This window comes from Janthinobacterium lyxosi (assembly GCF_051380665.1).
Classification (GTDB): Bacteria; Pseudomonadota; Gammaproteobacteria; order Burkholderiales; family Burkholderiaceae_D; genus Janthinobacterium.
Genome location: NZ_JBNYXM010000012.1, coordinates 110,687 through 221,855, shown reverse-complemented (window position 1 = coordinate 221,855; position 111,169 = coordinate 110,687). Strand labels below are relative to the sequence as shown.

102 protein-coding genes, 6 pseudogenes and 1 riboswitch (1 of these 109 only partly in view) are annotated in these 111,169 nt (G+C 63.7%); of the genes and pseudogenes, 77 read left to right on the top strand and 31 right to left on the bottom strand.

The window, feature by feature from the left end; translation table 11 throughout:
• Window positions 1-483 precede the first annotated feature (483 nt).
• Window positions 484-645 (top strand): PAAR-like protein, encoded by a 162-nt coding sequence (locus ACQ4WP_RS15535; RefSeq protein WP_436522085.1) that lies wholly within the window; start codon window positions 484-486, stop codon window positions 643-645.
• Between the two features lie 420 nt (window positions 646-1,065).
• On the opposite strand, the gene ACQ4WP_RS15530 is transcribed toward ACQ4WP_RS15535, so the two are convergent.
• The 3 genes from ACQ4WP_RS15530 to msuE all read right to left on the bottom strand — a co-directional run bounded on the left by ACQ4WP_RS15530 (window position 1,066) and on the right by msuE (window position 3,775).
• The gene (locus ACQ4WP_RS15530) at window positions 1,066-2,094 is read right to left on the bottom strand and encodes a methionine synthase (protein WP_436522083.1); all 1,029 of its coding nucleotides are present in this window, start codon (window positions 2,092-2,094) and stop codon (window positions 1,066-1,068) included.
• Between the two features lie 28 nt (window positions 2,095-2,122).
• Window positions 2,123-3,106 (bottom strand): DUF1852 domain-containing protein, encoded by a 984-nt coding sequence (locus ACQ4WP_RS15525; RefSeq protein WP_436522081.1) that lies wholly within the window; start codon window positions 3,104-3,106, stop codon window positions 2,123-2,125.
• Between the two features lie 87 nt (window positions 3,107-3,193).
• A complete protein-coding gene (gene msuE, locus ACQ4WP_RS15520) occupies window positions 3,194-3,775 on the bottom strand; it encodes an FMN reductase (protein WP_436522079.1) in 582 nt (193 codons plus the stop codon).
• 128 nt (window positions 3,776-3,903) lie between these two features.
• Between msuE and ACQ4WP_RS15515 the strand changes: the two genes are divergently transcribed.
• From ACQ4WP_RS15515 to ACQ4WP_RS15500, 4 genes and pseudogenes are all read left to right on the top strand, one after another.
• Window positions 3,904-4,836, top strand: a complete 933-nt coding sequence (locus tag ACQ4WP_RS15515) for a LysR family transcriptional regulator (RefSeq protein WP_436522077.1) — start codon at window positions 3,904-3,906, stop codon at window positions 4,834-4,836.
• 219 nt (window positions 4,837-5,055) lie between these two features.
• A complete protein-coding gene (locus ACQ4WP_RS15510; protein ID WP_436522075.1) occupies window positions 5,056-5,178 on the top strand; it encodes a hypothetical protein in 123 nt (40 codons plus the stop codon).
• 308 nt (window positions 5,179-5,486) lie between these two features.
• Entirely contained in the window at window positions 5,487-7,718 is a 2,232-nt protein-coding gene (locus tag ACQ4WP_RS15505) for an NADP-dependent isocitrate dehydrogenase (protein WP_436522073.1), read from the top strand.
• Between the two features lie 169 nt (window positions 7,719-7,887).
• Window positions 7,888-8,802: pseudogene (locus ACQ4WP_RS15500) on the top strand (reverse transcriptase domain-containing protein); the annotation flags it as partial.
• Between the two features lie 98 nt (window positions 8,803-8,900).
• Here the strand turns inward: ACQ4WP_RS15500 and ACQ4WP_RS15495 are convergent.
• The 6 genes and pseudogenes from ACQ4WP_RS15495 to ACQ4WP_RS15470 form a co-directional block, all read right to left on the bottom strand.
• Window positions 8,901-9,344, bottom strand: a complete 444-nt coding sequence (locus ACQ4WP_RS15495; RefSeq protein WP_436522071.1) for a DUF411 domain-containing protein — start codon at window positions 9,342-9,344, stop codon at window positions 8,901-8,903.
• Window positions 9,345-9,401: 57 nt separating this feature from the next.
• Complete coding sequence (locus ACQ4WP_RS15490) at window positions 9,402-9,806, bottom strand: hypothetical protein (RefSeq protein ID WP_436522069.1); 405 nt, start codon at window positions 9,804-9,806, stop codon at window positions 9,402-9,404.
• Window positions 9,807-10,026: 220 nt separating this feature from the next.
• Window positions 10,027-10,164 (bottom strand): annotated as a pseudogene (locus tag ACQ4WP_RS15485) (PAS domain S-box protein); the annotation flags it as partial.
• Between the two features lie 205 nt (window positions 10,165-10,369).
• Window positions 10,370-11,500, bottom strand: a complete 1,131-nt coding sequence (locus ACQ4WP_RS15480) for a sulfotransferase family protein (RefSeq protein WP_436522067.1) — start codon at window positions 11,498-11,500, stop codon at window positions 10,370-10,372.
• A 34-nt stretch (window positions 11,501-11,534) separates the two neighbouring features.
• Window positions 11,535-12,164 (bottom strand): adenylyl-sulfate kinase, encoded by a 630-nt coding sequence (gene cysC, locus ACQ4WP_RS15475; RefSeq protein WP_436522065.1) that lies wholly within the window; start codon window positions 12,162-12,164, stop codon window positions 11,535-11,537.
• 28 nt (window positions 12,165-12,192) lie between these two features.
• A complete protein-coding gene (locus ACQ4WP_RS15470) occupies window positions 12,193-13,896 on the bottom strand; it encodes a methyl-accepting chemotaxis protein (RefSeq protein WP_436522063.1) in 1,704 nt (567 codons plus the stop codon).
• 423 nt (window positions 13,897-14,319) lie between these two features.
• On the opposite strand from ACQ4WP_RS15470, the gene ACQ4WP_RS15465 reads away from it, so the two are divergent.
• Window positions 14,320-15,954 carry a hypothetical protein gene (locus tag ACQ4WP_RS15465; RefSeq protein WP_436522061.1) on the top strand — a complete coding sequence of 545 codons (1,635 nt, stop codon included), beginning with the start codon at window positions 14,320-14,322 and terminating at the stop codon, window positions 15,952-15,954.
• A gap of 58 nt (window positions 15,955-16,012) precedes the next feature.
• Here ACQ4WP_RS15465 and ACQ4WP_RS15460 read toward each other — a convergent pair whose 3' ends face one another.
• Together ACQ4WP_RS15460 and ACQ4WP_RS15455 are read right to left on the bottom strand one after the other, a co-directional pair.
• Entirely contained in the window at window positions 16,013-17,377 is a 1,365-nt protein-coding gene (locus ACQ4WP_RS15460) for an amino acid permease (RefSeq protein WP_436522059.1), read from the bottom strand.
• Window positions 17,378-17,393: 16 nt separating this feature from the next.
• Entirely contained in the window at window positions 17,394-17,972 is a 579-nt protein-coding gene (locus ACQ4WP_RS15455) for an acyl-CoA thioesterase (protein ID WP_436522057.1), read from the bottom strand.
• 135 nt (window positions 17,973-18,107) lie between these two features.
• On the opposite strand from ACQ4WP_RS15455, the gene ACQ4WP_RS15450 reads away from it, so the two are divergent.
• From ACQ4WP_RS15450 to ACQ4WP_RS15440, 3 genes are read left to right on the top strand one after another with little or no spacing between them, the layout of a single operon-like run.
• On the top strand, window positions 18,108-18,836 hold the full coding sequence (locus ACQ4WP_RS15450) for a GntR family transcriptional regulator (protein WP_436522055.1): 729 nt from the start codon (window positions 18,108-18,110) through the stop codon (window positions 18,834-18,836).
• Window positions 18,823-19,578, top strand: a complete 756-nt coding sequence (locus ACQ4WP_RS15445) for an SDR family NAD(P)-dependent oxidoreductase (protein WP_436522053.1) — start codon at window positions 18,823-18,825, stop codon at window positions 19,576-19,578. Before ACQ4WP_RS15450 ends, ACQ4WP_RS15445 begins: the two co-directional genes overlap by 14 nt.
• Before the next feature lie 10 nt (window positions 19,579-19,588).
• Complete coding sequence (locus tag ACQ4WP_RS15440) at window positions 19,589-20,281, top strand: aspartate/glutamate racemase family protein (protein ID WP_436522051.1); 693 nt, start codon at window positions 19,589-19,591, stop codon at window positions 20,279-20,281.
• Here ACQ4WP_RS15440 and ACQ4WP_RS15435 read toward each other — a convergent pair whose 3' ends face one another.
• A complete protein-coding gene (locus ACQ4WP_RS15435; protein ID WP_070218512.1) occupies window positions 20,282-20,752 on the bottom strand; it encodes a heme-degrading domain-containing protein in 471 nt (156 codons plus the stop codon).
• An 82-nt stretch (window positions 20,753-20,834) separates the two neighbouring features.
• Between ACQ4WP_RS15435 and alkB the strand changes: the two genes are divergently transcribed.
• The 7 genes and pseudogenes from alkB to ACQ4WP_RS15400 all read left to right on the top strand — a co-directional run bounded on the left by alkB (window position 20,835) and on the right by ACQ4WP_RS15400 (window position 27,324).
• Window positions 20,835-21,497, top strand: a complete 663-nt coding sequence (gene alkB, locus ACQ4WP_RS15430) for a DNA oxidative demethylase AlkB (protein ID WP_436522049.1) — start codon at window positions 20,835-20,837, stop codon at window positions 21,495-21,497.
• Between the two features lie 91 nt (window positions 21,498-21,588).
• Window positions 21,589-22,500, top strand: a complete 912-nt coding sequence (folE2, locus tag ACQ4WP_RS15425; RefSeq protein ID WP_436522047.1) for a GTP cyclohydrolase FolE2 — start codon at window positions 21,589-21,591, stop codon at window positions 22,498-22,500.
• A 33-nt stretch (window positions 22,501-22,533) separates the two neighbouring features.
• A complete protein-coding gene (locus ACQ4WP_RS15420; protein ID WP_436522045.1) occupies window positions 22,534-22,701 on the top strand; it encodes a hypothetical protein in 168 nt (55 codons plus the stop codon).
• Window positions 22,702-22,789: 88 nt separating this feature from the next.
• Window positions 22,790-23,610, top strand: a pseudogene (gene blaOXA, locus ACQ4WP_RS15415) (class D beta-lactamase).
• Entirely contained in the window at window positions 23,607-24,002 is a 396-nt protein-coding gene (locus ACQ4WP_RS15410; RefSeq protein WP_436522043.1) for a hypothetical protein, read from the top strand. The pseudogene blaOXA and the gene ACQ4WP_RS15410 overlap by 4 nt, the downstream one beginning before the upstream one ends.
• Before the next feature lie 74 nt (window positions 24,003-24,076).
• A complete protein-coding gene (locus ACQ4WP_RS15405; protein ID WP_436522041.1) occupies window positions 24,077-26,536 on the top strand; it encodes a penicillin-binding protein 1A in 2,460 nt (819 codons plus the stop codon).
• 53 nt (window positions 26,537-26,589) lie between these two features.
• Window positions 26,590-27,324 carry a hypothetical protein gene (locus tag ACQ4WP_RS15400; protein ID WP_436522039.1) on the top strand — a complete coding sequence of 245 codons (735 nt, stop codon included), beginning with the start codon at window positions 26,590-26,592 and terminating at the stop codon, window positions 27,322-27,324.
• A gap of 47 nt (window positions 27,325-27,371) precedes the next feature.
• Here ACQ4WP_RS15400 and ACQ4WP_RS15395 read toward each other — a convergent pair whose 3' ends face one another.
• The 5 genes from ACQ4WP_RS15395 to ACQ4WP_RS15375 all read right to left on the bottom strand — a co-directional run bounded on the left by ACQ4WP_RS15395 (window position 27,372) and on the right by ACQ4WP_RS15375 (window position 30,689).
• Window positions 27,372-28,082, bottom strand: coding sequence for a hypothetical protein (locus tag ACQ4WP_RS15395; RefSeq protein WP_436522037.1), 711 nt, complete (start codon window positions 28,080-28,082; stop codon window positions 27,372-27,374).
• A gap of 20 nt (window positions 28,083-28,102) precedes the next feature.
• Window positions 28,103-28,669 (bottom strand): hypothetical protein, encoded by a 567-nt coding sequence (locus ACQ4WP_RS15390; protein WP_436522035.1) that lies wholly within the window; start codon window positions 28,667-28,669, stop codon window positions 28,103-28,105.
• A gap of 79 nt (window positions 28,670-28,748) precedes the next feature.
• Window positions 28,749-29,036: a putative quinol monooxygenase gene (locus ACQ4WP_RS15385; RefSeq protein ID WP_436522033.1), complete on the bottom strand. Its 288-nt coding sequence runs from the start codon at window positions 29,034-29,036 to the stop codon at window positions 28,749-28,751.
• Window positions 29,037-29,264: 228 nt separating this feature from the next.
• On the bottom strand, window positions 29,265-29,720 hold the full coding sequence (locus tag ACQ4WP_RS15380; RefSeq protein WP_436522031.1) for a GNAT family N-acetyltransferase: 456 nt from the start codon (window positions 29,718-29,720) through the stop codon (window positions 29,265-29,267).
• Between the two features lie 48 nt (window positions 29,721-29,768).
• Window positions 29,769-30,689, bottom strand: coding sequence for a LysR family transcriptional regulator (locus tag ACQ4WP_RS15375; RefSeq protein WP_436522029.1), 921 nt, complete (start codon window positions 30,687-30,689; stop codon window positions 29,769-29,771).
• 149 nt (window positions 30,690-30,838) lie between these two features.
• Between ACQ4WP_RS15375 and ACQ4WP_RS15370 the strand changes: the two genes are divergently transcribed.
• The 6 genes from ACQ4WP_RS15370 to ACQ4WP_RS15345 all read left to right on the top strand — a co-directional run bounded on the left by ACQ4WP_RS15370 (window position 30,839) and on the right by ACQ4WP_RS15345 (window position 37,027).
• The gene (locus ACQ4WP_RS15370; protein ID WP_436522027.1) at window positions 30,839-32,059 is read left to right on the top strand and encodes a 3-hydroxybenzoate 6-monooxygenase; all 1,221 of its coding nucleotides are present in this window, start codon (window positions 30,839-30,841) and stop codon (window positions 32,057-32,059) included.
• Window positions 32,056-33,108: a gentisate 1,2-dioxygenase gene (gtdA, locus tag ACQ4WP_RS15365; protein ID WP_436522025.1), complete on the top strand. Its 1,053-nt coding sequence runs from the start codon at window positions 32,056-32,058 to the stop codon at window positions 33,106-33,108. The genes ACQ4WP_RS15370 and gtdA overlap by 4 nt, the downstream gene beginning before the upstream one ends.
• Window positions 33,109-33,129: 21 nt before the next feature.
• Entirely contained in the window at window positions 33,130-33,837 is a 708-nt protein-coding gene (locus ACQ4WP_RS15360) for a fumarylacetoacetate hydrolase family protein (protein ID WP_436522023.1), read from the top strand.
• A gap of 71 nt (window positions 33,838-33,908) precedes the next feature.
• Entirely contained in the window at window positions 33,909-35,270 is a 1,362-nt protein-coding gene (locus tag ACQ4WP_RS15355; protein ID WP_436522021.1) for an MFS transporter, read from the top strand.
• On the top strand, window positions 35,267-35,911 hold the full coding sequence (maiA, locus tag ACQ4WP_RS15350; protein ID WP_436522019.1) for a maleylacetoacetate isomerase: 645 nt from the start codon (window positions 35,267-35,269) through the stop codon (window positions 35,909-35,911). Before ACQ4WP_RS15355 ends, maiA begins: the two co-directional genes overlap by 4 nt.
• A 24-nt stretch (window positions 35,912-35,935) precedes the next feature.
• Window positions 35,936-37,027 carry a porin gene (locus ACQ4WP_RS15345; RefSeq protein WP_436522017.1) on the top strand — a complete coding sequence of 364 codons (1,092 nt, stop codon included), beginning with the start codon at window positions 35,936-35,938 and terminating at the stop codon, window positions 37,025-37,027.
• A 7-nt stretch (window positions 37,028-37,034) separates the two neighbouring features.
• Here the strand turns inward: ACQ4WP_RS15345 and ACQ4WP_RS15340 are convergent, their stop codons facing one another.
• Complete coding sequence (locus ACQ4WP_RS15340) at window positions 37,035-38,075, bottom strand: helix-turn-helix transcriptional regulator (protein WP_436522015.1); 1,041 nt, start codon at window positions 38,073-38,075, stop codon at window positions 37,035-37,037.
• A 223-nt stretch (window positions 38,076-38,298) separates the two neighbouring features.
• On the opposite strand from ACQ4WP_RS15340, the gene ACQ4WP_RS15335 reads away from it, so the two are divergent.
• The 9 genes from ACQ4WP_RS15335 to ACQ4WP_RS15295 all read left to right on the top strand — a co-directional run bounded on the left by ACQ4WP_RS15335 (window position 38,299) and on the right by ACQ4WP_RS15295 (window position 47,625).
• On the top strand, window positions 38,299-40,290 hold the full coding sequence (locus ACQ4WP_RS15335) for a glycoside hydrolase family 3 protein (RefSeq protein ID WP_436522013.1): 1,992 nt from the start codon (window positions 38,299-38,301) through the stop codon (window positions 40,288-40,290).
• A gap of 125 nt (window positions 40,291-40,415) precedes the next feature.
• Entirely contained in the window at window positions 40,416-42,224 is a 1,809-nt protein-coding gene (locus ACQ4WP_RS15330) for a DUF885 domain-containing protein (RefSeq protein WP_436522011.1), read from the top strand.
• A 59-nt stretch (window positions 42,225-42,283) separates the two neighbouring features.
• Window positions 42,284-43,231: a DMT family transporter gene (locus ACQ4WP_RS15325; RefSeq protein ID WP_436522009.1), complete on the top strand. Its 948-nt coding sequence runs from the start codon at window positions 42,284-42,286 to the stop codon at window positions 43,229-43,231.
• Window positions 43,232-43,315: 84 nt separating this feature from the next.
• A complete protein-coding gene (gene hpaR, locus ACQ4WP_RS15320) occupies window positions 43,316-43,771 on the top strand; it encodes a homoprotocatechuate degradation operon regulator HpaR (protein WP_436522007.1) in 456 nt (151 codons plus the stop codon).
• Between the two features lie 341 nt (window positions 43,772-44,112).
• Window positions 44,113-45,279 carry a porin gene (locus ACQ4WP_RS15315; protein ID WP_436522005.1) on the top strand — a complete coding sequence of 389 codons (1,167 nt, stop codon included), beginning with the start codon at window positions 44,113-44,115 and terminating at the stop codon, window positions 45,277-45,279.
• Between the two features lie 28 nt (window positions 45,280-45,307).
• On the top strand, window positions 45,308-45,832 hold the full coding sequence (locus ACQ4WP_RS15310; protein WP_436522003.1) for a sugar dehydrogenase complex small subunit: 525 nt from the start codon (window positions 45,308-45,310) through the stop codon (window positions 45,830-45,832).
• A 9-nt stretch (window positions 45,833-45,841) separates the two neighbouring features.
• Entirely contained in the window at window positions 45,842-46,120 is a 279-nt protein-coding gene (locus tag ACQ4WP_RS15305; RefSeq protein ID WP_436522001.1) for a hypothetical protein, read from the top strand.
• A gap of 37 nt (window positions 46,121-46,157) precedes the next feature.
• Window positions 46,158-46,610, top strand: a complete 453-nt coding sequence (locus ACQ4WP_RS15300; protein WP_436521999.1) for an RrF2 family transcriptional regulator — start codon at window positions 46,158-46,160, stop codon at window positions 46,608-46,610.
• The gene (locus ACQ4WP_RS15295) at window positions 46,597-47,625 is read left to right on the top strand and encodes an NAD(P)/FAD-dependent oxidoreductase (RefSeq protein ID WP_436521997.1); all 1,029 of its coding nucleotides are present in this window, start codon (window positions 46,597-46,599) and stop codon (window positions 47,623-47,625) included. Before ACQ4WP_RS15300 ends, ACQ4WP_RS15295 begins: the two co-directional genes overlap by 14 nt.
• On the opposite strand, the gene ACQ4WP_RS15290 is transcribed toward ACQ4WP_RS15295, so the two are convergent.
• On the bottom strand, window positions 47,553-48,320 hold the full coding sequence (locus tag ACQ4WP_RS15290; RefSeq protein ID WP_436521995.1) for an SDR family oxidoreductase: 768 nt from the start codon (window positions 48,318-48,320) through the stop codon (window positions 47,553-47,555). The two genes, ACQ4WP_RS15295 and ACQ4WP_RS15290, sit on opposite strands and share 73 nt — an antisense overlap.
• Before the next feature lie 123 nt (window positions 48,321-48,443).
• On the opposite strand from ACQ4WP_RS15290, the gene ACQ4WP_RS15285 reads away from it, so the two are divergent.
• Both ACQ4WP_RS15285 and ACQ4WP_RS15280 read left to right on the top strand, forming a co-directional pair.
• Window positions 48,444-49,367 (top strand): LysR family transcriptional regulator, encoded by a 924-nt coding sequence (locus ACQ4WP_RS15285; RefSeq protein WP_436521993.1) that lies wholly within the window; start codon window positions 48,444-48,446, stop codon window positions 49,365-49,367.
• A gap of 15 nt (window positions 49,368-49,382) precedes the next feature.
• Entirely contained in the window at window positions 49,383-50,135 is a 753-nt protein-coding gene (locus ACQ4WP_RS15280) for a DUF4303 domain-containing protein (protein WP_436521991.1), read from the top strand.
• 3 nt (window positions 50,136-50,138) lie between these two features.
• Here ACQ4WP_RS15280 and ACQ4WP_RS15275 read toward each other — a convergent pair whose 3' ends face one another.
• The 7 genes from ACQ4WP_RS15275 to ACQ4WP_RS15245 form a co-directional block, all read right to left on the bottom strand.
• A complete protein-coding gene (locus ACQ4WP_RS15275) occupies window positions 50,139-51,260 on the bottom strand; it encodes a metallophosphoesterase (RefSeq protein WP_436522091.1) in 1,122 nt (373 codons plus the stop codon).
• 92 nt (window positions 51,261-51,352) lie between these two features.
• Complete coding sequence (locus tag ACQ4WP_RS15270) at window positions 51,353-52,867, bottom strand: ATP-binding response regulator (protein WP_436521989.1); 1,515 nt, start codon at window positions 52,865-52,867, stop codon at window positions 51,353-51,355.
• Window positions 52,854-54,683 (bottom strand): ATP-binding protein, encoded by a 1,830-nt coding sequence (locus ACQ4WP_RS15265; RefSeq protein WP_436521987.1) that lies wholly within the window; start codon window positions 54,681-54,683, stop codon window positions 52,854-52,856. Before ACQ4WP_RS15265 ends, ACQ4WP_RS15270 begins: the two co-directional genes overlap by 14 nt.
• A complete protein-coding gene (locus tag ACQ4WP_RS15260) occupies window positions 54,680-55,765 on the bottom strand; it encodes an ATP-binding SpoIIE family protein phosphatase (RefSeq protein ID WP_436521985.1) in 1,086 nt (361 codons plus the stop codon). The genes ACQ4WP_RS15265 and ACQ4WP_RS15260 overlap by 4 nt, the downstream gene beginning before the upstream one ends.
• Window positions 55,762-56,196 (bottom strand): ATP-binding protein, encoded by a 435-nt coding sequence (locus ACQ4WP_RS15255; RefSeq protein ID WP_436521983.1) that lies wholly within the window; start codon window positions 56,194-56,196, stop codon window positions 55,762-55,764. The genes ACQ4WP_RS15260 and ACQ4WP_RS15255 overlap by 4 nt, the downstream gene beginning before the upstream one ends.
• A gap of 10 nt (window positions 56,197-56,206) precedes the next feature.
• Window positions 56,207-56,569, bottom strand: a complete 363-nt coding sequence (locus ACQ4WP_RS15250; protein WP_436521981.1) for an STAS domain-containing protein — start codon at window positions 56,567-56,569, stop codon at window positions 56,207-56,209.
• Window positions 56,570-56,576: 7 nt separating this feature from the next.
• Window positions 56,577-57,461 (bottom strand): STAS domain-containing protein, encoded by an 885-nt coding sequence (locus ACQ4WP_RS15245; protein WP_436521979.1) that lies wholly within the window; start codon window positions 57,459-57,461, stop codon window positions 56,577-56,579.
• Window positions 57,462-57,681: 220 nt separating this feature from the next.
• Here ACQ4WP_RS15245 and ACQ4WP_RS15240 point away from each other — a divergent pair, with 220 nt between their 5' ends.
• The 4 genes from ACQ4WP_RS15240 to ACQ4WP_RS15225 all read left to right on the top strand — a co-directional run bounded on the left by ACQ4WP_RS15240 (window position 57,682) and on the right by ACQ4WP_RS15225 (window position 61,425).
• Window positions 57,682-58,095: a hemerythrin domain-containing protein gene (locus tag ACQ4WP_RS15240; protein ID WP_436521977.1), complete on the top strand. Its 414-nt coding sequence runs from the start codon at window positions 57,682-57,684 to the stop codon at window positions 58,093-58,095.
• Window positions 58,096-58,125: 30 nt separating this feature from the next.
• Complete coding sequence (gene hmpA / locus ACQ4WP_RS15235) at window positions 58,126-59,307, top strand: NO-inducible flavohemoprotein (protein WP_436521975.1); 1,182 nt, start codon at window positions 58,126-58,128, stop codon at window positions 59,305-59,307.
• 127 nt (window positions 59,308-59,434) lie between these two features.
• Window positions 59,435-59,743 carry a DUF485 domain-containing protein gene (locus ACQ4WP_RS15230; RefSeq protein WP_436521973.1) on the top strand — a complete coding sequence of 103 codons (309 nt, stop codon included), beginning with the start codon at window positions 59,435-59,437 and terminating at the stop codon, window positions 59,741-59,743.
• Window positions 59,740-61,425 carry a cation acetate symporter gene (locus ACQ4WP_RS15225; protein WP_436521971.1) on the top strand — a complete coding sequence of 562 codons (1,686 nt, stop codon included), beginning with the start codon at window positions 59,740-59,742 and terminating at the stop codon, window positions 61,423-61,425. Before ACQ4WP_RS15230 ends, ACQ4WP_RS15225 begins: the two co-directional genes overlap by 4 nt.
• Before the next feature lie 88 nt (window positions 61,426-61,513).
• Here the strand turns inward: ACQ4WP_RS15225 and ACQ4WP_RS15220 are convergent, their stop codons facing one another.
• Window positions 61,514-61,969: an RrF2 family transcriptional regulator gene (locus ACQ4WP_RS15220; RefSeq protein ID WP_436521969.1), complete on the bottom strand. Its 456-nt coding sequence runs from the start codon at window positions 61,967-61,969 to the stop codon at window positions 61,514-61,516.
• Window positions 61,970-62,322: 353 nt separating this feature from the next.
• On the opposite strand from ACQ4WP_RS15220, the gene ppc reads away from it, so the two are divergent.
• The 12 genes from ppc to ACQ4WP_RS15160 all read left to right on the top strand — a co-directional run bounded on the left by ppc (window position 62,323) and on the right by ACQ4WP_RS15160 (window position 79,558).
• A complete protein-coding gene (gene ppc, locus ACQ4WP_RS15215) occupies window positions 62,323-65,088 on the top strand; it encodes a phosphoenolpyruvate carboxylase (protein ID WP_436521967.1) in 2,766 nt (921 codons plus the stop codon).
• A gap of 120 nt (window positions 65,089-65,208) precedes the next feature.
• On the top strand, window positions 65,209-66,219 hold the full coding sequence (gene gap / locus ACQ4WP_RS15210; protein WP_436521965.1) for a type I glyceraldehyde-3-phosphate dehydrogenase: 1,011 nt from the start codon (window positions 65,209-65,211) through the stop codon (window positions 66,217-66,219).
• A gap of 87 nt (window positions 66,220-66,306) precedes the next feature.
• The gene (gene pyk / locus ACQ4WP_RS15205; protein ID WP_436521963.1) at window positions 66,307-67,767 is read left to right on the top strand and encodes a pyruvate kinase; all 1,461 of its coding nucleotides are present in this window, start codon (window positions 66,307-66,309) and stop codon (window positions 67,765-67,767) included.
• A gap of 51 nt (window positions 67,768-67,818) precedes the next feature.
• Window positions 67,819-68,118, top strand: coding sequence for a hypothetical protein (locus tag ACQ4WP_RS15200; RefSeq protein ID WP_436521961.1), 300 nt, complete (start codon window positions 67,819-67,821; stop codon window positions 68,116-68,118).
• An 89-nt stretch (window positions 68,119-68,207) separates the two neighbouring features.
• Window positions 68,208-68,690 (top strand): DUF3617 domain-containing protein, encoded by a 483-nt coding sequence (locus tag ACQ4WP_RS15195; protein WP_436521959.1) that lies wholly within the window; start codon window positions 68,208-68,210, stop codon window positions 68,688-68,690.
• A 128-nt stretch (window positions 68,691-68,818) separates the two neighbouring features.
• On the top strand, window positions 68,819-69,325 hold the full coding sequence (locus ACQ4WP_RS15190; protein WP_436521957.1) for a sigma-70 family RNA polymerase sigma factor: 507 nt from the start codon (window positions 68,819-68,821) through the stop codon (window positions 69,323-69,325).
• Window positions 69,322-70,317, top strand: coding sequence for a FecR domain-containing protein (locus ACQ4WP_RS15185; protein WP_436521955.1), 996 nt, complete (start codon window positions 69,322-69,324; stop codon window positions 70,315-70,317). Before ACQ4WP_RS15190 ends, ACQ4WP_RS15185 begins: the two co-directional genes overlap by 4 nt.
• 91 nt (window positions 70,318-70,408) lie before the next feature.
• Entirely contained in the window at window positions 70,409-72,907 is a 2,499-nt protein-coding gene (locus ACQ4WP_RS15180) for a TonB-dependent siderophore receptor (protein WP_436521953.1), read from the top strand.
• Between the two features lie 74 nt (window positions 72,908-72,981).
• Entirely contained in the window at window positions 72,982-73,350 is a 369-nt protein-coding gene (locus ACQ4WP_RS15175; RefSeq protein ID WP_436521951.1) for a hypothetical protein, read from the top strand.
• A gap of 608 nt (window positions 73,351-73,958) precedes the next feature.
• Window positions 73,959-77,672 (top strand): PAS domain S-box protein, encoded by a 3,714-nt coding sequence (locus tag ACQ4WP_RS15170; RefSeq protein ID WP_436521949.1) that lies wholly within the window; start codon window positions 73,959-73,961, stop codon window positions 77,670-77,672.
• Between the two features lie 13 nt (window positions 77,673-77,685).
• Window positions 77,686-78,681 (top strand): response regulator, encoded by a 996-nt coding sequence (locus ACQ4WP_RS15165; protein ID WP_436521947.1) that lies wholly within the window; start codon window positions 77,686-77,688, stop codon window positions 78,679-78,681.
• Window positions 78,682-78,742: 61 nt separating this feature from the next.
• Window positions 78,743-79,558, top strand: coding sequence for an aminoglycoside phosphotransferase family protein (locus tag ACQ4WP_RS15160; RefSeq protein WP_436521945.1), 816 nt, complete (start codon window positions 78,743-78,745; stop codon window positions 79,556-79,558).
• Between the two features lie 6 nt (window positions 79,559-79,564).
• Here the strand turns inward: ACQ4WP_RS15160 and ACQ4WP_RS15155 are convergent, their stop codons facing one another.
• The gene (locus tag ACQ4WP_RS15155; protein ID WP_436521943.1) at window positions 79,565-81,433 is read right to left on the bottom strand and encodes an esterase/lipase family protein; all 1,869 of its coding nucleotides are present in this window, start codon (window positions 81,431-81,433) and stop codon (window positions 79,565-79,567) included.
• Between the two features lie 16 nt (window positions 81,434-81,449).
• Window positions 81,450-82,220, bottom strand: a complete 771-nt coding sequence (locus ACQ4WP_RS15150; RefSeq protein WP_436521941.1) for a DUF481 domain-containing protein — start codon at window positions 82,218-82,220, stop codon at window positions 81,450-81,452.
• 229 nt (window positions 82,221-82,449) lie between these two features.
• On the opposite strand from ACQ4WP_RS15150, the gene ACQ4WP_RS15145 reads away from it, so the two are divergent.
• From ACQ4WP_RS15145 to hmgA, 15 genes and pseudogenes are all read left to right on the top strand, one after another.
• Window positions 82,450-82,851, top strand: a complete 402-nt coding sequence (locus tag ACQ4WP_RS15145) for a hypothetical protein (RefSeq protein ID WP_436521939.1) — start codon at window positions 82,450-82,452, stop codon at window positions 82,849-82,851.
• A gap of 113 nt (window positions 82,852-82,964) precedes the next feature.
• The gene (locus tag ACQ4WP_RS15140) at window positions 82,965-83,651 is read left to right on the top strand and encodes a winged helix-turn-helix domain-containing protein (protein WP_152253375.1); all 687 of its coding nucleotides are present in this window, start codon (window positions 82,965-82,967) and stop codon (window positions 83,649-83,651) included.
• The gene (locus ACQ4WP_RS15135) at window positions 83,641-84,996 is read left to right on the top strand and encodes a sensor histidine kinase (protein ID WP_436521936.1); all 1,356 of its coding nucleotides are present in this window, start codon (window positions 83,641-83,643) and stop codon (window positions 84,994-84,996) included. The genes ACQ4WP_RS15140 and ACQ4WP_RS15135 overlap by 11 nt, the downstream gene beginning before the upstream one ends.
• A 179-nt stretch (window positions 84,997-85,175) precedes the next feature.
• On the top strand, window positions 85,176-85,517 hold the full coding sequence (locus ACQ4WP_RS15130) for a DUF535 family protein (RefSeq protein WP_436521934.1): 342 nt from the start codon (window positions 85,176-85,178) through the stop codon (window positions 85,515-85,517).
• Window positions 85,466-86,047 (top strand): DUF535 family protein, encoded by a 582-nt coding sequence (locus tag ACQ4WP_RS15125; protein WP_436521932.1) that lies wholly within the window; start codon window positions 85,466-85,468, stop codon window positions 86,045-86,047. The genes ACQ4WP_RS15130 and ACQ4WP_RS15125 overlap by 52 nt, the downstream gene beginning before the upstream one ends.
• A 112-nt stretch (window positions 86,048-86,159) precedes the next feature.
• Window positions 86,160-87,134, top strand: a complete 975-nt coding sequence (hemB, locus tag ACQ4WP_RS15120; RefSeq protein WP_436521930.1) for a porphobilinogen synthase — start codon at window positions 86,160-86,162, stop codon at window positions 87,132-87,134.
• A 77-nt stretch (window positions 87,135-87,211) separates the two neighbouring features.
• Window positions 87,212-88,555, top strand: a complete 1,344-nt coding sequence (locus ACQ4WP_RS15115; RefSeq protein ID WP_436521928.1) for an MBL fold metallo-hydrolase — start codon at window positions 87,212-87,214, stop codon at window positions 88,553-88,555.
• A gap of 56 nt (window positions 88,556-88,611) precedes the next feature.
• Window positions 88,612-89,121: a peptide-methionine (S)-S-oxide reductase MsrA gene (gene msrA / locus ACQ4WP_RS15110; protein WP_436521926.1), complete on the top strand. Its 510-nt coding sequence runs from the start codon at window positions 88,612-88,614 to the stop codon at window positions 89,119-89,121.
• Between the two features lie 18 nt (window positions 89,122-89,139).
• Window positions 89,140-89,706 carry a helix-turn-helix transcriptional regulator gene (locus ACQ4WP_RS15105; protein ID WP_436521924.1) on the top strand — a complete coding sequence of 189 codons (567 nt, stop codon included), beginning with the start codon at window positions 89,140-89,142 and terminating at the stop codon, window positions 89,704-89,706.
• Window positions 89,707-89,915: 209 nt separating this feature from the next.
• Entirely contained in the window at window positions 89,916-90,314 is a 399-nt protein-coding gene (locus ACQ4WP_RS15100) for a DUF1842 domain-containing protein (protein WP_436521922.1), read from the top strand.
• Window positions 90,315-90,442: 128 nt separating this feature from the next.
• Window positions 90,443-91,434: pseudogene (locus ACQ4WP_RS15095) on the top strand (MFS transporter); the annotation flags it as partial.
• Window positions 91,435-91,452: 18 nt separating this feature from the next.
• Window positions 91,453-92,064 (top strand): annotated as a pseudogene (locus ACQ4WP_RS15090) (FAD-dependent oxidoreductase); the annotation flags it as partial.
• Between the two features lie 76 nt (window positions 92,065-92,140).
• Entirely contained in the window at window positions 92,141-92,413 is a 273-nt protein-coding gene (locus ACQ4WP_RS15085; protein WP_436521920.1) for a hypothetical protein, read from the top strand.
• Window positions 92,414-92,425: 12 nt separating this feature from the next.
• Window positions 92,426-92,611 carry a hypothetical protein gene (locus tag ACQ4WP_RS15080; protein WP_436521918.1) on the top strand — a complete coding sequence of 62 codons (186 nt, stop codon included), beginning with the start codon at window positions 92,426-92,428 and terminating at the stop codon, window positions 92,609-92,611.
• Entirely contained in the window at window positions 92,608-93,912 is a 1,305-nt protein-coding gene (gene hmgA / locus ACQ4WP_RS15075; RefSeq protein WP_436521916.1) for a homogentisate 1,2-dioxygenase, read from the top strand. The genes ACQ4WP_RS15080 and hmgA overlap by 4 nt, the downstream gene beginning before the upstream one ends.
• An 11-nt stretch (window positions 93,913-93,923) precedes the next feature.
• Here hmgA and ACQ4WP_RS15070 read toward each other — a convergent pair.
• Window positions 93,924-95,155: pseudogene (locus ACQ4WP_RS15070) on the bottom strand (LLM class flavin-dependent oxidoreductase).
• Between the two features lie 173 nt (window positions 95,156-95,328).
• Here ACQ4WP_RS15070 and ACQ4WP_RS15065 point away from each other — a divergent pair.
• The 5 genes from ACQ4WP_RS15065 to ACQ4WP_RS15045 all read left to right on the top strand — a co-directional run bounded on the left by ACQ4WP_RS15065 (window position 95,329) and on the right by ACQ4WP_RS15045 (window position 102,559).
• A complete protein-coding gene (locus ACQ4WP_RS15065; RefSeq protein ID WP_436521914.1) occupies window positions 95,329-96,522 on the top strand; it encodes a sigma-54 interaction domain-containing protein in 1,194 nt (397 codons plus the stop codon).
• A gap of 245 nt (window positions 96,523-96,767) precedes the next feature.
• Complete coding sequence (locus ACQ4WP_RS15060; protein WP_436521912.1) at window positions 96,768-97,859, top strand: LLM class flavin-dependent oxidoreductase; 1,092 nt, start codon at window positions 96,768-96,770, stop codon at window positions 97,857-97,859.
• Between the two features lie 35 nt (window positions 97,860-97,894).
• Window positions 97,895-99,049 (top strand): LLM class flavin-dependent oxidoreductase, encoded by a 1,155-nt coding sequence (locus ACQ4WP_RS15055; RefSeq protein WP_436521910.1) that lies wholly within the window; start codon window positions 97,895-97,897, stop codon window positions 99,047-99,049.
• A 218-nt stretch (window positions 99,050-99,267) separates the two neighbouring features.
• Window positions 99,268-101,640: a TonB-dependent receptor gene (locus ACQ4WP_RS15050; RefSeq protein WP_436521908.1), complete on the top strand. Its 2,373-nt coding sequence runs from the start codon at window positions 99,268-99,270 to the stop codon at window positions 101,638-101,640.
• 74 nt (window positions 101,641-101,714) lie between these two features.
• Window positions 101,715-101,876: riboswitch (FMN riboswitch) on the top strand.
• A 173-nt stretch (window positions 101,877-102,049) separates the two neighbouring features.
• The gene (locus tag ACQ4WP_RS15045; RefSeq protein WP_436521906.1) at window positions 102,050-102,559 is read left to right on the top strand and encodes a 6,7-dimethyl-8-ribityllumazine synthase; all 510 of its coding nucleotides are present in this window, start codon (window positions 102,050-102,052) and stop codon (window positions 102,557-102,559) included.
• A 65-nt stretch (window positions 102,560-102,624) separates the two neighbouring features.
• Here ACQ4WP_RS15045 and ACQ4WP_RS15040 read toward each other — a convergent pair whose 3' ends face one another.
• A complete protein-coding gene (locus ACQ4WP_RS15040; protein ID WP_436521904.1) occupies window positions 102,625-103,686 on the bottom strand; it encodes an ABC transporter substrate-binding protein in 1,062 nt (353 codons plus the stop codon).
• 229 nt (window positions 103,687-103,915) lie between these two features.
• Here ACQ4WP_RS15040 and ACQ4WP_RS15035 point away from each other — a divergent pair, with 229 nt between their 5' ends.
• The 8 genes in view from ACQ4WP_RS15035 to ACQ4WP_RS15000 are tightly spaced (at most 39 nt apart) and all read left to right on the top strand, a layout consistent with a single transcriptional unit that may run on beyond the window.
• Entirely contained in the window at window positions 103,916-104,662 is a 747-nt protein-coding gene (locus tag ACQ4WP_RS15035; protein WP_436521902.1) for a class II aldolase/adducin family protein, read from the top strand.
• A gap of 22 nt (window positions 104,663-104,684) precedes the next feature.
• The gene (locus ACQ4WP_RS15030; protein ID WP_436521900.1) at window positions 104,685-105,764 is read left to right on the top strand and encodes a PhnD/SsuA/transferrin family substrate-binding protein; all 1,080 of its coding nucleotides are present in this window, start codon (window positions 104,685-104,687) and stop codon (window positions 105,762-105,764) included.
• Window positions 105,761-106,603, top strand: coding sequence for an ABC transporter permease (locus tag ACQ4WP_RS15025; protein WP_436521898.1), 843 nt, complete (start codon window positions 105,761-105,763; stop codon window positions 106,601-106,603). Before ACQ4WP_RS15030 ends, ACQ4WP_RS15025 begins: the two co-directional genes overlap by 4 nt.
• Window positions 106,604-106,629: 26 nt before the next feature.
• Complete coding sequence (locus ACQ4WP_RS15020; protein ID WP_436521896.1) at window positions 106,630-107,379, top strand: ABC transporter permease; 750 nt, start codon at window positions 106,630-106,632, stop codon at window positions 107,377-107,379.
• A gap of 4 nt (window positions 107,380-107,383) precedes the next feature.
• A complete protein-coding gene (locus tag ACQ4WP_RS15015) occupies window positions 107,384-108,637 on the top strand; it encodes an MFS transporter (protein WP_436521894.1) in 1,254 nt (417 codons plus the stop codon).
• On the top strand, window positions 108,634-109,518 hold the full coding sequence (locus ACQ4WP_RS15010; RefSeq protein ID WP_436521892.1) for an ABC transporter ATP-binding protein: 885 nt from the start codon (window positions 108,634-108,636) through the stop codon (window positions 109,516-109,518). Before ACQ4WP_RS15015 ends, ACQ4WP_RS15010 begins: the two co-directional genes overlap by 4 nt.
• Window positions 109,519-109,557: 39 nt before the next feature.
• Window positions 109,558-110,613, top strand: coding sequence for an ABC transporter substrate-binding protein (locus ACQ4WP_RS15005; protein WP_436521890.1), 1,056 nt, complete (start codon window positions 109,558-109,560; stop codon window positions 110,611-110,613).
• 24 nt (window positions 110,614-110,637) lie between these two features.
• On the top strand, window positions 110,638-111,169 hold the 5' end (the start) of the coding sequence (locus ACQ4WP_RS15000) for an ABC transporter substrate-binding protein (RefSeq protein WP_436521888.1). The gene runs 545 nt beyond the window's last position; 532 of the gene's 1,077 nt are visible here — the first part of the coding sequence; it begins with the start codon at window positions 110,638-110,640; the stop codon falls past the right edge of the window.

The following is a 111,169-nucleotide window of genomic DNA, read 5'->3' as shown; positions in this document are numbered from 1 at the left end:
CCACAGCGGGCCTATCACAAGACCACGAACAGCCATCACCGCTTCCGGCGCCATCCCAACCTGCTCAAGGAGGGACCGGGACAAGTGCTTGCCACGCAGCCGGAGCAGGTGTGGGTACCCGTTCGGTTGCAAAATGCGTAACACCATTCTTGTGCTGTACGACGCCATTCCGGCATCGTGACCAGTCATTCCGGTATCGTGACCGCTGATTCCGGAAGATGCTCGAAATCGGTCACGTTCGCCCGGAATGGGCGGTCACGTTGAAATGGAACGACTGGTCACGATGCCGGAATCACTGGTCACGATCGTCCGGAATACCCACCTGCAATACAAAACGCCCGATGCGGTGCATCGGGCGTTCTAACAGCAATAAATACTGTCAACCTATTTTAGGACTGGACATACAAATAAGCACTTTCGCTCATTGCCCATGCCAGCTGTCATTCATCAAGTCACCGTAGCGGCACCCGCGGGCGATGGCGCATGAGTCTCCAGGTGAGCGCGGGAACCTTGCTGCAATGTGCGTTCGGCGTGGCGCCGGCGCCGCTGGTAGTCTTGCCGCTGAACCGCGTGCTGACGGGAGCGCCTGCGGTAAATATCATGGATCACGTGCCAATCGTCAATATTCCCCCGTTCGGCACGTAGCGGCCACAGCAGGACTAAAATCTCGCCGGCCATGTCTGGCTCCACCTGGTAGAAAGTGCCGCAAAGGGCTGTTGCTTGATCTCCGGGATTGATCGCGTTCGTCAGGACTGCGGGTGTTATCCGATTTTCTTCTCCATCACCTGGAGCATGGTCGGGTCGACGGGCCACCACTTCATGCTCGGCATCGTCCATCATGGCGGCGAGTTTCGGGAACTTGGGGCATAGCTGGCCGGTCACGGTACGCCACTGCCCGCTGGCGGCTTCGGGCGTCCCCTGCACGAAGATTGTGCCGGGCCAGCACCGCTTGGCGCTGCTCCTTGCCGGCATGAGGCCAGGGCCTTGCGGATACCGTGGACGCGGCAGGATAGTATTCGGCACGTCGCTTTGGGCGACGGACCGAGACGGTATTTCACCAGCCTGCTAGGCCGAGAGTTCTCTTCGGATGATTTCTGCGCCTGCACCGAGCGCATTTAATTTGCCTCTTGCTACTCGACGAGCTAAGGGCGCCATGCCACAGTTAGTGCTAGGGTAGAGCTTGTCGGCATCGACAAACCGAAGCGCTTTGCGTAGGGTGTTGGCTACTTCCTCCGGCGTTTCAATGGTATTGCTTGCCACGTCAATGGCCCCTACCATCACTTTTTTGCCACGAATGAGTTCAATCAGGTCAATTGGAACACGAGAGTTGTGGCATTCCAGCGAGATGATATCAATATTGGATTTCTGCAGCTTGGGAAAAGATTCCTCATATTGACGCCATTCAGATCCCAGCGTATTTTTCCAATCAGTATTGGCTTTAATGCCGTAACCATAGCAAATATGTACGGCAGTTTCGCATTTGAGTCCTTCGATTGCCCTTTCCAAGGTTGCAATCCCCCAATCATTCATCTCATCAAAGAAAACATTGAATGCGGGTTCGTCAAATTGGATGATGTCGACGCCAGCAGCCTCTAATTCTTTGGCTTCCTGATTGAGGATTTTGGCGAATTCCCAGGCCAGTTTTTCGCGGCTCTTGTAGTGGCTATCATACAGCGTATCAATCATCGTCATCGGACCTGGCAAGGCCCATTTAATCGGCTGCGTGGTTTGCTGACGTAAAAACCTGGCGTCTTCAACAAAAACCGGCTTCGGGCGACTCACCGCGCCAACGACTGTCGGCACACTCGCATCATAGCGATCACGAATTCTGACGGTCTCACGTTTGTCAAAATCCACTCCGCTGAGATGCTCGATAAACGTGGTGACAAAATGCTGGCGGGTTTGCTCGCCATCACTGACAATATCAATGCCTGCCTGCTGTTGTTCCTGCAGTGACAAACGCAAAGCATCCTGTTTTCCCTCAGTTAATTCTTCGCCCTGTAATTTCCAGGGCGACCAAAGCTTTTCAGGCTGTGCAAGCCAGGAAGGTTTCGGCAAACTGCCGGCAGTTGAAGTAGGCAATAATTTTTTCATGATGGTGACTTTGTGTATTTTTGGTTAATCAGAGAGCGTAACTGGCAGCCCATTGTTCAAGAATATTCTTGTATGGCTTGATGAAGTGCTCCTCTGTATATTTTCCCTGCTTGACAGCCAGCTGACTGCGCTCTTCCCGATCATAGACAATTTGAGTCAATGAATAATCTTGATTCTTCAGGCTAGGCTGATAAAATTTCCCCGCCGCGGAATTAGCATTGTAAATCTCAGGTCGGTAAATTTTTTGAAATGTTTCCATCGTGCTGATGGTGCCGATAAGCTCAAGATTGGTGTAGTCACCCAGCAGATCGCCAATAAAATAAAAAGCCAGAGGTGCTGCACTGTTTGGTGGCATGAAATAGCGAACTTGCAGCCCCATTTTTTCGAAATATTGATCAGTCGAGGAAAATTCATTTTGTTGATACTCAACGCCCAATATGGGGTGCTGATTTTCCGTCCGCTGATAGGTTTTACTGCTAGAGGCGCTGATGCAGATAACCGGCGCCTTGTTGAAGTGTTCTTTGTAAGTATTTGATCTTACAAAGTGTTTGAACAGCTTTCCATGAAAATCGCCAAAGTTATCTGGAGTGCTGAATATGGATTTATTATTGTTGTGCTCTGGCAGCAGCACGCTGAAATCGTAATCGCGCACGTAAGAGGAGAAGTTATTCCCTGCAATGCCATCAATGCGTTCGTTTGTTTTTTTGTCAATGATATTCGGTTTCAATATCTCAATCAATGGAAGTGCATCATTGCTGCCTGCGACATCAATCTTCATCGCAACGGAAATTATTTCGAGCTCGACAGAATAGCGGTCTCCCTTCGGATTGTCCCAATGCGCCAGGTTGTTGAAGCGGCTGTCGATCATTTTCAGGGTATTGCGCAAATTCTCCTGGCGGCTCTTTCCCCTGGCCAAATTGGCAAAGTTGGTCGTCAGGCGAGTATTGTCTGATGGATGATAGTTTTCATCGAAAATAATGCTTTTGATGCTGAATGCAAAATCTTTGCTCATGGTGATCTGGTGTCCTGATTTCTGCGAAAAATATGAATAGGTTTATTGCTTATTCGGTCAGTCTTTAAATGACCGTCGTTATGAGTATCAGGCTGCGACCACCTCTTCAGCGGTGGCAGATCTCGCATGGCGCGTCAATTCGACCAATGGCAATGCCCGTTGTACCGCCAGTGTGGCCCGCTGGATCAAGGCCTCGTTTTGTAGACGGTAGTCGACGAAATCCTTGTCGGTCGCGTAGACGCCCAGCGGTAATGTGCGTGCCTGGAAGAAGCTGAACAGCGGCCGCAACTGGTGGTCGATCATCAGGGCATGGCGCTCGCTGCCGCCGGTGGCAGCCAACAAGACTGGCTTGTCGATCAAGGCGTCCTGATGAATGAAGTCGAAGAAGTGCTTGAACAGTCCCGTGTACGAGCCGCGGAAGACCGGTGTTGCCACCACCAGGATGTCGGCTTGCTCGACCGCTGCAAGTTCCCGCTCCACCGTATCGGGCAGGTGGGAGCGCCAGACCGCGCCGGCAAGCTGCGGTGCGAGCTGACCCAGTTCGACCAGGCGTTGTTCGCACAGCACTTCGTCGGCGATCAGATCCATCAGGTGCTCTGCCAGGGCTGCAGCCTTGGAAGGGCGTTGCAGCCCGCCGGAAACCGCTACTAAACGCAGTGGACGTGTCATTTTTGCTTTCATATGGATGGATGTGCCAGGGCCGAAAAATACAGGCAACAAGGGGATCGATGATAGCGGCGGGAATCGATGAAGTATAATGGTCTTATTTCATACATCCATGAACATGGCTCATCTCAATGCTTGAACGCATCCACCTCAGCATCGTCCAGCAGGTCGAGAAACAAGGGTCGTTGACGGCCGCAGCTAGCGTGCTGCACCTGACCCAGTCGGCCCTGAGCCACAGCATGAAGAAGCTGGAGCAGCAACTGGGCACCGACGTCTGGCTGCGCGAAGGGAGAAACCTGCGCCTGACGCAGGCCGGCCAGTATCTGCTGGCGGTGGCGAACCGGGTGCTGCCGCAACTGGACCTGGCCGAAGAGCGCCTGGGCCAGTTCGCGCAGGGCGAGCGCGGCGCGCTGCGCATCGGCATGGAATGCCACCCTTGCTACCAGTGGCTGCTCAAAGTGGTGTCTCCCTATCTGGCCGCATGGCCCGACGTGGATGTGGACGTCAAGCAGAAGTTCCAGTTCGGCGGGATCGGCGCGCTCTTCGGCTACGAGATCGACCTGCTGGTCACGCCCGACCCGCTGTACAAGCCGGGGCTGACATTCGAACCTGTGTTCGACTACGAGCAGGTGCTCGTAGTGGCCAAGGGCCATGCCCTGGCGTCGGCGGCATATGTGAAGCCCCAGCAACTGACCCAGGAAGTGCTCATCAGCTACCCCGTGGACATCGAGCGCCTGGACATCTATAACCAGTTCCTTTTGCCGGCCGGTGTCACGCCCAAGCGCCACAAAGCCATCGAAACCACCGATATCATGCTGCAGATGGTGGCCAGCGGCCGCGGTGTGGCCGCCCTGCCGCGCTGGCTGGTCGAGGAATACGCGACCAAGATGGAGGTGGTGCCTGTGCGGCTGGGCGCGCGAGGCGTCGCCAAGCAGATCTTCCTGGGGGCACGCGAGGCGGACACCGCCATCGACTACGTGCGGGCCTTCATCGAACTGGCCCGCCAGCCTGCCATCGTCATGGCGCAAGGAAGCGATGCTAAAGCCCTTGATGCATCCCGATAAGCCCAGGCCCGCCAGCAACATCACGCAGGCCTATTCCTTGGAAGTCAGTGTGAAGGACATTGCTGCTTTAAGCGCAGCGGCGCCCCGGATCTTGCCCGCGTCAACCATTTTCATTCCCTGCCTGCCTCGCGGGGACAACGACGCGTGACTGAAAGTGCTGCGCGAGCGTGGCTGGGCTCGCGCACGGCCGCGCGGCGCCTTTCCGGGTTCTGGGTTTTCTTGGTTAGCAATGTGCTGTGGGTCTGCTGGGGCTGGCAAGAGGAGGCCTGGGCCTTGATCGTGCTGAACGTTTGCCTGGCGATGACGAATGTGCGCGGCATCGTCAAGAACGAGCGGGCGTGACATCGCTTCCACTTGAATATTGTCAACATTGAATGCTTCTCCAAGGCCGCATACATGCCCTGCTATTGTCCTGCGCCCATTTCAAGGAGGAAAATGGTCGTTCTGGCCCGGTAGCTTCAGATATTTGCTGTCTTATATAAGATTCGGCGCCATCGAATACACAAACAGCGGCAGGACAGTCTAAAATACGTGGTGGGCAAGCACGGCGTCACCGCCGGCACACTAGCCGTCCAAAGCAAGGCTAACCGTCCTGTGTTTGGAATGAAGAAAGTTAACCACCAGGCATCACCGCATACAAGGGAATGAACATGGCAACACAAAAATCCAAAATCATCTACACGCTGACTGACGAGGCGCCGCTGCTCGCGACGTATTCCCTGCTGCCGATTATCAAAAAATTCACCGCGCCGGCTGGCGTGGACGTGGTCGCCACTGATATTTCGGTGGCATCGCGTGTACTGGCCGAATTTCCCGAATTCCTGACGGACGCGCAAAAAGTCCCGAATACCCTGGCTGAACTGGGCAAATTGACCCAGAGTCCGGATACCAACATCATCAAACTGCCGAACATCAGCGCTTCCCAAGGTCAATTGATCGCTTGCGTGCGCGAATTGCAAGGCCGTGGCTACAAGCTGCCGGACTATCCGGAAGACGCGAAGACGGAAGAAGAAAAAGCCTTGAAGGCCCGCTACGGCAAGTGCATCGGCAGCTCGGTCAATCCGGTCCTGCGTGAAGGCAATTCCGACCGCCGCGCACCGAAGGCTGTCAAAGAGTATGCACGCAAGCACCCGCATTCGATGGGCGAGTGGAGCCAGGCGTCACAAACCCACGTCTCGCACATGCATCATGGCGACTTCTACCATGGCGAAAAATCGCTGACCCTGGAAAAGGCGCGTGATGTCAAGATGGAACTGGTCACCGCCTCGGGCAAGACCATCGTGCTGAAACCGAAGGTTGCGCTGCAAGCGGGCGAAATCATCGACAGCATGTTCATGAGCAAGAAAGCGCTGCTGGAGTTCTACGAGAAGGAAATCGACGACGCCTTCAAGACGGGCGTGATGTTCTCGCTGCACGTCAAGGCCACCATGATGAAGGTCTCGCACCCGATCGTCTTCGGCCACTGCGTGCGTATTTTCTACAAGGACGCGTTCGCCAAGCATGCCGCCCTGTTCGACAAGCTGGGCGTGAATGTCAACAACGGCATGAGCAACCTGTACGACAAGATCGAGACCTTGCCGGCGTCGCAAAAAGACGAAGTGCTGAAAGACCTGCACGCTTGCCACGCGAATCGTCCGGAACTGGCCATGGTCGATTCGGCCAAGGGCATCACCAACTTCCATTCGCCGAACGACATCATCGTCGACGCGTCCATGCCGGCCATGATCCGTATCGGCGGCAAGATGTGGGGTGCCGATGGCCGTCCGAAGGATGTCAAGGCAGTCATGCCGGAATCGACTTTCGCGCGCATCTACCAGGAAATGATTGGCTTTTGCAAATGGCATGGCAACTTCGATCCGAAGACCATGGGCACCGTGCCGAACGTGGGCCTGATGGCGCAGCAAGCGGAAGAGTACGGTTCGCACGACAAGACCTTTGAAGTGCCGGAAGGCGGCATCGCCAACATTACCGACCTGGAAACGGGCGAAGTGCTGCTGACGCAAACGGTGGAAGAGGGCGATATCTGGCGCATGTGCCAGGTCAAGGACGCGCCGATCCGCGACTGGGTCAAGCTGGCTGTCACCCGCGCGCGCAACTCGGGCATGCCTGCCGTGTTCTGGCTCGATTCCTACCGTCCGCACGAGAACGAAGTCATCAAGAAGGTACAGGCTTACCTGAAGGAACACGACATCAAGGGCCTGGACATCCAGATCATGTCGCAAACGCGTGCCATGCGCTACACACTGGAGCGCGCCTTCCGCGGCCTGGACACCATTTCGGTGACGGGCAACATCCTGCGCGATTACCTGACCGACCTGTTCCCGATCCTGGAACTGGGCACCAGCGCCAAGATGCTGTCGATCGTGCCGTTGATGGCCGGTGGCGGCATGTACGAAACGGGCGCCGGCGGTTCGGCACCGAAACACGTCAAGCAACTGGTGGAAGAAAACCATTTGCGCTGGGATTCGCTGGGTGAGTTCCTGGCCCTGGCCGTGTCGCTGGAAGACATGGGCATCAAGACGGGCAATGCAAAGGCTAAAATCCTCGCGAAAACCCTGGACGAAGCCACCGGCAAGCTGCTGGACAACAACAAGTCGCCATCGCCACGTACCGGCGAACTCGACAACCGCGGCAGCCATTTCTATCTGGCGATGTACTGGGCGCAAGCCCTGGTAGCGCAGAAGGACGATGCGGAACTGGCAGCGCATTTCGCGCCATTGGCAAAAGCCCTGGCCGAGAATGAAGAAAAGATCGTCGCCGAGCTGAAAGCAGTGCAAGGCAAGGAAACGGATATCGGCGGCTACTACCTGCCAGATCCGGCGAAGACGGAAGCGGTCATGCGTCCTAGCGCCAGCCTGAATGCGGTGCTGGACAGCATCTGATGCAGTCCTGACAGACAGTAAGTTCTTTACCGCTGTAGGATAAAAAACGCCGCCGGGAGCAATCCCTGCGGCGTTTTTCATGTGCGCCCAGCATGGGCGCGCTCCTGCGGGTGCAAGTCCCGTCGCAAGCTGACCACAGTGAGCGAAGTGAAGCGCAACTGCGGAAGGGTACGGCTTCCGTCCGGGCCGGCGTGCGCAAGATGCGGTGTTGGCCGCGCAAACGTATGTCCAGTCTGGTCTGCGGGTCGTGGTGAATGTTGACCTGTCGAAGTTCTTTGACCGGGTCAACCATGACATCCTGATCGATCGCCTGAGGAAACGCATCGATGACGCCGGAGTGATCCGGTTGGTGCGTGCGTACTTGAACAGCGGCATCATGGATCATGGCGTGGTGCTGGCACGGGGCGAGGGCACGCCGCAAGGTGGGCCGCTCAGTCCGTTGCTGGCCAAGGTGATGCTCGATGAAGTGGACAAGGAACTGGAACGGCGCGGCCATCGCTTTGTGCGCTACGCCGACGATGCGAACGTGTATGTGCGCAGTGTGCAGGCGGGGGAGCGGGTGATGGGGCTGTTGCGGCGCTGCTATGCCAAGTTGCACCTCGTGGTCAACGAAGGCAAGAGCGCAGTGGTCAGCGTCTTTGGTCGCAAGTTCCTCGGTTACAGTCTGTGGGTGGGGCCAGGGCGCGAAGTAAAGCGCAAGGTGGCCGACAAGGCGCTGAGCACGTTCAAACAGCGCATCCGTGAGCTGACCCGCCGTTCCGGTGGGCCCAGCATGGGGCAAGTGGTGGAGCGATTTCGTGCTTATATGCTGGGATGGAAGGGGTATTTCCAGCTGGCGCAAACGCCCAAGATATGGCGAACTCTCGATGAATGGCTGCGTCACAGGCTGCGGGCTATCCAGCTCAGGCACTGGAAGCGTGGAACCACCATGTATCGGGAATTGCTGAAACTTGGCGCTGCGGCATAGGTGGCAAAACGAGTGGCGGCCAACAGCCGCCGCTGGTGGCGCAATAGCGACGGGTTGCTGAAAACAGTGATGACGATTGCCTATTTCGATCGCTTGGGTGTGCCGCGCCTGTCTTGACCTCAACTACTCGAACCGCCCGGTGCGGACCCGCATGCCGGGTGGTGTGGCAGGGGAGCGGCCTTCACGGCTGCCCCCTATGCCGATTTCTTTAGCGATTATTTGTAATGCTTGTAGACAGTGGTGCTGCCATTGTTATTGACCAGCAAGACGTCATACGCATCCTTGCGTGGCCCTTCCATGCCTGGCGAGCCCATCGGCATTGCCGACACGGCCAGGCCTTTCGCCTTGGGTTTCTCGCGCAGCAGCTGCTTGATCTCGTTGGCCGGTACATGGCCTTCGATGGCGTAGCCGTTGACGAGGCCCGTATGGCAGGAACCGAGTGCGTCGGGAATGCCTGCCAGCTTGCGGTATTGCGCCGGCATCTCGACATTTTTCGCGCGCACCGTAAAACCGTTCGTTTCCAGATGCTTGATCCATTCGGAACAGCAGCCGCACGAGGCGCTCTTGTAGACTTCAATGACGGGCAGGGCCGCCATGGCGAACGTGGGCAGGCCCAGCATGGCGGCGAAGGTGCCGCGCAGTAAGAAATGTTTGATCATGTGTTGCTTTCAGACGAATAAGGGCTATCGTGGCCACCTTGGTGGCCTGCTTGGTATTTAAGCGAAAAGCGGCCGCGGCGGCCGGCGCGGGCCGTCGGGAATGAATCCCGTCAGAAAGGTGGCCGTTGCGATGGTGACTTGTTGCGCGCCGGTGCAGGCCGCGGCAAGAAGGGCGAGGCAGGGCGGCATCAGTGCGCCCAGGCAAAAGCTGGAACAGGCGCCGCACGCTGGGTGCTTGGCAGGGGTCTTGTTTTCTTCTTGCGTGCCGACGCTGTGGGGGGCGGCGGATGATTGCGCAGCGTGATGCTGGCAGTCCGCTGCCATCATGGCGGCAGGCAAGGCAGCGAGCGGCGCGCACGTCCGCGTGGCGCCCGCAGCCCCCGCCTGCAGCGGCACCGCCGTGATCAACAGCAGGATCAGCCATGTTTTGAAGAGTCTTAGCATCGCCGGAAAGTATAGCATAGGGGCACTATCGCCAAGAGAGCAGGCGCCCGCTAGCGCGCGGCGGTGGAGCGCGCCTTCGACGCGTACATGGCCCGGTCCGCATGGCGCAGCAGCATGCTATCGCCATCTTCCGGATAGTGCGCCACGCCGATGCTGACGGCGATGTGTCATTGCTGACCGTTGCCCAATTGTCGCGGTACGGCCAGGGTCGCATGGATTTTTTGCTCGGCATGAGCTTGCCGAGCATTTCCTGCTGCGTGTAGCCGAAGATGCATTCACAGGCCGCACTGACGAACACAAAGCGTCTGTCCACGTCGAGCATGCACACGGCGCCGAGCAGCAAATCGGTGAAACTGGCGAACGGCGCGCTAATCATATGTTTCATATGCGCACTATTCTAGTGGACATTAGCGATGGATATTGAAGTTGTTGTTTTTAGGAAAAAGTGACCATTGAGTGCGGCTTGCCCGGCTGGCAACGGCGGCGGCATGCTCATGCTTGTCACTTCGGAGGAGGCGTCCGGTCAAAAAGTTGCCTTCCAGATGCAGGAGCGCAGCCTGGAACAGCTGATGGCCAGGCTCTTAATCACTGACGACAAACGCGCCCGGGTCGAGTTGATCCAGCGTAACGATGGTACCGCTGCCCGGTGCGCCGCTGCTCTGGTTGAGCCGTACATGCAGCTGGGCCAGATAGTCGGCGCGGCAGCGGCGCAGCACGTAATCGCGGAAGTTGTCCTGTTCCAGGGCGCGCCAGGCGCGTTCGCTTCCTTGCGCCGAGCGCATGCCGGCCAGATCGATCAGCGCGGGCGTGATGTTGGCGTCGCCGCGGCTCAGGCGCGCGTAGCCGTAGCGGTCCATATACGGGCCGGTGAGCGTTTCGATGAGGTTGATGTCATCGTCCGACAGTTGCTGCTTGAATTTGTCGATGTTGGCTGCAATCGGCGCATAGCAGTTGGCCGACCAGAGGGACGACAACTGTGCAATCTGCCGCGCTTCCGACGAAGCGGCCACATCCAGCATCTGCGGCAGGAAGGCGATGCCGAGGAAGCCGCATACGGTTTCCAGCGTCTCTTGTTGCCGCGACAGGAAGTCTTCATAGCGTATCGTCAGCACGCGCTGCCGATAGCGTTGCACGACATGGTCGGCTGCCACATGGGCGGCCAGCCAGGTCCTGGCATTGAGCAGCGAGTCGAAATCGTGGATGATGGCGCGGTTCATCGACGCCACTTGCGCGCGCGGATCGCGCACCACGTTCAGGAACAGCATGTCCGGATACAGCTGCACGATGTCGTCGGCGTAGTGCACGCTGTCGAGCGACTTGTCCATGACCACCTGCGCGTGGCGGCGTTCGCCCGTGCGCAGCAGCAGCTCCCATGCTACGCGGTGGATGCTGCGCGGCTGGCCGCGCAGCGTCTCGAACACTTCCACCGGATCGAAGACGACCCCCGGCCACTTGACCATGCTGACCGCCGCCAGGCCCACCACATCGACCACCAGGCGAAAGTAGGCGCGGTCGTCGCGCAAGTCGCCGTACAGGGGCAGCAGCGGCATCATATCGACCAGGTGCAGCGGATACGGTGAATAAAACTGCGGCGACAGGTTCAGGCGCAGGCGCAGGGCATGGCTGCCGCAGCGGCGCAGCGCGATCATCATGGCGGGGCGCGGGCGCGGGCGCGGGCGCGCGCCGTCGCCGGGATGGTGGCTGCTGTTCATCTCATCATTCCTCGAAAAAGGTGTCCGCGCGGCATCAGATGAAGCGCGGGCACAGCTGCTGGAACAGCCGCTCGCAGGCCTGTTTCAGCGACAGCACGCCCGTGTCCAGCGTCAGCGCCGGCGTCAGCGGTGCCTCGTAGGGCGCGGAGACGCCCGTAAATGACGGGATCAGTCCGGCCCGCGCTTTTTTGTACAGTCCCTTGGGATCGCGTTCCTCGCACAGTGCGGACGGCGTGCTCACGTAGGTTTCGATAAAATTGTCGGCGCCGATGATCTGGCGCGCCATCTCGCGGTCGCTGCGCAGCGGCGAGATGAAGGCGCAGATGACCATCATGCCGGCGTCGTTCATCAGCCTGGCCACGACGGCGCCGCGGCGGATGTTTTCCTGGCGGTCGCGGGGAGAGAAACCCAGGTCGCCATTCAGGTGGTGCCGCATATTGTCGCCGTCGAGCACGCAGCTCAGGTGGCCCTCTGCCAGCAGCCGCCTTTCCAGCGCGTACGCCAGCGTCGATTTGCCCGCTCCGCTCAGGCCGGTCAGCCACAGCGTCGCGGCCCGCTGGCCGGCTAGCGGGCCCCGCTGTGCCTTGCTGATATGGCCCACATGCGGGAAGATGTGCGCTACCGCCACGCCGCCCGCCGCGTCTATCTGTTCCAGCTTACCCATGCGCTACTCCCCCGTTGCCGGCTCGGCACTATTGCCACTCGATTTCGCGGGGTTTGGCCGCTGCCGGACGGGCCGGCTTCGCCGTTGCGGGGGGGCGCCGTACTGCCAGGGGCGGTGGCGGACGGCTTGCCAAGCGCAGTTCCGGATTGCGGCCGCCGGCCATATTTCCCACGCGGAAGACGCTGACCACGTCGTTCAGGCTGTTGACCTGTTCTTGCATGGCTTGCGCGGCGGCGGCGGCTTCCTCGACCAAGGCCGCGTTTTGCTGTGTGACATTGTCCATTTGCGTCACGGCCATATTGATTTGCTCGATGCCGGCCGATTGCTCCTGGCTGGCGGACATCATTTCGGACATGATGCCGGTGACGCGCCTGACGCTGGCGACCACCTCGTGCATGGTCGATCCGGCTTGTTCGACCAGGCGGTTGCCGGCCTGGACCTTGTCGACCGAGTCGCCGATCAAGTCCTTGATTTCCTTGGCCGCCGCGGCCGAGCGCTGCGCCAGATTGCGCACCTCGGTGGCCACCACGGCAAAGCCGCGCCCCTGTTCCCCGGCGCGCGCTGCTTCCACGGCCGCATTCAAGGCCAGGATATTCGTCTGGAAGGCGATGCCGTCGATGACGGCGATGATGTCGACGATCTTGCGCGCCGAGACATCGATGGCCGCCATGGTGTCGACCACCTGCGCCACCACGGCGCCGCCCTTGGTGGCGACATCGGAGGCCGATTCGGCCAGTCCGTTGGCCTGGCGCGCATGGTCGGTGTTGATGCGTACCGTGCTCGTCAATTCTTCCATGGACGAAGCGGTTTGCTCCAGCGTGCTGGCCTGCTGTTCCGTGCGCGAAGACAAGTCCAGGTTGCCCATGGCGATTTGTCCCGCCGCCGTGGCGATGGTCTCGGTGCTGGCGTGAACTTGCTGGACGATTTGCGCCAGGCTGTCGCGCATCGATTGCATGGCGAACAGCAGGCTGTGCGTGTCGCCGGCGCGGGTGTGAATGGCGACGGCCAGGTTGCCGCTGGCGATCTGCCCGGCGATTGCCGCCGCTTCGTCTGGTTCGCAACCGAGTTGGCGGGTCACCCCGCGCGTGATCAGCACTGCGGCCAACAGGCTGGTGGCCAGCGCCAGCGAGCCGATGATCAGCATCACCAGGCGCGCCTGGTTGTAGGCAGCCTCGGCATTGATAGACGCTTCGTTATTCTGCTTTTCTTCGACGGCGATCAAGGTGCGCAGCAATTCCCACCATTGCTTTTGCACGGGGCGGAATTCATAGCGTAACAGCTTGTAGGCATCGTCCTGCTTCTGGTTCAGCGCCAGCGTGGCGGCCCTTTGAATAAAGGGGGCGGCCAGTTCGCTTTGTCTGCGGATTTGTTCAAGCAGGCTTCTTTCTTCGTTAGAAGTGCCTTCCCGTTTGGCGAACATTTTTCCCAGCTTTTGCTGGGCGGCATCGTATTTTTTTTCCTGCGCAGCGATGCGCGTGACTTCGATCTGGATTTCCTTGTCCTCTTTCAGCAAAATCAGATTGCGCATCGCCAGCGCCCGTTCGGTGACCGTCAAATCCATGGTTTGGGCCAGGCTGGTTTCGACGTTGTTGACCTTGGTGGTTTCATCCATGCGGTCCTGGATTTGCCGCATGCTGGTCAACCCCAGCGTGATGACCAGCAACAGGAACATGGCGACCAGGCCAAAGCCAAGACTGAGCCGCTTGGCGATTGTTAAGTTCATCAATTTCATACTGCCTCCTTAAGGCCGTGCTTCCTGTTCCGAATAAGCAAATGCGGATTTATCACGAAGCACTCAGCGATCATAGTGATTGCTGGTAGATGAAAAGTCACACATAGTCACTTTCATCATTTGAGCAACAGTAAAAATTTACTTGCGGCAACAGTTCCAATTTGAGTTAAATGGCGCGCACGCGCTGGCGCCACCACTGGGGCGGAGCGTGATTTACGTTAAGAATGAAAAAGTTTCATGCCACATTGTTCTCATGATTTTACATTTCACGTCGTTATAGCTGTGTCTGCCTGGCACCTGAAGCGGCGTGTATCCCACGTCTGGCTGAAACTGGGCCAGCTTGACGGTTGATTGTTATCAAAAACCAAAAGTTATGAATATCTTACCCATACACCACTACTCGTTTAGCAAGGCATAACGACCATGACCTCCGTCTCCTCGATCCCGAGCTGGAATCCAAGCCCGTCCCGTTCCTCTGCCGCTACGGCAAGCAGGGCGGACGCACCCTCATCCCCGGCGCCGACCCCTTCCACCATCGTCGCCTTCGGCGGCCCGCCGGCCGTGTCATCTCTCGTGCCTTCGCCGGAGATATGGGAAAGCCCATCGCGCGATGGCGTCAGCGAGCAAATGACGAAAAACTTTTTTTCGCGCACAGTTGGCGGCCGTTTCGGCGGCCTGGGCGCGAGCTTGCTGGAGCAGATCAAGGGGGGCGTGCGCAATGTGTCGCAGGCAGTGCAGCAATCGCCGCCGCGCATGGAGCCCAATACCTACAGCGAAATTGGGGCCTTGCCGCCGGCCAGCCTGCACGGCAATGGCGAAGACAGGGTCACTCTCAGCATCACCACCAGGAGCGGCGTGGAGGTCAAGTTGTCGCTCGACAGCCAGGACGATGGCCTGGCCGTGCGCATGAGCACGAGCGGCGAACTCAGCGAGGTCGAGGCCGATACGCTGGGCGGCCTGGCCGACGCGTTCCAGGAAGCCATCGATGGCATGGCGAAAGGGCAGCCGAAGATCAAGTTGAACGGCCTGATGCAATTCGACCAGGACGTGCTGGCGTCGGTGAACTTGCACGCGGAAGTGAAAGTGCGCACCGAGCCGCAAAGCACGCAGACGCTGGACTTCCAGGCCGACAGCGCGCAGCGCAAGGTCAGCTTCAGGGGCGTGGCCGGATCGCTGGACGTGAAGGTGGACGCCAGCAAGCTCAATGCCCTGGGCAGCCAGCAACAGCAGGCCAAGGCCATGAGCAGTTATATGAAGCAGATCGGCCAGGCCGCGTCGCGCGGGCATGGCGATCCCGCGCTGATGGCGATGTTCAAGGATGCGTTTGGCGCCTTGCACAGCAACGCCGCCGCGCCGCAGGATGCGCCCGGCGTGCCGGCAGCGGGCAAGTGGCGCCTGGCAGCCGAGGACAAGGCGATCTTGACCGGCATGGCGGACTTCAGCGCTTCGGTGTCGCAAACGCCGAAATCGAGCAATTCCATGCGCTTGGCGGAAACGGATGGCTTCAACTATGAACTGTCGCAACAGACGACCCTGGCCGGCGCCAGCCAGGACGAGCGCTCGATCCAGCAGCAGCAGCAATCAAAGCTGAGCGCCAGCTTCCACATGCCCTTGATTCCCGGCGTGCCGTTGCGCTTGACGGAAGCGGTGGAATCACAGAATTACACCTACCACCAGATCGAAGACACGGCCAGCAGCGATGCGCAACTGGCCTACAAGGAAGGTAAGCTGGTAAAAGCGAGCCTGCGGCAGGCGGCCACCCAGTCCACGCATGTCATGACATATGCGATGGGCAAGCTGGAGTCGGACACGACCACACCGACCCAGCATTCCGTGCAGCGCGACTTGCTCATGCTGCTGTGGCCTTACAAGACGGGTACCACGGACCAGACTGTCGAGGGAAGGGCCGAGCAGCACAAGCAGGATTTGCTGACACTGAACGACGATATCATGCTGCAATCTTATCCCGGTCAGTGGATCAGCCTGTGGCAAGGGGGCGCCATGCCCGAGGCACAGGAAGCCAATAATGGGGCTGCCGGCGCACCAGCAGGCGCATAGCGTGCAGAGAAAAAGCCCGTCTTCGAAGGCGGGCTTTTTCTTTGGCGAAGGTGTCGCGTCAGGCCTTGGCCTTGCTTTGCCTGACCCAGTAGCCGACGCCCAGCGCCGCCAGCCACACGGGAATCAGGTAGACGGAGATGCGCAGGCCCGGCGTCAGGTACATGATCACCAGGATGCCGGCCAGGAAGACCAGGCACAGGTAGTTGGTGAACGGGTAGCCCAGGCTCTGGAATAGCGTCGTCTTGCCTTCCAATTTCTTTTGCGCGCGGAAGCGCAAATGAATCCAGCTGATCATGGCCCAGTTGATGATCAGCGCCGAGACCACGAGTCCCATCAGCACTTCGAACGCTTCGCCCGGCATGAAGTAATTGACCACCACGCAGGCGCCCGTCGCCAGGGCCGACACGCCCAGGGCAACCAGCGGCACGCCGCGGCGGTTCAGGTGCAGCAGCGCGCGCGGCGCATTGCCTTGCTTGGCCAGGCCGAACAGCATGCGCGTGTTGCAGTACACGCCGCTGTTGTAGACGGACAGGGCGGCCGTCAGCACCACCACGTTCAGGGCCGTGGCCACCAGGTTGCTGTCGAGTGCATGGAAGATCAGCACGAACGGGCTGCCGCCGGTGACGACGTTTTGCCACGGGTATAGCGACAGCAAAATGCCGAGTGCGCCGATGTAAAAGATCAGGATGCGGTAAATGGCCTGGTTGGTGGCGCGTGGAATCGTCGTGCTTGGGTCGTCCGCCTCGGCCGCCGTGATGCCCACCAGTTCCAGGCCGCCGAACGAGAACATGATGACGGCCATGGCCATCACCAGGCCCTGCCAGCCATTCGGAAAGAAGCCGCCGTGCTGCCACAGGTTGGCCACCGACGCTTGCGGGCCCGCGTCGCCGGAAGCGAGCAGGTACGCGCCGAAGACGATCATGCCGATGATGGCGACCACCTTGATGAGGGCGAACCAGAATTCCATTTCGCCAAACGCTTTGACATTCAACAAACTGATGGCGTTGATGGCGCAAAAGAAGATGAGCGCCGAGACCCAGGTAGGCACGCCCGGCCACCAGTACTGCACATAGATGCCGACGGCCGTCAGCTCGGCCATGCTGACGAGTACATACAGCACCCAGTAATTCCAGCCCGACAGGAAGCCGGGCAGGTGGCCGCAGTATTTGTCGGCAAAATAGCTGAAGGAGCCGGCGACGGGTTCGTCGACCACCATCTCGCCCAGCTGGCGCATGATCAGGAAGGCGATCACGCCGGCGATGCCATAGCCCAGCAGCACGGAAGGGCCGGCCATCTTGATGGTTTGCGCGATGCCCAGAAACAGGCCGGTGCCGATGGCGCCGCCCAGGGCGATGAGCTGGATGTGGCGGCTTTTCAGGCCGCGCTTGAGCTCTTGTGGCTCGGTATTCCCGACTGCCGTCATATGTTTTATCCTGTTTTTACGGGGCTGAGGTCGCTGATTCTAAAGCATGCACGCGCAAAGCAGGAGCGAAATGCATGTTGCACTGCGGAGGCGCAAGAAAAGCCCTGCATCTTCGCCGAACGGCGCGTAAAACGGCGGCCCAGGCGCCCGCGCCCTGCGCGCCGGCCGCGACGATGGCCGGTTCGTACGCGGCCAGAAACTCGGGCGGCAGGCGGCGCGCGCGGCCGCTGCTCAATTCGATGCAGATCAAGTCCCAGCGTGCGCGCACGATGGTGGCGCCGTCGCTGTCGCGGATCAGCTGGAAGCGCCGTTCCATGCTGGAGCGGCCGTCGCTGGCGCACAGCCAGGTGGCCAGGGTCAGCGCTTCGCCGGCCCGCGTCGGCAGCAGGTAATCGTATTCGCCGCGGCGGATCGCCATGGCCCGGTCCAGGCGCCGGTAATCGTCCAGGTCCAGTCCCAGGGTGGCCGAGTGGTGCCAGGCGACATGTTCGCACCAGCGCACGTAGACGGCGTTGTTCGTATGCTGCAAGCCGTCGATGTCGGCCGGTTCGGGCGTGACGGGCAGGGTGTGGGCGTGCGGATAATCCCAGTTCAAGTGCAATCCTTTCGGTACGGTGGCGGCTGATTGTACGGTCTTGCCGTGTTTCCTGTCTGCGGCGCACGCGGCGGAAAACACAGTTTTTCGTGTTGATGTATGATGCATCATAATTTAACAAATCTGAAAATGCCCATGAACCATCCCCTGGACAGCCGGGTGCACGTCAACCTGGGCAAATCCGTGTATGCCATGCTGCGCGAAGCGCTGGCGGCGGGGCGCTTCCAGCCGAATGACCGGCTGCGCATCCGCGAGCTGGCGCTGCAGCTGGGCACCAGCGTCACGCCCGTGCGCGACGCCATGCTGCAACTGGTGCAGGAAGAGGCGCTGGTGCTGCGCTCGCCGCGCGACTTCCGCGTGCCCGTGCTGAGCGTGGCGCGCTACCTGGAAATCCGCGCGCTGCGCCTGGAGCTGGAAGGCTTGGGCGCGGCTGAAGCGGCGCAGCGCATCGACGACGCCACCCTGGCCGACCTGGAACGCCTGCTGCAGGCGAATGAAGACGCCATCGTGCGGCACGACCTGGCGGCGGCCCTGCAATGCAACCAGGCGTTTCACCTGGGCCTGGCGCAGGCGGCCGGCATGCCGACATTGAAACGCTTCGTCGACCATTTGTGGATGCAGACGGCGCCCCTGATCGCCGCCGGCTACGCCAGCTTTTCGCCCGACATGCGGGTGGGCCATCACCACGCCATCATCAGCGCGCTGCGCCAGCGCGACAGCGCGGCCGCGCGGCGCGCCATCGAACAGGACATTCTCGACGGCGGGACGCAGATGCTGGCGTATGTCATGCGCCAGGAGCGCATCCACGCCGGCGCAACCGAACAAGGAAAAGAAAAGGACGAGGAAGAACATGACGCACATTAAGCATAAGACTGAACAGAAAACCGCCATCGTCACGGGCGCCAGCCGCGGCATCGGTCACGCAGTGGCCGAACGCTTCCGCAGCCTGGGCTGGCGCGTCATCACCGTCTCGCGCAGCCCGATTCCCGGCGGCTGCCCGCGCAGCCAGGAGCACAACACGCATGTGTGCATGGATCTGTCGGACCTGAGCCAGATCGGGCAGATGGTCGAGACCCTGCGCCCCATGCTGGGCGACTCGAAACTGCACGCATTGGTCAACAATGCGGGCGTGTCGCCGAAGGGGCCGGGCGGCTCGCGCGTCAATTCGCTGACCACCGACATGCAGACGTGGCAAGAAATGTACAACACGAATTTCTTTGCGCCGCTGGCGCTGACGCGCGGCTTTGCGCAGGAATTGTCGAACGCGCACGGCGCCGTCGTGAACCTGTGCTCGATCGCCGGCTACCGCGTGCACCCGTTTGCCGGCTCGGCCTACGCCAGTTCGAAGGCGGCGCTGGCGTCGCTGACGCGCGAAATGGCCAACGACATGGCGCCGCTGAACGTGCGCGTGAACGCCATCGCACCGGGCGAGATCGACACGGCGATCCTGTCGCCTGGCACCTCGCACATCGTCGACACGCAAATCCCCCTGCGCCGCCTGGGCACGACGGCCGAAGTGGCCGACCTGGTGGAGTTTTTATGCAGCGAGCGCGCCTCGTACATCACGGGTGCGGAAATTCCCATCGACGGCGGCCAGCGCATCTAAGGAGTATCACATGACACAACATATCGGTATCGTCGGCTGCTCGGCCGAAGGTGCAGCCCTGTGCTACCGCACGATCTGCGAAGAGGGCGCGCATGCGCTGGGAGCGTATGAACACCCGGAAGTATCCATGCACACGCCGCCACTGGCGCGCTATGTGGATTGCCTGAACGGGGGCGACCTGGCCGGCGTGGCAGAGCTGATGCTGGCGTCGGCGCGCAAGCTGGCCGCCGCCGGCGCCGAGTTCCTGATCTGTCCCGACAACACCATCCACCAGGCATTCGAGCTGATGGCGCCCCGTTCGCCGCTGCCATGGCTGCATATCGCGGATGTGGTGGCCGCCGAAGCGGCGGCGCGAGGTTTCCATAAAGTGGGCCTGACGGGCACGCGCTGGCTGGTCGACAGCGCCGTGTATCCGGACAGGCTGGCCGCGCGCGGCATCGACTGCGTGCGGCCCGGCGAGGACGCGCGCAGCGAGATCAACCGCATTATCATGGAGGAGCTGGTGCCGGGTGTGGTCAAGGCGAACAGCGTGGCGCGCTTTCAGGCCGTCATCGGCGGTTTGCGCGAGCAGGGCTGCGACGCCGTCATCCTCGGTTGCACGGAAATCCCGCTGATCATCAGCGACGCCAATTCGCCGCTGCCGACGCTCGATTCCACGCGCCTGCTGGCGCGCGCCGCCTTGCGCAGGGCGCTGGCCGCCTGACTATTTGTCCAGCTGCGCCTGCAGCGCGGCCACCACCAGCGCGTGGTCGTCAGCCTGCGCCAGGCCGGAAACGGTGACCGTGCCGACCAGTCCCACGCCGCGTATCAGCAGGGGGAAAGCGCCGCCGTGGCCCGCGTACTCGATGTCGTCGAGGTATTTCACGTCTTCGAAGGTGCTGCCGCGGCTTTTATAGGAAATGCCCATGTAGTAGGAGCTGCGGCAAAAGCGCTGCACCGTGTTGTTCTTGCGGCGTATCCAGTCCGCCTGGTCCGCCGTGGCGCCCGTCATGGCGTGATGGAACAGCACCTGGCCATTGCGCGTGATGTTCACGGTGACGGCCTTGCCCCGCTTGCGCACTTCTTCGACGATCCACAGGCCCACGGCCAGCGCCGCGTCGTTGTCGAAGCGTTCGAATTGCAGGGATTCTTCCTGTTGCGCGAGGGTGTGCAGCAAATCGGCGTAATGATCCATCGTCAGGGAGTCAAGTAGTGGCTGGAAGCGCTACTGTAGCGCAGCATGGGGGCTTTTGTGTAATGCGGCTAAAATAGGCGGCATGAACCTGTCCCTGTTTGCCGATGAAGACCAAGCCCCGGCCGCTCCCGCGCCGCTGGTGCCCGGCTCGTCCGCATCGGTCCTGCTGCGCGGTTTTGCGCTGTCGTATCTGGACGAGGTGCTGCCGGCATTGGACGCCATCGTGCTGGCGGCGCCCCTGCGCCACATGGCCACGCCGGGCGGCTTGCGCATGTCCGTTGCCATGAGCAATTGCGGCACCCTGGGCTGGGTCACGGATGGACGCGGCTACCGCTATGCGCGGCTCGATCCGTCCAGCGGCCGTCCCTGGCCGGCGATGCCGCCCGTGTTCCTGCGCCTGGCGCAGCAGGCGGCGCTGGCGGCCGGCTATCCGGGCTTCACTCCCGACGCTTGCCTGGTCAACCGCTATGCGCCTGGAGCGCGCATGGCGCTGCACCAGGACCGCGATGAGTGCGATTTTAATGCGCCCATCGTTTCCGTCTCGCTGGGCCTGCCCGCCATCTTCCTGTTCGGCGGGGCGGAGCGGGCCGACAAGGCGGCGCGCATCGCCTTGTTGCATGGCGACGTGGTGGTGTGGGGCGGCGCCGACCGCCTGCGCTTCCACGGCGTGGCGCCCATGAAAGAGGGCGAACACGCGGTGCTGGGCGCGCAGCGCATCAATTTGACGTTTCGCAAGGCCGGCTGATTCGTCAATATGCCCCAATAATGCAAGTTACTTGCAAATGTGATTGTTTTTCTTCATTATATGCAACTTGTTTGCATATGGAGCCATCACCATGAAGCGCGATTCCCTTTCCACCCCCCTGCCCGACGTGGCGGCCGGCCCCCATCTGGGCAGCCCCATGCCGCTGGACTGGGTCGGCATGCAGGGCATCGCCTTGCCCCAGTGGCTCGAAGAGGGCGGGCAGGCGCAGCAAGTGCATGCCTGGGCCGACGTGCAAGTCGATTTGCCCGACCCGCACATCAAAGGCATCCACATGTCGCGTTTGTATCTGCTGCTCGATGCGTTTGCCGCCGCGCAGCCGCTCGATGCGGGCGCGCTGGCGGCCATGTTGCGGCGCATGGTGGACAGCCACGCCGATTGCGGCAGTACGCAGGCGCGCTTGACGCTGGCCTTTCCCGTGCTGCGACGCCAGTTGGCGCTGCTGACGGCGGGGCTGTCTGGCTGGAAGTCGTATCCCGTGCGCCTGCAGACCAGTGTTTCTCCGCAGGGCTTTGCCCTGTCCCTGACGGTAGAAATCGGCTATTCGTCGACCTGTCCGTGCTCGGCGGCGCTGTCGCGACAACTGCTTGCCGACGCCTTTGCTGCGCAGTTTGGCGCGGGCGGCATCGACGGCGGCGCTGCGCGCGACTGGCTGCAGGAGCATGCCAGCCTGGCCACGCCGCATAGCCAGCGCAGCACGGCGACGGTCACCGTGCCATTGACAGAGCAGGCGGAACTGGATCTGTTTCCCCTGATCGACCTGGTGGAAGCGGCGCTGGCGACGCCCCTGCAGACGGCCGTGAAACGGGCCGACGAGCAGGCGTTCGCGCGCCTGAATGGTGCTAACCTGATGTATGTGGAAGACGCGGCCCGCCGCGTGCAGGCCGCGCTGGCGCCACGCTGTGCGCAGGCGCGTGTTACCGTACGGCATATGGAAAGCCTGCATCCGCACGATGCCGTGGCGCAGGCGGGCCAGCTTGCCTGAGTTTTTCACTCAACCACCGTGGAGGAAGACAGCATGCCGCAGAAAATCGCGCAGGAGACTGGCGAAGGCAGCCTGGAAGAGGAAGTGGAGCGCGAACGGCGCGAACATGCGCTGATCGACGAGGAAAAGCTGGGCATGGACGAGCTGGAAGAAGAGCATTTGAAGCGGGAACGCCAGCCGGGCGCGCCCGCAGGGCGTTAGCGCGCATGCACTGTATCAGCGCTGGCATCGCGCCACGCTGCCCGGTACAATTTCGCTTTGTCCTATTCTCCCCCAGCCCCGGAGGCCCATGAAATATCGCGCATTCTTCCAGTTCATCCTCGGCTTGACAGGCGCCACTCTGGCCGCCTCGCAAGTCCAGGCTACCACCATCTGCACCGCCATGGCCGACGCCAAAACGGGCGCCGTCTTGCTGCAAGAGGGTAATTGCATCGACCGCGTCACCCCCGCATCCACGTTCAAGATTGCGCTCAGCCTGATGGGCTACGACGCCGGCTTCCTCAAGGACGAGCACAAGCCCAGCCTGCCATACCGCCAGGGCTATGTGGACTGGGGCGGCGAAGCCTGGCGCCAGGATACGGACCCGTCGCGCTGGATGCAGTATTCCGTCGTCTGGTATTCGCAGCAGATCACGCAGGCGCTGGGCGCCGAGCGCTTCCAGAAATACGCCAAGGCTTTGCCCTATGGCAATGCGGACGTCTCGGGCGACCCGGGCAAGGATAACAGCCTGGAGCGCTCGTGGATCAGCTCTTCGCTGAAGATATCTCCGCTGGAACAGCTGGGCTTCTTGCGCAAACTGGTCAATTATCAGCTGCCCGTGAGCAAGCAGGCGATGCAGGAAACGCATCGCTTGACGCGCCTGGCCGATGTGGGCGGCTGGCAAGTGCATGGCAAGACGGGCGCGCGGCCTTCCCGCGCAAGGCCGACGGCAGCTTTGATGAAGCGCATGGCTATGGCTGGTTCGTGGGCTGGGCCAGCAAGGGCGAGCGCAGCATCGTCTTCGCGCGCCTGGTGCAGGACGAGCAGAAAGGCCTGCCATCGGCGGGCCTGCGCACGCGCGACGCCATGCTGAAGGAATTGCCGGCCCTGCTGGAGCAGGCGCAGAAGTGACGGCCAGCATCGTTGCCGCCACCTTCATCGCGACCGAGGGCGACTGCCTGGAAGCCGTCATCGAGGTGGGCGACCAGCGCCTGCACGTGATGGACGAGTTTGGTGGTGGGCAGATGGCCGCCGGCACGCAAGTTCAGCTCGAACTGTCGCCCATGCCCAGCGAGCGTGACGACTGGGACGCCATCTTCCGCGCCAACCCAGGCCGGGAAAAACGCCTGCTACGCCTCGACGGCTGGCGCTACCTGGCGCTGGGCGTCGTGACCCAGGTTGACCCGGTCATCTGCGACTGTGGCTTGCTGCAAGTGGAAGACGCGTTTCACACGCGCGACGTGCGCTGCGTGGGGGCCTATGTCGGCGTCACGCTGGCGCGCCTGGATGCTTGCCTGGCGTAAAATCCGGCCCGCTTTGTTGCCCGCCCTATATACTTGCTGAAACGGATCATCCGGCATCAGACAAGGTTACAAGCATGGCATCAGGCATGGAGCAGTTTCAGGAAAAAGCACGACAGGCGCTGGCACAGGCGCGCACGCTGATCGTTCGCGTAGCGGGCGTGGCGTGGGCAAAGGCGGTGGCGCTGTACCGGCGCGGCCATGCTCACTTGATGACCTTGCCGCCCGTGCGGCGCGCGCTGGTGCTGGGCCTGTGGTCGTTTCTGGCCATGCTGGCGCTGCTGACTTTATACATGCTGCTGCTGATCCCCTTGACACCCAGCATCCACGACTTGCGCCAGGCGCGCGCGGCCGCACCGAGCACCATGGTCAGCGCCGACGGCAAGGAACTGGCCCGCTTCGACCAGGGCTTGCAGGAACGGGTCTCGTTAAAGCAGATTTCGCCGAATGTGATCAGCGCCTTGATCTCGACGGAAGACCACCGTTTCTACGAACACCACGGCATCGACTTCACGCGCACGGCCGGCGCCATCTTGCACACGGCCGGGGGCAATCCCCAGGGCGGTTCCACCATCACGCAGCAGCTGGCGCGCAATATGTTCCCAGAGGAAATCGGCCGCTCGCGCAACCTGAACCGCAAGCTGAAGGAGCTGATCACGGCCCTCAAAATCGAGGCCACCTACAGCAAGACTGAAATCCTGGAAGCCTACCTGAATACGGTGCCCTTCCTGTACAACACCTTCGGCATCGAAATGGCGGCCCGCACGTATTTCGACAAGCCCGCGTCGCGCCTCGATATCCTGGAAAGCGCCACCCTGGTCGGCATGCTCAAGGGCACGAATTACTACAATCCTGTCGGTAATCCCGAACGCTCCTTGCAGCGCCGCAACGTGGTGCTGGGCCAGATGCGCAAGCATGACGTCATCGACGAGGCGCGCTACAAGCAGTTGATCAAGCGTCCGCTGCGCCTGCATTTCGAGCGCCAGAGCGAACGGGCGCAGTCGGACAGCCATTTCACGGCCTATGTGCGCAAGTGGCTGATCGACTGGGCCGACGAGAACGATTACAACCTGGAACTGGACGCCCTGGTGGTGCACACCACGCTCGACCACGATTTGCAGCAGGCGGCCGAGCGCGCCGTCGAGCGTCAGGCCAACGCCTTGCAGGCCATCGCCGACGTGGAATGGAGCCGCGCCGGCGTGCCGTCGTCCACCTCGACGGGCATGTACGCGGGCATGCTGGGCGGCAGCGTGCCGTTCGATTATTTCTGGAAATCGCATCCGGCTCTGCTGGATGCTTTCGTGCGCGAATCGGCCGACTACCGCAAGCTGACGGCCGCCGGCGGCACGCCGGACGATGCGCTGGCGCAACTGAAGGGCGACCGCGCCTTCATGGCGGCCCTGCGCAAGTCGAAGACGCACCTGGAAGCGGGCTTTGCGGCCATGGACCCGGCCACGGGCGCCGTGCGTGCCTGGGTGGGCAGCCGCGACTTTGCGCGCGAACAGTTCGACCATGTATCGCAGGCGGCGCGCCAGCCCGGCTCCACCTTCAAGCCCATCGTGTATGGCGCGGCGCTGGAAAAGGGTCTCAGTCCCGAGCATGTGTATCGCGATGAAGTGATGGATATCAAGGCGGCCGACGGCACCAAATGGCGCCCGACCGACATGAGTGGCACCACGGGCCGCGACATGAGCATGCGCGATGGCCTCGTGTACTCGAAAAACACCATCACGGCGCAAGTGATGCAAGACGTGGGCTTGCCGCCGATCATCAAGCTGGCGCGCGCGCTGGGCATCCGCGACAGCAAACTGGAAAAAGTGCCGTCGCTGGCGCTGGGCACCAGTCCCGTTACCTTATTGGAAATGGTCAACGCCTACGCCAGCATCGCGGCCCAGGGCGAGGCGCGCCTGCCGTTCGTCGTCACGCACATCACCGACCGCGAAGGCAAGGTCATCGCCCGTTTCGGCGAAGACAAACCCCGGCGCGCCATGCAGGCAGAATCGGCGGCCACCCTGACGGACATGATGCGCGGCGTGATCGACCGTGGCACGGGCACGGCCATCCGCAGCCGCTTCGGCATCCGCTCCGACGTGGCCGGCAAGAGCGGCACCACGCAAAACAATGCGGACGGCTGGTTTATTTTGATGCATCCGGAACTGGTGGGCGGCGCCTGGGTGGGCTTCAACGACGCGCGCGTCACCATGCGCAGCAATTACTGGGGCCAGGGCGGCCACAATGCTGTGCTGGTGGTGGGCGACTTCTTCAAGACGGCGCTCGATACGGGCAAGCTGTCGCGCGATGCCATCTTTCCCGGAGGCAAGCCGCCACCGCCGCTGCGCCACGTGGAACCGGTCGAGGAGCCACAGGACGAACCGGTGGAAGAGCCGGGCGATTTGCTGCAGGAAGGCACGCCGCCAGCGCCGCTGGCCGTGCCGGCCGAAGGCGAGGGCGGGCAGGAGTCGCATGGCAAGGCGGTGTCGGAGCCGGTACCGATGCCAGCTCCGGCACCGCAGCCGGCGCCTGCACCGCAAGGTTAATCCGCTGTGTCGATGGGGTTGGGGAGGCAGTACTTCTGGAAAGCCGCTAACGCGTGAAACCATATATTCAACTTACCATACGCACGAAGGCGCCCACGGAGTCATGGGCGGTTGGCGAACAATTCATCGGCACGCTGGAGGAGCACGCCGGATTGCTCTTGCCGGAGCAGATATCGCATAATCCGGATAAATTCACCGAATCTTACGCCGGAAAAATGGCGATGGAAGAGCACTGGGCAGCACCTTGTACCTTGCGTTTTGACGGCGGCATGTTTGAAGTGGCGGAAGAATTCGCATGGCGACGAAAAAAAGCCATCAAGTCTACCGGCTATGTGAGCCACACAAAGCGTAATATCCGTGGCCAGATCGTGCCCGGTGGCGTGAGTTTCACGTCAGCGTATAGCCAGAACGTCGATTTTCATATGCTCTTCAAGCAGTGGTGCCATATCTTTCCGCCTCAGATCGCGATGCTGCATCCCTTCCTTCCCCTTGAATTGGCAAGCCTCGGCCGCTACGATAGTTTTCGCCTGGGATCGTTCAATGCGTCCCTCAGGCCGGACATTCCGGAAGCAGCGTGGGGCATGTTCTATGGGCCGGACTTTTGTCCGCGCATCGATGTGGAGCGGCTGCTGGCCGCTGGATTTTTCGTGGAAAAGATGGGTGAGGGTATCCTGGTCAGGGTAACGGAACGTATTGAAGATGTTGAAAATGACTTCCCAATGTTTTTACGACGGCGCGCGGAACTCAAGTGCCTGTTTCCTGTCGGATTTTTCCTGAATAAGGAGTGAGCGGCAAGAGCCTGGAGCGATGCCTGTGGCCTTGATGCCCGCCGACTTCATAGTGTATTGCGCTTCAACCCCGCTTCCCGCACGAACACTTGCAGCGCAGGCATGGTCTGCCGGTGCAGCGCTTTCAGTTCCGCTTGCAGCTTGGGCGTGATGGCCAGGCTGCCGTCCGCTTGCTGGCGCACGGGCAGGCCCAGCGCTTGTGCCATTTCCACCGGGTAATTCGTGAAGTCGCCGTACGGGCGCTTGCCGTCGACGGACGGGGTGGGCCAGTAGCCTTCGGCCAAATAGTCTTCCGCGCCCATGGCCAGCATTTCCAGCGGCATCCACGACTGTTGCCGCAGCAGTGATACATGCCGGGCAGTCAAGGTGAAGGGCGCCTTGCCGTTGGCATAGCTGCCCGGTTTCAGGTCGGCCATCTGCACGAAGTGGGGCAGCATTTGCGACGCTTCCATCAGGCGTTGCGCGGCCAGCGCCGCATCCTTGCTGGCGATGACTTGCATGGCCAGTGCCAGGGTATCGCCCTTGCCCAGCGGGTACGCCGGATTGAGCATGGGCGCGCCGCTTTCCACGGGCGACCAGCCGATGTTGAAACGTCGTATCAGCGCCAGGTGCTGCACATTGAGCACCTTGGGCAGCGGCGCGTCGAGGGTGGCCAGGATGCGCTGGTGCACGGCGCGGGGCAGGCCGCCGTCGGCTGCGCGCGCGAGCACGGGAGAGCACAGCAGGGCGCCGGCGAGGCGCAGAAGCTGGCGCCGCATGGGTTGGATCTGGCGCGACATCATGGCGCCGTCAAGTCTTGACGCTGGAATTCGATGCGGTTGTCATGATAGTCCCACTTGGTGTAGGGCCCGAACACGCGCCGGTTTTCCTTGCTGTCGGCATTCGATTGCTCGCGCTTCATGCGGCGCACCAGCGCCGGGTCGACGAGTGGCGCCGTCGTTGCGCCGAACACCTCGTGCCGTACACTCTGCCTGGCGTCGGCGCCGCGTGAAATGATGGTGAGCTTGCGCGTAGCGGGATCGAAGTACAGGCGCATGGCGAAGGTGTTCATATCCTGCAGATACAGGCCATCGTCGCGCCACTGGGCATGGAAATAGTCGCCGCAGACGGCCTTCGGCTCGCGTTTCCATTCGCAGGCGAGCAAGATCAACAGGTGATGGTCATCGAGCTGCTTGATTGAAACACGGGCCTTGGAATAGCCCCAGGTGCTGGGCGGCACGGTCGTCGACGAGAGCAGCTTGTACTCGCCCATCAGCTTGGGCATGGGCGCTTGCGCGGCGGCGCCGGTACAAACGGTGAAGGCGGCCGCCGCAAGGGCACCGTGTATCCAGGAAAAGGGTGTCATGATGGTGCCATAAAAAAGTTGCCATATTATAAGTGACAACTTTCTTTGGGCAACGCGCAATTGCACGCGCCCGAGTGCGTTACTTCAGCTTGCTCAACTCCGCTATGTCGATTTTGACGACCTTGTCGCCCACGGCGGCCACCAGCGCCTTGAAGTGGGGCGTCGCGTAATGCGCCGTCAGCGCGGCCTTGTCGGTCCATTCTTCCAGCATGATGAAGCGGGTGGGGATTTTGTTGTCGAGATGTAACTCGTAGCGCAGGCAGGCGCTTTCGACACGGCTGGGCGGTACGACGGTTTCCAGGGCGGCGCGCACGGCGTCGATATGGTCAGCTTGGGCATCGATGGTGGCGACGACGATCAGGGTCATGGTGGTCCTTGTAAAGTGGTGGGGCGGGTGCAGCTTAGCGCATCTTGCCCTTTCTTGCCCATCAGTCCTAGTCTGGCTGCGCCGAAACAGTTTCTGCCGCAGCCAGACAATCAAGCTAAACCTACGCCGCCTGCAGCGCCCCGATCTGCTCGAAGGCGCCCGTCAATGCCTGCGCTCTTGCCGCGTCGCTGACCTTGACGCCATCGATGCGGGCGCGGCGCCAGACAGTTAGGCCAGTTTGATCACGGCCAGCATGTCATTGCCATCGGCATCCATGCCTTTTTCCACGAAATCCATGCTGGCATAGAAATTTTTTGCATTGGCATTGCCGGGCTTGTAGCAAATTTCAATGCTGCGCGCGTCCGGGCGGGCGCGGATTTCTGCCAGCGCCAAGGCGAGGGCGGCGCGGCCATGACCCTGTCCCTGGCGCCGCTGATCGATCATGAAGCGCCAGATCTGGTAATGGCCGGGCGGATCGTCGTCGTCGGGCGAGACGAACATCAGGAAACCGATCACCTCCTCATCGCCATACACGGCGCGCGTATGCATGGTGGCGGGATAGAAACTCGCTTGCGCGATGGAATAGTCGTTGCTGGCCAGATAGTCGCGCTGCTGGGGCAGCAAAGGCAGTTCGCTGATGATGTCAAAATTGTCGGCGGTGACGGGGCGCAGGCTGATGAGCATGTTCAATCAATGGAATGTAAGGACCAGGCCTGCCAGTATGAAGAAAAATTACTCAATAGGCAACGTTGTTGCGTCGCCAGCTCCAAACAGCTGCGCCATGGTCTGGCGCAGCCAGCGGTTCGACGCATCTTGGTGGTAGCGCTCGTGCCAGTGCTGCTTGACTGAAAAGCTGGGCAGCGCCACGGGCAAAGGCAGGATGCGGAACGCTTCGTGATCCTGCATTTGCAGCGCGTAGCGGTACGGTACCGTGACGATATACTGCGTTTCGGCGACGATGCGCGACACGCCCAGGAAGCTGGGCAGTTTCAGCACGATGCGCCGCTGCACGCCGGCCGCCGCCAGCACCTTTTCCACGATGGAGTGGCCCGTGCCCGAGCTTTTCACTTCGATATGCCCCTCTTGCAGGAACTGTTCCACAGTAATCGTTTCGCGGATGCGCGGGTGCGCGTGCGCCACCAGGCAGACAAAATGCTGGTCGAACAGTTTCTGCTGATAAAACCCTGATTCCAGGTGCGGCATGAAGCCCACCGCCAGGTCCACTTCGCCCCCTTCCAGCCGCGCCGGCGTATCGGTGGCGATCTTCGACACGTCCAGCGTGATGCCGGGGCCGATCTGCTGCAGATGGTTGAGCAGGGTGGGCAGCAGCACGATTTCGCTGATGTCCGTCATGCAGATGGCAAATTCGCGCGTGCTGGCGGCCGGGTCGAACACGGGCTGGTCGGCCAGCGCGTGCTGCCAGGCGGCGATCGCCGCGCGCACGTCCTGCACGGCGTTCTGCGCGCGCGGCGTCGGCTCCATGCCTTTCGAGGTGCGCGCGAACAGGCGGTCGCCGAAGTGCGTGCGCAGCTTGCCCAGGCCGATGCTCACCGTCGACTGCGGCAAACCCAGGTTTTCCGCCGCGCGCGTCACATTGCGGCTTTTATAGATCTCGTCAAAGATGAACAGCAGTTCGATATCGAAGCGCGACATAAGAAGATTCCACCATTATTTAAAAACGTGATTGTGGCTATTGTATTCCATCGCTTTACCAAATATTGACCTGTCGGCACACTGCTTGCCATACCAAGAGCACGGAAAACGTGCATCGCGCAAGCACACAGATCAATTGGAGGAAAGAAATGGAAGCTACCCACAAGCCGTCGGTATTGATTGTCGGCGGCGGCATCGGCGGCATGGCCGCTGCCCTGTCCCTGTCCCTGTCGCGCCTGGGGCTGGCCGTCACCGTGCTGGAACAGGCATCGACCCTGGGCGAGATCGGCGCCGGCATCCAGCTGGCGCCCAACGCCTTCGCCGCGCTCGACGCGCTGGGCGTGGGCGAACGCACGCGTGCCAAGGCCGTCTTCACGGAGCGCCTGGTGATGATGGATGCCGTCGATGCCGCCAAAGTGGGCACCTTTGTCGTCGATGCGGCCTTCCGTGAACGCTTCGCCAATCCCTACGCCGTGATCCACCGCGCCGACATCCACGGCGCCATCCTCGACGCGGTGCGCACCTCGCCGCTGATCACCTTCGTGACGTCGTCGCAGGTGACGGACGTGGTGGAAGACGACACGGGCGTCACCGTGCGGGATGGGGCAGGGCGCAGCTTCCGCGCCGATGTACTGATCGGCTGCGATGGCGTGAAATCCGTGATCCGCGAGCGCATCGTGGGCGATGCGGTGCGCGTTTCCGGCCACGTGGTGTACCGCGCCGTGGTGCCGGCCGCCGACATGCCGGCCGACTTGCGCTGGAACGCGCCCGTCGTCTGGGCCGGCCCGAACTGCCACCTCGTGCACTACCCGCTGCGCAATGGCGAGCAATACAACCTGGTGGTGACTTTCCATAGCCGCGATCAGGAAGAGTGGAATGTCACAGACGGCAGCAAGGAAGAAGTGCTGTCGTATTTCGACGGCATCCATGCGCAGCCGCGCCAGCTGCTGCACAAGCCCACATCGTGGAAACGCTGGAGCACGGCCGACCGCGACCCCGTCGCCAACTGGAGCACCAGGCGCATGACTCTGCTGGGCGACGCGGCCCACCCGATGCTGCAATACCTGGCGCAAGGCGCCTGCATGGCGCTGGAAGACGCCGTGACCCTGGGCGAAGCCGTGCGCGCCTGCGATTTCGACATGGCCGCCGCCTTTGCGCTGTATCAGCGTTCGCGCATCGCCCGCACGGCCCGCGTGGTGTTATCGGCGCGCGAAATGGGCCGTTTGTACCACGCCAAGGGCGTCGAACGCCTGGTGCGCAACGACTTGTGGCGCGGGCGCAGCAATGCCCAATTTTATGACGCGCTGGCCTGGCTGTATGGCTGGACGGCGCAAACCTGCCTGGCCACCACCGAGAAGGACGCAGCATGACTTCCCATCAAACGCCCGAACGCGAGGCCCTGTACCAGGCACTGAGCGGCATGCATCTGTCGCCGCTGTGGCAATCCTTGCACACGCTGGTGCCGCCGCACCCGACGGCGCCGTATGCGCCCGCACTGTGGCGCTATGCGGACATCGCGCCCCAGCTGGCGCGTGCCGGCGAAGTGATTACCGCGCACGAAGCCGTGCGCCGCGTCCTGGTGCTGGAAAACCCGGCCTTGCCGGGCCGCTCGTCCATCACGCAATCGCTGTACGCGGGCTTGCAGCTGATTTTGCCCGGCGAAGTGGCACCGTCGCACCGCCACAGCCAGTCCGCGCTGCGCTTCGTCGTCAGCGGGCAGGGCGCCTATACGACGGTGGCGGGCGAGCGCACCACCATGCACCCGGGCGACTTCATCATCACGCCCTCGTGGACCTGGCATGACCATGGCAACCTGGGCGTGGATGGTGTCTGCGAGCCGGTGGTGTGGCTCGATGGCCTCGATATTCCCATGCTGCGCTATTTCGACTCGGGCTTTGCGGAAAATGACACGGAAGACAGTCAGATCGTCACGCGCCCGGAAGGCCAGAGCCTGGCCCGCTACGGCTACAACATGGCGCCCGTGAAGCAGCAGCACGAGGGCGCCACCTCGCCCATCTTCAACTACCCGTATGCGCGGTCGCGCGAGGCGCTGGACCTGCTGTCGCGCACGGACGCCATCGACGACTGGCACGGCTACAAGCTGCGCTACACGAATCCGCTGACGGGCGGCTCGCCCATGCCCACCATGGCTACCTTCATGCAGCTGCTGCCCAAAGGATTCAAGGGCAAGCGCGCACGCAGCACCGACGGCACCGTCTACAGCGTCGTCGAGGGGCGTGGCAGCGTGGATATCGGCGGCCAGCGCTTCGATTTCGCCCCGCGCGACACCTTTGTCGTGCCGTCGTGGGCCAGCGTGGCTTTCGACTGCCCGCAGGACGATGTCGTGCTGTTCAGTTTTTCCGACCGACCCGTGCAACAAGCCATGGGCGTGCTGCGCGAGCAGTTTTTGACCGATTGATTTTTTTGACAGGATTTTGACATGAGCAACTTCATCTTCGCCCCCCAAGCCATCGCCGGCCTGCCCATCCTCGGCACGGAGGCACAGTTTCCCGTGCGCCGCATCTACTGCGTGGGCCGCAACTACGCCGCCCATGCGCGCGAAATGGGTTTTGATCCCGACCGCGAACCGCCATTCTTCTTTTGCAAGCCGAACGACGACCAATCCGTCGTGCCCGTGCTGCCCGGCGTGACGGCCACGGTGCCGTATCCGGCGCAGACGTCGAACTACCACCATGAAATCGAACTGGTGGTCGCCATCGGCAAGGGCGGCAAGGACATCGCGCTGGAGGACGCGGCCGCGCACATCTTCGGCTACGGCGTGGGCCTGGACATGACGCGGCGCGACCTGCAGATGCGCATGCGCGAACAGGGTCGCCCGTGGGAAATCGGCAAGGCTTTCGACTATTCGGCGCCCATCGGCGCGCTCACGCCGATGGCCGACAGCGGTGAAATCACCACGGGCGCCATCGTGCTGGAAGTCGATGGAAAAATCGTGCAGACGAGCGACCTCACGCACCTGATCTGGTCCGTGAATGAAGTCATTGCCAATCTGTCGACCCTGTTCGAGCTGCAGCCGGGCGACATCATCATGACGGGCACGCCCGAAGGCGTGGGCGCCGTCACCAGCGGGCAGACCATGGCGGCGCGCATCGCCGGCCTGACGCCGATCAAGGTCGCCGTGCAATAAACATCCCCTGGCCAGCGCGGCACAGATCGCGCAGCCCGACAGCACCATCACACATAATAATGGAGACCCTCATGACGACCCAGCCCGGCACCGATGTCCAGCACTTCCTCGACCAGCACCCGTTTTCCCGCTACCAGAAGCTGATCCTCTGGCTATGCTTTTTGATCGTCGCCATCGACGGCTTCGACACGGCCTCGATCGGCTTCATCGCGCCCGCCATCCGCGCCGAATGGGGTTTGACACCCGCCGCGCTGGCCCCCCTGTTTGGCGCCGGGCTGTTTGGCCTGATGGCCGGCTCGTTCCTGTTCGGCCCCCTGGCAGACCGCTACGGCCGCCGTCCCGTGCTGATCGTCTCCGTCGCCTTCTTCGGCGCGGCCAGCTTGCTGTCGGCCTGGTCAACGGACTTGACGATGCTGCTGGTGCTGCGCTTCCTCACGGGGCTGGGCCTGGGCGGTGCCATGCCCACCTCCGTCACCATGACGTCCGAATACTGTCCGCAGCAGCGCCGTTCCGGCCTCGTGACCATGATGTTTTGCGGCTTTACCATCGGTTCCGCACTGGGCGGCCTGGCGTCGGCGCAGCTGCTGCACCTGATCGGCTGGCGTGGCGTGCTGATGCTGGGCGGCGCCTTGCCGTTGCTGCTGGTGCCCGTGCTGCTGCTGGCGCTGCCCGAATCCTTGCGCTGGCTGGTATTGAAAGGACGCGACGGTAGCCAGGTGCTGAAGATTGTCCGTCGCATCGCGCCCGCCCTGGCCGACTTGCCGCGCTTGGTAGTCAGCGACAAAAAACTCGCCGGCTCGCCCATGGCCGAATTGTTCCGTCCCGGCGTGATCGGGGGAACCTTGCTGCTGTGGTCCACGTTTTTCATGAGTTTATTGATCATTTACCTGCTCTCGAGCTGGATGCCGACCCTGTTGAATGGCAATGGCTTGTCCCTATCGAATGCCTCGCTGGTGACGATGATGTTCCAGGTGGGCGGCACGGTCGGCGCCATTTTGCTGGGCCGCTGGATGGACCGCTACAGCCCGCATAAAGTGCTGAGCGTCGCCTACCTGGCCGCCGCCGGCTGCATCGTCGTCGTGGCACTGTCGGGCAGCAGCCTGGCCTTGCTGGTGCTGGCCGTGTTTGGCGTGGGCTTCGGCGTCAGCGGCTCGCAAGTGGGCGCCAATGCGCTGGCCGCCGCCTTTTACCCCACGTCGAGCCGCGCCACGGGTGTCAGCTGGGCGGCGGCCGTGGGCCGCAGCGGTTCCGTGCTGGGTTCCATGGCCGGTGGCCTGATGCTGACCTTAAAACTTGATAACGAAACCATCTTCTTTTTGCTGGCCATTCCCGCCGTGCTGGCGTCCCTGGCGCTGCTGGCCATGGGCCGCCTGATGCGCGCCCGCAGTAGCTCTGCCACCGTTCCCGCCACCCTGAAAGAGAGCACCGTATGAAATTGCATGGCTATTACCGCAGCTCCGCGTCCTACCGCGTGCGCATTGCGCTGAACTTGAAAAACCTCCACGCCGACACGGCTTATGTGCACCTGAGCCGCAATGGCGGCGAGCAGTTCACGCCCGCGTTTTCCAGCCTGAACCCGCAGCAGCAGCTGCCCGTGCTGGAGGACGGCGGCGCCGTGCTGACGCAATCGCTGGCCATCATCGAATACCTGGACGAGATGCAGGCGGGGCACAAACTGCTGCCGGCCGACGCGCCGGGCCGCGCCCGCGTGCGCCGGCTGGCCATGGTCTGTGCCTGCGACATCCACCCGCTGAACAACCTGCGTGTCCTGAATTACCTGACGGGACCTTTGGCCCTGTCGCTGGAACAGAAGAACGCATGGTATTTGCACTGGACTCATCTGGGACTGGCCGCGCTGGAAGCGGAACTGGCGAGCAGCGTGCACACGGGCCTGTTCTGCCATGGCGATACGCCGACCCTGGCCGATTGCTGCCTGGTGCCGCAGGTCTACAACGCGCTGCGCTTCCACTGCGACCTGGCGCCGTATCCGACCATCCTGCGCATCGTCGCGCACTGCGAGGCGCTGCCGGCGTTCTGCGAAGCGCACCCGGATACACAGCCAGACGCAGAATAAAAAACACTAAAAATGGAGACAAGCATGAGAAAAATCAAGGCCATCACCATGGCGCTGCTGGGCGCGTGCGCCTGCACCAGCGCCCACGCGCAAAGCGGCGTCACCCTGTACGGAGTGCTCGATAGCTCCGTGGCCTACACGACGAATACCAACGCGGCCGGCGACAGCGTCACCAAGATGCCCACCTTGACGGGTTCACTGCCGTCGCGCTTCGGCTTGAAGGGCGTGGAAGACCTGGGCGGCGGCTTGCAGGCCATCTTTGCGCTGGAATCGGGCTTCGGCGTCGACACGGGCATCGCGGGGCAGGGCGGGAGACTGTTCGGCCGCCAGTCGTACGTGGGCTTGAAGGGCCGTTATGGCAGCGTGATGCTGGGGCGGCAAATGAATATGTCGTTCTGGGCCACACAAAAATCCGACATCATGGGGCCGGCCCTGTTTTCCATCAGCAGCCTCGATCTGTACCTGCCGAATGCGCGCAGCGACAACGCCATCGGCTACCTGGGCACGTTTTCCCACGTGACGGTGGGCGCCACCTACAGCCTGGGCCGCGATGCCTCGGCGGCGGGCGGGCCGGCGGCCACGGGCTGCGCAGGTGAAGTGGCGGGCAATGCGAAGGCTTGCCGCCAAATCACCGCCTTGCTGGGCTACGACACGGGCCGCTATGGCGCCACGGCCTCGTATGACATCATGTATGGCAACGCGGGCGCGGCCAACGGCCTCACGTCGAGCCGCAACTTCGACCGCCGTGTGATCGCCAGCGCCTATGCCATGCTCGACCAGCTGAAAATCGGCGGCGGCGTGATCGACCGCACCATCCGCGCCGCCACGGGGCCAGTCGACTCGCAACTGCTGTATGTGGGCGCCGCCTGGCCGGTCGTGCCCGCGCTGGTGCTCGATGGACAAATCGCCAAACTGGCCGTCAAGCACAGTCCGAACGACTCCATCCTGGCCACCGTGCGCCTGACCTATCATTTATCCAGGCGCACGGCTATCTACAGCGCCATCGGCCGCATGGATAACGATGGCGCGGCCGCCGTGGCGCTGGACGCGGGCGGCACCGTGGGCGCGGGGCGCACGCAGAATGGCGTGATGGCGGGCCTGCGCCACTTCTTTTGACGTAGTCCTATGAGATGCCTTGCATGTCGTGGCGGTAGCGCGCGGGCGGCAGCTCGAACTGGGTCTTGAAGAAGCGGGTGAACGCGCTTTGCGAGGAAAAGCCCAGGCGCTCGCTGATTTCCACCACGCTCATGCTCGTTTCGCGCAGCAAACGGCGCGATTCGCGGCTCTTGGCGCGCAGTTCCAGCGCGCGGAACGAGGTCTGCTCCTGCTGCAACTGGCGCTGCAAGGTCCAGCGGTTCATCGCCAGGCCATCGCACAGTGCCGGCAGCAGCGAAGCGCCGTCGGCATCGCCTGCACCTTGCTGGCCCAGTAAATCGATGATGGCTTGCTCCACGCGGGCCGAAAACAGCTGCGCGCCCTGCAGCTGCTGCAATTGTCCCTGCGCGTGCCGCAGCGCGTGCGGCGCCAGCATGGCGTTGAACTGGGCAAAGGGCCGGTCCAGCGCAGGCGCGTCAAACGTCAGCGTGTTGCGCGCCTGGCCGAAGATGGCGGCGGCGCCGAAACACTCGGAAATGGCCGGCGCGAACCACGGCGCCTTGCCCTGGAAGCCGGCGTGGAAGGCGGTGGCCGCGCCATCGTCGTAGGCGCGCGCCACCAGCGACAGCATGCGGAAATTGGCCAGGGCCTGCATGGCGCCCCCTAGCGGGCAGAACTCGGACAGGTACTCGATCTCGATGCGCGTGCCATTTTCGCTCATCAGCATGAAGTCGAATTCGCCGATCAGGCCGCGCAAGTGCAGCAGCTCGTGCAGGGCGCTGCGCAGGGTGGGGCGGTTGAAGCAGACGTGGGCGATGCCCGAGTAATGCGCGAACCAGTGCGTCACATCGAGGTCAAGAATGGCCCGGTGCTGCGGCAACTGCTGGGCGTAGGCCGTCATGCGGCGGTGCCGCTCGGCGTTGATGCGCCCGCCAGGTTCCGTGAGCTGCGCCGGCGTGATGCCAGTGTGGCGGAAAAAGTCGGCGGGGTCGTGGCCATTGGCCTGCATGGCGCGTGCGCATTGCTGCGCGATGCGGTTCGAAACCGTGCGCGTGTCGGGTTTGTGCAAGGGTGTCTCCTGCTTGTTGTAGTAATTTTTCACAAATATTAGCACTTTGTAGGAGATTGTTGGTTATTGTGCCCTCTAACCAAAAATTGTTCTCGCGGGTATAAAACGCGTGTTGCGCAGTCAAGAAACTCACGCATTCTCACGCTATATTGTTTTCGGCCGGCCTTGCTGCCGCGCCTTGATACCTACAAAAACAGTCTTGGAGATAATGATGAATTGCACTATGAAACCGATGGCCCGCATGGTCGCCGGCTGCGTCGCCACGCTTGCCCTGGCCGCCTGCGGCAATAACGACAGCGAGCAATACACGCAGCCCGTATTCGGCGCCACCACCTACAGTCAGCTCAAGGTCGACGGTTATACCTTCAAGGATATGAACCGCAACGGCAAGATCGATCGCTACGAAGACTGGCGCCTGCCGGCCGAGGCGCGCGCCGACGACCTGTTGTCGCGCATGAGCCTTGATGAAAAAGCGGGCCTGATGATGCATGGCACCGCCCCCACCGTGTCCGACCCTTCCGGCATCGGCCTGGGTGGCGCATATGACTTGACGGCGCTGCAGGACCTGATCGTCAAGCAGTACGTGAATACCTTCATCACCCGCATGGCGGGCGACACGGCCAACATGGCTTCGCAGTACAACAAGGTGCAAGCCCTGAGCGAAACGTCGCGCCACGGCATTCCCGTGTCCATCAGCACGGATCCGCGCCACCATTTCCAGTACACGGTGGGCGCCAGCGCCGGCACCAAGGGTTTTTCCCAGTGGCCGGAAACCCTGGGCCTGGCGGCCATCGGCGACGATGCGCTGGTGCGCCGCTTCGGCGACATCGCGCGCCAGGAATACCTGGCCGTCGGCATCACGCAGGCGCTGTCGCCGCAGGCGGATCTGGCCACCGAGCCGCGCTGGTCGCGCATCAACGGTACCTTCGGCGAAGACGCGGACCTGGCCAAGCGCATGGTGCAGCACTATATCGAGGGCTTCCAGGATGGCAATACGGGCTTGCATGACGGCAGTGTGGTGGCCGTCGTCAAGCACTGGGTCGGCTACGGCGCCACGAAAGAGGGCTTCGACGGCCACAATTACTATGGCCGCTACATGACTTACCCAGGCAATAATTTTGCCTACCACGTGAAACCGTTCGAGGGCGCCTTCACGGCCAAGGCGGCCTCCGTCATGCCCACCTACGCTCTGCCGGACGGCAATATCACCATAGCCGGCATCACCCTGGAACAGGTGGCGGCCGGTTTCAGCAAGACCATGCTGACGGACCTGTTGCGCGGCAAATACGGCTTCGAGGGCGTGATCTTGTCCGACTGGGGCATCACTTCCGACTGCGACGCCAACTGCCGCAACGGCACGGCGCCGGGCGTGGCGCCTTCCTTCATCGGCTTCGGCACGCCGTGGGGCATGGAAGACGCCACCAAGGCCGAGCGCTACGTGAAGGCCGTGACGGCGGGGATGGACCAGTTTGGCGGCGTGACGGAAGCGCCGTACCTGACGCAAGCCGTGCAGCGGGGGCAGCTGACGGAAGCGCGCATCAACGCGTCGGCGCGGCGCATCCTGATCCAGAAATTCAAGCAAGGCTTGTTCGAGCATCCGTTTGTCGATGCGGCCAAGGCGGCCACCACCGTGGGCAAGGCGGACTTTGTCGAAGCAGGCCTGGAGGCCCAGCGCCGCTCGCTGGTCTTGCTGGAAAACAAGGACAAGGTCTTGCCGCTGGCGGCCAGCGTCAAGAAGGTCTACCTGTACGGCATCGACGCGGCCGTGGCGAAGCAATACGGCTACACGGTGGTCGCCACGCCGCAGGAAGCGGACGTGGCCTTGCTGCGCGTGGCCGCGCCGTATGAAATCCTGCACCCGAACTATATCTTCGGCAGCATGCAGCACGAAGGACGCCTGAACTATGTCGATGGCGACGCCGACTACGAGGCGATCAAGAACGCCGCGAAATACGCGCCGAAGACGGTGGTGACGGTCTACCTGGACCGTCCGGCCATTCTCGGCAACGTGCAGGACAAGGCCAGCGCCATACTCGCCAACTTTGGCGTCAGCGATGGCGCGCTGTTCGATGTCTTGACGGGCAAGGCCAAGCCGCAGGGCAAGCTGCCGTTCGAGTTGCCATCGTCGATGGCCGAAGTGCAGGTGCAGAAATCGGACGTGCCGTATGACACGGCCCATCCGCTGTACAAGTTCGGTTACGGCCTGGGGTATTGATAGAAGCGGGACGGGCCGCCCGGCGCGGCCTGTCCCCGCCCGATTGACAGTACCCTGGCGCTCGCCGATACTGGCCGCTTCGATCGCCGTTTTGTTCGCCGATTCTGCCAGGAAGGAAACCCCCGATGTGCCTTATTCCGAAATTGCACCAGACCGTGCTTGCCGCGGCACTCTCCATCGCGTTTGCCATGCCCGCCATGGCCGCCGCCCCTGCAGCGCCCGATGCAGCATCGGCCTGGGTCGAGGCCAGCAACCGCAACGCTGCCATCGTGCTGGCGGCGCAGGCGCAGTTCTCGCCCGAAAACGCTTCCGACACGGGCCTGGCGCAGTACGACGGCCTGGCCGCCGACCTGGGGCCGAAGATCACGGAACGTTACGTGGCAGCCATGCAGCAGGCGCGCACGCAATTGCAGCAAAAGCTGGCGGCGGAAAAAGATGAACGCATCCGCCAGGATCTGCAAATCCTGACGCAGGCCGTCGACCAGGAAATCGCCGGCGCCCGGCTGGATGCCAAGTACACCTTGCCGTGGGTCGATGTGCCGCAAATGGTTTTTGGCAGCATGCAAAGCCTGCTGCAGGAACAGCGCCCGGCCGCGCGCCGCGCCAAGGCGCTCGAACGCCTGCAGCGCTACGTGGGCCAGTTCCCGGGCAGCACGCCGATCACGCAGCAGGCCAAGGCGCGCTTCACGGAAAAAATCGGCAAGCCTGGCCTGGCGGGACCCGTGCGCCTGCAGGTGGAGCAATCGCTGGAAAACGTGCCGACGTATATTGCCGGCATCCGCAAGCTGTTTACCGACATGCAGATCGCGGGCGCCGAACCTGCGCTGGCGGCCATGGAACAGCAACTGAACGCGTACGCTGCGTGGGAGACGCAAGTGGTACTGCCGCTGTCGCGCACGGATTTCCGCATGGCGCCCGAGCTGTACGCGTTTCGCCTGAAGCAGGTGGGCATCGATATCGAACCGCGCGTGCTGGTCGAACGGGCGCAAGTGGCCTACCTGGAAACGCGCGCCGCCATGCAGGCGCTGGCGCCCGTGGTGGCGGCCAAACTGGCGTTGAAGGGCGTCGACGGCAGCGACTACCGCCAGGTGCTGCGCGCCCTGAAAGTGGACGCCATCCCGAACGAGCAGCTCGAAGCGCGCTACAAGGGCGTCAATACGCAGCTCGAAGAGCGCATTCGCCAGCAGCGCGTGGTTGATATTCCCGCGCGCGCCATGACCATGCGCCTGGCGTCCGCCGCCGAATCGGCGGCCCAGCCGGCGCCGCACATGCGTCCGCCTCCGCTGATCGGCAATACGGGAGAACACGGCCAGTTCGTCCTCCCCGTCAGCAATCCGGCTGCCAGCGGCAAGGGCGAAGCGTATGACGATTTTAACTTTGCGGGCGCCGCCTGGACCCTGAGCGCGCATGAAGGCCGCCCGGGCCACGAGCTGCAGTTCAGCGCCATGGTGGAGCGGGGCGTGTCGCAGGCGCGCAGCCTGTACGCGTTCAACAGCGTCAACGTGGAAGGCTGGGCGCTGTACGCGGAAGCGGAGATGATGCCCTACGAGCCGGCCGAAGGCCAGTTCATCGCGCTGCAGTTCCGCATGCTGCGCGCGGCGCGCGCCATGCTCGACCCGCTGCTGAACCTGGGGCAGGTCACGCGCGAAGAAGCGGGCAGTATCCTGACGGATGAAGTGATGTTGTCGGCGCCGATGGCGCGCCAGGAGCTGGACCGCTATACCTTCAATATGCCGGGTCAGGCGGGCAGCTATTTCTATGGCTATACGCGCATCCTGCAGCTGCGCGCGGAAACGGAGCTGGCGCTGGGCGCGAAATTCGACCGCCTGGCCTTCAACAACTTCCTGCTGGGCCAGGGTTTGCTGCCACCTGGCTTGCTGGCCAAGGCCGTGCGCGAACACTTCATTCCCGAGCAACGCAAGGCGAAGGGCTGACGACGGGCCACTCCGCATGCCATACTGGCGCCTTCAAGTGATGACGTGAGAGTGGCTGCATGTGGCGTGGAATCGTATGTGGTTTGCTGGCCGGCGCCTTCTGGGGCGCCGTTTTCATTGTGCCCGTCTTGCTGCCGGATTTTTCTCCCATCGAGCTGATGGTGGGCCGCTACCTCTGTTACGGCGCGCTGGCGGCGGGGCTGATGCTGCCGCGCCTCTTGCCCCTGCTGCGGCGCTTGCGGCGCGACGACTGGCTGGCCATGCTGCGCCAGGCGCTGGCTGGCAATATCGTGTATTACCTGCTGCTGGCGCATGGCGTCAAGCTGGCCGGCGTGGCACCCACTTCCCTGATCATCGGTTTGCTGCCCCTGAGCGTGACGCTGTTCGGCCACAAGGATCACGGCGCGCTGCCCTTGCGCCGCCTGGCCTGGCCGCTGCTGGTGGTGGCCCTGGGTATCGCTTGCATCAATTTCGATATCTTCAGCCATGAAGGTGGCGTGGATGGCGCCAGCCTGGCCCACAAACTGCTTGGCGTGCTGTGTGCCATCGGCGCGCTCGCCTGCTGGACCTGGTATGCGCTCGACAATGCCCGCTTCCTCAAGCGCCATGCGCATGTCAGTGCCGTGGAATGGGCCATGCTGTATGGCCTGGTCAGCGGCGTCATCGCCCTGGTCGTCGGTGCCGTGATGCTGGCGCTGCAGCAGGCAAGTGGCGCCGAAGACGCGCCGGCGCGCGACTGGCCCTGGTACTGGCTCGTGTGCCTGCTGCTGGCGCTGGGCGCTTCCGTGATCGGCAACTACCTGTGGAACCTGGCGTCGCGCCTGGTGCCGGTCACCTTGTCGGGCCAGCTGATCCTGTCGGAGACCCTGTTCGCGCTGCTGTATGGTTTCGTCTACGCCCGGCGCATGCCGCGCCCGCTGGAATGGGCGGCCATGGTCTTGCTGACGGCGGGCGTGCTGTGGTCCGTGCAGCGGCATGCGCAAGTGGAGCGGGAAGGGCGGACGTAGTGAAAATACATCGTTGCCGGCCTGCCGTTTGCACAGGGCGGGCCGTATAATGACGTTCATTTGCCGGCCACCCAGGAGTTCCGCTTGCAGCTACCGATCCGTTATCCGAACATGCCGCAACTGCTGCTGAAGGCGCGCGACAGCCTGCTCCAGCATTTCCGCCCCATCCTCAATCACTTTGGCGTGACGGAGCAGCAGTGGCGCATCATGCGCGCGCTGAACGAAAGCCCCACCCTGGAGCCGCGCGAGCTGTGCGAGATCTGCCAGATTTCCAGCCCCAGCATGAGCGGCATCCTGGCGCGCATGGAAGAAATCGGCTTGATCGGGCGCAGCAAGTTCGAAGGCGACCAGCGCCGCCGCAAGGTGCACCTGTCGGAAGCGGGCGCCAGCCTGCTGCTGCAGATGGGTAAACTCATCGACTTGCAATATGCCCACCTGGAAGCGGCCTACGGCAAGCAAGTGTTCGAAGACATGCGCCGCACCCTGGAAGCCTTCATTGCCCTGGAAACCCTGCCGGTGGAGCCCGCCATCCTGCGCTGAGCCTTCCAGCTCCCCCGTTTTCTTCCTGCCTGACCATCCACCGGGCGCGTGTTTTTCAACACGCGCCGCCGCCGCTTTTGCCATGCCGGTTCCGCGCACTTCCGCATCCTGCCGGGCTTGTACCCGCACATCGCTCAGTTTTGCTATAAGACAACGCCTTACAGTCAATCACTTACATGTTAGTAAATAAGCGTATAATTTGCCCTACTTGATCCAGATCAAGAAGAACAGCGGATGCCCGCTGGCTGGATGGGGCGGCAACGCGGCGCCACAGCCTGTATTTCGCCATCGCGGCGAAAATACTTATCGTACGTACAATAAAATAAAAAAGTCAGGAAAAAATGAACACTATATGCATGCGCGCTGCGGCGCTGGCCGTCTCCACGCTCATAGTCGCAAACGTTTGCGCCCAAAGCAATGTCACCATTTACGGCGTGGTCGATGCGGCTACTGCCTACGCGAGCAACCAGGGCGGCAAGTCAAACACCTACATGCGCAGCGGTAACTTATCCGCCAGCAAGATCGGTTTCCAGGGCGTGGAAGATCTTGGCGGCGACTTGAAGGCGCTGTTCCTGCTGGAAAACGGCTTTGAAAGCGACACGGGTGCGCAAAGTTCCGCCAGCTCCCTGTTCAACCGCCAGGCCTATGTGGGCTTGCAGTCCAAGGCCTACGGTAGCGTGACGGCCGGCCGCCAGTACACGCCGTATTACCTGCTGGTGGGTTCGCTGGCGTCGAGCAATGTCTTGACGGGCGCCACCGGCGCCCACCCGGGCGATATCGACGGCCTCGATACCACCGTGCGCATCAGCAATTCCATCACCTACAGCATGCCCGCCTGGCGCGGCCTGCAGGCCAGCGCGCAATACGGCTTTGGCGAAGCGGCCGACGGCAATGCCGTGGGCAGCAGCTTCAGCGCCGCCGTCAAGTACAGCACCTCGCCGGCTGAATTCGCGCTCGGTTATCTGAAATTGAAAAATGGCGCAAGTGGCGCCGGCTGGAGCGATAACGCCTCGGCCAGCTTCGGCATCTCGGCCATCAACCAGGGCTACGCCTCGGCGGAAAGCATCGAATTCATCGCCGCCAGCGCGCGCTACACCATGGGCAAGTGGATGGTGGGCGCCAATGCCAGCAACGTGCAATACCAGGCCGGCAGCCGCTCGGCCTTCCGCGACACGGTCGTCTTCAACACGGCCGGCCTGATCTCGAGCTACCAGCTGACGCCGCAGTGGTTCCTGTCCGCCGGCTACAGCGACACCTACACCAGCCGCGCCAACGGCGTGTCGGACCGCGCGCGCTACCGCCAGCTGTCGTTCGAACAGAATTACGCGTTGTCGAAGCGCACCGCGATCTACCTGATCGAAGCGCGCCAGCTGGCGCGCGGCCAGACCCTGGGCCAGGACGGCGCCATCGTCAATGCCGTCGCCTCGGTGGGCGATTCGCAAAACGGCACGCCATCGTCGAACGGCGGCCAGACGGTGGTGATGGTCGGTCTCAAGCATTCTTTCTGAACGGTTGCTGAACTCACGGGAGCTTCAATTGGACGCTACACATCACACGGAGGGCCGCGGCCCTCGCAATCCCGGCCGCCGCATGGCGCTGGCCGGCTTGCTGTCGGCGTCGGCCGCTGCGCTGATTCCCTGGGCGCTGGCCGAACCGGTCGCCAATGCGGAGCAGGGCGCCTTTTTTGGCGTGTCGGCCATGCTGGTTGGACGGCAGGTGCTCGACCCCGTGCTGGCCAAACGCCTGTATGACGCGCTGGTGGCGCAGGACGCCGCCTTCCCCGCGAAGGTGCGCGCGCTGCTGGCCCTGATCAATGCGCAGGGTTTGCAAGCGGCCGGCCTGCAGGAAGCGCTCGATGCGCGCGACCCCGCCCAGTCGCCGCTGGCGGCCCTGCCACGCCAGATCGCCAGCGCCTGGTACCTGGGCATCGTCGGCACGGGCGAGGCGGCCGTCTGCGTCGCCTACGAGCAGGCTTTGAACGCGGCCGTCGTGGCCGATGTGCTGAAGCCTCCCACGTATTCCTACGGCGCCTACGGCAGCTGGGCCAGAAAACCAATTTAAGGAGCCATCATGGCAGAAGAACTCTCTGCCGATTATCTCGTGATCGGCTCCGGCATCATCGGCTCGCTGGCCGCGCGCAAGCTGGCGCTGGCCGGCGCCTCGGTGCTGATCCTGGTCGCCACGGCGCCGCACCCGATCTACCAGCCGAAGGATAACGGCTACCTGGTGCAGGCCGGTCCGTACCCATACCCGGCCGAATACATCCGCCAGTTCGGCGGCGCCTCGTGGCACTGGGCCGCGCAAGCCTGGCGCAATGTGCCGAACGAGTTACGCAAAAATTGCAACTGATTTGCATATGTGAGAATTATGTACTATCATTAGTTACATGAGACGCGACAGCAAACTATCATCGATCCTCCATGTGCTGCTGCACATGGCCCACGCGGGACGCCCGATGACGTCCGAGGAACTTTCCGGCTACCTGGACACCAACCCCGTGCTGGTGCGGCGCGTGATGGCCGGCTTGCGCGAACGCGGCTACGTGGCGTCGGTCAAGGGCCATGGCGGCGGCTGGCGCATCGTCTGCGACTTGCACAGCGTGACCCTGCAAGACATTTACGTGGCCGTGGGTTCGCCCACCATCTTCGCCATGGGCAACCGCGTGGATCAGCCGGGCTGCCTGGTCGAGCAAGTGGTCAACCAGTCGCTGGCCGGCGCCTTTGACGAAGCCGAGGCGCTGCTGATCCGGCGCCTTGGCGCTGTCACCCTGGCCGACCTGGCCGAACGTTTCAGCCAACAATACGCCATACAACTAGGAGCACCACATGCACATTCCTGAACCCCAAGGCGCGGGCAGCGCCACGCCTTCCGCCGCATTCGACGCCCCGTTCGACGCCATCATCGTCGGCGGCAGCTACGCTGGCCTCTCCGCCGCCACGCAACTGGCGCGCGCCCGCCGCCGCGTGCTGGTCATCGACGGCGGCCAGCGCCGCAACCGCTACGCCAGCCATTCCCACGGTTTCCTGACCCGTGACGGCAGCGGGACGGCCGCCATCGCCGCCAAGGGCAAGGCGCAACTGCTGGCGTATGCCACCGTCACCTGGCGGGATGGCATGGCCGTGCAGGCGACAGCCTGCAGCGATGGCGATGGCGATGGCTTCGAGGTGACGCTGGCGGACGGCAGCGTCGTGCACGGCCGCCGCCTGGTGCTGGCTACCGGCGTGATCGACGAGCTGCCGCCTGTCGAAGGCCTGGCCGCGCGCTGGGGCAGCAGCGTCTTTCACTGCCCGTATTGCCACGGCTATGAGCTGCAGCAGGGCGCCATCGGCGTGCTGGCCACCGGCCCCCTCTCCATGCACCATGCCCTGATGCTGCCCGACTGGGGCACGGTCACTTTTTTCCTGAATGGCGCGTTCGAGCCCGATGCGGCGCAGCTGGCGCAACTGGATGCGCGCGGCGTGGCGGTGGTGCGTACGCCCGTGGCGCAGATCGACGGCGTGGCCGATGTAGTCATGGCGGACGGCAGCCGTCATGCGATGGCCGGCCTGTTCGTGGCGACCCGCACCCGCCTCGCCAGTGCCCTGGCTGGCGAATTGGGCTGCTTGCTGGAAGAGGGCGCCATGGGGCCGTTCGTGCGCACCGACGAGCAAAAGGCCAGCAGCGTGCCAGGCGTCTTTTGCTGCGGCGACGCGGGACGCATGGCCGGCAGCGTGGCGTTCGCGGTGGCTGATGGCGCCATGGCCGGCGTGGCAGCGCACCGCTCGCTGATGTTCGGACTGGATCAGGCGGCAAAACCGCCGTCGATCTTCAGCCCGGCACCCGTGACGAACGCCGCTTCTGCGCTGGCCAAATAGGCCACCATGCCGGCGATTTCATCGGCCGTGCCGTGGCGGGGCAGTGCCATCAGGCCGTGCATCAAGTCGGCGAAGTCGCCCGTGGGCGGGTTCATGTCGGTGGCGACGGGGCCTGGTTCCACATTGTTGATGGTGATGCCGCGCGGGCCCAGGTCGCGCGACAGGCCTTGCGTCAGGCCGCTCAACGCCGATTTGCTCATGGCGTAGGCGGCCGCGCCGCCGAATGGCATGCGGTGCGCATTCGTGCTGCCGATATTGATGATGCGCCCGCCCGTTTGCATGTGCGCCACGGCCGCCTTGATGGCGACGAACACGGCGCGCACGTTGACGTTCAAGGTCTTGTCGAAGTCTGCCAACGAAAAATCATCGATGGCGCCAGGCAGGAACACGCCCGCATTGTTGACGAGGATATCGATGCTGCCAAACTGCGCCGCCACCTTGTCGATGGCCGCCGTCAGGGCGGTGGCGTCGGCCGCATCGGCTTGCACGCCCAGCGCCTTGCCGCCGGCCGCTTCCACTGTGGCGGCCAGCGCCTGCGCTTCGGCGGCGGAGCTTTGATACGTGAAGACGACGTTGGCGCCCTGGCTGACCAGGCGGCGCACGATGGCCGCGCCGATGCCGCGCGAGCCGCCCGTGACAAAGGCGATCTTGTTTTGCAGTGGCTGGGAAGTATTGGTGGTGGCTTGGTTTTGCATGATCAGCTTTCTGTGTGAGGAATCGAGGAATTCAGTATCTGCCTTCGATTGCCTGCGCGCTAGCCATGAATCGCTACAATCACTTTCAACTATTACTATTAAATGAGCGGGTAGAATAGGCGCATGGACGCTCTCAATCACTTGCAATCCTTCGTGCTGTCTGCCGAGCTGGGCAGCTTTTCGGCGGCTGCGCGCCGCCTGGGGCTGACGCCGGCGGCCGTCAGCAAGAACGTGGCGCGGCTGGAAGCGAGCCTGGGACTGCGCCTGTTCCAGCGCAGCACGCGCCGCCTGACCCTGACGGAAGGGGGCGAGCGCTTCCTGCAGCAGATAGGCGGCGCCCTGTCCACCTTGCGCGAAGCGATCGCCGGCGTGGCGGAAGAGGGCGGCCAGCCGGCGGGCATACTCAAAATCAGCATGGCGCCGTCGTTCGGGCGTAGCTACGTGGTGCCCCTGCTGGGAGACTTCATCGCGCGCTATCCGGGCGTCATCCCCGACTGCCATTTCGACAACCGGCAAGTGGACTTGATCGGCGAAGGTTTTGATGTTGCCATCGGCGGCGGCATCGAGCTGACGCCCGGCGTGGTAGCGCGCGAACTGGGTCACGCCCACATCGTCGCCACGGCGTCGCCCGCCTTCATGCAGGGCAAAGCCATGCCCGCGCATCCGTCAGACCTGGCGCACTTCGACGGCGTGGCGCGCCGCTCGGCCGGCAGCGGTAGATTACGCAGCTCGATACTGCGCAACGGCTCGGGCGGCGAAGGCGTGGCCGAATGCCGGCCGCGCGCCATCTTCGACGATCCGGAAGCGATGGCGCAGGCAGCCATCCTGGGCGTCGGCGTAGCGCTGCTGCCCATGCCGCATGCGCTGGCCCATTTGCGCAGCGGCGCCCTGGTCCGATTGCTGCCTGGCTGGCATGCCGATTCCGGTCCCCTGTCCGTGTACTATCCAAGCAAGAAGCTCTTGCCCGCGAAAACGCGCGTGTTCGTCGATTTTTTGCTGGAGCAGTTTCGCCAGCGCGATTTCGCCGCGCAGATACGGCCCGATTAACCGATGAAAATTCCCATGCATAGTAACTACCGCCTGTTTTACACCTTGGACGGCGATCAAGCTGCCTGCTTCCGGGAAGCGCGCGTGTTTGGCACGACCGTGTGGACGGCGGCCGGCGCGGCCATGACCTGGGGCGAAGAAACGCGCAATGACTACGTTAGTGAGGCCGAAGCGTATGTCGCCTATGCCGCCCGTTGCCAGGCGGCGCAGGCCGACGGCTACACGCTGGCGCGTGAAAGCGCCATCGACCCTGCCGTATTTGATTTCGCGCTGTTGCAAACCCTGGTGGCGGATGCTGCGCGCCTGGCCTTTGGCGCCGTGCGGCGTGCGCATCCTGACCAGCACCTCAACGCTTTCGCGCTGGTGAGCGACGACAGCGCCATGACCATCGGGCCGATGGCGAATAGCCGCGAAGCGCTGGCCGCTTCCGAATATGGCGAAGAGATGCTGTGGAACCCGGCCGAATGGGCGTTCGGCGACGGCGGTGCGTACTTCGACAGCGCCTACCGCTTGTTGCTGCAGGCGCGCCGCGAGCTGCCGTTCGACGTCGATTTCGCCACCTTCCGCGCCGGCGTGTTCGAGGCTTGCATCGCGGCGTTGGCACAGCTTGACGCCGAAGGGGTATTTGGCACCGGTGCGCAGCGCGACGAGGGTCTGCTGCTGTTCGAGGTCAGCGACAGCGAACCTGTGGAAGGCGCCATGGCAAGATTGAATCCGCCGGCGGTGCTGGCGCGTTTCGAGGCATGGATGGCCAGTTGGGCCGATTAGGTTTTACGCCGCCACCAGCCTGAGCCTCGTAATCTCCGCCGGCGCGCCGATGCGCTTGGGCGGGCCCCAGTACCCCGTGCCGCGGCTGACATAAATCCACAGGCGGCCGCGCCGGTGCAGGCCCGCCACATACGGCTGCTGCAGCGGCACGAACAGATTCCACGGCCAGAATTGTCCGCCATGCGTGTGGCCCGACAGTTGCAGGTCGTAGCTGGCCGCTTCGGCCCCGGGCGCGCTGCGCGGCTGGTGCGCCAGCAGGATGCGGGGGATATCGGCAGGCGCGCCGGCGATGGCCGCTTGCGGGTCGCTTTTCTGGGCCGGATCGAAGGCGGCGGCGTTGAAATCGGTGACGCCGGCCAGCGCCAGGCGCGCGCCGTCGTGGTCAAGAATCACATGCTCGTTCATCAGTACGCGCAAGCCCAGGCGGCGGAACTCCGCCACCCACGGCGCGGCGCCCGAATAGTATTCGTGGTTGCCCGTGACGAGGAAGATGCCATGGCGCGCGCGCAGCTCGCCCAGCGGCGCCGTATGGCTGCCCAGTTGCGCCACTGTGCCATCGACCACGTCGCCCGTGATGGCGATGAGGTCCGCCTGCAGGCCGTTGGCGCGCGCGACGATGGCTTCCACGTAGGCGCGCTTGATGGTGGCGCCCACGTGGATGTCGCTCAGCTGCACGATGGTATAGCCCTGCAAGGCGGCCGGCAGGCCGGCGATGGGCACGTCAACCTCGCGCACGCGCGCCACACGGCGGGCGTTGATGAAGCCAACGACGCTGGCCAGCAGCGCCAGGGCCAGGACTGCGACGGCGGACGCCTGCGCGTGCGGGCGGGTGGCGGGGATCAGCATCAGCAGTTCGCGCAGCACGGTGAGCACGAACAGCGAGGAAAAAAAGCCCATGCACAGCGAGCCGGCCCAGCTCAAACGGTCGGCCAGGCGCGCATCGTTGGTGGCGGCGCGGGCGAAGATGGTCATCGGCATCAGCATGGTCGACGCCAGCAAGACCAGGCCGCCCAGCAGCCAGCCGGCCAGGCCGACGGGCAGGGCAGGCAGCAGCAGCCAGCCCAGCAGGGTGTGCAGGGCGCCCAGTGTCATGGTGAAGCGCAGCAGGGGCGCGCGGCTTGTCATGTCCATGGTTCCAGTGGTGGAATGCCCGACTGTCACGCCAGGCACTGGCCGATTATAGCCGACGCCCTGGAGACAGGCAGCCACGGCCCCGCTCATGGTGCGATATGCAGTCCCAGCATGGCCAGCTTGCCGAAATCGACAGGCTTGGCGAAGTGTTCGTTGAAGCCTGCCTGCAGGGCAGCCTGGCGGTCGTGTTCCTGGCCATAGCCGGTCAGCGCGACGAGCAGGAATTGCTGCGGTATCGGCAGCTGGCGCAATTGGACGGCTACGTCGTAGCCGCTCATGTCGGGCAGGCCGATGTCGAGAAAGACGATGTCGGGCTTGAATGCCAGGGTGCGCTCGGTCGCTTGCGCGCCCGTGTAGGCCGTGCGCACCGTGTGGCCGTACATTTCCAGCAATTCTGCCAGGGTGTCGGCCGCATCGCAGTTGTCGTCGACGACGAGGATGCGCTGGCTGCCGCCGCTGGCCGCTTCCGGCGCTGGCGCGACTGGCAGCGGCACGTTGGCGTCGAGCGGCAGGATGATCTCGAAGGTGCTGCCCAGCCCTACGCCGGGGCTGCTCACGCTGACCTGGCCGCCATGCAGCGTCACCAGATTGCGCACCAGCGACAGGCCGATGCCCAGGCCGTCCTGCACCCGGTCGGGCGCGTGACCGCTTTGCTCGAACAGGCCGAAGATGCTGTCGATGCTCGCCGCGGCGATGCCGATGCCGTTGTCGCTCAGGCGGATACGCACCTTGTCGCCTTCGCGCCCGGCGCTAATGGTGATGCGCCCGCCCGGCGCCGTGAACTTGGCCGCGTTGAGCAGCAGGTTGGCGACGATCTGCGACAGGCGCACGGCGTCGCCGCAGACCCACAGTTCTTCCTGCGGCAGGCTCACGTCCAGCGCATGACCGCGCGCTTCGACGCTGTGCGAACTCGTTTCCAGCGCGCTGCGGATGACGCTGGCCAGGCTCACGCTTTCCCATTGCAGCGAGATTTTGCCCTGCGAAATGCGCGACACGTCGAGCAGGTCGTCCACCAGGCGCACCAGGTGATCCGTGTGACGGCCGATGGTGCGGCGCGCATTGTCCTGCACGGCCGGCACGACCGGATCGAGCTTGCACAGCAGGGCCAGCGCCGTGCGGATGGGGCCCAGCGGGTTGCGCAATTCGTGCGCCAGGGTGGCCAGGAATTCATCCTTGCGGCGGTCCACGTCGCGCAGTGCGCGCTCGACGCGGCCCAGGCGCAGCAGCGCCCTGACGTTGGCAATCAATTCATCCGCCTCGATCGGCTCGACCAGGTAATTGTCGGCGCCGCCGTCGAGGGCGCGGATCTTGTCGGCCGTGCCGATGCAGGAAGCGGACGTCTGCAGCACCAGGATGGTGTTCGTCTCGGCGCCGCCCTTCAACTGGCGGCACACTTCCAGGCCGTTGATGTCGGGCAGCTTGACGTCGAGCAGGATCAGATTGGGCCGGTCCTGGCGGGCACGCAGCAGCGCGTCGCCTCCGTTCGAGGCTTCGATGACCTTGAAGCCGGCGCGTTTGAGGATGCGCGACTTGGCGTAGCGGGCGCCATCGCTATCATCGACGTTCAGGATCAGAGCATCGCAGTTGTTATCCGGTAGCATGCGCATTGTCCCAGGTGGTTGTGCCTTGCGGCGGAACCGGTTCTTGCCGGTGGTGTGGATTGCCGATCAGCGCGCGCAGGGTCGCCAGCAATTGCTGGCGCGGCAACGGCTTGACATAGTAGGCGTCGGCGCCCAGGGCCAGGCCCTTGCGCACGTCGTCGATCTCGGTGGCGACGATGACGGGCACCTGGCGCCGCAGCGGATCGTTTTTCAGCTCGGCCAGCCAATGCCATGCCGTTTCGCCGTGCAGCATGATGTCGAGGATGACGGCGGCAGGGCGCTGCTGTTCCCAGCGTTCCTGCGCTTCGCGCACGCTGCGCGCGGGAACGACGCGAAATTCGCTGCCGGCCAAGAATTTTTCATACAGCAGGCGGATGGGCGGATTGTCTTCCACCACCAGCACGCCGATGCGCTGGTCGTTGCCATTGTCGTTGGCCGGCGCGCACGGCGGCAGGCTGCCTTCGGGCGCATGGTAGCTGGTCGGCAGGACGACGGAAAACAGCGAGCCATATCCCGGCGTGCTTTCCACGGTCACCGTGCCATTGAGCAGGGTGGCCAGGTTGCGGCACAGGGGCAGGCCCAGGCCCGTGCCCTTGACCTTGCGCTGCATGTGGTTTGCCACCTGGCTGAATTCCTCGAAGATCAGCTGCACGTCTTCGGCATCGATGCCCAGGCCCGTGTCGGAGACGGAAAAGCGGATGGCGTCCTGCTCCGGCAAGGGCGTGGCGCTGACGATGATGGCGCCCGCTTCCGTGAACTTCAGGGCGTTGGCGATGAAGTTGCGCAGGATTTGCGAAAGCTTGCCTTCATCCGTGTGGATGTGCAGCGCCGGGTCGGGGGCGATGAAGGTCAATGTCAGCGACTCGGATACCAGCAGCGGTCGCAGCATGCCGCGCAGGGCGCTGAACAGGTCGGTCACCTGGAAGCTGTTGGCGTGCACGTCGACCTTGCCCGCCTCGATCTTGGCCAGGTCCAGCAAGTCGTTCACCAGCTCGCTCAGGCTGACGGCGCTTTGCAGGATGAACAGCACCTGCTTTTCCTGTTCCTCGGACAGCTCGCCGTCGATGCGGTCGAGCAGCAGCTTGGACAGGGCGCGGATGGAGCTGAGCGGCGTGCGGAATTCATGGCTCATGTTCGACAGGAAGCGCGATTTCATCTGGTCGGCGCGGCGCAGGTGGTCGGCCTTTTCATCCAGTTCCGCAAACAGCGCCACCACGCCCCGGTTGGTGTCTTCCAGTTCGCGCGTCAGCTGCAGCAGGTCGTCCTGGCGCGTTTTCAGTTCGGCCAGGGTGCTCAGGAGTTCGCGGTTTTGCTGCTGCACTTCGGCGAGCGTGATATCCGGGGGCAGCGCCTGCAGGCTGCCGGATAGCACGCCGATCGTGGCTCCGTCGAGCAGGGGCGCGGCGCGCGGGAACAGCTTTTGCAAGGTGATGAGGGTGCCATCGCCGGGCGTGCTGTGGATGTGGCAGCGGTCCATCAGGCGCCGCGCGCCCAGGATGCCCAGTCCCATGCCCGTGCGCGAGCGGTAGGTGCCGGCCAGGATGTGCTGCAACTGCTGCGGCGCGATGCCGGGGCCCTGGTCCTCGATGCGGATGCTGAGCACCTGCGGCGCCGTCTGGCCGTCGATGGCGAAATGCACCTTGCCACTGCCGGCGTAGTTGTAGACGTTGCGCGCCAGTTCCGACACGGCCGTGGCGATGCGCACCTGGTCCTGCACGCCGAAGCCGCACAGGGCGGCGATCTGCCGCGCGCGCTGGCGTGCGCCCACCACATCGAGTTCGCTGCCGATATGGGCCGTCAATATGCGTTGTGTCATGCCGCACCTGTCCCTTCTGCCATTGCGGTCTGGTGGTCCGCATGTTCGCGCAGTACCACCACCGTGACGTCGTCGCGCCCGCGCGCAAAATCGCGGTACAGTACGGCGGCGACGAGGCTGGGGTGGCAGGGCGCCAGGCCCGGATACTGTTCCAGGTCCCAGCGCGTGTGCAGGCCGTCCGAGTGCATGATCAGTGTCGTGCTAGTCTGCCATGGATAGCAAAATTGCTGCACCTTGCGCAGATTGCTGCCGACGATGCCGTTATGCGACAGCAAATGCCGGCGCTGCTGCGCATCGAAGGCGCAGGCGGCGATATTGCCCACGCCCGCATAGCGCAATTCGCGGCGCGCGCTGTCGATATGCGCGACCGCCAGGGCCGCGCCGCGCGTGGCGCGCAGGGCGCCGTGGGCCAGTTCGATGAAGGGGGCGGGCAGGGGCGGCAGGCCGGGCGCGCTGTCCTCCAGCAGCGCGCTGGCGCATTCCGATGCGCGCGCCGCCAGGGGGCCGTGGCCCAGGCCATCGGCCACCATCAGGCTCAGTTCATGGCCTTCGCACACCACGTTCCAGGCGTCGCCGCACACCTGCTCCGAGGCCAGCGGCAGGCACACGGCGCCGATTTGCCAGTTCGGGCTGGCCGGAATGGCGCTGCTGGCGTGCTGCCCCCACACCACCATCAGCAGCAGCGTGCCCTTGCCAGGCGCCGTGTACAGGTCGAATTCCTGGCTCAGGCGGCGTATCGCGCCCAGCCCCACGCCGTAAGTGCCGGTGGTGGAATGACCGTCCTGCATGTGCTGGCGCACATTCGCCATGCCGGGGCCGTTGTCGATAGCCAGCACTTCGATGCCGCTGGTGCCGCCGCGCAGCACCTTGCGCAGCAAGATTTCACCGCGCTGCGCGTGTTTGACGATGTTGGTGGCCGCTTCGCTGATGATGATGGCCAGCTGGCCCGTGCGCACGTCGTCAAAGCCGATGCGGCGCGCCATTTCGTTGCCGGCGCGGCGGGCCGCAGCGATCTCGCTCGGTTCGCTGATGGGGAAACTGCGTTGCCTGGCAATGTCAGGTACTTGCTCGATGTGGTTCAAAACAGCTTCCATTTCGCGATGGTGACAGTGGTGCCCGCGCCGGGCGCCGTGTCGATATGAAAGGCGTCTGCCAGGCGCTTGGCGCCACCCAGCCCCAGTCCCAACCCGCCGCCGCTGGTATAGCCATCGGTCAGCGCCAGGGAGATATCTTCGATGCCCGGACCCGCATCGACAAAACGCAGTTCCAGGCCCTGGCGCGCGCCATCGCTGACGCACGCAATGCGCGCTTCGCCGCCGCCGCCGTAGCGCAAGGTGTTGCGCGCCAGTTCGCTCGCCGCCGTGATGATCTTGGTCTGTTCGATCAAGCCAAAACCCATGGCGACCATGCTGTCGCGCACCTGCTTGCGCAGCCGCACGACGTCTTCATCGCTGTGCAAGGGCAGGATCTGCGCGCCTGCCTGTGCACGTTCTTGTGCCGGCGCGCCTAGCATGGCGCCCCCGTCATGCGCATGCGCCGCCCCGTTCCAGCAGTTTGATGCCCCGTTCCACGTTCAGCGCCGTGCTCACGCCTTCCAGCGTCAGGCCCAGTTCCACCAGGGTGATGGCGACGGCCGGCTGCATGCCCACCACCACGGTGCGCGCGTCGAGGATTTTCGCCATCGCCGCCGTGTTGCTGATCATGCGGCCGATGAAGGAGTCGACGATGTCGAGCGCGGAAATGTCGATCAGCACGCCCGTGGCGCGGTCCGTCACGATGCGCGTCGTCAGGTCGTCCTGCAAGGTCATTGCCAGGCGGTCATGCATGTCGATCTGGATGGTCACCAGCAGCAGCCGGCCCATGCGTAAAATGGGGATTCTTTCCATAGGCGCCTCAGTGTGGTTGCTGCTGGTAAGTGATGCTGGAACCCGTGCGTTTCAGGGCCACGACGAAGGCGTCGGCCAGGGTGGCCTTGGTCATCACGTCTTCCAGGTTCACGCCCAGGTGCACGATGGTTTGCGCGATCTGCGGGCGGATGCCGCTGATGATGCAGTCGGCGCCCATCAGGCGCGCGGCGGCGATGGTTTTCAGCAGGTGCTGCGCCACCAAGGTGTCGACTGTAGGCACGCCCGTGATGTCGATGATGGCGATCAGGGCGCCCGTGTCGACGATCTTTTGCAGCAGGCTTTCCATCACCACCTGCGTGCGGGCACTGTCGAGGGTGCCGATCAGGGGCAGGGCCAGCACGTTTTGCCACAGTTGCACCACGGGCGTGGACAGTTCCAGCAATTCCTGTTGCTGGCGCAATATCACCTGTTCGCGCGCCTTCTGGTAGATGGCGATGGTCAGCAGGCCCAGCTCGTCGAACAGCTTGCTGGTGCTGATGATGGCGTCGCCCAGCTGCTGCGGCTGCGCCGTGATTTCCTTGCGCAGATAGGCGAACAGCGGCTCCTTCAGGGCAAACATGAAGCTGGCCGTGTCGATCGGCGAATAGCCCTGGCGCACGCGCGATTGCGATATTTCGGCGAGCAGCTGGCGCGTGTCGTCCCAGGCGCCGCCTTCGATGTCGAATGCGTCGCCGCTGTCCAGCGCGCCCGCCAGCAGTGGCAGCAATTGCGCTGCCTGCAGGCGCAGCTCATTCTCCGCAATCTTGTCGCGTCGCACCAGGCGGGCAACCAGGCCGGCCATCCAGCCGTCCAGCAGTTCCGTGTGGTGGTCGCTGATGATGCCGGCCAGTTGCTGCGCCTGGCCCAGGTCCGTCTTGATTTTCATGCTCATCCTTGGCTGGAGTGGAGGGTGCGACACGGCCGCAAACGGACACGCGCTGCGATGAATAAATTATAGGCAGGCAGGGCCGTAGCCTGTGTTCTGTGCCGCACATAGTGGCGCATGTCGATCCAGATTTCCGCAGGAAAAACGTACATTTTAAAGATGTATGTGATTTGCATGTTTAAGAGAATTCCGCTACACTGGCAACACTCAACAAGAAAAACACGCCATGAATATCGATAAATTCAAACAGCAGCACCTGGCCATCCTGGCCTCCATCGATGACTTGCGTCAGCTGGCGCGCGGCGGTGTCGCCGCACAGGCGCAGGCCATTGCCGAACAGATCATCGCCATGAGCGGCTTGATCAAGCTGCACCTGGCCGTCGAGCAGCGCTATCTGTATCCGGCTGCGCAAAGTTGCGGCGTGGCCAAGGTGGCGCAGCTGGGCCTCCAGTACGAAAACGAAATGCACGGCATCGCCGGCGCCTACCTGGATTTCGCCGGCCGCTGGAATACGCCAGTGCGCCTGGCAGCCGAACCGGATGCCTTCCGCAACGAAGCCAATACCGTGCTGCACGCGCTGTACCAGCGCATGCGGCGCGAGGACCATGAGTTATATCCAGCCGTTGAAACGCTGGCCTGAGACCGCTTAAAATATACACAGGAGTTTTACATGCTGACCCAAGAACAACGCGCCATCATTACGGCCACCGTCCCCATCCTCGAACAGGGTGGTGAAGCGCTGACGCGCCACTTCTACAAGAATCTGTTCCGCGACCATCCCGAAGTGCTGCCGTACTTTAACCAGGCGCACCAGCAGAGCGGCGACCAGCAGCGCGCGCTGGCCAATGGCGTGTTGATGTACGCCAAGCATATCGACCAGCTTGCCGCGCTGGGCGACCTGGTGGCCACCATCGTCAACAAGCACGTGGCCCTGCAGATCCGCGCCGAACACTATCCGCTGGTGGGCGCCAGCCTGTTGCAGGCCATCCGCGAAGTGCTGGGCGCCGAGGTGGCCAGCGACGCCGTCATCGATGCCTGGGGCGCGGCCTACGGCCAGCTGGCCGACATCCTGGCCGGCGAAGAAGGGCGCATCTACAAGGCACAGGCCGCCGCGCCCGGTGGCTGGAGCGGCGCGCGCGACTTCATCGTGCAGGGCAAGAGCGTGGAAAGCGACGAGATCACCTCCTTCCTGCTGGCGCCCGCCGATGGCCAGTCCGTGCTCGACTTTGCGCCAGGCCAGTATATCGGCGTGCTGGCCAGCGTCGAAGGCGTGCCCATGCGCCGCCAGTATTCCCTGTCTGCTGCCAGCAATGGCCAGACTTACCGCATCAGCATCAAGCGCGAGCAGGGTGGCAAGGTATCCAATTTCTTCCACGACCACGTGCAGGCGGGCGATACCGTGCAGCTGACGCCGCCATCGGGCGACTTCGTGCTGATGGACAGCGACAAGCCGCTGGTGCTGATCAGCGGCGGCGTGGGCATCACGCCGACCCTGGCCATGCTTACGGCCGCCCTGCGTGGCAAGCGTCCCGTGCATTTCATCCACGCGGCGCGCAACCAGGGCGTGCATGCGTTTCGCCAGCAGATCGACGCACTGGCCGCGCAGCACCCGCAATTGCAGCGCTATTACTGCTACGCGGAACATGGTGGCGAACAAGACGCGCCGGACGCTGTCGGCTTGCTCAATAAAGAGAACCTCGATCACTGGCTGCCGGCCTCGCGCGATGTCGATGCCTACTTCCTGGGGCCGCAGCCATTCATGCGCGCCGTCAAGCGATACTTGCGCGAGCTGGGTGTGCCGGAACAACAGACGCACCATGAATTCTTTGGACCGGCAGCCGCATTGAACTGACCTTGCCTGCCTTGTGTTGCTCCTGCGAGAAAAAACCGCTGCCGTAAGGGGCGGGTAAGTCTCGCGCTGTACTGTGAATCCAAGCTCGCATAAAAGAGCACGCTTTTACATAACAGGAGGCAACACAATGCATGACGATCTGGTTCAGAAAATCAAGGGCGACCCCAACTACCATCAACTGCTCAAGGTGCGTTCCCGCTTCGGCTGGGCGCTGACGGGCCTGATGATGCTGGTGTACTACGGCTACATCCTGCTCATCGCCTTCAACAAGGAATTTCTTGCCACTAAAACGGGCGCCGGCGTGATGACCTGGGGCATGCCGATCGGCCTGTTCGTCATCGTGTTTACCGTGGTGATCACCGGCATTTATGTGCGCCGCGCCAACAAGCAATTCGACGATCTGACCAGCGCCATCCAGGCACGGGTGCAAGCATGAGCCGCGCCCCATCGATGCAACGCACATTTTCCTGCCTGGCAGCCTTGACCTTGCTGGCGAGCGCCAGCAACAGCGTGCTGGCGGCCGGCGCCGACCTGGGCCAGGCAGTCAAGCAGCCGACCAACTGGACGGCGATCATCATGTTCGCCGCCTTCGTCATCTTCACCCTGTTCGTCACCAAATGGGCGGCCGCGAAGACCAAGTCGGCCTCCGATTTCTACACGGCCGGCGGCGGCATCACAGGCTTCCAGAATGGCCTGGCCATTGCGGGTGACTATATGTCTGCCGCTTCCTTCCTCGGCATTTCCGCCGCCGTCTTCCTCAACGGCTATGACGGCCTGATCTACGCCATCGGTTTTCTCGTCGGCTGGCCCATCATCACTTTCCTGATGGCCGAGCGCCTGCGCAACCTGGGCCGCTACACGTTTGCCGACGTGGCCGCCTACCGCTTCAAGCAGGCGCCGATCCGCATTTTCTCGGCTTCCGGCACCCTGGTCGTGGTGGCGTTCTACCTGATCGCGCAGATGGTGGGCGCGGGCCAGCTGATCAAGCTGCTGTTCGGCCTGGAATACTGGATCGCTGTCGTCCTGGTGGGCACATTGATGATGATCTACGTGCTGTTTGGCGGCATGACGGCCACCACCTGGGTGCAGATCATCAAGGCCGTGATGCTGCTGGGCGGCGCCACCTTCATGGCCGTGGCCGTGCTGGCGCAATTCAACTTCAGCCCGGAAGCGCTGTTCGCCAAGTCGGTGGACGTGCATGCCACCAAGGAAGCCATCATGGGCCCCGGGTCCTTCATCAAGGACCCGATCTCGGCCATCTCGTTTGGCATGGCGCTGATGTTTGGTACGGCCGGCTTGCCGCACATCCTGATGCGTTTCTTTACGGTGCCGAGCGCCAAGGAAGCGCGTAAATCCGTGTTCTGGGCCACCACCTGGATCGCCTACTTTTACATTCTGACCTTCATCATCGGCTTTGGCGCCATCGTGCTGGTGAGCACCAATCCCGAGTTCAAGGATGCTGCCGGCAAGCTGCTGGGCGGTAATAACATGGCGGCCGTGCATCTGGCCAAGGCCGTGGGCGGTAATGTGTTCCTCGGCTTCATGTCGGCTGTCGCGTTTGCCACCATCCTGGCCGTCGTGGCGGGCTTGACGCTGTCGGGTGCTTCGGCCGTGTCGCACGATCTGTATGCCACCGTCATCAAGAAGGGCAAGGCCACGGGCGCCAATGAATTGAAAGTGTCGCGCGTGACGACGATCGTGCTGGGCATTATTGCCGTGGTGCTGGGTATTGCCTTCGAGAAGCAGAATATCGCCTTCATGGTCTCGCTGGCCTTCGCCATCGCCGCTTCGGCCAACTTCCCCGTGCTGTTCATGTCGGTGCTGTGGAAAGACTGCACCACGCGGGGCGCCACCATCGGCGGCTTCCTGGGCTTGACCACGGCCGTTGCGCTGACGGTGGTGTCGAAGTCCGTGTGGGTCGACGTGCTGGGCCACCCGGCGGCGCTGTTCCCTTACGCCTCGCCGGCGCTGTTCTCGATGACGGCAGGCTTCGTCGGCATATGGCTGTTCTCGGTGCTCGACAAGAGCCCGCGCGCGCGCATCGACCGCGCCGGTTACGAAGCGCAGCAAATGCGTTCGGAAACGGGCATCGGTGCGGCAGGCGCCAGCGCGCATTGATGCTGTAGTCAGTTGCTGAAGGAAACAATGCCCGGTTCGCCGGGCATTGTTGTTTTAGCGCACAGCACTAAAGTGCTTACTTTCGGGCTTACTTGGCCAGATGCAGGGGAATCACGCCCGCCGCCAGCGCGGGCACATTGCCTGCGGGCTCCAGGATGGTTGCCAGGGTCACCGTGTCGAGCACGGCCAGGAAGGCGCCCGTGGCCTGGCCCAGCTTGGCCTTCAGCAGGCAGTCTGGCGTCAGCGGGCAGGTATTGTTTTCCTTGTTAAAACATTCCGCCATAAAAAAATCGTTTTCCGTTTCGCGCACCACGGTGCCGATATTGATCTCGGCCGGGTCGCGCGCCAGGCGCAGGCCGCCGTTGCGCCCGCGCACGGTTTCCACGATGCCTGACAGGCCCAGCTGGTGCACCACCTTCATCAAGTGATTTTTCGAGATGGAATGCAGGTCGGCGATGTCCTGGATGGTCACGAGCCGGTCGCGGTGCACGCCCAGGTACATCAAGGTGCGCAGGGTGTAGTCAGTGTAGGCAGTCAGTCGCATGGGATAACGTTCATAAAGATGTGGATTACATCCTTGTTCATCTCCAGCATACATGAGAGCGCCTGGCTGCCGCTACCGCAATAGGTGATACGTCGTCACTTTTCAGCCTCGAAAGACAAATTTGATTGCCTTTCGCTTAAATGCGTAGTAAATTTTCATATTGTTGCCCTGGCAAACAGCTTGCAAGCCCTTGTCGGCCCTTTGGGTATGATTTTTATTGATGGAAATCAAGAGGATGGTGAAGCAATAAGGTAAATTTACTACAAAATGGATGATGGGCGTTTCCCGGGCCGGGGAGCGCGTACTACGCAATCTGTGCGGTGCCGTCGTGGCCGCCCCAGGAAATGAATACCATGCAAATGAATGAAGTGAAAGACGAGCTGCTGAGCAGCGATATCCGCCAGCTGGGCCGTCTGCTGGGCGACGCCATCCGCAACCACCTGGGGGACCCCGCCTTTGAGCGCATCGAGCATGTGCGCCAGCTGGCCATCCGTTTCCGCCGCGACAACGATGAAGTGGCGCGCGCGCAGCTGTCGGACGCGCTGCAGGCGCTGTCGCAGGAAGAAACCACCCAATTGACGCGCGCTTTCAGCTATTTCTCGCTGCTGGCCAACATTGCAGAAGACCAACATCACATCCGCCGCACGCGCGCCCATTTGATCGCCGGTTCGCCACCGCGCCAGGGTAGCCTCAGCCATGCCGTCGGCAATGTGTTCGACGCGGGCAAGGCCGATGCGCTGGCATCGTTCTTTGAAGATGCGTTTGTCAGCCCCGTCTTCACGGCGCATCCGACGGAAGTGCAGCGCAAGAGCATCCAGAATTGCCAGATGGCCATCGCGCGCCTGTTGAGCGAGCGCGACCGCGTGCAAATGACGCCGGAAGAGGCCGAGCAAAACGAAGAAGCGCTGGGCCGTGGCATCGTCACCCTGTGGCAGACGCGCCTGCTGCGTACGAGCAAGCTGTCCGTCATGGATGAAGTGGCCAATGGCCTGTCGTTCTACGACCACACCATCCTGCGCGAACTGCCGAAACTGTATTCCTCGCTGGAAACCATGCTGGCCCAGCGCGATGCCCGCTGGGAAGATGCGGAATTGCCCAATTTCATGAAGGTCGGCAGCTGGATAGGCGGTGACCGCGACGGCAACCCCTTCGTCACGGCCGACATCCTGCGCAGCACCCTGCAGACGCAGGCTGACAAAGTACTCGACTTTTACCTCGGTGACTTGCGCAAGCTCGCTTCGCAACTGTCCCTGGCGCAAATATTGAACGCCTGCAGCGAGCCGCTGCGCGCGCTGGCCGAACGCTCGGCCGACGCGTCGCCGCACCGCGTCGACGAGCCGTACCGTCGCGCTCTGCATGGCATCCATGCGCGCCTGGAGGCCACGCGCGTGGTTCTTTCCAATAAGGGTGGCAATGCGGGCAAGCACGCCGAAAGCGTGCAGCCCTACGCTGCGGCGGCCGAGCTACTGGCCGACCTGGACGTGGTCCAGCATTCGCTGGTCAGCAATGGCTTGCGCGCGTTGGCGCGTGGCCGGCTGCGCCAGCTGCGCCGCGCCGTCAAGGTGTTCGGCTTTTCGCTGGCGCCGCTCGATCTGCGCCAGAATTCCGACGTGCACGAGCGTGTCGTGGGTGAACTGTTCGCCGGCGCCCAGCCGGGCCTCGTCTATCTGGACCTGGATGAAGAGCAGCGCATCGCCGTGCTGCTGGCCGAGCTGGAGTCGCCACGCTTGCTGACGTCGCCGTATGCGCAGTACTCGGAAGTAACCACGTCCGAACTCGACATCTTCCGCGCCGTGCGCGAAGCCCACGTCAAATATGGCCGTGAATCGGTGCCGAACTGCATCATCTCGAAGGCGGCCAGCGTCTCGGACTTGCTGGAAGTGGCCTTGCTGCTGAAAGAAGTGGGCTTGCTGCGCCAGGACAGCCGCGAAGTCGATGTCAACATCATCCCCCTGTTTGAAACGATCGACGACTTGCGCGCCGGTCCCGCCATCATGGCGCGCGCCTTCGGCTTGCCGTTCTACCGGGGCTTGCTGGTCTCGCGCGCGGACCAGCAGGAAGTCATGCTGGGTTACTCGGACAGCAACAAGGACGGCGGCTTCCTCACGTCCGGCTGGGAACTCTACAAGGCGGAGATCGAACTGGTGACGGTCTTCAAGCAAGAACAGATCAAGCTGCGGCTGTTCCACGGCCGCGGCGGGTCCGTCGGGCGCGGCGGCGGCCCCAGCTACGAAGCCATCCTGGCCCAGCCGGCTGGCGCCGTGCAGGGACAGATCCGTTTGACGGAGCAGGGCGAAGTCATTACGGCCAAGTATGCGAACCCGGAAGTAGGGCGCCGCAACCTGGAAGTGCTGGTGGCTGCCACCATCCAGTCGACCTTGCTGCCGCAGGCGCAGCTGCAGCCGAAGGCCTCGGCCGGCGCGGGCCACCTGGCCGCCATGGAAGAGCTGTCCGGCACGGCCCTGAACGCTTACCGCGACCTCGTCTACGGCACGGACGGCTTCGAACAGTATTTCTGGGAATCGACAGTGATCGCGGAAATTGCCGCGCTGAATATCGGCAGCCGTCCCGCCTCGCGCAAGAAATCCACGTCCATCGAGGATTTGCGCGCAATTCCCTGGGTCTTGAGCTGGGCGCAATGCCGTTTGATGCTGCCGGGCTGGTTCGGCTTTGGTTCCGCCGTGCAAGCTTACCTGGCCGCCCATCCGGCGGATGGCGCGGACGTGCTGCGCGGCATGTACACGGACTGGCCCTTCTTCACGTCCCTGCTGTCGAACATGGATATGGTCCTGGCCAAGAGCGACATCGCGATTGCCGGCAAGTATGCGGAACTGGTCAAGGACAAGGCCTTGCGCGAGGCCATCTTTACCCGCATCCGCGCCGAATACGCGGCCACCCTTGACGCCTTGAAGCTGATCACGGGTCAGGAAGAGTTGCAGCAAGCCAACCCGCTGATGCAGCGCTCGATACGCAACCGTTTCCCGTACATCGACCCGCTCAATCACGTGCAGGTGGAGCTGTTGAAACGTTTCCGCGAGGGCAAGCAGGATGCGGCGGCGCGCACGGGGATTCATTTGTCGATCAATGGGATTGCGGCAGGGTTGCGCAACAGCGGTTAATTTTTTGGGGTCAGTCACTACGTGATCGGAATACGCCCCACTGGGGCGTATTCCCCCGCCGGGTCTGACCCCAGCTTTGTACTTGGGCTAGTTTTAAGTAAAAAACATCAAGGAGACAGCATGACCATCAAAGTTGCCATCAATGGCTATGGCCGCATCGGCCGCAATGTCTTGCGCGCGTTTTATGAAGGCGGCAAGCAGCAGGATATCGAGATCGTCGCCATCAACGACCTGGGCGACGCCAAGTCGAATGCGCATTTGACGCGCTACGACACGGTGCACGGCAAGTTTCCCGGCGTCGTCACCATCGATGGCGACAACATGATCGTCAATGGCGACCGCATCCGCGTCTTCGCGCAGCGCGATCCGGCCCTGATACCCTGGGGCGAACTGGGCGTCGACGTGGTGCTTGAATGCACAGGCTTCTTCATCACCAAGGAAAAAGCCTCGGCCCACCTGAAGGGCGGGGCGAAAAAAGTCATCATCTCGGCCCCTGGTGGCAAGGATGTGGACGCCACCATCGTGTTTGGCGTCAACCAGCACGTGCTGAAAGCGTCGGACACGGTCATCTCGAATGCCTCGTGCACGACGAATTGCCTGGCGCCACTGGTAAAACCGCTCAACGACGCCATCGGCATCGAATCGGGCCTGATGACCACCGTGCACGCCTACACGAATGACCAGGTGTTGTCCGACGTGATGCATGAAGACTTGCGCCGCGCCCGCTCGGCCACGCATTCGATGATCCCCACCAAGACGGGCGCTGCAGCGGCTGTCGGCCTGGTCTTGCCGGAACTGAATGGCAAGCTGGACGGCTTTGCCATCCGCGTGCCGACGATTAACGTCTCGCTGGTCGACCTGTCCTTCATCGCCAAGCGCGACACCACGGTCGAGGAAGTCAACGCCTTGCTGAAAACGGCGTCGGAAGGCGCGCTGAAGGGCATTTTAACGTACCAGACGGAACCGCTCGTTTCCATCGATTTCAACCACAATCCGGCTTCGTCGAACTTCGATGCGACCCTGACCAAGGTCTCGGGGCGCCTCGTGAAAGTGTCGTCGTGGTACGACAACGAGTGGGGCTTCTCGAACCGCATGTTGGACACCACGGTCGCCCTGATGGCGGCCAAGTAAGAACGTAGTACCGCCGATCCAGCGCACCAGGACGGCCGGCCCACAAGGCTGGCCCTTGTAGCAACTCATTATAGAAAGCAGCACACCATGACCATGCAAGTACAGCAACGCGCTACCAAGATCGTTTCCACCATCGGCCCCGCTTCGAACGATATCGATACCCTGGTCCGCATGTTCAAGGCCGGCGTCGACGTCGTGCGCCTGAACTTTTCGCATGGCAAGGCGCAAGACCATATCGACCGCGCCCGCATGGTGCGCGAAGCGGCAGCCCTGTGCGGCCGCGAAGTGGCCATCATGGCCGACTTGCAAGGCCCGAAGATTCGCGTCGGCAAGTTTGAAGAAGGCAAGATTTTCCTGGAAAATGGCGCTTCCTTCATCCTCGACGCGAAATGGGGCGAAAACGGCGAGCTGGGCAATTTGGAGCGTTGCGGCCTCGACTACAAGGAATTGCCGCGCGACTTGCGCACGGCCGACGTGCTGCTGCTCAACGACGGCCTCATCGTTTTGACGGTGGACAAGGTCGTCGGCAGCGAAATCCACACGACAGTGAAAATCGGCGGCGAATTGTCGAACAACAAGGGCATCAACCGCCAGGGCGGCGGCTTGTCGGCCCCGGCCTTGACGGCCAAGGACATGGAAGACGTGAAAACGGCGATGAGCTTCCAGGCCGATTACGTGGCCGTGTCCTTCCCGAAAAACGCCACCGACATGGTGATGGCGCGCCAGCTGGCCAATATCGCCGGCGAAGCGTGGGACCACAAGCCGATGATGATCGCCAAGATCGAGCGGGCAGAAGCCATTCCTGCGCTGCAAGAAATTCTCGACGCCTCCGACGGCATCATGGTGGCACGCGGCGATCTGGCCGTGGAAGTGGGCAATGCGGCCGTGCCGGCCCTGCAAAAGCGCATGATCAAGATGGCGCGCGCGTCAAACAAACTGGCGATTACGGCCACGCAGATGATGGAATCGATGATCGTCAACGCCGTGCCGACGCGCGCGGAAGTGTCCGATGTTGCCAATGCCGTGCTGGACGGCACGGATGCTGTCATGACGTCGGCGGAAACGGCCTCGGGCCGCTACCCGATCGAGACGGTGGAAGCCATGGCCGCCATTTGCCTGGACGCGGAAAAATGGGATACCTGCAAGCTGGACGCCGATTTCCTCAACGCCACGTTCTCGCGCATCGACCAGTCGATCGCCTACGGCGCCCTGTTTACGGCGCACCACTTGCGCGTGAAGGCGATTGCCACCCTGACGGAATCGGGCTCCACGGCCTTGTGGATGAGCCGTTGCAACATCGACATCCCCATCGTCGCGCTGACCCCCAGCGTGGGCACGCGCCGCAAGCTGGCCCTGTACCGCAACGTCAGCACCCTGGAACTGACGTCCGGCACCGACCGCGACAAGGTCTTGCAACAGGCGGAAGACTTGCTGCTGGAACATAAAGTCGTGGCCAAGGGCGACACCGTCGTGCTGACCTGGGGCGAGCCGATGGGCAAGGTCGGCGGCACGAACGCGCTGAAAATCATGAAGATCGGCCAGCACTGACCGTGTATTATTGAGCACATCGCTGGCCGACAGCCGCCTGCAGCCTTAAGAATGGCTGAAAGAGAGGCGGTTGGCCGGCCACCGCAATGGCAGGTGCCCAATCTGCCATTGCGGTGGCCGCCGTTCCGTGTCAGCATGGTTTTCCTGCCTTCCAAGGCGCATCCGGAGTTCATGATGACTGCATACCTGCCTGCCTTGATCTGGTCGCTGTCGGCCTTCGCTTGCCTCTTCATTGCCAAACGCCGCTCCTTGAAAACAACTGCTGTCAGGGCCATCCTGGTGGTGTTTCTGGGGCCGTTTGCCATTCCCTTCGTGCTGGTCGCAAAGCCCGAGAAACCCACTCTGGCGTAATCACCCGCGACCGTCATATACGGCTAAGCGTGCGGCCTGCGGGCATTCCTCTTTGCTATATTCCAGCTTTTAGCCAAAAGGGAATGCCCATGAAGCGCAGCGCGACCCTGTTCCTGATGACTATCCTTCCCCTGTGCGCGGCCACGTTCGCCTCGGCGGCCGAGCCTGTGCAGCGCCTGCAGCGCGCCACGGGGTTGTGGAGGGTGATGCCCGCCACCTCGCCGTTTTCCTGGGAAATCTGTGTTGACCAGCAATACGACCGCCTGATCGAAGATGACTTATGGAGCGATTTTGAGCAGGAATGCCAGATCGCGTCGCAAAGCCGCCAGGGCGACAGTTACCACTTCCAGTCCAGCTGTCCGGGTGCCATGCTGGCCGGCAGCTTCAAGGGCGACCTTGCCAAGGCATACACTTTGATCGCCGACACCACGATGGAATTGAACGGCAAGACCGAGGTGCAGCGGACTGAACTGACGGGGGTGTTTCTGGGCGCTTGTCCAGCAGGGCTGACGCCGGGCGCCAAGAAAATGCGCGGCGGCATGGTAATGAAGAGCCTGTATATAAACCGCTAGCAGCCACGCTGAAACAACAGTTTTCAGGGATAGGCAGGCGCCGGCATTGACGCCGAAGGCAATGATTTGTGATAATGAGAATTATTATCAATTAGACGCGCCTTGCCTTGAGCGCATCGGAGTCCCTAGTGAACATTGCGCAGTCCAGCGAGTCGATAGCAGGCATCTACAGCAGCCACCACGGCTGGCTGATGCGCTGGTTGCGCGCCAAGCTGCAGTGCGCGGACCATGCGGCCGACCTGGCGCAGGATACCTTCGTGCGCCTGCTGACGGCGCCGCCGGAAGGCCGGCAGACCTTGCGCGAACCGCGCGCCTACCTGACGACCGTGGCGCAGCGACTGCTGATCGACCATTACCGGCGCCTGTCTCTGGAGCAGGCGTGGCTGGAAACCCTGGCGCAGCAGCCCGATCTGCTGATGCAGTCGCCGGAAGAGCGTTTGCTGGTGCGCGAAGCCTTGCAGCGCATCGATGTGATGCTCGACGGCTTGCCGCCGCTGGTGCGCAGCGCCTTCCTGCTGGCGCATGTGGACGGCCTCGCTTATGGGGAAATCGCCCGGCGCCTGGCCGTGAGCGAGCGCAGCATCAAACGTTACATGGTGCAGGCGTTTGAACGCTGCATCCTGCTGACCCTGTGAGCGCGAACACGGTTTCCATCGATCCCCGCGCCGCGCGGGGGGCGGCGCAATGGCTGGTGCGCCTGCATGCAGGCGCCTTGAACCCTGACGAGCAGCAAGCCTTCCAGGCCTGGCGCGCCAGCGATCCCGCACACGAAACGGCGTGGAAGCGGGCCGAGCTGGTGTGCAGCACCCTGGCCAGCGTGCCGCCCGCGCTGCGCCAGACGGCGGACGCGGCGCCGCAGTCGCCGCAGCGGCGTGCCGTGCTCTACGGCTTGGCCGGGCTGATCGCGGTCGGGCCGGCGCTGTGGCTGGCCAGCCGGTCGCTACCGTGGCAAGGCTGGCAAGCGTGGCAAGCGTGGCATCCTGCCATCCGTACGGCCAGGGGCGAAATCCGCCACATGACATTACCGGATGGCACGCAACTGGTGCTCAATACGGACACGGCCATCGATGTGCGCTTTGACGACGCGGCGCGGCGCGTGATATTGCATGCGGGCGAACTCCATGTCGCCACGGTGCACGACAAAGCCGTGCCGGCGCGACCGTTCCTCGTGCGCAGCAGCAATGGCGCCGTGCGCGCGCTGGGCACGCATTTCAGCGTGCGCCAGGATGGCAGCGTGCTGGCGCCGCGCACGCAGGTGAGCGTCAGCGAAGGCGCCGTCGAGATCCAGCCCAGGGAGAGTCCCAGTGCCTTGCGCAAGGTCAATGCGGGCCAGCAGGGCAGTTTCGATGACGTGGCCGTTGCCCCCTTGTCGCCGCTGGCGCTGCACGCTGCCGGCTGGCTGCAGGGTGTGCTGATCGCCGAGCGCATGCCGCTGGGCGAGCTGCTCGAACAGGTGGCGCGCTATCGCTACGGCGTCATCCGCTGCGATCCCGCGCTGGCTGCCATGCCCGTGGACGGCATCTTCCAGCTGAACGAGCCGGACAACATCCTGCTCTTGCTGCAGCGCTCCTTGCCGATCCGGTTGGCGCGCCGCACGCGCTACTGGATCAGTGTCGAGGCGGCTTGACGCAGAATTTGCCGCTTGCCTGTCCCTTTTTTCAGATTGCTTCGTCATACAAGGTAGAGAACGAACAATCCGAACCATCGAAAGGGTCCACATGGCTGTGCAGCACCGCTTATTCTCACCATGGACGCCACTCGCGCTCCATCCCGCCACCGGCGCCGTGCGTGCCGCGCTGGTCCTGCTCCTCGCCGTGGGCGTCGCCGGCACCGGCTTGCCGCAGGCGGCGGTGGCCGCCGAGTCCAGCCCGGCCGCTAACGTACGCGACTACGGCATTCCCGCCGGCAGCCTGCGCGATGCGCTGTCCACGTTTGCCATCGCCGCCGGCATCAACCTGTCCACCCAGGGCGTGGCGCTCGACGGCTTGGCGACGCCGGGCTTGCAGGGCCGCCATGGCGTCTCCGCCGGCCTGCAAAAACTGCTGCAAGGTAGCGGCCTCGAAGTGCTTGAAAACGGCAATGGCAATTATCTTTTGCGCAAAATCAATACCAGCACGGCCGATGGCGGCCTGGACAGCATGCCCGCCGTGATCGTCAGCGCCGAGGCGGACCGCGCCACGGAAGGCACGGGCTTATACACGTCGAGGAATATGTCGACGGCCACGGGCTTGAACCTGTCGCAGCGCCACACGCCGCAAACAGTCAGCGTCATTTCGCGCCAGCAAATGGAGGATTTCGACCTGACCACCTTGCAGGATGTGGCGCGTGCCACGCCCGGCCTGTATGGCAAGACGCAGGGCGTGTCCGACCAGGAAACCACGTATTTTGCGCGCGGCTTCGCCTTGAGCCACGTGAATGTCGATGGCTTGCCGATCGATGTCACGGGTTTTAACGAGCGCAACGTCTCCGCCGACATGCTGATGTACGACCGCGTGGAAGTGGTGCGCGGCGCCACGGGCTTGATGGAAGGGGCGGGCGCGCCGTCGGGCAGCATCAACATGATACGCAAGCGTCCCACGGCCACGCCCTTGCTGAACGCGTCTGCCCACCTGGGCAGCTGGAAGGACCGGCAATTGACGGTGGACGCCAGCAATGCCTTGAACGCCTCGGGCAGTGTGCGCGGGCGCGTGGCGGCCAGCTGGCGCGACAGCGATAGCTTTGTCGACGTGGTCAACAATACCAATGGCACCGTGTATGCGATCGTGGAAGCGGACCTGACGCCATCGACCACGGCCGGCATCGGCTTCTCGCGCCAGCACAGCCGCACCGATGGCGTGTTTGTCGGCTTGCCGACCTTGCCCGATGGCCGCCACATGGACTTGCCCCGCTCGACTTTCCTGAACAACGCCGACTCGTTCCAGAAACGCGACAACAACGTGGTCTTCGCCGACCTGGAAACGAAGCTGGAGAAGGGCTGGCGCAGCCGCTTCGCCATCACGCGCATCGATGCCTCGTCGAGCACGCGCAATACCACCAACAGCCGCGTCGATGGCGCAACGTTTCTGCTGGAACAGTCGGAAACGGGCTGGAAGTACAGCACGCAACAAGTGGTGGCCGACTGGCGCTTGAGTGGCCCCGTCACCTGGTTCGGTCGGCAGCATGACGTCATCGTCGGCGCCAGCTACCGCCATGACGATTCGGACGCGGCCCAGAGCTGGGAAGGTGCCGGGAAGCGCGTGATCGATATCCGCCGCTGGAATCCGCGCGCCTACCGCATGAATGGCGCGCCGTTCGAACCGTTTAACTGGGGCCGCAAGACGGACGAGAAGGGCCTGTATGCGGCCGGCAACTTCAGCCTGGCCGATCCGCTGCGCCTGGTGCTGGGCGGGCGCTTCGGCTGGTATGCGCAGAATGTCACGGGCTGGTATGCCACCAACCCGACGTGGCGCCGCGACCTGACGGAAAACGCGAAGTTCACGCCGTACGCGGGCCTGGTCTACGATCTGGACCAGCATCATTCCGTGTATGCGAGCGGCACGCAGATCTTCCAGCCGCAAAGCGTGCTCGATGTAAAAGGCCATACCTTGCCGCCTTTGAGCGGCACCAACCTGGAAGTGGGCGTCAAGGGCGAGTATTTCGGCGGCAGGCTCAACGCCAGCGGCGCCTTGTTCCGCATCAGGCAAAACAACCGCGCCATGGCCGATGAAGTCAATTGCCCGACGGGCGGCGCCATCTATTGCGCCCGCGCTGCCGGGCAGGTGCAGAGCGAAGGCGTCGATCTGCAATTGTCGGGCTCGCCATTGCCCGGCTGGCAGATCGCGGGCGGCTACACCTATGTGCTGGCCAAGTACACGAAGGATAGCGTGGCGGCCAATATCGGCCAGCGCATCGCCACGGACGAGCCGAAGCAATTGTTCAAGCTGTACACGAATGTGCAGCTGAGCGGCGGTCTGGCGCGGTGGAACCTGGGCGCCTCCATGACTGCGCAGGACAAGATTGACCGCCGCGACAAGGCTTTCCTGACGCAGCAGGGCGGCTACGCCATCGTCGGGCTGACGGCCGGCTATCGCATCAACGAGCAGCTGCATCTGCGCGTCAATGTCGACAACGTGCTCGACCGCCGCTACTACCAGGGACTCGGCTATTCCTGGTCGGGCGGGCTGGAACGCTACGGCGCGCCGCGCAGCTTGCTGCTGTCCTTGAACTACAAGATGTAGCCGTGGCGCCAGCGGAGCGCGCCCGTCCGGGCGCCTCTGCTACACTGCCGCCGTCCCCATTTTTTACTGTTCCCATGTCCGCCACACCTGTCCTCACGCCCCTGAAAAACGCTTTCCAGTTATCGCGCGCCGAGAATAACATCGAGCTGATCCTGCCCGAACTGCTGGGGGCGCAATTGCACGTCGTCATCGGCGGACAAAGCGAGCAGATCGACCTGTTCCTCGTGCCGTCGCCCAATCCCGAGCGTCAGTGCGTGACGGTGGCGGAAGATCCGGCTTTCCTGGCCGGCATCGCGTTTCCCAACATTCCCGTGACGGGCGCGCAACTGATCGCGTCGATTCCCTCCGAGATCGAAGTCGTCTTCCTGCATGGAGACGGCGCCAATTACCTGACGCGCGAGCAACTGGCGTGGTTCCGCGGCATGCCGGTCCTGGCCACTTGAACGGCCGGCCGGCGTTGCCAATGAAGGCGCGCGCGCAATGAATACGCTTTGCGCCAGCCGAGGATGCAGCGGCCCAGGCGGCACTGATCGCGCATATGCGTCCCGTGCTGTCGCGCAGCGTGCTGCTGGGTGGCTGCCCAGATCAAGGACGAACTCAGCCGCCGCTGTAGACTGGCCGCTATCCCTATCAGCGAGACGGCGGGCCTGTCCAGCCAGCAATCCGGCGCGGTCCGCGCGTGCTGACCGCAGGCGTAGACGGGCCATTGTCGCATCGCCGCCGCAATAGCTATCGTTTTTGATAACTATATTGCTGAAGTCCTATGAATATTTTCGCAAAGCAACTATACTCATGGCTCTTTAAAAAATCATCGTCACGCTGGCGGCCAGCTACCCGCGCCAGAGTTCGTACGTATTCCGCTTCTTCTCTCTGAACGAGCACCTTTCCCCCGCGCGGCAGGCGCGGGCGTGACGACCGAGTCTTGCCCTGGTTGACTGCTGCCGTTGTCATTTTCGCTGTGTTGCCGCTTTACTAAAAAGCCCGGCGCCGGCGCGCGGTGCGCCGTCATGTTTTGTGACGTCATGTTTCACTCTATTTAGTTCACGACAGTATGCTTAGTTCCATCTTCGCCGTCTCGACCGATACCATGCCGTACATTTATGGCACGCACAATGCCGGGCTGGTGCTGTTTTCCATCGGCATCGCCATCTTTGCCTCGTTCATGGCCCTGCAGATCGCCGGCATGGCGCGCAGCAGCGAGCGCGGCTTCCAGCGCCAGACAGCCATCATCACGGGCGCCATCGCATTGGGCGGCGGCATCTGGTCGATGCACTTCATCGGCATGCTGGCCTTCGACATCTGCACGCGCGTGTCCTTCGAACCCAACCTGACCTTGCTGTCGATGCTGCCAGGCGTGGCCGCCTCGTGGGTGGCGCTGCACTTGCTGGCGCGCCCGCGCATCAGCTGGCGCCAGCTGGTGGTGGGCGGCGTGCTGGTGGGACTGGGCATCGGTTCCATGCATTACAGCGGCATGGCCGCCATGCAGACTTCGCTGACCCTGCACTATCAACCGTGGCTGTTTGCCCTGTCGCTGCTGGTAGCCGTCACCATGGCCATGCTGGCGTTGTGGATACGCTTCGGCCTGAGCGCCATACGCCAGCGCTTGAGCCCCTTGGCATCCTTGCTGGTCAGCAGTGTTGTCATGGGCCTGGCCATTTCCGGCATGCATTACACGGGCATGCAGGCGGCGCGCTTTTCCGGCGCGCCCACGGCAGGCGAGAACACTATCACGGTGCAAGCCTCGTTCGTGGCCCTGGCCGTGGCCCTGATCACCGTCACCCTGACCGTCTTCGTGGCCGCCGCGAACGGCTTGCTGCGCTACCGCCAGCTGCTGCGCCACGCCAGCGTCAGCGAATCGCGCCTGCGCGCCATCGTCGATACGGCCGCCGATGGCCTGATCACCATCGATGGCCAGGGCAAGGTGCGCTCCTTCAATCCCGCCGCGGAAAGCCTGTTTGGCTGGCGCGAAGCGGAGATCGTGGGGCGCGACGCCAGCGTGCTGCTGCAGCCGGCCGACGCCGCCGAGTACGAGGGTTATCTGCGTGACTACCTGGAAACGGGCGCCTCGCGCATCCTCGACAGCGGACGCGAACTCGATGGCTGCCACAAGGATGGCGCGGTTCTGCCCATGCGCGTGGCGATCGGCAAGATCGACACGCCGGGCCAGCCCCTGTTCGTGGCGTTTGTCACGGACATGCGTTCTTCGCGCAGCATGGAGCAGGCGCTGAAGGACAGCGAGCGCCAGTACCGCACCCTGATCCGCAATATCCCCGGCGTGTCTTTTCACTGCAACTACGCGCCCGAATGGAAAATGATTTTCATCAGCGATGCCGTTTTCAACCTGACAGGCTGGATGCCGCAGGACTTTATCGAAGGGCGGGTCAGGCTGTTCGACCTCGTGCATCCGGACGACCGCCAGCGCGTCAACGAAACCTGCGTGCAGGCGGCAGGCGAACGGCGCGATTTCGAGAACGTCTACCGCCTGATCCACCGCGACGGGCGCGAGCGCTGGGTGCGCGAAAGCAGCGGCCCCGTGCTCGATAACGACGGCGTCGTGCGCTGGATCGACGGCGTTATCCTCGACATCACGGAAAGCGAATTGCGCAACGCCGAATACGAAGGCAAGGTGACGGCCATCTCGCGTGCGATGGCGGTCATCGAGTTCGACCTGCAGGGACGCATCCTGGCGGCCAACCAGAACTTCCTCGACCTGGTCGGCTACCAGCTCGATGACGTGCTGGGCCTGCACCACAGCATCTTCTGCGAACCGGGTTATGTGACCTCGCCGGATTACATCGCGTTCTGGCAGCAGCTGGCACATGGCCAGTTCAACACGGGCGAGTACAAGCGCATCGACAAGGATGGCCGGGAAGTGTGGATACAGGCCTCGTACAACCCGATCTTCAACACGGACGGCAAGCCGTTCAAGGTGGTCAAGCTGGCCACCGACGTCAGCGAACGGCGCGCCATGCAGGAAAACCTGCGTGCGGCGAAAGACCGCGCCGAGCTGGCCGCCGATTCGAAAACCAGCTTCCTGGCCAACATGAGCCATGAAATCCGCACGCCGATGAACGCCATCATCGGCTTTACGGAAGTGCTGCTGGGGACAGCCCTGGACAGCCTGCAGCGCCGCCATCTGGGCACGGTGCGCCAGTCGGCGCGTTCCCTGCTCGAACTGCTCAACGACATCCTCGACACGGCCAAGCTGGAAAAAGGCGCCACTGAACTGGAACTGGTGGACTTTTCGCTGCCCGACCTGGTTGACCACGTGGCCGCGTCGCTGCGCATCACGGCGCAGGCGCGCGACCTGGTGCTGCACGTAGATGTCGATCCGGGCATGGGCCAGTTCTTCCTGGGCGACGCGCGCCGGGTGCAGCAGGTGCTGACGAATCTGATCGGCAACGCCGTCAAGTTCACCGAAGTGGGCCATGTGCGCGTGGCCGTTGGCATGCAGGGCGAACAGGTGCATATCGCCGTGCACGACACGGGCATCGGCATCCCTGCCGACCGCCTGGACAAGATCTTTGCACCGTTTACGCAAGCCGATTCCTCGATGAGTCGCCGCTTTGGCGGCACGGGCCTGGGTACGACGATTTCGCTGCAATTGGTCGAGCTGATGGGTGGCACCATCACGGTGGAAAGCACCTTGGGCGTGGGCAGCGTGTTCCATGTATTGTTGCCGCTGGCGTCGGGCAAGGCCGTGTTGCGCCGCAGCGAGCAGCCCGTGGTGGCCTTGCCGCCGCTGCGCATCCTGGCGGCCGACGACGTGCCGCAGAACGTGGAGCTGCTCCTGATCAGTCTGGGCGCGGCCGGGCACCAGGTGATCGCCGCCAGCGATGGCGAGAGCGCCGTGCGCGAGTTCAGCAAGGGCAGCTTCGACATCGTCCTGATGGACGTGCAGATGCCGCGCATGGATGGTCTGGAAGCGACGCGCCAGATCCGTGTGTATGAGCGCGAACAGGGCCTGAAGGCGACGCCCATCATCGCCCTGACGGCCAGCGTGCTGGAACAGGACCGGCGCGCCGCGCAGATGGCGGGCATGAACGGTTTTGCCTCGAAGCCGCTGGAGATGCACAAGCTGACGGCGGAAATCGCCCGCCTGCTCGATATCGCCGTGGCCATGCCGCCGTCTGCCTCCGGCGCGGCGGCGCGCGCGGCCGCCGGCCAGGTGGACTGGCAGCGCGGCATCGCCTTGTGGGGCGGCCGCGAGACCTTGCAACGGGCCATTGCGCGCTTCGTGCAGGCCAATGGCGACTGCGCCGCCATGCTGACCGCGGAGCTGGAACGTGGCGGCAGCAGCGTGGCCGGCCACTTGCTGCACCGTATCAAGGGCGCGGCGGGCAACCTGTGCCTGGTGCAGGTCGAAAGCCTGCTGGGACGCATCGAGCAAGCCATCGCGCGCCAGCTGCCAGCGACCGAATTGCTGGTACAGCTGACTGCCGCCTTCATGGCGCTGGCCGGCGAGCTGGAGGCGGGCGCCATGGCGCAGCCGGCGCTGGCCAACGCAACGCCTGATGCCGCCGCCCCCCTCGATGCGTCCGCCGCTGGCGCCTTGCTGCGGCAAGCCATCGCCAGTCTGGAAGGCGGACAGCTGGACGACGCCCTGATGGCGCAGATCGCCGTCATGTTGGCGCCGCACGGCCAGCAGCAGCGCCTGCAGGCGCTGGCCAGCGCCATCGACGACTTTGAATTTGCGCGCGCTGCGGGCGTGCTGCGCCAGCTGCTGGCGTGGCTGGAAGCGTCGGCGCCGGCCGACCTTTCCTGATATTGGGCTAACGATGACCTTACACGAAGACAAACCGATCCTGCTGCTGGTGGACGACGAAGCGACGAATCTGCAGGTGCTGCGGCAGATCTTGCAGGACGATTACCGCCTGCTGTATGCCAAGGATGGCGACAAGGCGCTGGAACTGGTGCAGAACAACCCCGTCGAACTGATCCTGCTCGACATCATGATGCCCGCCATGACGGGCTACGAGGTGTGCCGCCAGCTCAAAGCCATGCCGGCCACTGCGTCCATTCCCGTCATTTTTGTCACCGCCCTGTGCGACGTGAAGGATGAGGCGGACGGTTTCGACGCCGGCGCCGTCGATTACATCACCAAGCCCGTCAGCCCGCCCATCGTGCGCGCCCGCGTGCGCACGCACCTGTCGCTGGTCGATGCCGAGGAATTGCGCCGCTCGCGCCTGCAGGTGATCCAGACCCTGGGCCAGGCGGCCGAATACAAGGATAACGAGACGGGCATGCACGTCATCCGCATGAGCTATTACGCGCGCCAGTTGGCGCTGGCGGCCGGCTACAGTACGGCGCATGCGGAAGATTTGCTCAACGCGGCCCCCATGCACGACGTGGGCAAGATCGGCATCCCCGACGCCATCCTGCAAAAACCGGGCAAGCTCGATGCGGAAGAATGGAAGGTCATGCGCAGCCACGCGGAAATCGGCGCGGCCATCATCGGCGAGCACGCGGGCGGCCTGCTGAAAATGGCGCGCACCATCGCCCTGACGCACCACGAAAAATGGGATGGCAGCGGCTATCCGCAAGGCTTGAAAGGCGAGGAAATCCCCCACGCAGGCCGCATCGTCGCCATCGCCGACGTCTTCGATGCCCTCACCAGCGAACGCCCGTACAAGCCCGCCTGGACGGTGTCAGACGCGATCGCCACCATGCAGCGCGACAGCGGCACGCACTTCGACCCGCAGTTGCTGGCGCTGTTCGTGGAACACTTGCCGGCCATGCTGGAGATCAAGGACAAGTGGCGCGAGCCGGCGTGAACGGACTACTCGCTGGCGTGTCCCTTATAGTGGCGTCCTGACTGTCATCGCAGGATTACCCATGGATTACCAGAACCGCATTGCCGACTATCTCCGACAATGGTCATTGCAAGCCGATGGCATGCCCTTGCACACGCACGCCGCATGCCTGTTGCCCGTGTTGCAGGGCGGTCAGCCGGCCATGCTGAAGCTGTCGACTGGCGACGATGAGCGGCGCGCCGGCGCCGTGCTGCGCTGGTGGGATGGCGACGGCGCCGTGCGCGTGCTGGCCGCCTCCACGGATGGCGATGCGCTGCTGCTCGAACGGGCGATGGGTTCCCGTTCGCTGGCCAGGCTGGCGCGCACGGGCGAGGAGGGCGACGCGGCGGCCACCCATATCCTGTGCGCCGTGGCGTCACGCCTGCATGTGCTGCGGCCCACGGCGCCGCCCCTTACTCCCTTGTCCGGCTGCTTCTCCGCTCTGGACGCCGCCGCCGCGCACGGCGGCGTGTTTTCCGCATGCCACGCCGTGGCGCGGGATTTGCTGGCGGCGCCGCAGGACAGCGTGGTGCTGCATGGCGACCTGCATCACGAGAACGTGCTCGATGGCGGCGCGCGCGGCTGGCTGGCCATCGATCCGAAAGGCTATGTCGGCGAGCGGGGTTTTGACTTCGCCAATATCCTGTGCAACCCGGATGGCGCGCTGGCCACGGCGCCGGGCCGGCTGCAACGGCAGGTGGCGCTGATCGCCGATGCGGCGGGGCTGGAGCGTGCACGCCTGCTGGCGTGGGGCGCCGCGTGGGCCGGCCTGTCGGCGGCCTGGCACCTGGAAGACGGCACGCCGCCGGAGACGGCGCTGGCTGTGGCCGCTACTGCGCTGGCGGCCTTGCCGACGTGACGGGGCCTAAGGCTGGCTGTCAGGTAGCCGCAAAATCCGCCGTATCTCCAGGATGGCCTGCGGGCTTTCCTGCACGCTGTGCCATGACGGGATGACTTTTTCCGACAGCGCGCCATCGAGGTGGGCGCTGGCGTAGGGCACTACGCCGTCGCTCGATTCAAGCAGGGGCAGGTCCGGCGTGTCGTTGCCCATGATGGAGTAGTAGCGCACTTTCGGGCTGATGGGCAGGTCGGCCACCAGGCGCACGAACGGGTCCTTGTCGCTGAGGTTATCGATGCTGTTGGGGATGCGCAGCGGTTCGCTGCTGCCCGTGTCGAGCTGCGCCAGGCTGCCGGCGGCGTCCGATAACTGGTCGAGCATGGTGATGGGTAGTGTGATCAGGTTGGCGATCCAGCGCGCCACCTTGTGGTTGGCGAACGAGGTGCCGCGATGCGGCGCGGCGATGAAGATGGCGCGGTTCACCTGCGGCATGGCCGTGAAATTCAGGTAGGGCGCCAGGCCGGCGCGTACTTTTTCCGCCTTCTTGCCCTTCAAATTGTATTCTTCCGTGATGGCGTCGAGCAGGGTGTTGCTGGCATCGGACACCATCAGGCGCGCCAGCACGCCGCCCATGCTGTGGCCGATCAAGACCATGTCGTTCGCGGCGGCGACCTTGGTCGAAGGGTCGAACTGCGCCAGCGTCGCGTTCAGCGCCTGGCGGATGGCGACGTTGTTGGCCGCCAGCGGCGCATTGCTCGGGTAGTACACCTGCCAGATCTGGTAGCGGCGCCGCAGCTGCTCGTCGCCCATAAGTTCATTTGCCACATTGATCCACGCTTCCGGGCTGCTGGCCAGGCCGTGCAGCATGACGATGGTGCGCTTGTTCGGGTCATAGGGCTGCATCAGGTGCACCTGCGGGCGCGAAATGCCGTCGGCGCGGCCGAATAGGGTGCGCAGTGCCTGCACGCCAAAGCCGGAGCGGGCCAGCCACAAGCCATAGCCAGCCGTGAAGTTGGCCGCCACCGGCAATTCCTGGCCCGCCATGCGCGTCGAGTCGCTGCGCGTCGGGTCGACCAGCATCACCATCAACTGCTGCGTGGCCAATACCTCTTGCAGGCTGTTACCGTCGAAGCGGATCAGCGCCGTGACGACAGGGAAGCGGGTTTCCTGGTAGGGCACATACTCGCCTTTCGATGCGTTTGGCTTGGGCATGACGGCCACCAGGTCGGCACCGAAGCCGTCGCGCCGGTACACATTGCGCAGGCCGGAAAACGACAGCGAGGTGGCCGGCAGCAGTTCTTCGGGCAGGGTGCCGTTCTCGGGCAGGCGCAGGGCCGACAATTCGCTGTCGATCTGCCAGCCGGCGACGCGGATCACATGGCCGTCGGGGCGATACTCGCCGCGGTGGCGGAACAGGTTGCCGACGGCCTTTTGCACGGCGTAGTTATAGTAGTCGCGTATTTGTGTCTGGCGCTCCTCGAAGGCGCGCTGGCCCGGCGTGCGCGTCGTGTAGAACAGGTAGGCATAGGCGTAGCGGGCCGATTCCAGCCAGGCGGCCAGCAATTCGGCGCTGGCGTGGCCACCTTGCTTCTCTTCTGCCAGGGCGCTTTCCAGCCACAATTCGGACAGCGTGGCCAGGCGCTGCTCGTCGCTGAGCAGATCGGAGCGGGCCAGGTCGGCGCGGCAGCTGCCCGTATTGGCTACACAGGCGGCGATGTCGCTGCCGATAATGCGCAGCACCTCGCTGGCCGAGGCACTGAGCTTGCCCGTGGTGAGGATGTCGCCGCGCCGCTGCTGCAGGTAGTCGGCCGGGGAGATCGCGCTGACGGTGACGGCGGCGCAGCCGCTCAGCAGCGCCGCGGCGCAAAGGAGGGCGCCCAGGCGCAGTCGCTGCATCAGCGTGGCCGGCATCTCAGAACGAGTAGACCAAGGTGAGCGACGTTTGCGTATCCGTGTTCTTCTTGTCGTCCGGTACGCGCGTATCGTTGCGGGCGCTGAAGGCGGCCTTCATCTGCATGGTGCCGTTGATTTTCGTGCTGAGGGACGTTTCGGCAATCGAGTGGGTGTTCGAGGTGCCCCGTTCCACGCTGATCGTCTGCGTAAACATGGCCGACTGGCTGATCTTCCACTTCATGGCGGCCGCGCCGCGCACCGTCAGGCCGTGTTCCGATTCGCCCGTGTCGTTGGTGCCGCTGAAATAGCCAGGACCGACTTCCACGTCGACGCTCTTGTCGCTCGACTGGTACCAGCGCGAGCCATGACCGACGGCCAGGGTCGAGTACTTGGTATAGGCGCCGAACTTGTCGTTCACGTGCGAGGCCAGCACGAACAGTTTTTCATGGTCGGCCATCAGCTTGTAGGCGGCCTTGGCGGAAGCGGAAAAGCGTTCGGCCGAGCGTTCGCGCACTTTTTGTCCGTCGTCGTTCGTCGTTTCATCTTCCTTGAAGTAGCCGCTGAAGATGTACTGGTTGCTCCAGTCATCGAGTTCCTGGCGCGCGTCGATCTTGCCCGTCACAGAGGTGCCGACCGTATTGCCCGAGGTGGTGATGGCGCCCAGTTCGGCGGAGGTGCTCCAGCTGCCGATGGGAATTTCATCGAACAACATGCTTTGTTTGGTGTCTGCGGCGGCGGCGCTGCCGCAGGTGATGGCCATGGCCAGTGCGAGAGAGTGGGTCGATTTCATGGCTGTATTTGTCTGTGGCGCGCGCCGGGCGTGCCTGCTGTTCGTTAGTTGCAGTGGTGGCTATGCAGGCCGCGGCAATCGGGGCGGCGCCGGAAATATGCGCGCGGGCGCGGCCAAACATTTGTCGAGGCTGTATTGTACCCGACCCTGCCATCGTTCGCCGCACGCGGCGGCGCGCACGAATGCTGCTATATTATGGGAAATATTATAAACTTGGCATGCATGGGTGATGACGATGAAAATGGTATGCAAGCTTGTCACTGTGGCCTGGCTGTGCCTCGCGGCGCAAGCCGGCGCGCAAGCGCTTGACGGGGTGCCGGTATCGGGAGCGTTACCAGGACCGGGGCCGCAACTGACGCAATCGATGATACGCGATGCAGTGCGCACGGTGCTGGCGGAAGAGGCGCAGGCGCGCGACGCGCAGCCGCAGCCGGCCATGCAGCAGGTGACGATACGCGCCGAGCGGAAATATGAACAGTTTGCCGCCGTCTTTGCCGAGGCGAAGGTGCCCGACTGCTTGCACGCAGACGGCTTGAAGCGTCAGCCCACCGGCATCGGTCCGCTCGCCATCGGTGGCGTGTATGCCTTGCCCTTCGTGGCGATCGCCAAGCTGCGCGGAAAATGTAACTAGCCGGGAATGTCCCATGGCGGCACGGGCACGGGCACGTGGCGGGGCTGGCAAGTGGCGCGTGCCTGGCGTATGCTGCGCCTATTTGCTGTCCCGATCTTTACAAGGAATTCCCCGTGCGCTGCCTGGTCATCGAAGACGAAGCCGAAACTTCCCGCTATATCTGTGCCGGCCTGCGCGAGGCGGGCCACGACGTCACCGCCTGCGACAATGGCATCGACGGCATGCGCCTGGCCTGCGGTGAAGACTGGGATGCGCTGGTGCTTGACCGTCTGCTGCCAGGCGAGATCGATGGCCTGGCCATTGTCGCGCGTCTGCGCGGCATGGGCCGCAACACGCCCGTGCTGGTGCTGTCGGCCCTGTCCAGCGTCGACGAGCGCGTGCGCGGCCTGCGCAGCGGCGGCGACGATTATCTGTCAAAACCGTTCGCCATCGCCGAGCTGCTGGCGCGTATCGAGGCGCTGCTGCGGCGCGCCGCGCCCGTGCCCGAAGCGACGCAGCTGCAGGTGGCCGACCTGGTGCTCGACATGCGCACCATGCGCGTGACGCGCGCCAACCGGCAAATCGCCCTGCAGCCGCGCGAGTTCCGCCTGCTGGAATACCTGATGCGCCACCAGGGCCAGTCCGTCACGCGCGCCATGCTGCTCGAAGCCGTGTGGGACTACCATTTCGACCCGCAGACGAACGTCATCGATGTGCAGGTGAGCCGTTTGCGCACCAAGGTGGACAAGGAGTTTTCGCCGCCGCTGATCCACACGGTGCGCGGCGTCGGCTACACCCTGGGCGTGCTCGATGGCGCGTAACTGGCACCGTTCCATTGCGGCCCGCTTGGCGCTCGGCTATGGCGTGCTGGTGGTCGTCTCGATCAGCATCGTGTGCGCCGTCTTCTATTTCGGCACCATCGGCGTGCTGGATCGCAGCGTGGACCGCAAGCTGACCTTGCTCTCGGAGCGCCTTGCCGCGCTGTACCAGCAAGGTGGCAGCAGCCGCACGACGGCGGAAATCGCCCATCTGCTCACCGACCGCACCGACAGCGACACGGAGATCTTCTTGCTGGTGGGTGCGGATGCCCGCCGCGTGGCCGGCAATTTGTCGTCCTGGCCCGATGCGGCCAGTCCCGTGGGCCGCCTGCTGCACCGCGACGTCACGCGCGAAGGGCGCAGGGTGCCCGCGCGCATGCTGATCCGCGACCTGGAGGGCGGCGCGCGCCTGTTCGTCGGACGCGACATGGAAGAGGGCAAGTCGATCCGCACCCTGGTGCTGCGGTCGCTGGCCTATGGTGGCGGGGTGGCCATCTTGCTGGTGGTGGCGGGTGCCTGGCTGTTCCGCCGCCAGCTAGAGGCGCGCATCGGCCAGATCCGCCGTACGGCGGCCGAGATCGAGGCGGGAGACCTGAGTCGACGCATTCCCGTCTCCAGCGAAGATGAATTTGGCTTGCTGAGTCGCGACATCAACCGCATGCTCGACCGTATCGAGCACTTGATGGAAGGCGTGCGTCACGTGTCGAACGCCATTGCGCACGACCTGCGCACGCCGCTGGGCCGCATCCGCAACAAGCTCGATGGCGCCTTGCGCCAGCAGCAGGGCGTGGCCGGCTACGAGAGCGCGGCGCAGGCGGCCATCGACGACATCGACGACCTCACGCGCGTGTTCGACAAGCTGCTGCAGATCGCGGCGGCCGAATCGGGCATGCGCCCAGAGAATTTCGACGACATCGACCTGCAGCAGATCGGCGCCGACATCGTGGAAATGTATGAAGCCACGGCCGACGAGCAGGGCGTGCTGCTGGTGCAGATGTATGGAGAGGGCGTGCCGGCGCGCGGCGACCGCAACCTGCTGGGCAGCGCGCTGGCCAGCCTGGTCGACAACGCCATCAAGTATGCGGGACGGGGCGCCACGGTGGAAGTGTCGACTGGCAGCGATGAACAGGGCAACTGGCTGGCCGTGCGCGACAACGGCCCCGGCGTGCCAAGGGAAGAACTGCCGAAACTGACGCAGCGTTTTTACCGGCTCGACAAGAGCCGCCATCTGCCCGGCAATGGCCTGGGCTTGTCCATCGTGGCGGCCATCGCGGCCCTGCATGGTGGCAGCCTGGAGATCGAGGATGCGGCGCCGGGCTTGCGGCTGCGATTGCGGCTGCTGCGCTAAGCCGCCAGCGCCAGTGGTCGGCCGGCACATTACCAACTTGTAACCCCCTTCATCTTCGCCTCCCCCTATCATCCCCTCTACCCGGCGTAGAGCGCATGCGTGCGCGCAGCCGCCTGTGCCGGGCTGCCTGCGGCCGTCGCCGCGTCCCGTTCATCCAGACCCGTCGCAGAGTTGTTCGCATGCATACTTTTACCGCCACCGGCGACAACGCCGCGCCGCAGCAGGTGCCACTGCGCCAGCATGGCCACCGCCTCAAGGCCGCCCTGGGCGCGCTGGTCTTTCCCGTGCAGCGCGCGCGCTGGCACGCCTTCATTGCCGGCACGCCGGGCCTGGCGGCGCTGGCGCAAGCCTATCCCAGCCTGCTGTACAAAATCTACCGACCCTATGCCAGCCGCCGCTTCGGCTGCGCGGCGAGGGTGGAGCTGCTGCGCGGGCATTACCGCTTCCTGTTGCAGGTTGGCGCGCGCTGGTGCTGGCCACCATCGAGGCCAAGGATGGCGCCAGCTACCGCTTGCAGCTGACGGCCATCCACGACAGCCACCGCGAAGGGGAACCGTGTCTGCGCCTGACGCGCGACGGCGTCCCGCTGTACCTGGCCAGTTTCCTGTTCCGGCCGCAGCCAGGGGGCGGCGTCATCCAGCTGGGCGCCTTGCAGGGCTTGCGCTCGCCCGCCGGCGCGCAGGCGGTGAAAGAGGCCACGCGGGCGCTGCACGGCTGCCGGCCGAAAAACCTGATGGTGGCCGCCTTGCGCGACCTGGGCGACCTTTTCGGCTGCGGCCACCTTGACCTGGTCAGCAACGCCAACCGCATCGCGCTGAACTGGCGCCGGCGCCGGTACATCTCCTGCGATTACGACCTGGCGTGGCGGGAACTGCATGCGCTGACCACCAGCGACGGCAATTACCGCCTGCCATGCGGCCCTTGCCGGATGCCGGACCTGGAGCAGCTGGCGTCGAAAAAGCGCGCCGATGCGCGTCGCCGCGGCGTCATGCTGGTGCAGCTGGCGGCCGACATGCGCTGGCAAGTGGCTGCCCTGCTGCACGCGCAATGAAGGTAGACGGAAGCGTTTCTTGACCTGCGCGGCTTTTTTGCCGGGCGGCCCGGCGCAATCGGCGTGATCGGCGTATACTTATCGGCGTTCTCAACCTGAAGCCAGTCACCCCATGCCAGCACAATTCCCCACTTCGCGCATGCGCCGCCTGCGCGCAACCCCGCAACTGCGCGAGCTGTTCCGCGAGACCGAGATCAATCCGCGCGACCTGGTCCTGCCGATCTTCGTCGACGAAGGGTCCAGCGATTTCATCGACATTACTTCCATGCCTGGCGTGCGCCGCATTCCCGAAGCGAAGCTGGCGCAGGAAGTTGAGCGCTATGCGCGCGCCGGTTTGCGCTCTGTCATGACCTTCGGCATTTCGCACCACAAGGACAGCCACGGCACGGACACCCTGAACCCGGACGGCCTGGTGGCGCGCATGTCGCGCATCATCAAGGACGCCGTGCCGGAAATGGTGGTCATGTCCGACACCTGCTTCTGCGAGTACACGGACCACGGCCATTGCGGCATCCTGCATGGCGACACGGTCGACAACGACAGCACGGTGCTGAACCTGGGCAAGCAAGCCGTCATCGCGGCCCAGGCGGGCGCCGACATCATCGCGCCATCGGCCGCGATGGATGGCCAGGTGGCGGCGATCCGCAGCGCGCTCGATGCGGCCGGCTTCCATGACACGCCAGTGATGGCGTATTCCACCAAGTTCGCCTCCGGCCTGTATGGCCCGTTCCGCGACGCGGCCGGCAGCACCCTGAAGGGCGACCGCAAGACCTACCAGATGGACCCGATGAACCGCCGCGAAGCCATCCGCGAATCGTTGATCGACGAGGCCGAAGGCGCCGACGCGCTGATGGTGAAACCGGCCGGGGCCTACCTGGACATCATCCGCGACCTGCGTGAAGTGACGCGCCTGCCGATCGGCGCCTACCAGGTCAGCGGCGAGTACGCGATGATCAAGTTCGCCGCACAGGCGGGCGCCATCGACGAGCGCCGCGTGGTGCAGGAAACCCTGGGCGCCATCAAGCGCGCGGGCGCGGACATGATCTTTACGTATTTCGCGATGGATGTGCTGAATAATCCGTACTAAGTAAACATGGGGCAGGGCGGCCGCCTTTTCAGCTATCATGGCGCGCTGCCCAACCGGGTTTTATTTGTAGCTTGTTTATGCCCCTGAAAATCTCCCGCATCCTGCACGCCGGCTATGTCTTCGAATGCGAAGGCACGGCCATCGCCTTCGACCCCATCGTCGAAAACCCGTTCAGCCGTAACTGCCACGCCTTCCCCTCCGTGCGTTTCGACCTCGATGCCGTGCGCCGGCTGCGCTGGGATGCCGTCTTCATCTCGCACTTCCACGACGACCACTGCTCGCTCGACAGCCTCGATGTGCTCGACCGCGCCACGCCCATCTACCTGTACTGCGTCTTCGACGAACTGTTCGTCATGCTGCGCGCCCTGGGTTTTACCGCGGTCGAGCGGCTGCAGGTCGACGTGCCCGTGCGGGTGGGCGCCATCGAGGTGATCCCGCGTCGGGCGCTGGACGACGATGTGGACTCGCTGTTCCAGGTGCGCACCGCCGGACTGAACGTGCTTAACGTCGTCGATTCCTGGATCGGTCCCGAAACCCTGGCGCAGCTGGCTGCCTTTGCGCCCTGGGACATGGTGCTGTGGCCGTTCCAGACCATGCGCGAGATCGCCGTCATCGCGCCGTCGCAAGCGCTGCCTGGCCCGGTCGAATTTCCCGACGACTGGGTGCCGCAGCTGCGCGCGCTGGCACCCCGTTACATCGTGCCCAGTTCCTGCCAGTTCGTGCAGGAAGACTGGTCCTGGTACAACCACGCGATGTTCCCGATTACCTACCGCCAGTTTGCGCAGGAGATCGGTGCCGCGCTGCCGGATGCGCACATCTTCCGCCTCGATCCTTCCACGTCGGTGCTGCTCGATGCGCAGGGCTTGACGCCGGCCGCGCCGTTGCCCTGGGTGATACCGGTGGGGCCGCAGGACGTCGATTTCGACTATCGCCCGGCGTTTTCTCCGCCAGCCACCGCCGAGATCGCCCGGCGTTTCGCATCCTTGAATGCCGACGCCATGGCACTGGTGCTCGATTTTTTCCGGAACGGCTTGCTCGAGCGCTACCGCGACATGGAACTGCCCGAGGATAGCTATTTCCAGGCCCCGCGTTTGTGGCGGCTGTCGCTGTATGGCCACGACGGCGCGGCCACCGTCCTGCATTACCGTACGCATGGCGACTTGATCGACCTGGTGCCCGCCACCGGCGAGGCGCCGGGCTGGACCACCGAGGTGCCGCTGGTGAAGTGCCATGCGGCGCTGGCGCTGGGCGAATCGCTGACGTCGATGTATATGCGCATCAACGATGGCCCTTTCGATGCCGAGGCGCGGGCCGAACTGGAGGAGGCCGACATCGTCGACGATCCCTTGATCCGCTGCCTGTTCAACGACGCCATCGGCGCCTACCAGGCGGCGCAGCTCAAACGCTTGCTGGCCCGCTGAAGAAAGTCGCGCGACAGAGTAAGATAGCTGCTTCTGACTAGAACTGGAAAGACATCATGGCACAAGACAAAGAAACCGCAATCCTGGCGGGCGGCTGCTTCTGGGGCGTGCAAGACTTGCTGCGCCGCTATCCGGGCGTGATCGCCACGCGCGTGGGCTACAGCGGCGGCGATGTGGCCAACGCCACCTACCGCAACCACGGCACGCACGCGGAAGCGATCGAAATCATTTTCGAGCCGAACACCATCAGCTACCGCAAGATACTGGAATTCTTCTTTCAAATCCACGATCCCAGCACGGAAGACCGCCAGGGCAACGATCGCGGCACGAGCTACCGTTCGGCCATCTTTTACACGAACGAAGAGCAACGCCTGGTGGCCGAAGACACCATCCGCGACGTCGACGCCTGCGGCCTGTGGCCCGGCAAGGTAGTGACGGAAGTGGCGCCGGCCGGCCCGTTCTGGGAAGCGGAAGCGGAGCACCAGGATTATCTGCAACGCTTGCCGCACGGCTATACCTGCCACTACATCCGGCCAGACTGGGTCTTGCCGCAGCGTCAACAATAAGCGTCACGGGAGACGGCCATGTGCTATTGGCAGGTGGAGCGGCGGCAGGCGGAGGGGCAGTTGGACCTTGGGCGCGCCTTCGATCTGGTGGCCGCCATCGGCCACGCGGACGTGAATGCCATGGCGGGCGCCATCCTGAAAACGGCCGGTGCGGCCGCGTCCATCGCCCAGCGCACGGTCTTCGCGTATGAATTCGGCAACCGGCCCCGCACGGTGGCCGTGGCCGACCGGCGCGACGGGCGTTTTTTGCAGGATATCGCCGACAGCTACGCGCGCCACTGCCACTACTACGCGCTCGATGGCATCGCGTATGCGGCCAAACACTACAGCCTGAACGGCCAGCCCGCGCAAGGCGCGTCGCCCGTGATGCTGGCCCGGCTGCGCCGGCATGGCCCGCAATTGAGCAAGCGCGAACTCGACGTGCTGCGCGGCGTGCTGGAAGGGCTGACGGCCGTGGAAATTGCCGAGAGCATGGGCGTGCAGCCGTCCAGCGTCATCACCTATCAAAAACGCGCATATAAATGCCTGGGCATTTCCAGCCAGCGTCAATTGTTTGCGCTATGTCTAAGTCCGCATGCCGCATAAATGCTAGCGCACCCTGCATAGGGGGCAGAGCATAAAAATGCTGAAATTCAAGGCAATAATGTGAGCATATTGATATGGAAATAAGGGCTATGCTGGCGGCAGAGTGTTGATGCGCTGTAGCGTCATCAGCAAGGCTGATAGCCAGTGTCTGTCGCCGCGCGCGATCTCTCTCTTCATGGCTCAGGAATCATTCCCCGAAGGAGTCCATTGTGTCCTTATCTGAACTGAATGCGGTAGAACACGTCTATCTGATCGCCGGCAATCTCGGCCTGCCCGGCGCGCCCATCCTGAATCTGGCCCTGTTTTACAATCCCGACGACGGCAGCGTCAGCGGCGAAGCCCTGATCACGCAGTCGATCGCGCCGTCGCATGGCCGCGTGGTAATCCGTCCCGTTAGCGGCCCCGTGCATGGCCTGGGCCTGGGCAATGCCACGCGCGTCTTCAGCTTGAGCGGCGAATACGTGGTGTCCGTGCCGCCACCGGCCATCGGCAGCTACCTGGCCAAGTTTGAAGCGACCTTTGTGACCGACAACAACTGGAGCGGCCACGGCTCCTTCCGCTATGGCAACCAGAAGATTGACAACGTGCCCATCAAGAAACGCGGCTAGTTCTTTTGGCCGATGGCTGTCCCCAAAATGGGGACAGCCATCGGCGTAGTCGTCTGCATACTGTGTTGCAAGCCGGAGCATCCGGCAACTCTCACCCAATAAAATCAACAAGGGGAGAGTGACACCTTATGGTGACATGCATGACCATCGCCCAAACGGCCACCCCCGCCACCCGTGCGCCCGTCCTCGACGCGGCCACCGTCCAGCTGGAACAGCAGGTGATGCGCAAGGTATCGCGCCATTTGCTGGGATCTTTGCTCCTGCTGTTCGTGTTTTCCTTTCTTGACCGCATCAATATCGGCTTCGCCGGCCTGACCATGATGCAAGACCTGGGCCTGTCCGGCACCCAGTTCGGCTTTGCCACAACCTTGTTCTACATCGCCTACATCGCTTGCAGCATTCCCAGCTACATCGTGCTGGTGCGCATCGGCGCGCGCAAGTGGATCGGCAGCATGATGATCGCCTGGGGCCTGGCTTCGACGGCGACCCTGTTCGCCAGCGGTCCGGCCAGTCTGTATGCGCTGCGCTTTCTGGTCGGCGTGACGGAGGCGGGCTTCCTGCCCGGCATGCTGCTGTACCTGACGACTGGTTTCCCAGCGCCTACCGGGTGCGCGCCAATGCCCTGTTCATGATCGCCATGCCCGTCACGGCCGCCATCGGTTCGGCCCTGTCGGGTCTGATGCTGGGCCTGGACGGCCACTGGGGCTTGAAAGGCTGGCAATGGCTGTTCCTGCTGGAAGGCATGCCTTCCGTGCTGCTGGGCCTGGCCGTGTACGGCTACCTGGATGACTCTCCCGGCAAGGCGAACTGGCTGGGCAAGCTGGAACAGCAGGTGCTGGCGCGCATGCTGGCGGCAGAGCACAAGCCGGTGGCGCCACAGCAGAAAATCTCGGTGATGGCGGAAATGTGCTCGCCCACGGTACTGAAATTCGGCATCGCCTATTTTTGCCTGGTCAATACCCTGGCGATGGTGGCCGTGTGGACACCCTTGATAGTGAAAAGCTTCAGCGGCGACGCCAGCAACACGAAAATCGGCTTGCTGGCCGCCATCCCGCAGGTATGCACCGTCATCGGCATGATTCTGTGGGGCCGCCGCTCGGACCGCTTGCAGGAACGCCGCTGGCACATCGTCAGGCCCATGCTGCTGTCGGCCGCCGGCTGGCTGTTCACTGCCTATCCCCATGTGCCGAAAGTGTATCCGCCTGGCAAGCCTGCTGGCATGGGCACACAGCATGTGCCCGTTGTGATCGTCGGCGGCGGTCCCGTGGGGCTGGCCACGGCCCTGGGCCTGGCCCGCCACGGCGTGCGCTGCGTGCTGATCGAAGCGGACGATGGCGTCTGCGCGGGCAGCCGCGCCATCTGCATCTCGCGGCGCAGCCTGGAAGTCATAGCCCGCCTGGGTACGTTCGAGGGCTTTTTGGCCAAGGGCTTGCCGTGGGCGGGAGGGCGCAGCTTTTACCGCGACGAGGAAGTGCTGCACTTCACGATGCCGCAAGACGCGAACCAGCAATTGCCGCCCATGATCAACCTGGCGCAATACCATATCGAGCAATTCCTGCTCGATGCGGCTGAACGCCAGCCGGAGCTGACCGATATCCGCTGGCAGACGAAAGTCACGCGCGTGGATCGGCGTGCAGATGGCGCCACCGTCACCGTGGCCACGCCCAATGAAACCTACCAGATCGACACGGACTGGCTGGTGGCGGTCGATGGCGAACGCAGCGCCGGGCACGGTCTTGCCGGAATGTCCGCTGGCGTTGCCGCACAACGGCGGGCAAAAAGCGGGGTATATTACTGATCTGGTGACGCACGCCGATGGCGCTTTCATGGGCCTGTATTTCAGCGACGATGGCTGCGTGCCTGCGCAATTGCTGGCGCTGTGCGACATCTTGCCGTTGATGACCGTAGCGATCGCCCGCAGCGGGGCGCAAGGGTGCGCCTGGGACCACACGGCGCAGGTATTCTCGCTGTTTGATGCCCGGCCCGGCACGTTTTACCTCGTGCGTCCGGACGGCCACGTGCTGGGTCGCTGGCGGCAGGTGCAGGCGGGGCAGGTGGCGGCAGCGCTGGCGGCGGCCGGCATCGCCCAATCAAAGTAACAAGGAGACAACATGACCGATATTGAACTGGACAATCTTTACACTGAGCTGTGCCACACCATGGGTGGCCTGGGCGAGCAGCGCTCGCCGCTGTTCCTGGCCCGCTTTGCCTTGCTGGCCATGGGCGCCATCGGCCAGGCCGACGTGGTACAAGGCTTGCTGCGCGACGCTGCCGACGGTCTGGCGGTGAGCGCATGATAGGCGCCGGCTACCAAAGCGGCTTCGGCAACGAATTTGCCACGGAGGCCGTGCCCGGCGCCTTGCCGCACGGGCAAAACTCGCCGCAGCAGGCGCCCCTGGGCCTGTATGCGGAACAATTGTCGGGCACGGCCTTCACGGCGCCGCGCGCGCAGAACCGGCGTTCCTGGCTGTACCGCATCCGTCCAGCCAGCCAGCATCCGCCGTTCACCTTGCTGGAGAATAGCCGCATCGTCAGCGATTTCCACGCCATGCCCCCCACGCCGCCGAACCAGCTGCGCTGGGACCCGCTGCCGCTGCCAGACAGCGCCGCGCCGGTGGACTTCATCGACGGCTGGCAGACGATGGCCGGCAATGGCAGCGCTGAAGCGATGAGCGGCTGCGCCATCCACGTGTATGCGGCCAACCGTTCCATGCAGCGCTTCTTTTATTCGGCCGATGGCGAATTGCTGGTCGTGCCGCAAGAGGGCAGGCTGGCGATCGCCACGGAACTGGGCCTGATCGAGCTGGAACCGCAGGAAATCGCCGTCATCCCCCGCGGCGTGCGCTTTCGCGTGACCTTGCCGGACGGCCAGGCGCGCGGCTATGTGTGCGAAAACTTCGGCACGGCTTTTCGTTTGCCCGACATGGGGCCCATCGGCTCGAACGGCCTGGCGAACGCCCGCGACTTTCTCACGCCGCACGCGGCGTATGAAGATATCGATGGCGAGTGCGAACTGGTGGCCAAGTTCGGCGGCCACCTGTGGCGCACGACGCTTGACCATTCGCCGCTGGATGTGGTGGCCTGGCACGGCAATTACGCGCCGTATAAATATGATTTGCGCCGTTTTAATACCATCGGCTCGATCAGCTACGACCATCCCGACCCGTCGATCTTCCTCGTGCTGCAGGCGCCCAGCGAAAACCCGCTGTTTGGCGCCATCGACTTTGCCATCTTCCCGCCGCGTTGGCTGGCCGCCGAGCACACCTTCCGGCCGCCGTGGTTCCACCGCAACGTGGCCAGCGAATTCATGGGCCTGGTCCATGGCGTATACGACGCCAAGGCGGCCGGTTTCGTGCCGGGCGGTGCCAGCCTGCACAACTGCATGTCCGGCCATGGCCCCGATGCGCAGACCTTCGAGAAGGCATCGCACAGCGACACGGCCACCCCCGTAAAAGTGGGCGACACCATGGCCTTCATGTTCGAGACGCGCACCATCCTCAAGCCCACGCCGTTCGCCCTGGACGGCGGCCTGCTGCAAAATGACTATTTCGCGTGCTGGCAAGGCTTGCGCAAGCATTTCGATCCCGATCAAGCCTAGTCTGGCCCTGTTCAGGCGACCCGCGTTCCCGCCACCGTGTGCGGGTTGGCGGGCCGTGCCAGTCCCAAATGGCCGCGCAAGGTGCTGGCCGCATATTCGGTGCGGAACAGGCCGCGCCGCTGCAGTTCCGGCACCACCAGCCGCGTAAAATCCTCGAAGCCTTGTGGCAGCAGGGGCGGCACGACGTTGAAACCGTCCGCGCCCCGTTCCGCGAACCACTGTTCCATCACGTCGGCCACCGTCTTGACGGAGCCGATCGCCTGCAGATGGCCGCGCGCCACGCGAAAGCGCAGCACCAGTTGGCGCAAGGTCAGATTCTCGCGGCGCGCCAGCTCCAGCTGCTGCAAGAAGCGCCCCTTGCCATTCTCGCCCGCCTGGTAGGGCAGGTCGGGCAGCGGACCGTCGAGCGGATAGCCGGACAAGTCAAAACCGCCAAATTCCAGATTGCTGAAGTCACCCAGCGCCTGCAGTTCGTCGAACTGGTCTTGCGCCTGCAGGTCCGACTCGGCCACCACGACGGACAGCCCCGGGGTCACTTTCAATTGATCTTCCTCGCGCCCGTATTTCGCCATGCGGCCCTTCACGTCCGCGTAATACGCTTGCGCCACGGGCAGCGAGGTGGCCGAGCAATACACCATCTCGGCCTGGCGCGCGGCAAACTCGCTGCCCGTTTCGGAATTGCCCGCCTGGACCAGCACGGGGTGGCCCTGCACGGGACGGGGTAAGTCCAGCAAGCCATGTGAGGCAAAATACTGGCCCTGGAAGTCGAGCGCATGCCCTTGTGCGGGCGCGTAAAACTGGCCGCCAGCGCGGTCGGGCCGGTCGAACGCATCGTCATCCCAGCTATCCCACAGGGCCTTGGACAGGGTGACTGCGCGCTTCAGGAATGCCGAAATTGCGCGCCGTGTGCTCGCCAAACGAAGACACGACGTTCCCGCCCGCGCGCCCGCCGCTCAAGTGGTCGAGCGAACTGAATTTGCGCGCCACATGGTAGGGGTGCTCGTAATTGGTATTGACGGTGGCGATCAGGCCGATATGGCTGGTGACGGCGGCAATGGCCGACAGCAGGGTGAAGGGTTCGAAGGGCAGGCCGATGGCGGCGCACCCCGTTTCCGGTGTGACGTCGCCGGCGCGGCCGATGAAGTCGGCAATGAAAAAACTGTCGAACGTGGCCGCTGTCGCTGGCGGATGGATGGCGCCAGGCGGCCGGATGGTGGCCGTGGCGTTGCAAAAAAATGTTCAGGACAAGCTCGCGTGCTGGCGTGCTGGCATGGGGGCTCCGTGGTGGGCAGACGACATTGCCTGCTCCCTTGCAGCAGCAAGGTTCGGGCCAACGCCCCGCATATGCAAAATCCGGATAAGCTAGCGCGGCACCATTCGTTCACGCCTGGAGATGGAGCGCGGTATAGTCGGCCCATGGAACTATTAGCCCACAACTTCAGCAGCGATTTCGCGCGCAGCGCCCACCTTGCCCGTGGCGCCGGCGATGACGGCGACAGCGAGGCGCTGGTCGCCTTCCGCGACCCGCAGCAAATGAGCTTGCTGGTGCGCGCCACGGCCTTTGTCTTTGCCGACCCCCGTTCGCGCCAGCTGCATGAGCTGATCGAACGCATCGCCCCCAGCGAGGCGACAGTGCTGATCACGGGCGAGACTGGCACGGGCAAGGAACTGATCGCACGCCACGTGCATGGCTTGAGCGGGCGCGCCGAGCAGACCTTTGTGGCGATTAACTGCGGCGCGTTTTCCGAAACCCTGGTCGAGAGCGAACTGTTTGGCTATGAAAAGGGCGCGTTTACGGGCGCGCAGCAGGGCAAGCCCGGCTGGTTCGAGACGGCCAGCGGCGGCACCCTGTTCCTCGATGAAATCGGCGACTTGCCGCTGGCGATGCAGGTCAAGCTGCTGCGCGTGCTGCAGGAGCGCGAAGTGGTGCGCCTGGGCGCACGGCGCGCCATCCCCATCGACGTGCGCCTGATCGCGGCCACGAACGTGGACCTGGCCGAAGCCGTGCGGGCCGGGCGCTTCCGCGAAGACCTGTATTACCGGCTCCAGGTGATCGGCCTGCCGCTGCGTCCCTTGCGCGAGCGCCCGGGCGACATCATGCCGCTGACGCGCCACTTCATGGCCATCTATGCGCAGCGTTTGCACCTGGGCGAAGTGGAACTGGGCCTCGATGCGCAGCAAGCCTTGCTGGCGTATCCATGGCCGGGCAATATCCGTGAACTGGAAAACGTCATTCACCGCGCGCTGCTGGTCTGCCGCAGCGGCGTGGTGCGCGCCGAAGACCTGAGTTTGTCGGGCTGGCACCGCGCGCCAGCGCCCGCGTCTGCCCCTGTCCCCGTTCCGGACACCTGGGCTGGCGCTGCCGACATCGCCTACGCGGCCCACGGCGCGGCCGGCCAGGATGACTTGCTGGCGGCCGAACGCTTTGCCCGTGCGTGGCAAGCCTTGCTCGACTCGGGCGAGGCCGTGGAATTCGAAGCCATGCAGCAGGAACTGGTGCGCGCCGCGTGGGAGCGCAATGAGCGCAACCAGGTGCGCACGGCGAAGCACCTCAATCTCAGCCGTAACATCCTGCGCACGTTCCTGAAAAAGGCGGGCGCCATCGACTAGGCGCATGACTGATCCCCTGGAGCCGGAACCGCAGCGATGCGGCTCCGGCTTTTTTCATGGCTGCTGCGCGCGCAGCACGCTGCTGCCGTGGGTGCAGCGGATTGCTGCCAAATCAGCAGCGAAGGGCGCTGGCGGGCGCACGCTGCATGGCATGTTTTCTGCGAGGAGGGTAGGGCAGGCCTGTGTGCGTATTGATCACCATGTGCGTACAGCCCCTTTCTTCGACCCACGACAGGAGTCCATGCATGACCATTGAATTCATCTGGCAATTACCCACCAGCGGCGATGGCCGCTATGCGGCGCCCGGCATCACGCGCCGCGGCGAACGGGCTGCAGGCGCGCCCAGTCCCCTGCAGCCGGGCGTGAGCGACCCGCGCGGCGCGCGTCCGCCCTTCAATTATTTCGATTACTTGCACCAGATCGCCCGCGCGGCCGATCTTTCGGGCTTCGACGGCATTCAGATACGCCACGATACGCAGGGCGATGAAAGCTGGATCGTCGCCGGCTACCTGGCGCGCAGCACGCGCCATTTAAAGCTGATCGCCGAATTCGACGCCGCCTGGGGTTCGGCCGTGTACGCGGCAAAGAACGCTGTCAGCTTTCAGCGCTTTACGGGCAGACGCTTCGCCTGGCAGATCGGTCACGGCGGCGATGCGGCAGCGCGCCGGCGCCAGGGCGATGCGGCGCCGGATGCCGATATCGTGCCGCGCATCGATGAATTCATCACGGTGGCGCGCGGCGTGCAAAACACCTCGCCGTTCAGCTTCAAGGGCAAGTTCTTCGAAGTGCAGGACGGCGGTTTCAAGGGCCCGCTGGCGAACCATCCTGTGAACAGCATCTACCTGACGGGGGAGTCGCCCGAGGCGCTGGCCCTGTCGGCGCGCCAGGCCGACGTGCACGTGTTCGACGCGGCGCCCGTGGCGGACCTGCTGCCGGCCATCGGTAGCCTGCAAGCGCAGGTGGGGCAGCTGGGCCGCACGGTGGCGGCGGGCTTGCGCATCGACGTGCTGGCCCGCGAAACCTTCGACGAGGCCTTGCGCGACGCGCGTCGCTACCGCAGCGGGGCGGGGCTGCCCGACGATGCCCCGTTGAATGACAGCACTGCGGGCAGTGGGGCGGCCTTCTGGCCCGGCTTTGCGCAAGCGCAAACGGGCGCCCGCGGCGCCCTGGTCGGCAGCTATGCGCAGGTCAGCGCGGCGTTGCAAGCCTACGCGCAGGCGGGCGTGTCGAGTTTCGTGCTGGCGGCCATTCCCCATTTCGAGGAAGCCTACCGCATCGGCGAGCATGTGCTGCCACGCGTGCGGGCAGCGCTGAACGGGCAGCAGCAAGCGGCTTGAATTCCTGTATCCACCTCACTGAAGGAGCAACACTGATGGCAATTGATTTTTTCTGGCGCATCCCCACGCATGGCGAACCGAGTTCGCACCGCGCCCGCACGCCGTTTCGCGGCGACTGGTTCCCTGGCAATGACAACCTGCGCCAGGCCGGCCTCGGTGGGGGCGGCGCCGACGGTTTTACCTACATCGACTACCTGGCGGAAATTGCCCGCGCGGCCGAGATATCGGGCTTCCAGGGCGGCTTGATCCCGTCCTTCCCCATGACGGATGAACCGTGGGCCATTTCCGCGCTGCTGGCGCGTGAAACGAGCACCTTCCGCTTCATGATCCCGTTCCAGCCCGGTTTTTTGAACCCCGTGGTGGCCGCGCGCATGACGGCCAGCCTGCAGCGGGCCACGGGCGGCCGCGCCCTGTACAACGTGATCACGGGCGGTGGCGGCCCGGCGCAGCTGTGGTGGGGTGATGCGGCCGGCCACGACGACCGCTACACGCGCACCACCGAGTTTCTCGACGTGGTGCGCGGCGTGTGGCGCGGCGGACCGTTTTCCTACCAGGGTAAGTTTTACCAGGTGGAAGACGCGGGCCTGGCCACGCCCCTGTCCGAGCAGGACTTCCCCGAGATTTATTTTTCCGGCTCGTCCGACGCGGCCCTCGGTTCCGCGTCCAAGCATGCCGATTACTACCTGACCTGGCTGGAACCGTTCGAGCAGCTGCGCGAGAAATTCGCCCGCGTGCATGAAAAGACGGCGCTCCTGGGGCGCAAGATCAAGTGCGCCGTGCGCGTCGACATCGTGGCGCGCGCCACGGAGGAAGAGGCGTGGGACGAAGTGCGCAAGGGTTTCGAGGCCGTGGATGCCGCCACCCTGCGCCAGTTCCTCGGCACGGACGGCGGCGATTCCGTGGGCGCGGCGCGCCAGCGGGGCAACCGCCCTACGACCCTGAACAGCTACAAGGACTTGATCACGGCGCCGAATATCTGGTCCGGCTTCAACCTGCTGCGCGGCGGGCAGACGCAGGGCATCGTCGGCAGCTACCAGCAGGTGGCCGAACGTCTAGACGAGCTGGTGCAACTGGGCGCCGACGCCTTCATCCTGGCCAGCACGCCGCACCTGGAAGAAGCGTACCGCGTGGGTGAAGAAGTGCTGCCCCTCGTGCGCGGCCACGGCGCCGCCTTGCTGCGCGCCGCCTGAGCATCCCTGTTGCCGCGACAGCAGCGCCACCGCCTGCTGTCGCGCAGGCAGCACGCGGCGGCGCCGCTGCTGCCAAATCAACAGTACTATCATCATGATAGTCTTCCTTTTAAATCAGACACTTAAGTTAATTTTGCTGCGCTGCGGCAGCGGGCATGCCCCTTGCAATAACAGTCATCACCATCTCGCGTTTTGACTTTACTCAAGGATAACCACCCATGCGCCGTTCGACTGCCCCCGCCGCCGTTTCCTCTTTCCCCTTCCATTTGACGCCGCTGCGCCGCGCGCTGCGCTCGGCCTTCGCCATCGGCGGCTTGATGCTCGTCCATGGCATGGTCCACGCGGAAACGCCTGGCGCCGACGTCATTGCCACGGCCGACGCCAACGGCGCCGGCGAGGGCGCCTCCTTGCAATCGGTGACGGTGACGGCGCAAAAGCGCGAAGAATCGGCGCAAAAGGTGCCGAGCGCGATCACGGTCCTCGGTGGCAAGGAGCTGCTCGATACTGGCATCGGCCGCTCGGCCAGCGAAATTCTCAATTACGTACCGAACGCCTCGGCCGGCACGCAGCAGCACGGCCGTCCGCGCTGGTGGATACGCGGTGTGGGCGCGGGCCAGCAGCAGATCGATTTTCCGAATCCCGTCGGCTTTTACCTCGACGACGTATACATCAGCAATTCCAGCGCCACGGGCTTTCCCCTGTTCGACCTGGACCGGGTGGAGGTGCTGCGCGGCCCGCAAGGCACTTTGTGGGGCAAGAACACGACGGGCGGCGCCATCAATGTGATTTCGCGCAAGCCCTCGTTCAAGTCCAGCGGCTACGCCAAGCTTGATTACGGCAGCTACGACACCACCCTGGCCGAAGGGGCCATTGGTGGCGCCCTGGTCGACGAGATGCTGGCGGGGCGCTTGTCTTTCCACACGGAGCAGCAGGACAAGGGCCGCTTCCACAACCAGTTTACGGGCGAGCGCGATGGAAAGCTGAAAGATAGCGCCATCCGCGGCCAGCTCAAGGCCCTGATCGGGCGCGACCTGACGGCCAATTTGAACCTGCACTACCGCGACTATACGACCAAGGGCGCCACCACCACCGTGGCCAGCTACGGCGCCAATGGCGTGTACCGCAACGGCTACGTCCCCAGCATCAATCCCGACGATGTCAGCACGAATGCGCCGGCCGACAGCGACGTGAAACAGGGCGGCGCCCAGCTGAATCTGGAGTATGCGCTGGGCGAACTGACCCTGACGTCGATCACGGGCTATGAAAACTTCCGTAACGAAGCGACGGGCGATAGCGACAACACGCCGCTGGAAGTGGGCCGCAGCCGCTCGAAGGCCAGCAGCCGGCAAGTGTCGCAGGAGCTGCGTTTGACGTCGCCGCAAAACGGCGCCGTGAGCTGGGTGGCAGGCCTGTTCTACTTCAATGAAAAGATCGACTCCGATTCGACCGGCGCGCGCCTGCCCAACGGCAGCGTGCCGGCGCTGGCGGGCAGCACGCAGCCCGTCGGCTACAACCGCACCATCTATCAGCACAAGGCGCGCAGCGCGGCCATCTTTGGCAGCACGACCGTCAACTTCAGCGAGCTGTTGCTGTCCACCTTTGGTTTGCGCTGGACCACGGAAACCAAGGACCTCGATTTGCAGCGCGTGCAGGCGGCATCGAACAGCGTGACGTTCGGCGATGCGTCGAACTGGTGGAACACGGTCCGTGGCGGCAATTACACGGCCGCCTCGGTGGCCAACAACAACTTCACGTCGAATCCGTCCACCACGTGGAATGCGCTGACCTATGACGTGACGCCCGAATACCGCTTCAGCCGTACCCTGCGCGGCTATCTGAAATACGCGCACGGCATCAAGTCGGGCGGCTACAACACCAGCGCCACGGACGTGCGGGCCCTGAACACGGTGAAGCCGGAAACCCTGAATTCGTTCGAGGCGGGCATCAAGTCCGAATGGCTGGACGGGCGCCTCAATTTCAACGCCAACGTCTTCCATTACGATTACAAGAACGTGCAGGTGAATATCACGGGCGTGTACAACGGCGACCCTACCCAAAGCGTCAACTACCTGCAGAACGTGCGCAAGGCCCACGTGAATGGCGCGGAATTCGAGATCGAGGCGCAGCCGACGGACAATCTGCACATCAATGCCAATCTGGGCCTGCTGCGCACGGAATTCGACGATTTCGCCATCCAGAACAATGGCGGTGACCGTTCCGGCAATGAATTCGTGCGCTCGCCCCACGTGACGGCCTTGCTGGCGGCCGACTACCGCTACCCGCTGGGAAGTGGCGCGCAGCTGGTCTTCAGCGGCGACGTGCGCTATACGTCCAAGCAGTACTACTATGTCGACCCGCAAAGCGACGCGCGCGGCTTGCTGAACCAGGGCGGCTTCGCGCTTGCCAATGCGCGCCTGTCGTATGTGCTCCCGGGCGGCAAGCAGCGCATCACGGCGTATGCCAACAACCTGGCCGACAAGGTCTACCGCAACCACACGCTCACCAGCTTCGTGCCGGGCGCCGTGAGTGGCGACACGGTGATCATCGGCCAGGGGCGCACGGTGGGTGCGTCGTACACGGTGCAGTTCTGACCGCGCAGGGCAGGCGCAGGGGCGATATGCTATAGTCGCTGGGCGTGGCTGCGGCACCCTGTGCACTGGCCACGCAACGTTCTCAGGGCGGGGTGCGATTCCCCACCGGCGGTAATGGCATGCGTGCCTAGCCCGCGAGCGCTTGCCGGCATGGTCTTCGGGCTATGACGACAAGGTCAGCAGACCTGGTGTGATTCCGGGGCCGACGGTATAGTCCGGATAAAGAGAGAGCGGGATGGAATCATTGTGTTGGTGCCGGCATACGCCCGGTGCATGGATGGCCTGTGTTTGCCGTCGGTGCGCGGGCGCGCGTGCCTGCATGCGCAGTTGGGCGTGGCTTTCACGCGCCTGTCATATCCCCTTCGATTCTATGCCCTGTTTTTATCATTCTTGAAAACAGGAGTTATATATGTCACAAACGTCACAAGCATACGCAGCACCCGGCAAGCGCATCGCCTTCATCCAGGCGGGCTGGCACCGCGACATCGTCGCGCAATGCCGATTGTCCTTCATCGCCGAAATGGCGGCCCTGGGTTTCACGCAGGACGACATCGATGTCATTGATGTCGCCGGCGCCTTTGAAATTCCCCTGCATGCGCAGGTGCTGGCCAGGGGCGGCCAATACGCGGCGATTGCCGCTTCCGCCCTGGTGGTCGATGGCGGCATCTACCGCCATGACTTCGTGGCCGATGCCGTCATTTCCGGCATGATGCAGGTGCAGCTGGCGACGGGCGTGCCCGTGCTGTCGGCCGTGCTGACCCCGCACCACTTCCATGCGGGCCACGAGCACCAGGAATTCTACTTCCAGCATTTCAAGGTCAAGGGCGTCGAACTGGCCACGGCTTGCGCGGCCACCATCCACTCGCTGCAGCGGCTGGCGCAACCGGCTAGCGCGCCGCACGAGGCCTTGGCCGCCTAGGGCGCCGTTTGCCTTGATGCCGTAGTACCCGGGGCCAGCGCAATTCGTGCGCCGGCCCCGTTTCTTTATGCCGCCTGCTGCAGCAGCGCGTCGAGGCGCCGCTGCGCTTCCTCCAGCGGCCGGCGGTCGATCCAGCTCTCGATATCCACGTCGCGGTCGAGAAAACCGTGCTGCAGCTGGAAATCCTTTTGCTGGCGGAACAGGGCCACCTTCTCGTCGGACAGGTCGGGCGCCAGGGTCAGGTGAAAACCATCGCGGTAGGCTTCGGCCACGGCGTCGGCACCGGCCCGCGTTTCGCCCTGCAGGATGGCCAGCACGTCGGCCTGGTGGCTGCGCGCCCAGTGGGCGGCGCGCAGGGTCTGCGTCAAGAAGCGCACGACCAGCTCGAAATGCTGTTCCAGCATCGTTTCATGCACGGTGATCGGGCGCGGCGTGCCGTTATTGACGCGGAAGCGCCGGTCGGGCAGGGCGTCGATGGCTATGCCCACTTCCAGCCCCGCCGCGCGGGCCGCCTCGGCCGCCGCCGCGCCTTTCACGTAGACGGCGTCGACTTCGCCGCGCAAGAGCGGCGCGATGCCTTGCCACAGGCCCGCGCCCAGATTGGCCTGTGTTGGCGCCTCGCCCCCCACTTCCACCAGCCGCACATCGTCCAGCGTCAAGCCGGCCGACGCCAGCACGCCCTTGTAGCCGGCCAGGCTCATGCCGCGCGCGATGCTGCGCCCGCGCCGGTTCTCGCACAAATCCTCGGCGCGGAACACGGGCAGCGCCAAACGCTTGCCCTGCAGCTGCGCGGGCGTGATGATGCCGGAACCGGGGCGCACTAGGATGGCTTGCCACTCGTCGATCCAGGTCAGGCCGATCAGGCGCGTGGGCGCCCCTTGCGCGCGCGCGGGCAGGGCCAGCAGGTTGCCCCCTTCGCGCACGAGCGTGGACAGGCCGTGGTCGTAATGGTGGCGCGCCAGTTTGCCACCCACTTCCTGCAGGGTTTTCAGGGCGATGCCGTCGCGGGAGAATTCCTCGTCCAGCCAGCCAAGCTTGTAGGCCAGGCCCGTGGCCGTGGGCACGGGGCAGCGCGTGAACCAGACGGTATCGACTGTATCGATGGGAGCGGAGCTTGCGGTAGTCATGGGATTCCTTCGTGGTGAGTGGGAGCCTTGAGCCGTGCAGGAAACGTGCCCGCAGCGCTTGCTGGCTTGCCGACAGTGCCTGCGTCTAGCGCTGCTGCCGCGCCAGCAGCCGTTGTTGCGCAGGCAGCAGCCGTCCAGCATTGATGCGGCCCTGGCGCTGGCACGCGTCTTGCGAAAGCAGGAGGTAGACGAAACCCGGTCTCAACCTTTTTACCGAATGGAGCATGACATGACGGACGTGGCACAAGTACCAGAGCAAGTACAGGCGCAGGAGTTGACGGCGGCCGAACTGGCCTTCGTGGAACAGGTGCGGCGCGATGCGCAAATCGCTTTCGATGGCTTGCGCGAGACGGGCAGCCTGACGGCCAACGGCACGGTGGGCTTTGTCGAGCGCACCCCTGCCGGCGACAAGGTGGTGGTGGTCAACGATCCGGGCCCGTTCCGCCGCGGCCAGCCCCTGAAGGCAGCCGTGCTGGCGCTCGATGGCACGGTGCTCGTGGGCGACGCCAACAACGGCGGCGCGCGCTATTTAAAATTGTTCCGCGAACGGCCCGAGGTCACGTCGATCTCGCACGTGCACTCGCCGTCGCTGGGCGCGTGGGCGCAGACGCACCGCACCCTGCCGATCCGCTACGTGCCCGTGCAGCGCTTCCAGCTGATCCGCGAAATTCCCATCTATATCGACCGCCGCCAGCCGGAAGTCGATTTCATCCTCGGCGAGATCGCCCGCAATACGCATGCGACGGCCATCCTGGAAGCGAATGGCGGCGCCACCGTGTGGGGCAAGCAGGGCTTGCTGAAGCTGGCCGAGTTCATCCTGCTGCTGGAAGAGGGCGCCAAGATCCAGATCGCGGCCGAAGCCATCGGCGGTTCGCGCGATTTCGGTCCCGGCGTGTTGCTGCAGCAATGGAAGATGAGCAAGCTGATCGACACGGCGCGCGCGCTGTCGTTATTGCCTGCCACCGATTTGATTTAAATCTTTCAAGAATAGGCCCGAGATGTCATTGAAATTCTTACGTTTGACCTGGCGCAAGGTATTCGCCACCGTCGTGGCGGCCAGCCTGCTGGCACCCGCCATCGCGTTGGTGGCCGCCGCCGAGCCACTGCCGGCCGCCGTGCGCATCGCCGTCGTGGCCCGTACGGCGCCGTCCGGCAAGACCGTGTTTGCCGGTTCGGCCGCCCAGGTGGCCGCGCAGGGCTGGCTGGCCGCCGAACTGGGCAAGCTGGGCGTAAAGCTGGAATGGGTGCCCGTCACCACCAATTCCGTGGCAACGCAGGTCAACGAGGCGTTTGCCAACCACTCGATCGACCTGGCCCAGTATGGCGACTTGCCATCGATAATCGCCAATGCCTCGGGCTTGCAGACGCGGCTGATCTTGCCCGGCGGCAGTTTCAGTAACACTTACCTGGTGGTGCCCAATGGTTCCACTGCCCGCTCGATCAAGGACTTGAAGGGCAAGAAGATCGCCCTGCACCGGGGCCGGCCATGGGAATATCCATTTGCGCGCCTGCTGGAAGCAAATGGCATGACCTTGCGCGACGTCAAGATTCTCAACCTCAATCCGCAGGCAGGCGGGGCGGCCGTGGCGACCGGGGGCGCGGACGCCTTCTTCACCCTCAGCGACGCCTTCTTGTTGGAAGATAAAAAAGTGGGCAAGATCATCTGGTCCAGCAAGGCGCCGCCGCAGGACTGGAAGATGCGCGCGGAACTGTGGGCCGACAGCGGCTTCCTGCAACGCTATCCGCAGCTGGCCCAGCTGGTGGTGACGGCGTATGTGCGCGAGCACCACCGTGCCGCCGGCGCGGGCGGCGAAGATGAATATGTGCGCAGCGAGGCGGCGGCAGGGCAAGTGGAAAGCGTCGTGCGGCGTGAACTGGCGGGCGACCACACGCCATGGCAGGCGCGCTGGTCGCCCTTGTTTACGGCCAGCCTGCGCCAGCATTACGTGGGCGAGGCGGCGTACGCGAAGAGCGCGGGCCTGATCGGGCGCCCCCTGCAAGTCGACAGCCTGTTCGCGCCCCAGTTCGTCAACCAGGCGCTGGCGCAGCTGAAGCTGCAAACGTACTGGACGCCATGACTTCCCTCGTCAACGCCATCGCCTTGCCGCGCGCCCCTGCGCCAGCGCGAGCAGCCTCTGTCCCCTTGCTGCAGCGCTTTATCCGTTCACCCTGGTCCGTGTGGGTGTCGCCGCTCGCCTTGCTGCTGCTCTGGACGGCAGCTACCACGTTCGAATGGATGCCTGCGCACATCCTGATGTCGCCATGGCAAGTGCTGTTGACGGCCCGCGACCTGGCCGAAAGCGGCGAACTGGGCCAGCACCTGGGCATCAGCCTGTTCCGTCTGCTGGCCGGTTTCGGCCTGGGCGCCAGCGCGGGCCTGGCCTTCGGCGTCGTGCTGGGCCTGTCGCCTGCCTTGCGCAGCTACGTCGACCCTACTTTCAATGTCTTGCGCCAGTTGCCCACGGTAGCCCTGATCCCCCTGTTTATCTTGCTGTTCGGCATAGGCGAGAGCTTCAAGGTGTTTATCGTGGCCAAGGCCAGCTTCTTCATCGTGGCGCTGGCCGTGCATGACGCCATCCGCAACCTGTCGCAACGCTACTTTGAGGTGGCGCACGTGTATTGCTTTTCGCGCTGGCAGCGCATCCGCCTGATCGTCTTGCCGGCCATCGTGCCGGCCGCGCTGACGGGCATGCGCATCGCCCTGTCGCGCTCGTGGATGGTGCTGGTGGGCGCGGAATTGCTGGCCGCCGACAGCGGCCTGGGCCAGATGATGGAAATGGGCCGGCAAATGTTCCGCCTCGACGTGGTGATGGTGGGCGTGGTACTGACGGGCGTGATCGGCTTCGGCCTGGACCGGGCTTGCCACGCGCTGGAAGCGTGGCTGATGCGCTGGAAGCGCGACGGGGAGTCAACATGAGGCAGCGTTTAATAATGGAACGCTTGATGCTGGTCATCAAGGGCGCGCTGCTGCCGCTGGCCTTGCTGGGCGCCTGGCAATGGGCCTCCGGCCAGGGCGCGGCGGCCGCCTACATCTTTGTCTCGCTGGGCGACCTCGCGCATAGCTTGCGCGACCTGGTCATGACGGGCGAATTGTGGGTGCATTTGCGCGCCAGCCTGGACCGCACTCTGGCCGGCTTGCTGCTGGGTGGCAGCGCCGGCATCGTCACGGGCGCGCTGATGGCGCAGTCGCCGCTGGCTGACCGATTGATTGGCCCGTTGTTCCACAGCATCCGGCAAGTACCCTTGCTGGGCCTGATTCCCTTGCTGGGCTTGTGGGTGGGCAATGGCGACGGCGCCAAGCTGCTGGTGATCGCCATCGCCGCCTTTTATCCTACCGTGCTCAACACGTATGCGGGCATGCGCCAGGTGGAGGGAAGATTGCGCGAAGTGGGGCAGGTGCTGACCCTGACGCGCACGCAGACCTTGCGCCAGATTTTGCTGCCGGGCGCCATGCCGGCCATCGTCACTGGCGTCACGCATGCGCTGGCGTTCGCCTGGCTGGCCTGCCTGGGCGGTGAACTGCTGTTTTCGGCCGGCCCCGGCATGGGTTCATTATTGCTCAACGGCGAAGTGTCGGGTCGCATGGATGTCGTCCTGCTGGCCGTGCTCGTGATCGCCTTGCTGGCGCAAGCGATGAACGTGGCGTTCGCGCGGCTGGCGCGCCTGCTGGTGAAGGGGCGCAGCAGTGAGTGACTCGATGCCTTTACAAGCGGATGCGGCCGTCAGCGCCCGCGAAGGGGAGCTGCGCGCCTTCTTGCTGCGCTTTATCGGCCTGACCTTGCTGTCGGGCGTGACCATCGGCATGAACAAGGTGCTGGCCACCTTGCTGGGGTTACATTTACACGTGAGCAATTTCCAGCTGGCCGCGATCAGCAGCGCGGAAACCCTGGCCATGGCGCTGGGCACCATACCGGCCGGCTACATCTTGTCGCGCGGCAATCCGAAGCACTTGTACGCGGGAGTCAGCCTGAGCCTGGCGCTGGCGTTTTGCGTACTGCCGTGGTTGCCTGGCTGGCAGTGGGTGGCCTTGCTGATGTTCTTGGTCGGCCTGTGCATTTCGCTGCGCATCGTGGCCATGAGCACCGTGTTTCTCGTGCGCCTGCCGGAACTGGGGCAGGGCAAGGCGGGCTGGTACAAGGGGACGTTGATCTTGGGCATGCAGTTCCTCGGGCCTTTGTGCGGCAATTATTTGATCGCGCAACTGGGGCTGAAGGCAGGCTTTTTGATTTCCGCCCTGATGTTCGCCATCCTGGCCGTGCTGGGCTGGCAAGTGTTGCCCGATAACACGGCGCCGCGCAAGCAGGGGGGATATGCTGCCGTACCCGGCGCGGCCAGCCTGCGCGCGCTGCTGCGCCTGCCCGTCGTGCGCGTCACGTACCTGTTTGAAATCCTCGCCAGCTTCACGGCGTCCAGCGTGGGCGTGTTTTCCATCTTGTTGGCCATCCGCGTGCTGCACTGGCCTGCGCATCACTCCGTCTGGCTGATGGCCGTGCAGGGCTTGAGCTGCGTGCTGGTGCTGCTGTTCCTGGGGCGCTTCGTGCTGGCCAGCCGCTACCGCGAACAGCTGTATGGCGGCGCGCACCTGGCCATCATGGCGGCCTTGCTGATCCTGGGCTTGTGGCCCTCCAGCATCGCTTACCTGGGCGCGTCAGTGCTGCTGGGACTGGGCCTGGGCGTGAATAACCTCGTTAACACGGACAATATCGCCCGCGCCCCCGTCGACAAGGCCCGCGTTTCCGCCCATTTGACCCTGTTCGGCATGGTGGGCGGCACGGCTGGCGCGCTGGCGGCGGGCCGCCTGGCTGACCTGACGGGCTTGCGCAATGTGTTCCTGATCTGGCTGGCTCCGTGGCTGGCCGCCTGGCTCTATTTCCACGGCAGCCGCTGGCTGCGCCGGGCGCCGCCCGCCGCCATTCCTTCCTTCGACCCCACCGCAGAGAGTGCGCCATGAATGATTTCGTTTCTCCATCGACCTTGCTGCCGCAGCGACAGCACCTGAGCGGCGGCTTGCAAGTGCAGCATGTGAGCAAGTCGTTTTCGCTGAAAGGCGCACCGCTGCTGGTGCTCGACGACATTTCCCTGACGATTGCGCCCGGTGAATTCGTCGCCATCGTGGGCGCATCCGGCTGCGGAAAGTCAACCCTGCTGCGCCTGCTGGCGGGTCTCGATACGGACTACACGGGCTTGCTGCTGCACGATGGCGTACCGATACGTGGCACGGATTTGCATCGTGGCCTCGTGTTCCAGGATCACCGCTTGTTTCCGTGGCTGACGGTGCAGCAGAACGTGGCCGTGGCTTTCAGCAATACCAAGGTGCCATTGGCCGAGCGCGCATCGCGCGTGGCGGCGGAAATCACGCGCGTGGGCCTCGATGGCTATGCGGATGCTTATCCGCATCAATTGTCCGGTGGCATGTCGCAGCGGGCGGCGATTGCCCGCGCCCTCGTCGGGCGGCCCGACGTGCTGCTGCTGGACGAACCGCTGGGCGCGCTCGACGCGCTGACCCGCTTGCGTTTGCAGCAAGAGCTGCGCCGATTGTGGCAGGACGAGGGCATCACCATGGTGATGGTCACGCATGACATCGACGAAGCCGTCTACCTGGCCGACCGCATCGTCGTGCTCGACGCCCGCCCGGGCAAGGTGCGCCGCGTGCAGGACGTGCCGCTGGCCCATCCGCGCCAGCGCGGTTCGCCCGGCTTTGTCGCCATCCGCGACGGCTTGCATGCGGATTTCAGCGACCTCGACGACACGCACGCGCCCGTAGCGCAGGACGAGGTACACCCCAGCAGCTTATGGGATGGTAATGAATGGGCGCGCAGGATGGCGCTGTAGTTTCCTTTTTGAACGGTCCACCCACCCTGGAGATACACCATGAGCAACGACACACTCGACACCCTGTGGTACACGCGCTGCCCCGTCCCCACGGGCCTGGGGATAGCCCTGCAACAAGGCTGGCTGGAAACAGCCTTGCGCGCAGACGGCACCAGCTTGCGCTCCTTGCGCGAGTCCGACCAGGAAGCCGTGCGCGAATCGCATTTCGACCATACCTTGCAAAATTCCGTGCGCCACGGCGGCAATATTCCCGCCCTGTGGGCGCGCGCGGCGGGGCGCGAGACGCGCGTGATCGGCCTGTCGTGGTCGGACGAGACGCAGCTGATATTGACCTTGCCCGACAGCGGCATCAAGACGGTGCGCGACTTGAAGGGACGTCGTTTCGGCTTGCCTTTGTGGGCCAAGGCGCAGATCGACTTTGCGCGCGCGCAAGCCTTGCGTGGTCTGGAAAACGCGCTGAGCCTGGAAGGCCTAGCCGTGTCCGACGTGGAACTGGTCGACTATGTGATTGCGGTGGGACAGAGCGAATCGCCGCCGGAGCAGGGTGCGGAGACGAATCTGTTCAGCGGCGCGCGGCGCGGCGGCCAAAGCCCGGAGCTGCCGGGACTGCTGCGGGGCGAGGTGGACGCCATCTTCCTGAAAGGCGCCTCGGCCGCGCAGCTGGCGCAGCAGTTCGGCTTGCATGCGGTGATCGATACGGGCAACCATCCGGAACCCCTGATCCGCGCCAACAACGGCACGCCGCGCACCCTGAGCGTGGATGCGCACTTGCTGGAGCATCATTTCAGTTCCGCCGTCACCCTGGTCGAGCAGGTGCTGCGGGCCGAAGCGTGGGCGCGCGGCCATGTGGACGAGACGCGGCGTTTCCTGGCGCGTGAATCGAATGCCAGCGAGCACTGGGTGCAAGTGGCCTACGGCAAGGATGCGCATCTGCGCCTGGACACGGATCTGGCGGAAACGTCGATCGCGGGCTTGCAGGATTTCAGCGACTTTTTGTTCCGCTGGAACTTCCTGCCTAGCAAAGTCGATGTGCGCGCGTGGATCGATCCCCGTCCATTCGAAGCGGCGCTGGCGCAGACGCGCCGTGCGGCTTGAGCGGGAAGCACGTCAACAGTGGCCATGATTGATGATGAGGAGAATGCGATGCGGCGACGCACGGTGATGGGCGGGCTGGCGCTGCTGCCCCTGGCGGGACAGGCAGTGTCGGCGGCGAAAGCGGGGGCGCCACCGACGGCCCTGCGCATCGCCTCGACGGGTTTTGCGGAAAATGGCAGGGCGGAACTGGGCGGCATCGCTTACCGGGTGCAGCAGGAAGGCTGGCTGGCGCGCGAACTCAAGCAGCAGGGCGTGCGGCTGGAATGGCTGCCCGTCACGGGTGACACGGGCGCCACCATGAACGAGGCGTTCGCCAGCGGGCGCATCGACATGGCCGCGTATGGCGACTTGCCGTCCGTCATACTCAACGCGGGCGGCGTGCGCACGCAAGTGATCGTGCCGGCGGGGCGGGGCACGGACCAGTTCTTGCTGGTGCCCACCAGTTCGCGCGCCACCTCGCTGGCCGACTTGAAGGGCAAGCGCATCAGCGTGCACCGGGGCCGGCCGTGGGAGCTGGGGCTGCGCCAGCTGATCGCCGACCAGCGCATGTCGCCCA

What these genes read in the sequence shown, in the direction of transcription:
- ACQ4WP_RS15535 (WP_436522085.1), top strand. Translation starts at nt 484, where the DNA reads ATGAGTCTCCAGGTGAGCGCGGGAACCTTGCTGCAATGTGCGTTCGGC.
- ACQ4WP_RS15530 (WP_436522083.1), bottom strand. Translation starts at nt 2,094, where the DNA reads ATGAAAAAATTATTGCCTACTTCAACTGCCGGCAGTTTGCCGAAACCT.
- ACQ4WP_RS15525 (WP_436522081.1), bottom strand. Translation starts at nt 3,106, where the DNA reads ATGAGCAAAGATTTTGCATTCAGCATCAAAAGCATTATTTTCGATGAA.
- msuE (WP_436522079.1), bottom strand. Translation starts at nt 3,775, where the DNA reads ATGACACGTCCACTGCGTTTAGTAGCGGTTTCCGGCGGGCTGCAACGC.
- ACQ4WP_RS15515 (WP_436522077.1), top strand. Translation starts at nt 3,904, where the DNA reads ATGCTTGAACGCATCCACCTCAGCATCGTCCAGCAGGTCGAGAAACAA.
- ACQ4WP_RS15505 (WP_436522073.1), top strand. Translation starts at nt 5,487, where the DNA reads ATGGCAACACAAAAATCCAAAATCATCTACACGCTGACTGACGAGGCG.
- ACQ4WP_RS15495 (WP_436522071.1), bottom strand. Translation starts at nt 9,344, where the DNA reads ATGATCAAACATTTCTTACTGCGCGGCACCTTCGCCGCCATGCTGGGC.
- ACQ4WP_RS15490 (WP_436522069.1), bottom strand. Translation starts at nt 9,806, where the DNA reads ATGCTATACTTTCCGGCGATGCTAAGACTCTTCAAAACATGGCTGATC.
- ACQ4WP_RS15480 (WP_436522067.1), bottom strand. Translation starts at nt 11,500, where the DNA reads ATGAACAGCAGCCACCATCCCGGCGACGGCGCGCGCCCGCGCCCGCGC.
- cysC (WP_436522065.1), bottom strand. Translation starts at nt 12,164, where the DNA reads ATGGGTAAGCTGGAACAGATAGACGCGGCGGGCGGCGTGGCGGTAGCG.
- ACQ4WP_RS15470 (WP_436522063.1), bottom strand. Translation starts at nt 13,896, where the DNA reads ATGAAATTGATGAACTTAACAATCGCCAAGCGGCTCAGTCTTGGCTTT.
- ACQ4WP_RS15465 (WP_436522061.1), top strand. Translation starts at nt 14,320, where the DNA reads ATGACCTCCGTCTCCTCGATCCCGAGCTGGAATCCAAGCCCGTCCCGT.
- ACQ4WP_RS15460 (WP_436522059.1), bottom strand. Translation starts at nt 17,377, where the DNA reads ATGACGGCAGTCGGGAATACCGAGCCACAAGAGCTCAAGCGCGGCCTG.
- ACQ4WP_RS15450 (WP_436522055.1), top strand. Translation starts at nt 18,108, where the DNA reads ATGAACCATCCCCTGGACAGCCGGGTGCACGTCAACCTGGGCAAATCC.
- ACQ4WP_RS15445 (WP_436522053.1), top strand. Translation starts at nt 18,823, where the DNA reads ATGACGCACATTAAGCATAAGACTGAACAGAAAACCGCCATCGTCACG.
- ACQ4WP_RS15440 (WP_436522051.1), top strand. Translation starts at nt 19,589, where the DNA reads ATGACACAACATATCGGTATCGTCGGCTGCTCGGCCGAAGGTGCAGCC.
- ACQ4WP_RS15435 (WP_070218512.1), bottom strand. Translation starts at nt 20,752, where the DNA reads ATGGATCATTACGCCGATTTGCTGCACACCCTCGCGCAACAGGAAGAA.
- alkB (WP_436522049.1), top strand. Translation starts at nt 20,835, where the DNA reads ATGAACCTGTCCCTGTTTGCCGATGAAGACCAAGCCCCGGCCGCTCCC.
- folE2 (WP_436522047.1), top strand. Translation starts at nt 21,589, where the DNA reads ATGAAGCGCGATTCCCTTTCCACCCCCCTGCCCGACGTGGCGGCCGGC.
- ACQ4WP_RS15420 (WP_436522045.1), top strand. Translation starts at nt 22,534, where the DNA reads ATGCCGCAGAAAATCGCGCAGGAGACTGGCGAAGGCAGCCTGGAAGAG.
- ACQ4WP_RS15405 (WP_436522041.1), top strand. Translation starts at nt 24,077, where the DNA reads ATGGCATCAGGCATGGAGCAGTTTCAGGAAAAAGCACGACAGGCGCTG.
- ACQ4WP_RS15395 (WP_436522037.1), bottom strand. Translation starts at nt 28,082, where the DNA reads ATGCGGCGCCAGCTTCTGCGCCTCGCCGGCGCCCTGCTGTGCTCTCCC.
- ACQ4WP_RS15390 (WP_436522035.1), bottom strand. Translation starts at nt 28,669, where the DNA reads ATGACACCCTTTTCCTGGATACACGGTGCCCTTGCGGCGGCCGCCTTC.
- ACQ4WP_RS15385 (WP_436522033.1), bottom strand. Translation starts at nt 29,036, where the DNA reads ATGACCCTGATCGTCGTCGCCACCATCGATGCCCAAGCTGACCATATC.
- ACQ4WP_RS15380 (WP_436522031.1), bottom strand. Translation starts at nt 29,720, where the DNA reads ATGCTCATCAGCCTGCGCCCCGTCACCGCCGACAATTTTGACATCATC.
- ACQ4WP_RS15375 (WP_436522029.1), bottom strand. Translation starts at nt 30,689, where the DNA reads ATGTCGCGCTTCGATATCGAACTGCTGTTCATCTTTGACGAGATCTAT.
- ACQ4WP_RS15370 (WP_436522027.1), top strand. Translation starts at nt 30,839, where the DNA reads ATGGAAGCTACCCACAAGCCGTCGGTATTGATTGTCGGCGGCGGCATC.
- gtdA (WP_436522025.1), top strand. Translation starts at nt 32,056, where the DNA reads ATGACTTCCCATCAAACGCCCGAACGCGAGGCCCTGTACCAGGCACTG.
- ACQ4WP_RS15360 (WP_436522023.1), top strand. Translation starts at nt 33,130, where the DNA reads ATGAGCAACTTCATCTTCGCCCCCCAAGCCATCGCCGGCCTGCCCATC.
- ACQ4WP_RS15355 (WP_436522021.1), top strand. Translation starts at nt 33,909, where the DNA reads ATGACGACCCAGCCCGGCACCGATGTCCAGCACTTCCTCGACCAGCAC.
- maiA (WP_436522019.1), top strand. Translation starts at nt 35,267, where the DNA reads ATGAAATTGCATGGCTATTACCGCAGCTCCGCGTCCTACCGCGTGCGC.
- ACQ4WP_RS15345 (WP_436522017.1), top strand. Translation starts at nt 35,936, where the DNA reads ATGAGAAAAATCAAGGCCATCACCATGGCGCTGCTGGGCGCGTGCGCC.
- ACQ4WP_RS15335 (WP_436522013.1), top strand. Translation starts at nt 38,299, where the DNA reads ATGAAACCGATGGCCCGCATGGTCGCCGGCTGCGTCGCCACGCTTGCC.
- ACQ4WP_RS15330 (WP_436522011.1), top strand. Translation starts at nt 40,416, where the DNA reads ATGTGCCTTATTCCGAAATTGCACCAGACCGTGCTTGCCGCGGCACTC.
- ACQ4WP_RS15325 (WP_436522009.1), top strand. Translation starts at nt 42,284, where the DNA reads ATGTGGCGTGGAATCGTATGTGGTTTGCTGGCCGGCGCCTTCTGGGGC.
- ACQ4WP_RS15315 (WP_436522005.1), top strand. Translation starts at nt 44,113, where the DNA reads ATGAACACTATATGCATGCGCGCTGCGGCGCTGGCCGTCTCCACGCTC.
- ACQ4WP_RS15305 (WP_436522001.1), top strand. Translation starts at nt 45,842, where the DNA reads ATGGCAGAAGAACTCTCTGCCGATTATCTCGTGATCGGCTCCGGCATC.
- ACQ4WP_RS15300 (WP_436521999.1), top strand. Translation starts at nt 46,158, where the DNA reads ATGAGACGCGACAGCAAACTATCATCGATCCTCCATGTGCTGCTGCAC.
- ACQ4WP_RS15295 (WP_436521997.1), top strand. Translation starts at nt 46,597, where the DNA reads ATGCACATTCCTGAACCCCAAGGCGCGGGCAGCGCCACGCCTTCCGCC.
- ACQ4WP_RS15290 (WP_436521995.1), bottom strand. Translation starts at nt 48,320, where the DNA reads ATGCAAAACCAAGCCACCACCAATACTTCCCAGCCACTGCAAAACAAG.
- ACQ4WP_RS15285 (WP_436521993.1), top strand. Translation starts at nt 48,444, where the DNA reads ATGGACGCTCTCAATCACTTGCAATCCTTCGTGCTGTCTGCCGAGCTG.
- ACQ4WP_RS15280 (WP_436521991.1), top strand. Translation starts at nt 49,383, where the DNA reads ATGCATAGTAACTACCGCCTGTTTTACACCTTGGACGGCGATCAAGCT.
- ACQ4WP_RS15275 (WP_436522091.1), bottom strand. Translation starts at nt 51,260, where the DNA reads ATGACAAGCCGCGCGCCCCTGCTGCGCTTCACCATGACACTGGGCGCC.
- ACQ4WP_RS15270 (WP_436521989.1), bottom strand. Translation starts at nt 52,867, where the DNA reads ATGCTACCGGATAACAACTGCGATGCTCTGATCCTGAACGTCGATGAT.
- ACQ4WP_RS15265 (WP_436521987.1), bottom strand. Translation starts at nt 54,683, where the DNA reads ATGACACAACGCATATTGACGGCCCATATCGGCAGCGAACTCGATGTG.
- ACQ4WP_RS15255 (WP_436521983.1), bottom strand. Translation starts at nt 56,196, where the DNA reads ATGCTAGGCGCGCCGGCACAAGAACGTGCACAGGCAGGCGCGCAGATC.
- ACQ4WP_RS15250 (WP_436521981.1), bottom strand. Translation starts at nt 56,569, where the DNA reads ATGGAAAGAATCCCCATTTTACGCATGGGCCGGCTGCTGCTGGTGACC.
- ACQ4WP_RS15245 (WP_436521979.1), bottom strand. Translation starts at nt 57,461, where the DNA reads ATGAGCATGAAAATCAAGACGGACCTGGGCCAGGCGCAGCAACTGGCC.
- ACQ4WP_RS15240 (WP_436521977.1), top strand. Translation starts at nt 57,682, where the DNA reads ATGAATATCGATAAATTCAAACAGCAGCACCTGGCCATCCTGGCCTCC.
- hmpA (WP_436521975.1), top strand. Translation starts at nt 58,126, where the DNA reads ATGCTGACCCAAGAACAACGCGCCATCATTACGGCCACCGTCCCCATC.
- ACQ4WP_RS15230 (WP_436521973.1), top strand. Translation starts at nt 59,435, where the DNA reads ATGCATGACGATCTGGTTCAGAAAATCAAGGGCGACCCCAACTACCAT.
- ACQ4WP_RS15225 (WP_436521971.1), top strand. Translation starts at nt 59,740, where the DNA reads ATGAGCCGCGCCCCATCGATGCAACGCACATTTTCCTGCCTGGCAGCC.
- ACQ4WP_RS15220 (WP_436521969.1), bottom strand. Translation starts at nt 61,969, where the DNA reads ATGCGACTGACTGCCTACACTGACTACACCCTGCGCACCTTGATGTAC.
- ppc (WP_436521967.1), top strand. Translation starts at nt 62,323, where the DNA reads ATGCAAATGAATGAAGTGAAAGACGAGCTGCTGAGCAGCGATATCCGC.
- gap (WP_436521965.1), top strand. Translation starts at nt 65,209, where the DNA reads ATGACCATCAAAGTTGCCATCAATGGCTATGGCCGCATCGGCCGCAAT.
- pyk (WP_436521963.1), top strand. Translation starts at nt 66,307, where the DNA reads ATGACCATGCAAGTACAGCAACGCGCTACCAAGATCGTTTCCACCATC.
- ACQ4WP_RS15200 (WP_436521961.1), top strand. Translation starts at nt 67,819, where the DNA reads ATGGCTGAAAGAGAGGCGGTTGGCCGGCCACCGCAATGGCAGGTGCCC.
- ACQ4WP_RS15195 (WP_436521959.1), top strand. Translation starts at nt 68,208, where the DNA reads ATGAAGCGCAGCGCGACCCTGTTCCTGATGACTATCCTTCCCCTGTGC.
- ACQ4WP_RS15180 (WP_436521953.1), top strand. Translation starts at nt 70,409, where the DNA reads ATGGCTGTGCAGCACCGCTTATTCTCACCATGGACGCCACTCGCGCTC.
- ACQ4WP_RS15175 (WP_436521951.1), top strand. Translation starts at nt 72,982, where the DNA reads ATGTCCGCCACACCTGTCCTCACGCCCCTGAAAAACGCTTTCCAGTTA.
- ACQ4WP_RS15170 (WP_436521949.1), top strand. Translation starts at nt 73,959, where the DNA reads ATGCTTAGTTCCATCTTCGCCGTCTCGACCGATACCATGCCGTACATT.
- ACQ4WP_RS15165 (WP_436521947.1), top strand. Translation starts at nt 77,686, where the DNA reads ATGACCTTACACGAAGACAAACCGATCCTGCTGCTGGTGGACGACGAA.
- ACQ4WP_RS15160 (WP_436521945.1), top strand. Translation starts at nt 78,743, where the DNA reads ATGGATTACCAGAACCGCATTGCCGACTATCTCCGACAATGGTCATTG.
- ACQ4WP_RS15155 (WP_436521943.1), bottom strand. Translation starts at nt 81,433, where the DNA reads ATGCAGCGACTGCGCCTGGGCGCCCTCCTTTGCGCCGCGGCGCTGCTG.
- ACQ4WP_RS15150 (WP_436521941.1), bottom strand. Translation starts at nt 82,220, where the DNA reads ATGAAATCGACCCACTCTCTCGCACTGGCCATGGCCATCACCTGCGGC.
- ACQ4WP_RS15145 (WP_436521939.1), top strand. Translation starts at nt 82,450, where the DNA reads ATGACGATGAAAATGGTATGCAAGCTTGTCACTGTGGCCTGGCTGTGC.
- ACQ4WP_RS15135 (WP_436521936.1), top strand. Translation starts at nt 83,641, where the DNA reads ATGGCGCGTAACTGGCACCGTTCCATTGCGGCCCGCTTGGCGCTCGGC.
- ACQ4WP_RS15130 (WP_436521934.1), top strand. Translation starts at nt 85,176, where the DNA reads ATGCATACTTTTACCGCCACCGGCGACAACGCCGCGCCGCAGCAGGTG.
- hemB (WP_436521930.1), top strand. Translation starts at nt 86,160, where the DNA reads ATGCCAGCACAATTCCCCACTTCGCGCATGCGCCGCCTGCGCGCAACC.
- ACQ4WP_RS15115 (WP_436521928.1), top strand. Translation starts at nt 87,212, where the DNA reads ATGCCCCTGAAAATCTCCCGCATCCTGCACGCCGGCTATGTCTTCGAA.
- msrA (WP_436521926.1), top strand. Translation starts at nt 88,612, where the DNA reads ATGGCACAAGACAAAGAAACCGCAATCCTGGCGGGCGGCTGCTTCTGG.
- ACQ4WP_RS15105 (WP_436521924.1), top strand. Translation starts at nt 89,140, where the DNA reads ATGTGCTATTGGCAGGTGGAGCGGCGGCAGGCGGAGGGGCAGTTGGAC.
- ACQ4WP_RS15085 (WP_436521920.1), top strand. Translation starts at nt 92,141, where the DNA reads ATGGGCCTGTATTTCAGCGACGATGGCTGCGTGCCTGCGCAATTGCTG.
- ACQ4WP_RS15080 (WP_436521918.1), top strand. Translation starts at nt 92,426, where the DNA reads ATGACCGATATTGAACTGGACAATCTTTACACTGAGCTGTGCCACACC.
- hmgA (WP_436521916.1), top strand. Translation starts at nt 92,608, where the DNA reads ATGATAGGCGCCGGCTACCAAAGCGGCTTCGGCAACGAATTTGCCACG.
- ACQ4WP_RS15065 (WP_436521914.1), top strand. Translation starts at nt 95,329, where the DNA reads ATGGAACTATTAGCCCACAACTTCAGCAGCGATTTCGCGCGCAGCGCC.
- ACQ4WP_RS15060 (WP_436521912.1), top strand. Translation starts at nt 96,768, where the DNA reads ATGACCATTGAATTCATCTGGCAATTACCCACCAGCGGCGATGGCCGC.
- ACQ4WP_RS15055 (WP_436521910.1), top strand. Translation starts at nt 97,895, where the DNA reads ATGGCAATTGATTTTTTCTGGCGCATCCCCACGCATGGCGAACCGAGT.
- ACQ4WP_RS15050 (WP_436521908.1), top strand. Translation starts at nt 99,268, where the DNA reads ATGCGCCGTTCGACTGCCCCCGCCGCCGTTTCCTCTTTCCCCTTCCAT.
- ACQ4WP_RS15045 (WP_436521906.1), top strand. Translation starts at nt 102,050, where the DNA reads ATGTCACAAACGTCACAAGCATACGCAGCACCCGGCAAGCGCATCGCC.
- ACQ4WP_RS15040 (WP_436521904.1), bottom strand. Translation starts at nt 103,686, where the DNA reads ATGACTACCGCAAGCTCCGCTCCCATCGATACAGTCGATACCGTCTGG.
- ACQ4WP_RS15035 (WP_436521902.1), top strand. Translation starts at nt 103,916, where the DNA reads ATGACGGACGTGGCACAAGTACCAGAGCAAGTACAGGCGCAGGAGTTG.
- ACQ4WP_RS15030 (WP_436521900.1), top strand. Translation starts at nt 104,685, where the DNA reads ATGTCATTGAAATTCTTACGTTTGACCTGGCGCAAGGTATTCGCCACC.
- ACQ4WP_RS15025 (WP_436521898.1), top strand. Translation starts at nt 105,761, where the DNA reads ATGACTTCCCTCGTCAACGCCATCGCCTTGCCGCGCGCCCCTGCGCCA.
- ACQ4WP_RS15020 (WP_436521896.1), top strand. Translation starts at nt 106,630, where the DNA reads ATGCTGGTCATCAAGGGCGCGCTGCTGCCGCTGGCCTTGCTGGGCGCC.
- ACQ4WP_RS15015 (WP_436521894.1), top strand. Translation starts at nt 107,384, where the DNA reads ATGCCTTTACAAGCGGATGCGGCCGTCAGCGCCCGCGAAGGGGAGCTG.
- ACQ4WP_RS15010 (WP_436521892.1), top strand. Translation starts at nt 108,634, where the DNA reads ATGAATGATTTCGTTTCTCCATCGACCTTGCTGCCGCAGCGACAGCAC.
- ACQ4WP_RS15005 (WP_436521890.1), top strand. Translation starts at nt 109,558, where the DNA reads ATGAGCAACGACACACTCGACACCCTGTGGTACACGCGCTGCCCCGTC.